Source organism: Novosphingobium sp. SG919, assembly GCF_012932495.1.
Taxonomy (GTDB): Bacteria; Pseudomonadota; Alphaproteobacteria; order Sphingomonadales; family Sphingomonadaceae; genus Novosphingobium; species Novosphingobium rhizosphaerae.
In genome coordinates, this window is sequence record NZ_JABCNG010000001.1 from 1,718,122 (window position 1) to 1,832,557 (window position 114,436).

Sequence of the window (114,436 nt, forward strand, 5' to 3'; positions counted from 1 at the left end):
GTGTGGCGCGATGGCGCGATCGTGGCAGTGGGTAGCACGGCCGATCTGGCCCCGCTGCTCGATGGCATCGAAACCATCGATGCGCGGGGCTGCGTGGTGACGCCCGGCCTCGTCAACACCCACCACCACCTCTATCAGTCACTCACCCGCGCGGTGCCGGGTTGCCAGGACGCCTCGCTGTTCGGTTGGCTCAAGACGCTGTATCCGATCTGGGCGCGCTATACCCCCGACGACGTGTTTGCAGCGACACAACTGGGGCTGGCCGAACTGGCGCTGTCGGGCTGCACGCTGTCTTCGGACCACCTCTATCTCTTTCCCAATGGTGTGCGCCTGGAAGACACCATTGCCGCCGCGCAAGGCGTCGGCATCCGCTTCCAGCCCACGCGCGGCGCGATGAGCGTGGGCGAAAGCCTGGGCGGCCTTCCGCCAGACAGCCTGGTGGAAGCCGAACCGGCGATCCTGGACGACATGGTGCGCGTGATCGATGCGTTCCATGATCCCGCCGATGGCGCGATGGTCCGCGTGGGCGTGGCGCCATGCTCGCCGTTCTCGGTCAGCCGCGAACTGATGCGCGATGCCGCGATCCTGGCGCGTGACAAGGGTGTGATGATGCACACCCACCTGGCCGAAGACGCCGACGACGTGCGCTACAGCCTGGAGAAATTCGGCTGCCGGCCGGGGGACTATGCTGAAAGCCTGGGTTGGACCGGGCCAGACGTGTGGCACGCCCACTGCGTGCAGCTCGACGCGGCCGAAATTGCCCTGTTTGCCCGCACCCGCACGGGCGTGGCCCATTGCCCGTGCTCCAACTGCCGTCTTGGCTCGGGCATCGCACCGGTGCGCGCCATGCTGGATGCAGGGGTGCCGCTTGGCCTCGGCGTCGATGGCTCCGCTTCCAGCGACCGCGGGAACCTCTTGGCCGAAGCGCGCCAGGCCATGCTGCTCCAGCGCGTGAACGGCGGGGCAGGCGCGCTATCCGCGCGGGAAGCCTTGCGCATGGCGACGCGTGGCGGCGCCCAGATCCTGGGCCGGCATGATTGCGGGCAACTGGCCGCGGGCAAGCGCGCCGACCTGGCGATCTGGCCGGTGGACGAGATCGCCTCGAGCGGCAGTTGGGACAAACTCGCTGCGCTGGTCCTCGCGCCACCATCGGGGCCGCGCGACGTGTTCGTCGAAGGCCGCGCGGTGGTGCGTGATGGAGAACTGGCGCGGGTTTCGCGCCAAAGCGTGGTGGCCGGCGCGCAGGCCGCGCTCGCTCGGTTGATGGCATAGGCACAGGAAACGAAGGCAGCAGCGATGGCATCAGCAGCATTACCCGAAGCGGCACCGGCCGATGCCGCCACCGGCGACGGTCTCACGCCCGAGCAGCGCCGCGATCCTGCCTATGTGCCGCCGCTGCCGATGGCCGTGGCGCTGGGCGTGCAGCATGTGCTGGCCATGTTCGTTTCCAACATCACCCCGCCGATCATCGTGGCGGGGGCGGCCGGCTTCGGCTTTGGTTCGGCCGATCCGTCGGCACTGATCTACATGATCCAGGCCGCCATGCTGTTTGCTGGCGTGGCCACGCTGTTGCAGACCGTGGGCCTGGGGCCGATCGGCGCGCGCCTGCCGCTGGTGCAGGGCACCAGTTTCGCGTTCATTTCGGTGATGATCCCGATCGTTGCCGGCAAGGGCGTAGAGGGCATGGCGGCGCTGACGACGGCGGCGTTCCTGGCCGGGATGCTTCATGCCGGGCTCAGCCGCCTGGTCGGCCCGATTCGCTTTGCCCTGCCGCCGCTGGTCACCGGCCTTGTCGTGCTGATGATCGGCCTGTCGCTGGTGCGCGTCGGCGTGGAATATGCCGCTGGCGGCGTCACTTTACGCGGGCAGCCGGCCTATGGCGCGCCGGCCAGCTGGTTCCTGGCCGGGGTGGTGGTCTTCGTGACTCTGGGCCTCAAGTTCTTTGGCAAGGGCGTGCTGTCCACTGCGGCGGTGCTGCTCGGCCTGCTCGCCGGCTATGGCGTGGCCCTGATCATGGGGCGGGTGGATTTCGCGCCGGTGGCCCAGGCGCACTGGGCCATGCTGCCGCGCTTCCTCGCGTTTGGCTGGGAACTGTCCCCATCGGCGATCCTCGGCTTCTGCCTGATCGGCTTCGTCTCCTCGATCGAATCGATCGGCGATGTCGAGGCGATCTGCGAAAACGGGGCGGGGCGCCGGGCGACGGACCGCGAAGTGATGGGCGCGGTGGCTGCCGATGGCGTGGGCACCGCGCTCTCGGCCCTGTTCGGCGCCATGCCCAACACCACCTTCAGCCAGAACGTGGGCCTGATCGCCATGTCGGGCCTGATGAGCCGCTTCGTCGTCACGCTGGGCGCCGTGTTCCTGATCGTCTGTGGCCTCTTGCCCAAGATCGGCGCGGTGATCACCACCGTCCCGATCGAAGTGCTGGGCGGCGGGGTGATCGTGATGTTCGGCATGGTCGCATCCTCGGCGCTCGCCATGCTCTCGGGCGTATCCTGGAACCAGCGCAACATGCTGGTGGCCGGCACCGCGCTGTCCGTTTCGCTCGGACTTCAGCTGGAGCCGGAGGCGCTGGGCCATTTGCCCGAAACCGCGCGCATCCTGCTGTCTTCGGGTGTGTTGCCGGCGGCGGTAATTTCGGTCGTGCTCAATCTGGTGCTGCCAAAAGAGATCTGACTGCGCGGATTTTTGCAACGCTGCGTCAGAATCAATGCGTTTGATCGAACGCGCGCTCGACAGCATCATGGCTGCATCGCATGGAATCAACGAGGTATCGCCCATGGCCACCGCCCTGATCGCGCCAGATGAACCGGCCCTGCCGCACGGCTGCACTTTCGCACCAAAGGACTGGGCGATCCTGGCGCAGCACTGGTACCCCGTCGCCCTGGCGCGCGAAGTGGGCGAGGCGCCGCTCAAGGCCAAGCTGCTGGACCAGCCGCTCCTGCTCTATCGCGCGCAAGGCGGGATCGTCATCGCGCCCGATCGTTGCCCGCATCGCGGCGTGCCGTTGAGCATGGGGCGTGCCAATGGGCAGGGCGTGGAATGTCCGTATCACGGGCTGACGTTCGGCGCCGCTGGCCGCTGCGTGCACATTCCTGCCCAGCCGCATCGTTCGATCCCGGCGCAATTCCACCTTGCCACCTATCCTGCGGTTGAACGCTATGGCTTGGTGTGGACCTGCCTCGATCCCGCCGCAGGGGAGCCCGGCCCAGACGCGATCATCGCCGTGCCGCATTGGGACGAGCCTGGCTTCCAGCAGATCGTCTGCCCATGGATCGACATTCATGGCTCTGCCGGGCGGCAGATGGAAGGCTTCCTCGACGTTGCCCATTTCGCCTTCATCCACACCGAAAGCTTTGCCGATCCCGACAATGCCCAGGTGCCGGACTATCGCCCCCGGCGCACGCTCCAGGGGTTCGAGGCAGAATATTGGAGCAACGTCGCCAACTATCCCAAGGGGGTGGACAAGGCGCCTGCCGGCTTCCGCTGGCTGCGCCATTTCCGCTGCCACGCGCCGTTCACTGCCACGCTGGAAGTGCATTTCCCCGGCAGCGACCGCCTCGTCATCCTCAACGCCGCCTCGCCGATGTCGGCCACGCAGACGCGTCTGTTCGTGCCGATCGCACGCAATTTCGACACCGACCAACCGGTGCAAGGCGTCTATGATTTCAACCGCCAGGTGTTCGAGGAAGACAAGGCCATGGTCGAAGCGCAATGGCCCGCGCGCCTACCGCTCGAACCTACCGCCGAAGCGCACCTGGCCGCCGACATGAGCTCGATGTTCTACCGCCGCGCGCTGCGCGACATGGGGCTGAGCGGGGGGTAATGGCGGAAGGGGTGGGATTCGAACCCACGGATGCTTGCACATCGGCGGTTTTCAAGACCGCTGCAATCGACCACTCTGCCACCCTTCCTGGCGCGCCGCCGATAGCGGTTGTCACGCGATGCGCAAAGAGGTTTTGCACGGGCCATCCACGCAAAATGCGCCGGCGGGCCGATTTTCGGCGGCCTTGGGGCATCACCCCGGCGCGCGGGTGTTCCATTGTCGGGCAAGGCATGCAAGACAGCCTGCAATGATGGCCCAATCGATCCCTTTCGTTTCAAGCGTTAACCTTTCTCGTGCCGCACCGTGGCGCGCGGCCACCCGCAAGGCCTGGCGGCGCCTGGCCATGGGTGCGGCCCTGGTGCTGGCGGCGTTGGGTGGCCCAGCCGTGGCGCAAGACAGAGAGGAAGCCGGTTTCCAGGGGTATCTGCAACTGCTGGCGGCCAAGGCGCGCGGGGCCGGCGTGCGTGAACAGACCATCGGCAGCGTCCTGCCGGGGCTGACGTTCAACCCACGCGTGATTGCGTTCGATCGCAGCCAGCCCGGCGGCGGACCGTCCACCGGCGGAATCCCCTCGTTCGAGCCCTATCGCCGCCGCCATGTCGATGCCGGGCGCATTGCCAAGGGGCAGCGCATCTATGCCGAATCGGGCCAGCAGATTGCCGCAATCACCCGCCGTTACGGCGTGCCCGGGCCGGTGATCCTGGCGATCTGGGGCCATGAAAGCAATTTCGGCAGCTATACGGGCGATTTCGATCTGCCGCGCTCGCTGGCCTCGCTGGCCTATGAAGGGCGTCGGCGCGATCTGTTTGCCGATGAATTCATCGCCGTGCTCAAGATGATCGATCGCGGCGTGCCCCGGCAGAAACTGGTGGGCAGCTGGGCCGGCGCCTTTGGCAATCCGCAGTTCCTGCCCAGTGTCTATCTGCGCGTGGCGCAGGATGCCGATGGCGATGGGCTGGCCGATATCTGGTCCAGCCGGGCCGATACGTTGGCCTCGATCGCCAACTATTTCCGCGATGCCGGGTGGCGGCCGGGCGAGCCCTGGGGATTTGCCGTCACCGCGCCGGCCGGGCTTGACCGCGCGAGCCTGGGCACCACGTTGGCCAGCCCGCGTTGCCCGCAGGTCTTTGCCCGGCACAGCCGGTGGCGGACCGTGCGCGAATGGCGCGCGCTGGGCATGATGCCTCAGGCGGGATATTGGCCCGCCGGAGACGATACGCTGGCGACGTTTTTCGAGCCGGACGGGCCAGGGCGGACTGCCTATTTGCTAACCGGAAATTATCGGGTCATCCTCGATTACAACTGCTCGAACTTCTACGCCCTTTCCGTGGGATTGCTCGCCGATGAAATCAGCCGCTAGCCGCCCGGCCTTGTTTAGGGCCGCCCTGATCGCCGCTGCCTGTGCCACGCCGTTGCTGGCTTTTGGCGGCCTGGTTCACACTGCTGCGGCCCAGCCGCTCTCTGGACCGGCGGCGGATTATCCGATGGTGCTGGGCGCGCCTTTCGCCGTGGACGGCGTGACCTATACGCCCGCCGACACGCTCAATTATGATGCCGTCGGCTATGCCGTGCCCGATAGCGCGGGCGAGGGTGGGATCAGCGGGTCGCACCGCACGCTGCCTTTGCCCTGTTATGTGGAAGTAACCGCGCTTGACAGCGGGCGCACGATCCTGGTGCGTCTGGAACGGCGCGGGCCGATGCAGGGCGATGGACTGGTGGCCTTGTCGCCCGGCGCCCTCGCGCAGCTTGGCCTCACCGGCGCGCATGCGCCCGTGCGCGTGCGGCGGGTGAACCCACCCGAAGTGGAGCGTGCGCTGCTCCGCACCGGGCAGCATGCCCCGCAGCGCATGGATACGCCGCCAGGCCTGCTCACCGCGCTCAAGCGCAAGCTGGGCATCCTGCCACCGGCAGACCCGCGGCCGGAAGTGCTGGCCGCCGCTTTGGCAGGCACGGCGCCGACGGCGCAACCGCCCGTGCCCACGGCGCCGCGGCCGGTGGGCCCGGCCAGCGCGCCACAGGCCCGTCCGGTTACTACCCGCAACACCACGCCGATGCCGGCACCCCGCCCGCCATTGCCGAGCCCGGTGGCAAGCCCGCCCAAGGTGGCTGCGTCGCCAAAGCCGGCTGCTTCAGCGCCGGTTCCGCCCAAGCCAGCCGTCGCCAAACCCGCTCCGGCGGCAAAGCCCGAGCCCAAGCCGGCGCCGAAACCGGAAGCCAAGCCCGCCGCCGCCGGCGCGGGTGGGGGCTATGCCGTTCAGGTCGGTGCCTTTTCCACCCGTGCCAATGCTGAAAAGGCCGCGCGTGAAGTGGGCGGCACCGTCTTGCCCGCCGGCAAGTTCTTCCGGGTCCGTATCGGTGCGGCTTCGCAAGACCAGGCCAAGGCGGCACTGGGCAAGGCGAAGCGGGCGGGCTATGCGGATGCGCAGATCCAGCGCGCGCCATAGGCTGCCTGGCTTTCTGGCCCATTCGTAAACTCGGGGTTTTGCTTGCGCCGTCTGTTTTCCGTTGCTGCTGCCGCCGCCACTGTCGCTGCGGCGTTCGCGGCCGTGCCCGCCCAGGCGATCCGGTCTCCCCATGTGGAGGTTTCGGCCGATCCGGCGCGTCCGCCTGAAGTGGTGGCACCGATCGCGCTGCTGATCGACGTCAATTCCGGGCGCGTGCTGTTCGAGCGGCAATCGCACCGCCGCTTTGTGCCCGCCTCGCTCACCAAGATCATGACCAGCTATGTCGCGTTCGAACTGGTAAAGCAGGGCAAGCTCAAGCTTGACGCCAGCTTTCCCATGCGGCCCGAAACGTTTCGCCAGTGGCACCGCGTGGGCAGCACGATGTTTTTGGAAAACAACAGCCAAACGCGCGTGGCCGATCTGCTCGAAGGGATCGTGACGGTTTCGGCCAACGATGCCTGCGTTGTCCTGGCCGAGGGTGTTTCGGGCAGCGTGCCGGGCTTTACCGCGCTGATGAATGCACAGGCCCGCGCGCTGGGCATGCGCGACACGCACTACAACACACCCAATGGCTGGATGGACGAGGGCCGCACGTATGTTTCGGCGGCCGACCTGGCCACGCTCAGCACCGCGCTGATCACCCGCCACCCGGATTTCTACCGGCGCTTCTATGGCCATGAAACCATGATCTGGAACGGCATCGAGCAGCGCAACCACAACCCGCTCTATGGCGCGGTGCCGGGTGCCGATGGCGTAAAGACGGGCTTCACCAACGAGGCCGGCTATGGCCTGGTCGGCTCTGCCCAGCGCGGTGGCCGCCGGTTGATGATGGTGGTTGGCGGCTACGACCGTCCGCAGGACCGCGCGCGCGATGGTGCCGCGTTGCTCGAATGGGGCTTTGCCGCGTTCGACGAAACGCCGTTGTTCGCACCCGGCGCGCATCTGGGCAGCGCGCGGGTGCAGGGTGGCACGGTGGCGAGTGTTGGCCTGATGGCGGCGCGTCCACTCGCCATGCTGGTGCCGCATGGGCAGAAAGTGCGACCCACGCTGTCGATCCGCTACAAGGGGCCATTGCGTGCGCCGATCGCCAAGGGGCAGGACGTGGCTCTGCTGATCGTCCGCGCTCCGGGCCAGCCCGAAGCGCGGCTGCCGCTGGTCGCGGCCGAGGCGGTGCCGGCGGGCGGCATGCTCGACCGTCTGCGCGACGGGTTCACCGCGATGGTGGGCCGGTGAACGCGATGTCTTCCACCGGCCGCTTCATCGTCTTCGAAGGTGGGGAAGGGGCGGGCAAGTCCACCCAGGCGCGCCTGCTGGCCGCTGCGCTGACGGCCCATGGCATCGAGGTCGTGCTTACCCGTGAGCCTGGCGGCACGCCGGGTGCGGAGGCGATCCGCGGCCTGCTGCTCAGCACCCAGGGCGCGGATTGGGGGCCAAGGGCCGAAGCATTGCTGTTCGCCGCGGCGCGGGCCGACCATGTCGAGCGGTTGATCCGCCCGGCGCTGGAACGCGGCGCATGGGTGATCTGCGACCGCTTCATCGACAGCAGCCGCGCCTATCAGGGCGGCGGCAACGGGCTTTCCGATGCGGAGGTCATGGCCCTGCACGCGATCGGCAGCGAAGGCCTGTTGCCCGATTGCACCATCCTGCTCGAACTGCCGGCGCAAGAAGCCGCCGCGCGTTGTGCCCTGCGCGATCAGGGCGTGTCCGACCGCATCGGCGGGCGCGAGGCGGCCTATCATGCCCGCGTGGCGGAGGCGTTCGATCGCTTTGCCCAGGCAGAACCGGCGCGCTTTGCCCGCATTTCCGCGCTCGGCACGCCCGATCAGGTCGCCACGCGCATTCTGGCGGTGCTGGCACCGTGGATGGCGGCGTGATGCTGATCGGGCACGAGCATCCGCGGGAAACCTGGCGCGCGGCGATGGCCGGGCAGCGCATGCACCATGGCTGGCTGCTGGCCGGGCGCGAAGGGCTGGGCAAGGCCAGCTTCGCGCTGGAAGCGGCGGCCGAACTGGTGGCAGAGCCAGGCGTCAGCCAACCACCCGCGCATCAGCATCCCGATATCCTGCTGCTGGAGCCGCTGCCCGCCAACGATGACGAGGCCAAGAAGCGCGACGAAGGCCGCCCCTATGCGCGCAAGCGCAACATCAATGTCGACCAGATCCGCACGATGCTCCATCGCCTGCACACGCGGCCGACGCTCGGCGCGCGCCGAGCGGTGATCGTGGACGCGGCCGACCACCTGGAGAAAGGCGCAGTCAACGCCCTGCTCAAGGGTTTGGAAGAACCACCGCAGGGTACGTTCTTCCTGCTGGTGGTCCATCAGCTCGGTCGCCTGCTGCCCACGGTGCGCTCGCGCTGCCAGGTCTTGCGGTTCCGGCCGCTCGATCCCAAGGAATTGAACGAAGCCGTTTCATTGGCCGCGCCGGAACTGGACGCAGAGACGCGCAGTGCGGCGATTGCCGTCGCGCATGGCTCGCCGGGGGCGGCATTGATGTTTGCCGCGCACGATCTGGGGCGCCCGCTCGCGCTGCTGCGCCGCATCCTGCGCGAGGGCGATCCCGATCTGGCGCTGCGTGGCGAACTGGGCGCGGCACTGGGGGCAAGGCCGGATCGCGAGCGGCTGCTGGCAACGATCGAGGCGGCGCGGACCGTGTTGGGCGAGGCGGTGGTGGAAGCAGGCGCAGACAATCGCCTCAGGATCATTGCCGCGCACCAGCATCTGGTGGAGCTGGCGCGCGAAGTGCCGACGCACAACTTCGAGCCCGCGCTGCTGGTTATGGAAATCGGCGGGTTGCTGGCGCGCGCTGCTCGCACTAGAGCGGGGGCAACATCCCGCTGAAGGAAGCGACTGTCGCCATGGGCGAACCTTATTACATCACCACCGCCATTTCCTATCCCAACGGCAAGCCGCACATCGGCCATGCCTATGAAGCGATCGCCGCAGACGTGATCGCCCGGTTCCACAAGGCGATGGGCCGCGACGTGCGCCTGCAGACCGGAACCGACGAACATGGCCTGAAGATGGCGCAAAAGGCGCGCGACCTGGATCTGACGCCGGCGCAGCTGAGCGACCAGATGTCGCAGCATTTCATTGATATGGCGCACGCCCTTAACGTCAATTATGACGTATTTCTGCGCACCACCGAACCGCGCCACCACACGGCGAGCCAGGAAATCTGGAAGCGGATGGAAGCCAACGGCGATCTCTATCTCGATCGCTATGAAGGCTGGTACTCGGTGCGGGACGAGGCCTATTACGACGAGAGCGAACTCATCGAAGGGGAAGGGGGCGCCAAGCTTTCGCCCCAGGGCACGCCAGTGGAATGGACCGTGGAGGAAAGCTGGTTTTTCCGACTGTCCAAGTACCAGGACAAGCTGCTCGCGCTATATACCGAAAATCCCGATTTCATCCGGCCCGAGGCGCGCCGAAACGAGATGATCGCATTCGTCTCGCAGGGGCTGCGCGATCTTTCGGTCTCGCGCACCAGCTTTGACTGGGGCGTGAAGGTTCCGGGCAGCGACAACCATGTCATGTACGTGTGGGTCGATGCGCTGACCAACTATCTCACCGGCCTCGGCTGGCCGGAAAAAACTGATGCCTTTGCAAAGTATTGGCCAGCAAACCTGCACCTGATCGGCAAGGACATCGTGCGGTTCCACACGATCTACTGGCCCGCCTTCCTGATGAGCGCCGGTCTGCCGGTGCCGCGCCAGGTGTTCGGCCATGGCTTCCTGCTCAATCGCGGGCAGAAGGAATCCAAGTCGCTGGGCAACGTGACCGATCCCATCGCGCTGGCGGAGACGTTTGGCGTGGACGCGGTGCGCTATTTCTTCATGCGCGAAGTGGCGTTCGGGCAGGATGGCTCGTGGTCGCCCGATGCGATCGTGACGCGCTGCAATGCCGAGCTGGCCAACAGTTATGGCAACCTGGTGCAGCGCGTGCTTTCCATGATCTTCAAGAACATGGATGGCAAGCTCGACACGTTTTCGAGCACCGAGGCCGATGACACGCTGTTGGCCACCGTACATGGTGCGGCCGCCGAGGATTTGCCGCGCGAGTTTGCCGCGCTCAACTTCTCGGCCGGGATCGAAGCCTGGATGCGCGCGGTCTTTGCCTGCAACGCCTATATCGACGAGCAGGCGCCCTGGACGCTGCGCAAGACCGATCCGGAACGAATGCGCGCCGTGCTGCTTACCTTGTTCATGGCCATTCGCGACTTGACCATTGCCATTGCCCCGGTTGTGCCGACTGCTGCTGGCAAGGTGCTGGACCAGCTCGGCATTCCGGCCGAACAGCGCGGCTTTGGCGCCCTCGGCCATGCCGGGTGGTACATGGAACGCGTGGCAACCGGCGAAGCGCTGGCGCAGCCCGTGGGCGCATTCCCGCGCCTGGAACTGCCGGCCGAGGAAGGCGCAAGCGCCTGATGCTGATCGATTCCCACTGCCATCTGATTTACGAAGGGCTGGTCGACCGGCAGGCCGAGGCGCTGGAGGCAGCGCGCGCGCGCGGCGTGCGCGGGTTCCTCAACATCTCCACCCGGCAACGCGAGTGGGAGGCGGTCGTGGCCGTCGCCCATCGCGAGGCGGATGTCTGGGCGAGCGTCGGCATCCATCCACACGAAGCAGATGGCCATGCCGATCTCGGCGCGGCCGTGCTGGCGGCGGCGACCGACGATCCGAGGGTGATCGGTATCGGCGAAACCGGGCTCGACTATTATTACGATCATTCCGACCGCCAGGTTCAGCAGGATCTGTTCCGCGTGCATATCGGCGTGGCCCGCGACACCGGGTTGCCGCTGATCATCCACACGCGCGATGCGGAAGATGACACGCTGCGCATCCTGACCGAGGAGATGGGGAAGGGGGCCTTCCCCGCGCTGATCCACTGTTTCACCGCCACGGCCGAATTTGGCCGGGCGGTGCTGGATCTGGGCCTGACCATCTCGATTTCCGGCATCGTGACGTTCAAGAATGCCAAGGACTTGCAGGCCTTCGTTGCGACGATACCCGACGATCGGCTGCTGGTGGAAACCGATGCACCGTTCCTGGCGCCGATCCCGCATCGGGGCAAGAAATGCGAACCGGCGTTCGTGGCCGATACCGCGGCCTTCGTGGCCGGCCTGCGTGGCGTTTCGCTGGAACAACTCGGCGCGCAGACCACCGATAACTTCTTCAAGCTGTTTGTGAAGGCGGAAAGGCCGGCGGCATGAAGCTGGTGATGCTGGGTTCGGGCACGTCAACCGGCGTGCCGCGCATCGGCAACGACTGGGGCGATTGCGACCCCGGCGAACCGCGCAACCGCCGCACGCGCGTGGCCATCGTGGTAGAGGGTGCGGACGGTTCGCGCATCCTCGTCGATACGCCAACCGACTTGCGGCATCAGTTACTGGCCACCGAGATCGACCGTATCGACGGCGTGGTGTGGACACACGATCACGCCGATCACACGCACGGCATCGATGATCTGCGCCCGCTGCGCATGGGCCGCGGCGCGCCGATCCCGGGCTATGCTGCCGATGAAACCGTGCGGCGGCTGCGGCAGCGCTTCGGCTATGTCTTTGCCGGGCAGCATGGCTATCACACGATCTGCAATCTCGATAATCTCGATCGCGTGCGGATGGTGGCGGGCATCGGCATCAGCCATTGCCAGATGGCCCATGGACCCGCGCAATCGACTGCTTTCCGGTTCGACCAGAATGGTAAATCCATTGGCTATGCCACGGATTTTTCAGAAATAAATGCCGAGATGATCAACCTGTTCTATCGGGTTGACGTGCTTGTGGTCGATGCGCTGCGGCGCCAGCCACATCCAACGCATGCGCATCTGGCCATGGCGTTGGAACTGGTGGAAGCATGCCGCGCTAGCCAGGCGGTGCTGACGCATCTCGACAAGTCGATGGACTATCGCGCGCTGTGCGCAGAAACGCCCGATCACGTCCAGCCTGGCTATGACGGATTGGAGATCACCCTGTGAGCGCCATGCCATGATCACGCCAGATCGCATCGTTGCGTTGATCGGCTTGGCCATGGCTTTGGTCCTCGTGTCTCGCAACGGCGCCTTTCGCCGTGTGGCATGGGGCGCCAGGGCCCAGATGGCGTTGATCTGGATCGTGATCATCGTGCTGACGGCCTTGGCTTATGACTGGGTGACCCAGCGTTGATCCACGTGATGGCCGCCCTTCATTTTACATAATACATCTTATCCATCATAAGGAGCCCGCTGCGCATGGATGACATCGGCCGCCCTTCGCAGTAGGATTTGCACCATGACGACGCTCTCCCAACCGGTCACCAATGGTTCTCCCGCGCTCGATCGCCTGCTGGCAATCATGGCCCGCCTGCGCGATCCGCAGCAAGGCTGCGAGTGGGATCTCGCTCAGGATTTCGCGACGATCGCGCCGTACACGATCGAAGAAGCCTATGAAGTGGCCGACGCCATCGCGCGTGGCGACATGGCGGCGTTGCGCGAGGAACTGGGCGATCTGCTGTTGCAGGTGGTGTTCCACAGCCGCATGGCGCAGGAGGCCGGCCTTTTCCGCTTTGATGACGTGGCGGCGGCCATCGCCGAAAAGATGGAAGCGCGCCATCCTCACATCTTTGGCGGCGAGGACGATGAAGGCCAATCGCGCGAGGAGCGCTGGGAAAATCGCAAGGCGGCCGAGCGCGCCGCCAAGGGCGAGCAGAGCGCGATGGACGGCGTAGCCCTGGCGCTGCCGGCACTGATGCGCGCGGAAAAGCTGCAGAAGCGCGCCGCCCGCGTCGGTTTCGATTGGCCTGATCTGGCAGGCCCGGCAGCCAAAGTCATCGAGGAACTGGATGAACTGGCCGCCGCACAGAGCGAGGCGCACAAGTTGGAGGAAGCCGGTGACCTGCTGTTTGCCGCCGTCAACGCAGTGCGCGCCCACGGCATCGCACCCGAGGACGCGCTGGCCCGCGCCAATGCCAAGTTCGAGCGTCGCTTTCGCGCGATGGAAGCCCTGGCCGGCGGCCAGTTCGCGACACTCGACCTCGACCGCCAGGAAGCCTTGTGGCAGGCGGTTAAAGCCTCAGAGCGTGGTGAAACGGCCGATATCAGCCAGGCTTAGCCGCACCGTCAGGCGCAGCGCCGATTGGTCCTCGTTCGCTTCCTCGCTCAGCACTTCGCCATGGGCGTGAAGCCAGGCCAGGCGCTGGCCATCGGCCACTGGCACGGTCAGTTCCAGCACTTGCGCGCCACCGGTGAGCAGTTCGCTCAAGACGTCGAGCAGCGCATCGACGCCTTCCCCGGTCACCGCCGAAATCGGCACGACGGGCTGTTCGGGCACGGCATGGGCAATGATCGCCTCGCGCGTCTCGCGGTCCTCGGTCGATAGCAGGTCCCACTTGTTCCATGCCTCGACGATGGGGATATTGCTGCACCCTTCCCCGATAACGCCCAGATCGGCCAGGATTTCTTCCACTTCGGCTTTCTGCTGCGCGGCCGCCGGATTGGCGATATCGCGCACGTGCACGATCACGTCAGCGGCGGTCACTTCTTCCAGCGTTGCGCGGAACGCGGCGACAAGCTGGGTCGGCAGATCGGAAATGAAGCCGACGGTGTCGGACAAGATGGCCTTTTCCACGCTGGGCAAGCGGATCGCCCGCATCGTGGGATCAAGCGTTGCGAAGAGCAGGTCTTCCGCCATCACCGTTGCCCCGGTCAACCGATTGAACAACGTGGATTTGCCGGCATTGGTATAGCCAACCAGGGCAATCACCGGCCAAGGCGCGCGTTGGCGCCGCTCGCGGTGCAATCCGCGCGTGCGGCGCACTTGCTCAAGTTCGCGGCGCAAGCGGCCCATGCGGTTGCGGATCATCCGCCGGTCCGCCTCGATCTGGGTTTCGCCGGGACCACCCAGGAAGCCGAAGCCGCCGCGTTGCCGCTCAAGGTGAGTCCACGAACGCACCAGACGGCCGGCCTGGTAATCAAGGTGGGCAAGCTCAACCTGCAGGCGCCCTTCGGCCGTGGCGGCGCGTTCCCCGAAGATTTCGAGGATCAGCCCGGTGCGGTCGATCACCTTGCGCTTGAGCTTGTCTTCCAGGTTGCGCTGCTGGATTGCCGACAGCGAGCCATCGACAATGACCAGCTCGGCCTCGTTCTGCGCGATACTGACGGCCAGGCGTTCCACCTGCCCTTCCCCGAACAGCGTTCCGGGGCGCACGGCGCGGATCGGCACGATAAAGGCATCGACCACGTCGATACCGATGGCGTGGGCCAGGCCCTGCCCTTCTTCCAGGCGCGCTTCGGCGTCTTCGCCCAAGCCGCCGCGCTGGCGAATATCGGGCAGAACGACAATGGCGCGCGCACCGCGGCTGACTTCGCCTTCGATGTCACCCGCGTTGCGACCAAATTCAAACGTGCTCAGTTCGCTTCGCCTTCCCAGTCACCCGTCAGATCGACGTGGCCGGCAGGCTGGATCGTCGAGACGGCGTGCTTGTATGCAAGCTGCACATAGCCTTCGCGTTCCAGCAACATGCAAAAAAGATCATAGGCGGCAACCTTGCCCTGCAGCATCACGCCGTTGACCAGGAACATCGTGACCTGCACGCCGGCATCGCGCACGCTGGACAGGAACACTTCCTGCAGGAGGCGCTTCTTGCCGTTGTCGTCCCCGCCGCTCTGGAAGTGCGCGACCGACAGTTGCTGGCCCGGCATGATCGTGGAGATCGCGTGCTTGTAGACCAGCTGCGACTGGCCATCGCGGCGCAGCAGGATCGAGAAGTTGTCGAACCAGGTGACGATACCCTGCAGCTTGACGCCCTTCACCAAGAACATGGTGACGGGAATCTTGTTCTTGCGCAGGTGGTTGAGGAACACGTCCTGAAGGTTCTGGCCCTTCACTGCGCCACCCGAAGAAGCGGGGGCCGATGCAGCGGGCGCCGATGCAGGCGCGCTGGCCGTGGTTTCGGCCGGGGCGGCTTCAGCCTTGGCGCGGGGACGTGCGGAGAGTGTCTTTCCGGTCATTTCGCGTGACTCCGTTATATTGGCGGGCCTCTTCTTGAGGCTGCGCGATCTGGCCCATGATCATTGCGGTGCAAGATGACACCACAATGGCCACAAGCCGGGTTCGATCCTTGTCTTATGGCCGCTTCGCGTCCGCGTAAACCGGGTTTTTGTCGCAAACCTTCGCTTATGCGTAAAAGCCGCGAGCGACAGAACCGAAATTCAGTCTTCGTCCTCGTCGTCGCGCCGCTCCGCCATGCCCAAGAGCTTGAGCTTGCGATGCAGGGCCGAGCGTTCCATCCCGATGAAGCTGGCGGTCTTGGAAATGTTGCCGGAAAAGCGGCGGATCTGCACCTTGAGGTACTCGCGCTCGAAATTCTCGCGCGCCTCGCGCAGCGGCACACCCATCAGCGCAGACGTGCCGGTTTCGTTGCCCAGGCGGGTCGAAACGATTTCGGCAGGCAGCATGTCGGCCTCGATCCGGGCCAGGCGCTCGCGCGGGGTGAGGATGATCGTGCGTTCCACCACGTTGCGCAGCTGGCGCACGTTGCCGGGCCAATCATAGCTTTGCAGCGCGGCCATCGCCTCTGGCGTGATGCCCGGCGGGGAAACGCCCTGCTCGCTGGCATAGCGGGTGAAGAAATGGTCGACCAGCGCGGGAATATCGTCGCGCCGCTCGGTCAGTGGCGGGATCGTCACGGGAACGACATTGAGGCGATAGAACAGGTCTTCGCGGAAACGCCGCTCGGCAATTTCCTTTTCCAGCGGGCGGGACGAGGACGAAACGACGCGCACGTCCACGCGGATCTGGCGATGCCCACCCACGCGCACAAAGGCCTGCTCGGTCAGCACGCGCAGGATGCGGGCCTGGCTTGAAGGCGGCATGTCGGCCACTTCGTCGAGAAACAGGGTGCCGCCATCGGCCATTTCCAGCAGGCCGGCGCGCACCAGCTTGCCATCGGCTTCCTCGCCGAACAGTTCCTGTTCAAAGCGTTCGGGCGTGATGCGGGCGGAATTGACCGTGATGAACGCGTTCTGTGCGCGCGGGCTCCAACTGTGCAGCAGGCGCGCGGCCACTTCCTTGCCCGATCCGGCCGGCCCGGTGATCAGCAGGCGGCTGCCGGTATTGGCCACGCGCTTCAACGTGGCGCGCACCTGGTTGATCGCGGCGGAATTGCCGGTGAATTCCTCCGAAGCGACGAAGCCCTGGCGCAGGCGCTGGTTTTCGCGGCGCAGGCGCTCGGTTTCGGTCGCGCGCTCCACCAGCAGCAACAGACGCTCTGCCTCGAACGGCTTTTCCAGGAAATCCATGGCGCCCCGGCTGATTGCCGAAACGGCGGTATCGATGTTGCCGTGGCCCGAGAAGATGATCACCGGCAATTCCGGCTCGCGCTTCTTGATCTCGTCCAGCACTTCCAGCCCGTCCATCGGGCTGCCGTGCAGCCACACGTCGAGCAGCACCAGGCTGGGCCGCCGTTCGTCAACCGCAGCGAGCGCAGAGGTGCTGTCGGCGGCCAATCGGCAGCCATAGCCTTCGTCGCTGAGCACCCCCGCAACCAGTTCGCGGATGTCACGTTCATCGTCGACGATGAGGATATCGAGAGCCATGGGAAGTATTGGTCCTGTGGAAAAGTCTGGTGGAATCCTGTGGTCTGGCAGGGGATCAGTGTTGCGTGGCGGTCACCGTTTCGCCCGGTGGCGCCGTTGCGGGGATTGTGGCCTGGGCCACGGGATCGCGGGCGAAGCGCATGGTGACGCGCGTGCCGCCCGCCGGTTCGGCGGCAAAGGCCATGTCGCCGCCATGTTCCTCGACAATCTTGTTGACGATTGCGAGGCCAAGGCCCGTGCCCTTTTCACGGGTGGTGACATAGGGTTCGAGGATGCGTTCCCGCTCCACCGGCAGGCCCACGCCATTGTCGATCACGGTGACCGTGACCGACGTGGCGTCGTCATCGAGCAGTACCGCGATGCGACCGCGATAATCGAGATCGGCCGCCTTGGCACGCTGCTGCTCGATCGCCTCGACCGCGTTCTTGAGCACGTTGGTCATGACCTGGCCGAACTGGTGCCGGTCGCACTGGAACGGGACGGAAGCGGCTTCGCTGGAGAACGTGAACGTCACGTCGGCATGGGCCACTTCCTGCAGGAACAGGGCCTGGCGCACAAGGTCGCTGGCGTCCTCGCTGCGGAACACCGGCTTGGGCAGGCGCGCGAAGGAGGAGAACTCGTCCACCATCTTGCGCAAGTCACCCACCTGGCGGATGATCGTGGCGGTCAGTTCCTCAAACAGTTCGGGATCGGTCAGGATCTGGCGGCGATAGCGACGCTTGAGACGCTCGGTGGCCAGCTGGATAGGGGTGAGCGGGTTCTTGATTTCGTGCGCGATGCGGCGCGCCACGTCCGACCAGGCCGCGCGGCGCTGGGTGATCAACTGGCGGGTGATATCCTCGAAGGTGATCACGTGGCCGTGGCGATCGGCCCGCGCCTTCACCGCCAGGGTGAGCAAGTCCCCCTGGCGCGCATATTGCACGATGCCACTGCTTTCGCCGTTCGCCACCAGTTGCGCGATCTGCGGCGCGATTTCGGCCAGGGGGCGGCCGTCGGCCGAAACGCCGGGATCTTCGAGCAGCAGCTTTTGCGCCGAGGAATTCATCAGCTGGATCGTACCGTCCGGGCCGACCGAAACGATGCCCGCGGTGATCGATTCCAGCACCGTTTCGATGAAGACGCGGCGCACGTCGAGCTGGGCATTGGCGTTGACCAGGGCCTGGGTCTGCCCTTCGAGCTGCGCGGTCATGCGGTTGAACGCGCGGGTCAGCATGCCGACTTCGTCCACGTCCTTGCCCGGCGCCACCCGCATGGCAAAGTTGCCGCTGCCCACGCTGCGCGCGGCCTTGACCAGTTCGATCAACGGGGCAACCTGGCGATCGGCAAAACGCAGCGCAACCCACACCGCCAGCACCACCAGCGCGAGGCTGATGATGAACAGCGCCACGTTGAAGCGCAGCTGGATGGCGCGCGCGCTGCGGGTGAGCACGTCATAGGCGCTCAGCACGCTTTTGGCGCGCTCGAACTGGTTGAGGGCCAGCTTGTCGGAATTGCGGGCGACGTAAAGGTAGATGCCGCGCTGGTGATCGATCGTGGTGACCGCCTCGATGCGCTCGGCCGAAGCCTTGACCACCACCTGCTCGCCGGCGTCGAGCTTCTTCAACTCGTCGGGTGTGATGCGCTCGCGATCGTCCTTGACGTTGGGATCGACGATGGCGGCGGTGCGCAAGGTGCCGTCGCGGGCGCGTTCGATGATCGCGCTCTCGTCCATCTTGCGGCTGTAGACCTGCCAGGAATAGCCGGCGAGGAAATCCTGGCTGGTGATCGGCGCCTGGTCGAAATACCCACGCACGTCGCCGGCCATGGCGACGCTTTCACGCCCCACGTCGCGCAGCTTGTCGGCATAATAGCCCCGCGCCAGGCTGCTGGCATTTTCCAGCATCCCACGGGAATCGTTGGAAAACCAGAATTCCACGCCCGATTGGAACAACAGCGAGGCAAAGATCACCACCAGCAGGGTGGGAATGGCCGCGATCAGCGAGAACAGCCAGACGAGGCGCACGTGCAGGCGCCCGCTGGTGCCAAGGCCGCTGCGCGCCGCGCGGGCGAGCGCCAAGCGGCGTCCGGCCAGCACGATCAGCGCCATGGCCGGCACGAGCGAACCGATCAGCAAGACCGAAGTGAGCCGCGCGGGCAGCAACTGGTTGGCCGCGCCATTGGCACTGACCGTCTGCCACGATACCGCAAGCATCGTGATCAGCGCCGTTCCGGCGGTCATTTCCAATAGCAGGAACACGTTGGCACGCCGCAGGGCGACCAGCAGCCGGCGCCACCAGCGCGGCAGGCGTTTGCCCGAACGTGTTGCAATTGCGACCATCGTGGCGCCTTTACAACGCCGCTGTTGCAAAATTGCAAGTGTTTTTGTGACAGCTTGCCCCGCCGTATCGCCGCTCAGCGGCCACCCAGCGCATCCTCGGGCGCAATGCCCAGATCGACCAGGCGCTTGCGCAAGGTGTTGCGGTTGATCCCCAGCAATTGCGCGGCGCGCAGCTGGTTGCCGCCGGTCTGCGCGAGCGCATGCAGGAACAGCGGCCGCTCGAACGCGGCCAGCGCAGCATCATAGAGCATGCCCGGCTCGGGCCGCGCCTGGGCCAGGTAAGCCTCGAGCGCGGCGGCGAAATCGGCCGGGGCGCTGGCCGGGTTGCCCCCTTCCCCTTCTGCCGTGCGGCCAGCGCCACTATCGGCCGCCAACAAGGGCTCGATCGTGGCGTCGTCGATCACGTCGTCGCGCGCCAGCAGGGCCAGGCGGAAGATGAAATTGCGCAGTTCGCGCACGTTGCCGCGCCAGGGCTGTCGAGCCAGCAAGGCGGCGCCGGCTGCCGAAAGCTGGCGACGGGGCAGGCCTTCCGTGGCGGCGCGGGCCAGGAAATGGCGCGACAGCGCCTCCACGTCGTCGGCCCGGTCACGCAGCGGGGGCAGCTCGATCGGGACCACGGCAAGGCGGTAATAAAGGTCTTCGCGGAACGTGCCGGCGGCGATCATCGGCACCAGATCGCGGTTTGTGGCCGCGATGATCCGGCAATCGAGGGCAATTTCCTCGGTCCCGCCCACGCGGCGGATGCGCCCCGATTGCAGCGCGCGCAGCAGGCGGGTCTGCGCCTCAAGCGGCATGTCGCCGATTTCATCGAGGAACAGTGTGCCGCGCGCAGCCTGTTCGAACTTGCCGATCTGGCGCGCCACCGCGCCGGTGAACGCGCCCTTTTCGTGCCCGAACAGTTCGCTCTCGATCAGTTCGTGGGGAATTGCGGCAGTGTTGACGGCCACGAACGGGCCGTCGCGGCGATTGCCCAACTGGTGGATCGCCTCGGCCACCAGTTCCTTGCCGGTGCCGGATTCGCCCAGGATCAGCACGGTCAGATCGTTGCGCAACACGCGCGTGATCATGCGATAGACCGCCTGCATGGCCGGGCTGCGGCCCACCAGCGGCAGGCCCTGCCCGAGGTCGTCCGCCGCGTCGGGCAGGTCGCCACCGTCGAGCGCGCCGAGCGCCTGGCGCACCGTGCGCACCAGTTCTTCCAGGTCGAACGGCTTGGGGAAATACTCGAACGCCCCGGTGTCGCTGGCCCGCACCGCGGTATCGAGCGTGTTCTGGGCCGACAGGATGATCACCTGCATGCGCGGGAACGCCGCGCGCACCGGCGGCAAGGTTTCGATCCCATCGCCATCGGTAAGCATCACGTCGGTCAACATGAGGCCATAGGCCTTGCCGGCCAGCAGGCAATCGCGCCCGGCAATGCTGTCGCAGCGATCGACATGAAAGCCCTCCGCCTCCAGCGCGGCGGTGATGACGATGGCGATCGAGGAATCGTCCTCAACCAGGAGAATGGATTCTTTCATGGCCTCAATCGCTCTGGACGGTGCCCGCAACGGGCAGGTGCAGGCGGAAGTGAGTCCATCCGCCAGCCTCGTCGCGATCGTGGGTGATGCGACCGTTCATTTCGCGCACCAGTTTCTGCACCAGGGCCAGGCCCAGCCCTTGCCCGTTCTTCTTGGCCGTGACGAAGGGTTCGAAAATGTGATCGCGCAGGGCGGGGTCGATGCCAGGGCCATTGTCGCTGACGCGCACTTCGATCGGCAGGCGCAGCGGCTTGCCGGCACGGGAATGCACCTGGATGCCGCTGGCAAAGCGCGTGCGCACGACAATTCGGCGGTTGGCCTGGCCTTCGCATGCCTCGCGCGCGTTGGTCATGAGGTTGAGCAGCACTTGCACCAGCGCATCGGGATTGGCCGTCACGGGCGGCAGCGAAGGATCGAATTCCTCGTGCACCAGCACCGCGCCGGGATCGCTGGCCGCGATCACCGCCTGGGCGCGGCGCACCGCCTCGTGCAGGTTGCACGGCACCGCCGGTTCGCGAATGCGGCGGGAAAGCGATTGCATGTGATCGATCAGCTTGGCGACGCGGTCTACTTCGGCCGTGATCAGCCCGGTCAGCGCACGATCGGCCTCGCCCAGCTTGCGATCCAGCAACTGCGCCGCGCCACGGATGCCGGCCAGCGGGTTCTTGATTTCGTGCGCCAAGACCTCGGGCGCGCGCAGGGCGCCGGTCTCGCCACCGCCAACGCCTGGCACGTCGTCGCTAAGGCCTTCGACCCCGCTCATTTCATGCAGCACCAGCATCTGCCAACCGGGATGATGCTGCACCGGCGCGGTCATGACATCGAGCGCCCGTGGGCTTTTACCGCCAAGGCCCACGCGCACGCGCCGCGCCACCAGATGCGTTTCGGCATCCGCCAGGCGGCTCATGATCAAGGGTTCCTCGAACGCGAGAATGTCGGCCAGGGCCTTGCCCACCACGCGCCGCGCGCCTTGCCCCAGCAACTGTTCCGCCGCCGGGTTGACCGCCGAAATCGTCATGTCGGGCGCCAACAGCAGCACGGCCAGCGGAAAGCTGGCGATCATGCGCTTGGGATCGGGCCGCACCAGATGTTCGGCACGGGTGCGGTCCATGCCTTGGGTCATGCCGCTTCGCGGGTGTGGAGCGGCGCGTAGAACGCTTCGAGATTGTCCAGCACGTCGGACGCGTCGTCGATGAAATTGACGCGATTGCGGAATTCAGCCGAGCCCGGCAGCCCCTTGGTGTACCAGCCCAGGTGCTTGCGTGCCATGTTGACGCCGGTCACCGGGCCATAGTGTTCGAGCATCATCCGGTAATGCTCCACGATCAGGTGATATTGCTCCTCGATCGTGGGATCGGGGCGCACTTCGCCGGTCTGCAGCCAATGCATGACCTGGCCGAGCAGCCAGGGCCGGCCATAGGCGCCGCGCCCGATCATCACGCCATCGGCGCCGCTTTGCGCCACGGCCTGCGCCACGTCCTCGATCCCGCAGATATCGCCGTTGACGACCACGGGGATCGTCACCGCGTCCTTCACCTTGCGCACGAAGGCCCAGTCGGCGCTTCCCTTGTACATCTGGTTGCGGGTGCGGCCGTGGACGGTGATCATCTGCGCGCCCAGATCCTGCGCGATGCGCGCCAGTTCAGGGGCATTGAGGCTGTCATGGCACCAGCCCATGCGCATCTTGACCGTCACGGGCACCTTCACAGCCTTGACCGTCGCCTCGATCAGGCGGGAGGCCAGCGGCACTTCGCGCATCAGGGCAGAGCCGGCATAGCCGTTGACCACCTTGCGTACCGGGCAGCCCATGTTGATGTCGATGATGGCGGCGCCACGATCTTCGGAAAGCTTGGCAGCCTCGCCCATCTGTTCGGGATCGCAGCCGACCAGTTGCATCGAAACGGGTTCTTCTGTCGGGTGCCAAGCCCATTTCTGGATCGACTGGCGTGTTTCGCGGATCGCGGCGGGGCTGGCGATCATTTCCGTGACGTTCAGGCCCGAACCGAAGCGCCGCACCATCAGGCGGAACGGCAGATCGGACACGCCCGTCATCGGCGCCAGCACTACCGGGCAGCCAATGCGCACGGGGCCGACGTCGAGCGGGGCAAGAACGGGGGGAACGGGAACCTGGGTCATGATCTGCGTATAACTGCCTAAAAAACAGGCAGCCCATAGTCCAAGACGACCCGCCGGGCAAGCGGGCTATCCGGGCGAGCGCAAGCGCCGCTTGGCTTCGCTCCGCCCTGCTGGTAGAGGCGCACCTCGCATGAACCCTGCCCCTCCCCTTTCAACCGAAACCAAAGCACCTGCAACCGCCGCAATCGTGGTGGCGGCGGGCAAGGGCCTGCGCGCGGGCGGCAGCGTGCCCAAGCAGTTCGCTGTTTGGCACGGCAAGCCCCTGGTGCGCCATAGCGTGGAATCCCTGATCGGAGCCGGCGTGGCGCCGATCGTGGTGGCGATTCCGCAGGGCTGGGAAGAGGCGGCAGGCAATGCCCTGCAGGGCTTGCCCGGCGTCGCCCTCGTCCAGGGTGGAAGCACCCGCCGGGAATCGGTGGCGCTGGCGCTTGAAGCGCTGGTGGACGATGCACCCGCGCGCGTGCTCATCCACGATGCGGCCCGGCCTGTCCTGCCCCACGCCGTGATCCATGGACTGTTGGCGGCGCTGGAGAACGTGGCCGGGGCGATTCCCGTGCTGCCCGTGGTCGACAGCGTGGTGCGCGGCACCGATGGCCTGCGCCACGCGGCGGTGGAGCGTGACGGGCTCTATCGCGTGCAGACGCCGCAGGCCTTTCATTATCCTGCCATCCTGGCCGCGCATCGTGGCTGGACCGCCAACACCGGGGGTGACGCCGCCGAAGCGGGCGACGATGCGCAAGTGGCCGATGCCGCCGGCCTGCCCGTCGCGCTGGTGCCGGGAGACGAGGCGCTGCGCAAGGTGACCTTTGCCGCCGATCTGGAGAGTGCCGACATGTCTGTTCATCCGCGCGTTGGAATGGGCTTTGACGTCCACCGCCTGGTAGCGGGCGAGGAACTGTGGCTGTGCGGGGTGAAGATCGACCACGACAAGGGCCTGGCGGGGCATAGTGATGCCGACGTGGCGATCCACGCGCTGGTCGATGCCTTGCTGGGCGCGATCGCGGCGGGCGACATCGGCGATCATTTCCCGCCGTCCGATCCGCAATGGAAAGGCGCCTCGTCCGATCGCTTCCTGGCCCATGCCGCCACCCTTGTGGCGCAGAGCGGCCAGGCCATCGCCCATGTCGACGTGACGATCATCTGCGAAGCGCCCAAGATCGGCCCGCACAAGGCCGCAATGCGCGCCCGCCTGGCGGAAATCCTCGCCCTGCCGATAGACCGCGTGAGCGTGAAGGCCACCACCACCGAACGCCTGGGTACCACCGGGCGCGGTGAAGGCATCGCCGCCCAGGCCGTGGCCACCGTGGTGCCGCAATGATCCGCGCCGCTTCCGCAACCCTGGCGCTGGGCGCGCTGCTGGCCGGCCAATGTGCGCAGGCCGCCGCGCCGGCTTGCCTCGAAACCGCTGATGTCAATGCCATGGTGTCCTATGCCCTGCCCGCAGTCATGGACAGCGCGATGACCTATTGCGCGCCGCACCTGGCGCCGCAGGGGTTCTTTGCGCGTGAAGGCCAGGGCATGGTGCAGCGCTATGCCGTGGCCAAGCCCGCGGCCTGGCCCCGCGCCAAGGCCGCGCTGATCAAGCTGGCGCAGACCGACCAGGACAAGACCATCGCCCAGATGGCCAACCTGCCCGACAAGGCGCTGCAACCCTTTGCCGATGGCATGCTGGGGCAGATGGTCACCGAGGCGCTCAAGCCCGAGAATTGCCGGCCGCTGGAACAAATGACGCGCTTGCTCGCGCCGCTGCCGCCCGAAAACACCGCAGGATTGTTTACCTTCATTATCCGCATGGTGGATACGCCATCGCGCAAGCCGGGCGCCCAGCCCCGCAAATCCGGGCTGCCGCTGTGCCCGGAAACCCCGTAAGAACTGAAAGCACCCCTATCATGCCCCCGGAAACCGATTGCCTTCTCCCGCCCGATATCGTGGCGCTGGCCCAGCGCGTGATCGATGAAAATCGCCGCCTGGGCCGGACCGTGGCCCTGGCGGAAAGCTGCACCGGCGGCATGGTGGCAGCGGCGCTGACCGAGATTGCCGGCTCGTCGGCCGTGCTCGATCGTGGCTTCGTCACGTATTCCAACGAGGCCAAGCACGAAGTGCTGGGTGTTTCGATGGACGTGATCGATGCCGTGGGGGCGGTTTCGGTGGCCACCGCATGGTCCATGGCGCAAGGCGCCCTTGCCCATTCGCGCGCCGACGTGGCCGTGGCCATCACCGGCATTGCCGGGCCCGATGGCGGATCGGAACAGAAGCCGGTGGGCACCGTGGTGTTCGCGCGCGCGCAACGCGGGCAGAACCCGGAAGACATCATGGCCGAGACGCGGCTGTTCGACCAATGCCGCACGCGCAGCGCCGTGCGCCACCAGGCAACGCTGTGCGCGCTGGATCTGTTGCTGCCGCCGGGCGAGGAATGAGGGGCTAGCGCCCTCCTCCCCTCTCGCGGCGGTTATGCGGGTTGTTCGGTGCCGTAGAGTTTGGCAGCGCGGGTTTCGAACGCGGCGACCATCTTGCGGAACGCGCGATCGAGATATTGGCCGGCGAGCTTTTCGAACAGCGCGTTGCGGAACGTGAAATCCACGTTGAAATCGATCACGCAGCCGGTGCCGTCCTCGCCCGGGCGAAAAGCCCAGGTGTTGGACAGGCTTTTCATCGGACCATCGAGATATTCCACCTCGATCCGGGCGTTATGGGCCTGGTCGGGCGCGACCTTGCGCACGCGCGAGGTGAACTTTTCGCGCAGCGCGTTGAAACCGACGAGCATGTCGGCCACCATTTCGGTTTCGCTGTCCGTCTTGATCCGCGTGGCCACCACCCAGGGCAGGAACTCTGGGTAGCGGCGCACGTCGGCAACCAGGTCGAACATCTGCTCCGGCGACCATTGCAGCCGCCGCTGTTCGGCAATGCGCGGCATTTCAGGCCCCGGTACGTGCCGCCGCCTTGGCCAACTGCGCCTCGCGCGCGGCGCGCATCTGGGCAAAGTCTTCGCCGGCGTGATAGCTCGACCGGGTAAGCGGGCTCGAAGCCACCTGCAGGAAGCCCTTGGCCCGCGCGATCGCGCCGTAGGCATCGAAGGCCTTGGGCGTGACGAATTCCATCACCTTGGTGTGCTTGGGCGTGGGCTGGAGATACTGGCCCATGGTGAGGAAGTCGATCTGGGCCGAGCGCATGTCGTCCATCACCTGGTGCACTTCCAGGCGTTCCTCGCCCAGGCCGAGCATGATGCCCGACTTGGTGAAGATCATCGGATTGAGCCGCTTGACCTGCTCGAGCAGGCGCAGCGAGGCGTAATAGCGCGCGCCGGGGCGGATCGTGGGATAGAGCCGGGGCACGGTTTCCAGGTTGTGGTTGTAGACGTCCGGCCCCGCTTCCACGATGGCGGCGACGGCGCTTTCCATCTTGTTGCGGAAATCGGGCGTTAGGATTTCGATCGTGGTCTGCGGCGTCTGCTCGCGCAGCGCCTTGATTACCTTGACGAACTGGCTGGCGCCGCCATCGGGCAGGTCATCGCGGTCGACCGAGGTGATCACGATATGCTCAAGCCCCATGCGCGCGGCGGCTTCGGCCACGTGGCCTGGTTCGGATGCATCGACCGCGCGGGGCATGCCGGTCTTGACGTTGCAGAACGCGCAGGCGCGGGTGCACACGTCGCCCAGGATCATCACCGTCGCGTGTTTCTTGGTCCAACACTCGCCGATGTTGGGGCACGCGGCCTCTTCACACACCGTGTTGAGCTTCAAGTCGCGCATCAACTGGCGCGTCTCGCCATAGCCCTTGCTGGTGGGCGCCTTTACGCGAATCCAGTCAGGCTTGCGGGTGCGCTGCGGCTGGATGGGCTCTCGGTTGCTGGCAGTGTCGGTCATGCCAGCGCAGATAGGCGCATCTTGGGGCACTTGAAAGTGTCAAATGAACACGGCATGCCCTTTGGCCATGGCAAACCCGACTTCCCCCGAGCTGGAACAGCTTATCGCCGGCTATCGCCGCTTCCGTGACAATGGTTGGACCCCGCATCGTGAGCGCTGGGAGCGCTTGCGCGAAGGGCAGGAGCCCAAGGTGATGATCATCGCCTGCTCCGACAGCCGCGTCGATCCTGCCCAGGTGTTCGACACCGATCCTGGCGAGATGTTCGTGGTGCGCAACGTGGCGGCCATGGTGCCCCCCTTCGAAACCACGCCCGGGCACCACGGTGTTTCGGCCGCCCTGGAATTTGCGATCCAGGTGCTCAAGGTCAAGGAAGTGGTGGTGATGGGCCACGGCATGTGCGGCGGCTGCCGCGCCGCGCTGACCCAGGAAATGGCCGGCACCGCACGCGGCCAGGGCGGCTTCGTGGCCGACTGGATCTCGCTGCTGGACGATGCACGCAAGCCCGTGGTGGCCGAGCACGGCACCACCGGCCGCACTGCGGAACGGGCCATGGAACTGGCCGGTGTCAAAGCCAGCCTGGCCAACCTGCGCACATTCCCCTGGGTGCAGGAAAAGGAAGCCGCTGGCGAATTGACCTTGCGCGGCGCGTTCTTCGCCATTTCCGACGGCATCCTGCACTTGCTGGACGAGGAAACCGGCGCGTTCACCCCTGCGGCCTGAAGCGATCCATTCCCGCAACGAAAAAGGGCGGCCCCGCAAGGAGCCGCCCTTCTCGTTTCAAGTAATCCCGAATGACGCTTACTTGGCGCCCTTGGTGATCACATACTGGGTCCACAGCTGGGCCAGCGGGGCGCGCACGCCGCCGGTGACGGTGGCAAAGGCGGCCTTGGCTTCATCGTACTTGCCCTGGTCGGACAGGGCGATGCCCAGGCGGGTTTCCACGCGGTCCTTGTCGGCCTGGGCGGGAATGCCCTTGGCCAGCGCGGCCTTGTAAAGCGCTTCGGCCTTGGCCGCTTCGCCATACGAGAGGTAAGCGTCGGCGGTGATGGCCGAGAGCTTGCCGTCGGCGGCCTTGGCCGCGTCACGCTCCAGCGCGCCCAGCGAGGCCTTGTCGCCCGCGGCGATACGGGCCTTCGCCTGGCTCAGCGCGTCGGACACGAACGGGTCGGAAGCCGAGATCGCGCCTGCGGCCACGCCCTGCTCGGCAATCTTCTGCACTTCGCCGGGCAGGCGACGCGGGTCGGCGGCCTGGATATATTCGACATATTCGCGGCCGGTGTACTGCTTGTCCACGCCCAGCGCGCCGGTGCGCTGGAACAGACGGCCCAGGTCGACCGATTCTTCCTTGCCGAACTGGCTAAATTCACGGGTCAACTGGCCAGCGCCCAGCCAGTTGATCGGGGTGGGATCGGCGGTCACCGAGAGCAGGCCCCATTCGATCGCCTGCGGGCCAAGCTTGGCGTTATAGGCAATGACCTGGCCACGCTTGTACCAGCTGACCGGCACGGTGCCGTTGGCCGCCTTGCGGGTGGCCACGGCGGCCTTGAGTGCATCGAGCGCCTGCGTCGGCTGGTTCTGCTGGACATAGGAATCGGCCAGCAGTTCGGCCGCGTTGTCTTCGCTGTAGTTGGCGTCAACCGCTGCCTTGAGCGCCTTGGTCGCGGTGGCATAGTCCTTGTTCTGGTAGGCCGTGGCACCCAGGAAATACTGCACCATCGGCTGCTTGTCGGCGCCGAGCTGGCCGCTGTCGGCCATGTTCTGCAGGCCCTTCTGCTGCAGGGCGCCGTCGCCCAGCGCACCGCCGAGGATCTGCTGCCACTGGCCCAGGATCAGGCGGTCGAGCGGCGTCTTGGCGCCGGTTTCCACCGGACCGAGTTCCGACACCAGCTTTTGCGCGCCGGCCTTGTAATCGGCATCGGCGGCCTTGCCCTTGGTGGCCTGCCAATCGTTGAACGACTTCTGGAACGGCGCGGCAGCTGCCGCGAATTCCTTGGAATTGCCGCCGCCTTCTTCCTTCTTGGCTTCCTTGGCGATCGCGGGGGCGACCATGGCGCCCATGCCAAGGCCACTCGCCAGCGCAACGGCCACAGCCGCGCGCGCAATCGTGCCCTTACCCGAATTCCACAAAGAACCGCGCATCTTGTATCTCCTGTTCGACCCCGACATTGCCCGTGCCGTTTGGCAAACACAGTCCAATGCCGCTTACCCTGGTCGGCCCTGCGCTAGTGGCGCGGAATGACGCCCTTGGCAACACTTGGCACATTAGGTGCCACGCCGTGAACGCGGATTGAATGGCAATTCGTCCTGCCGTTCAGGCAGCTTGTCGCATGTGTGGAAAACTGATCGCAAGATATGTCGGAAACGGCATGCTTGCTGGCCTTTTGCGCGAAAGGCGCCTAGGGGCAATTCTTTCCAGACAACGAAACGACAAAGCCACCATCGTGAGCGACGACACACCCAATCTCGATCCCACCCCCGGCACGCCGGAACACGAATTCCAGCGGATCGACATCGTCGACGAAATGAAGACCAGCTACCTCGATTACGCGATGAGCGTGATCGTGGCGCGTGCGCTTCCCGATGTGCGCGACGGCCTCAAGCCGGTGCATCGCCGCATCCTGTGGACCAGCCACGAAAACGGCTTCACTTCGACCAAGCCCTATCGCAAGTCCGCCCGCATCGTGGGCGATACCATGGGTAAGTATCACCCCCATGGCGACAGCGCGATCTATGATGCGCTGGCGCGCATGACCCAGGATTGGTCGATGCGCCTGCCGCTGATCGATGGCCAGGGCAACTTCGGCTCGATGGACCCGGATCCGCCGGCCTCGATGCGCTATACCGAAGCGCGCCTGGCCAAAGTTGCGGACTCGCTGCTGGCCGATATCGACAAGGACACGGTCGATTTCCAGCCCAACTACGACGGCGCGGAAAACGAACCGCAGGTTCTGCCGGCGCGCTTCCCCAACCTGCTGGTCAACGGCGCGGGTGGCATCGCGGTGGGCATGGCCACCAACATTCCGCCGCACAACCTGGGCGAAGTGATCGACGGCTGCCTGGCCTATATGGACAACCCGCTGATCTCGATCGACGAGCTGATCCAGATCATCCCCGGCCCGGATTTCCCCACTGCCCCGCTGATCCTGGGCGCTCATGGCGCGCGCAAGGCCTATACCGAGGGCCGCGGATCGATCATGATGCGCTGCTGTCACGAGGTGGAGGAAGGCCGCGGACGCGACGCCAACCGCCGCTCCATCGTGCTGACCTCGATCCCCTATCAGGTGGGCAAGTCCAACCTCGTCGAAAAGATTGCCGAAGCCGCCAAGGACAAGCGGATCGAAGGCATTTCCGACATTCGCGATGAATCCAATCGCGAAGGCGTGCGCGTGGTCGTGGACCTCAAGCGCGATGCCTCGCCCGAGGTGGTGCTCAACCAGCTGTGGCGCAACACCCCTGCCCAGTCCAATTTCCCGGCGAACATGCTGGCCATCCGTGGCGGCCGCCCGGAAATCCTGACGCTCAAGGACATCATCGAAAGCTTCGTGCGCTTCCGCGAGGAAGTGATCACGCGGCGCACCAAGTTTGAGCTGAGCAAGGCGCGCGATCGCGCCCATGTGCTGCTTGGCCTGGTTGTGGCGGTGACCAACCTGGATGAAGTGGTCAAGATCATCCGCGGTTCGGCCAACCCGGCCCTGGCGCGCGAGGCGCTGCTGGCGCGCGAATGGCCGATGGGCGAAATCGCGCCCTATATCCGCCTGGTCGAAGCCATCGAAGACGATGGCGTGGCCGGTGAAGGCACCTATCGCCTGTCGGAAATCCAGGTCCGCGCCATCCTCGATCTGCGCCTGCACCGCCTGACGGCGCTGGGCCGTGATGAAATCGGCGACGAACTGGAAAAGCTTTCCACCGCGATCAAGGAATACCTGGCGATCCTGGCCGACCGGCAGAAGCTCTATGCCGTGATGCGCCAGGAACTGGTGGACGTGCGCGCCGCCTATGCCACGCCGCGTCTGTCGCAGATCATGCCGGCGGCCGATGGCATCGACGATGAAGACCTGATCGAGCGTGAGGACATGGTCGTGACCGTCACGCTCGACGGTTATATCAAGCGCACCCCGCTTTCCACGTTCCGCGCCCAGGCCCGTGGCGGCAAGGGCCGCTCGGGCATGGCGACCAAGGAAGAGGATGCGGTTGCCACGATGTTCGTGGCCAGCACCCACACGCCGGTGCTGTTCTTCTCCACCGCCGGCAAGGTCTATCGCCTGAAAGTGTGGCGCCTGCCCGAAGGCGGCGCTGCCACGCGCGGCCGCCCGGTGGTCAACCTGCTGCCCGCGCTGGACCAGGGCGAGACGATTGCCGCCGTGCTCCCGCTGCCCGAGGACGAGGCGGAATGGGGCAACCTCAACGTCATGTTTGCCACGGCCAAGGGCAACGTACGCCGCAACGCCATGGATTCGTTTGCCAATATCCCCTCGAACGGCAAGTATGCGATGAAGTTCGAGGAAGACGGCGAGGACCGCCTGATCGGCGTGGCGCTGCTGTCCGAAGGCGACGATGTGCTGCTGGCAAGCCGCGCGGGCAAGGCCATCCGCTTCCCGGCGGACGATGTGCGCGAATTCCAGAGCCGCACGTCCACCGGGGTGCGCGGCATGGCGCTGAAGGACGGGGACGAAGTGATTTCGCTCTCGATCCTGCATCGTGCCGGCGTGAAGGACCAGGACGAGCGCGAGGACTACTTGCGCTTTGCCCCGTGGAAGGCCGAGAAGGAAGGCGAACCGCAGATGAGCGCCGAACGCTACCAGGAACTGGTGGCCAAGGAGCAGTTCATCCTGACGGTCTGCGCCAACGGCTATGGCAAGCTGTCTTCGGCCTATGAATATCGCCGCACCGGGCGCGGTGGCCAGGGCATCACCAATATCGACAATATCGGCCGCAACGGGCCGGTGGTCGCCAGCTTCCCCGCCAGCCAGGCCGACCAGCTCATGCTGGTGACCGACCAGGCCAAGCTGATCCGCCTGCCGCTTTCCTCGCTGCGGGTGATCGGGCGCGGTTCCGCCGGGGTGCGCCTGTTCAACGTTTCGGGCGACGAGCACGTGGTGGGCGCGGTGCGCCTCGCCGAGCAGGACGCCGAGGAAGGTGCGGAAATCGCCGATGTCGAAATCGACACCGGCGAAGCGGACGGTAACGCTGGGCCGGCTGCTGCCGATGAAGGCGGTGCCGACGAATGAGCACCCATGATCCCATTGCCTACAAGGTTTTGACCGCCGAGCAGCGCGCGCAGCTGGAAAGCGGCATGTTCGGCGGCGCGCCGGTGGACCTGGCCGATGGCTATATCCACATGTCCACGGCCGGTCAGTTGACCGAGACGGTGGACAAGCACTTTGCCGGGCAGAGCGACCTGCACGTGGCGGCCGTCGATCTGCTGGCCCTGGGCGAAGCCGTGCGCTGGGAAGTCTCGCGCGGCGGGGCACAGTTCCCGCACCTTTACGCTCCGCTGCCGCTGGCGGCGGTGGTGGCGCTGGAGCCCTTGGCCCGCCAGGCCGATGGCAGCGTGGCGCTTCCCGACGCGACGTAACGGCGATGACGCATCAGATTCACATCATCGGTGGCGGCATGGCCGGCAGCGAGGCGGCCTGGCAACTGGGGCGGCGCGGCTTTCGCGTGCGGCTTTCCGAAATGCGCGGCAGCGGGGAAACCACCGCCGCGCACCAGGGCGACGGCTTGGCCGAGCTGGTCTGCTCCAACTCGTTCCGGTCTGACGACGACGAGAAGAATGCGGTTGGCCTGCTGCATCACGAGATGCGCCGCTGCGACAGCCTGATCATGGCCGCCGCCGACAAGGCGCGGGTGCCCGCAGGCTCTGCCCTGGCGGTGGACCGCGATGTGTTTTCCGCTGCGGTCGAAGCAGCCCTGGGCGAACTGCCCAATGTCGAGGTGGTGCGCGAGCGGGTGGACGCCCTGCCCGCCGACGGCATGACCATCGTGGCCACCGGGCCGCTGACCGCTGCATCGCTCGCCAGCAGCATCGGCGCGGCGACGGGCGCGGAAAGCCTGGCGTTCTTCGATGCCATCGCGCCGATCGTCTATCGCGATTCGATCGACATGGACGTGTGCTGGATGGCGAGCCGGTGGGACAAGGCCGCCGGACCGGAAAGCACCGGCAAGGATTACATCAACTGCCCGATGAACAAGGAGCAGTACCAGGCGTTCCGCCAGGGCCTGCTCGACGGCGAAAAGACCGTGTTCAAGGAATGGGAGGCCAACACCCCCTATTTCGATGGCTGCATGCCGATCGAAGTGATGGCCGAGCGCGGCGAGGACACCTTGCGCTTTGGCCCGATGAAGCCGGTTGGGCTGGACGATCCACGCACCGGGCGCTGGCCCTATGCCGTGGTGCAGCTGCGCCAGGACAACAAGTTGGGCACGCTGTGGAACATGGTGGGCTTTCAGACCAAGCTCAAGCATGCCGAGCAGGTGCGCCTGTTCCGCACCATTCCCGGCCTGGAAAACGCCGAGTTCGCTCGACTGGGCGGCCTGCACCGCAACACCTTCATCCATTCGCCCACGCTGCTCGATCGGCAATTGCGCCTCAAATCGGCCCCGCGCATCCGCTTTGCCGGGCAGATTACCGGCTGCGAAGGCTATGTCGAAAGCGCCTCGGTCGGCATGCTGGCGGGGCTGATGGCGGCAACCGAACTGGCCGGCCGCGATTGGACGCCGCCGCCCGCCACCACGGCGCTGGGCGCGCTGCTGGGGCACATCACCGGCGATGCGGAAGCCGAGACCTATCAGCCGATGAACGTGAATTTCGGCCTGTTTCCGCAGGTCGATCCGTCGGTGAAGAAGAAGGTGCGCAAGGAGGCCTATACGGCGCGGGGCAAGGCGGATTTTGGGCCTTGGCTTAAGGCGTTGGTTTAAGGTTTCCACCACCCCCAACCCCCTCCTCTGAAGAGGAGGGGGCTTTTTATCAGGGCCTTACTCCCCTCCTCTTCGCAAGGAGGGGTTGGGGGTGGTGCGAAGCCTAGCGCAACCTCAGAACGCTTCCTCGGCGAAGTCCATCACCGAGCCCTTGCCGGCCTTGATCGCCAGGAACAGCGCCGCCGACTGCGGCAGCAGCTTTTCGTAGAAGAAGCGCGCGGTATCGATCTTGGCCTTGTAGAACGCCGGTTCACCCGTGCCCGACATGAGCGCGTGGCTGGCGATCTTGGTGGCCTTGGCAAAGCAATAGGCCATGGCGACCAGACCCATCAGGCGCAGGTAATCGGTGGCAGCCGCGCCGCCTTCTTCCGGATCCTTCATGCCGCGCTCGGCGATCATCGCCGTGGCGCCTTGCAGCGCCTCGAACGCACGCTTGAGGCCGGCGACCATCTTGCCGATCGCGGGATCTTCCGCGTTCGCTTCGATGAAATCGCTGATCGGGTGGAACAGGCTGCGCAAGTAGCGGCCCATTTCGGCCGGCATCTTGCGGCCGACGAGGTCGAGCGCCTGGATGCCGTTGGTGCCTTCATAGAGCATGGCGATGCGCGCATCGCGCATGTACTGCTCCACCCCGCTTTCACGGATGAAGCCGTGGCCGCCATAGCATTGCACCGCAAGGCTTGCGCTTTCGAGGCCGAGGTCGGTGAACATCGCCTTCACCACCGGGGTCATCAGCGCGACAAAGTCAGACGCGCGCTGGCGCTGTTCCGGCTCTGCCCCGTGCTTTTCAGCGTCGAGCGCACGGGCCACCCAGGCCGAAACGCCGCGGCAGCCTTCGTTCCAGGCGCGCATGGTCAAGAGCATGCGGCGCACATCGGGATGCACGATGATCGGGTCGGCCGGCTTGTCCGGGTGCTTGGGGCCAGACAGCGAGCGCCCTTGCAGGCGGTCCTTGGCATACCACACGGCGGACTGGTAGGCCGCCTCGCCAATGCCCAGGCCCTGGATGCCCACGCCCACGCGTTCGGCATTCATCATCGTGAACATGGCTTCGAGCCCGCGATGGGGTTCGCCGATCAGCCAGCCCTTGGCATCCTCGAACAGCATCTGGCAGGTGGCCGACGCCTTGAGGCCCATCTTGTGCTCGATCGCGGTGCACTTGGCGCCGTTGCGCACGCTGGGATTGCCATCGGCATCGGGCAGGTACTTGGGCACCAGGAACAGGCTGATGCCCTTCACGCCCTTGGGCGCATCGGGCAGGCGGGCCAGCACCAGGTGGACGATGTTGCTGGTCAGGTCGTGCTCGCCGGCGGAGATGAAGATCTTGGCGCCGTTGATCTTGTAGCCGTCATCGCCATCGGGGTCGGCGCGGGTGCGCAGCAGGCCCAGATCGGTGCCGCAATGCGCCTCGGTCAGGCACATGGTGCCAGACCATTCGCCGCTGACCATCTTGGGCAGGTAGTCCTGCTTGAGCGTGTCGTTGGCATAGACAGTGAGCGCCGCGATCGCGCCGTTGGTGAGGCCGGGATAGAGGCTGAACGACACATTGGTGGCGCAGATCATTTCCTCGACCAGCTTGCCAACCGCCTCGGGCGCGCCCTGCCCGCCCCATTCGGGCGGCAGTACCAGCGCATTCCAGCCACCTTCGGTAAAGGCCTTGTAGGCTTCGATGAAACCCTTGGGCGTGCGGACCACGCCGTTTTCCAGCGTGCAGCCCTCTTCGTCACCGCTGCGGTTGAGCGGCAGGAGCACGTCCTGGCACAGCTTGGCCGCTTCGGTCAGCACCGCTTCGGTCAGGTCAGGGGTGAAATCGGCCAGGGCGGGAATGTCGCCATAGCCATCGTCGGTGTGCAATTCATTGAGCACGAAGCGCATGTCGCGCAGGGGAGCGGTATAGATCTGCATGGCAAATCTCCTCAATCAGTTGCGAAGCGGCTTGCCGGTCTTGAGCATATGCTCGATCCGGGCCTGTGTCGCGGGATTGCGCACCAGGCTGGTGAATTCGCGACGCTCGGCCGCCAGCAGGTCGTCTTCGGTCACGGTATCGATCAGGTCAGCATCGCCGCCCGTCAAGATGCGCGCAAGGGCACCGGATACCACTTCGTCGTGCGGGGTGGCGAGGCCTCGGGCGCGGAAGCCCTGCACCGCCATGTCGAGCGCGGTCTTGCCACCGGCACCGGGCAGACGGAACACCGGCGGTTCGGGCGGGCGATAGCCTTCGGCCAAGGCCAGCGCGCGAGCCTTGGCATCGGCCAACAGGCGATCGCGGTTCATCGTCACCTGGTCGGTCGGGCGCAGGAAGCCATGCTCGATCGCCTCGGCCGCCGATTTCGAGACAGTGGCGGTGGAGACGGTTTCGAACACCTTCGCCACGGCCGGCATCGGCCCCTTTGGCAGCGCCGGATTTTGGCGCCAGCGATCGAGCATTTCGCCATTGCCGCCCCAGCCCGGCACCAGGCCGACGCCGCATTCAACCAGGCCGATATAGCTTTCGGCATGGGCCTGGATGGCATCGCAATGGAGCAAGACTTCGCAGCCCCCGCCCAGCGCCATGCCCGAGGGCGCACCGACCACCGGGAACGGCGCGTATTTCAGCGCCTTCAACGCCTGCTGCCCGCCGGCCACCAGCTTTTCGATCTCGCCCCAGGCGGCGATGTTCATGGCGAACAGCGCGAGGCCCAGGTTGGCACCGGCCGAGAAGTGGCTGCCTTCGTTGTAGATGACCAGGCCCTTGAACTTTTCGGCCACCAGCGGGATCGCCTGGCCGATCAGCTTCATCACCTCGCCATCCAGGGCATTCATCTTGCCGGTAAATTCGAGCGCGGCGACGCCATCACCCACATCCCACAACGCGGCCGAAGCGGTCTTCAGCAACGGCTTGGCCGAGAGCTTGATGTCTTCGAGCAGGACCACGCCTTCGGGGCGGGCAACATCGTGGTATTCGCCATCCAGCCCCAGCGCCTGGCGCTTGCCGCCCTCGACGCGATAGAACGGGCGACCGGCGGCCAATTCCACGATGGCCGGCACCGGCTTGCCTTCGGCCTTGAGCCGCTCGGCGAACTGGGCGGTGCCGAGCTTGTCGATCAGTTCGAACGGGCCGAATTTCCAGTTGTAGCCCAGCTTCATCGCCACATCGATGGCGACGATATCGTCAGACGCCTGCGGCACGAGGCTGGCGGCATAGGACAGCGTGGGGCCGAGAACGGCCCAGGCATAGGCGCCCAGCTTGCCCGAGAGGCCGACGAGCGCGCGCAGGTCCTTGAGCGCGGCGCCCGGAATGGTCGGCGGCTTGGCCGCTGGGCGGTATTCGCCGCTCACCAGGTCGATGGTTTCCTTGCGCTTTCCGGCTTCGCGGTTGAGGCGGTAGAAACCGCCCTTGCCCTTGCGGCCGGTATACCCATCGGCGATCATCTTGGTGATCAGCGGATGATCGACGGCAATCGCGCGATAGGCGTCGTCCGCCGGCAGCGTGGCGGTTAGGCTGGCCTTCAGATGCGGCATCAGGTCGATGCCGACGAGGTCCACCAGGCCGAACACCCCGGTCTTGGGCACGCCCATCGGCTTGCCCACCACGGCATCGGCTTCTTCCACCGTCAGGCCCAGGTCCAGCGCGGCGTTGATCGCCTGCTGGATCCAGAACGTGCCGACACGGTTGGCGAGGAAGCCTGGCGTGTCCTTGGCGCGCACCACCGTCTTGCCCAGGGCGCGATCGGCAAAGTCGCTGACCTTGGCGACCAGCGCCGCGTCGCTGGCCGGGCCAGCAACGACTTCGAGCAGGCGCATGTAGCGCGGCGGGTTGAAGAAGTGGGTGATGAGGAAATCACGGGCAAAGCCCTCGCTGCGCCCGGCGACAAGCTGTTCGAGCGGGATCGTCGAGGTGTTGGACGACACCGCCGTGCCGGGGCGGCGCACGGCCTCCAGCTTTTCGTAGAGCGCGTGTTTGAGGTCGAGCCGTTCGACAATGGCCTCGATCACCCAATCGCATTCGCCAACGCGGGCGAGGTCATCCTCGATATTGCCGACTTCCACCAGCTTGGCGGCGCGCTTGCTCATGAAGGCGGCGGGTTCGGCCTTGCGCAGGCGTTCCAGCGCACCCTGCGCCACCGCGTTGCGGTTGGCCGGATCGCGCACGATATCGAGCAGCAGGACCGGCACGCCGGCATTGGCCACCTGGGCGGCGATGCCGGCGCCCATGGTGCCCGCGCCGATCACGCAGACTTTCTTGATGGCTTCTGGCATCAGATCGCCTCCAGAACCGTGGCGATACCCTGCCCGCCACCGATGCACTGGGTGGCCAGGGCATATTTGCCGCCGGTGCGCTGCAGCAGGCTGGCGGCCTTGCCCATGATGCGCGCGCCGGTGGCGCCGAGCGGATGGCCCAGCGCGATGGCGCCGCCATCCAGGTTGATCTTGGCGGTATCCAGGCCAAGATCGGCGATGCAGGCCAATGCCTGGCTGGCAAAGGCTTCGTTCAGTTCGATCACGTCGAGATCGGCAACCGAAATACCCGCGCGGGCCAGGGCCTTGCGGCTCGACTCGACCGGGCCGATGCCCATGATTTCAGGCGCACAACCGGAAATCGCCATCGACTTGATGCGCGCCAGGATCGGCAGGCCATGGGCGCGGGCATAGTCTTCGCTCGCCACGATCACGGCGCTGGCGCCGTCGGTCAGCGGGGAGGACGTGCCGGCCGTGACCGTGCCGGTGGCGCTGAACGCGGGCTTGAGGCTGGCGAGCGCCTCGGCCGTGGTGCCGGGCCGCGGGCAACCGTCGGTATCGACCACGCCGGCCTTGGTCTCGATTGGCACGATCTCGTCCTTGAGCTTGCCCGCAGCAATCGCGGCGGCGGCCTTGTGCTGGCTGGCCACGGCGAACGCTTCCTGCGTTTCACGCGAAAGGCCGTAGTGGCTGGCCAGGTTTTCGGCGGTGTCACCCATGCCGATATAGGCCTGGCTGGCCTTGGCCAGCGCCGGGTTGGGCAGCGGGTTGAAGCCCATCATCGGCACGCGGCTCATCGACTCGACGCCGGCGGCGATGAACACTTCGCCCGATCCCGCGGCGATCTGGCCCACGGCATGGTGGATGGCGCTCATCGAAGAGCCGCAGAATCGGTTGACCGTCATCCCGCCGACCGAGCGGGGCAAGCCGGCGATCAGGCCGATCAGGCGCGCCACGTTGAAACCCTGTTCGCCTTCCGGGAAAGCGCAGCCGACGATCAGATCCTCGATGGCATCGGAGGCAAGGCCGGTGCGTTGCACCAGTTCCTTGATGACGGCGGCAGCGAGATCGTCGGGCCGAGTGCGGGCGAGCGCACCCTTGCCGGCAAGGTGGAACGGCGACCGGGCATATCCGGCGATGACCGCATTTGGCATGATTTTCGGCATCCTCGTCAGGTGGGGCAGCTACCCCGAGCACTTCCGATAGCACGGAATCACCCTTGGCGCTGCTTTCGTCCGTAATGGTGCTCAACTTTCCCTATACGTCAACCAAAATTTGGGGCATAGAGTGAGTCGCACACCGGCCAGGCAAGAAAGGCTGGGTGGAAACCGGATATCGAAACGCACGGCCGCCTGTTTGGTTCTGGGCTTTCGGTTGTTGGGTCGAGGATGAAGAATGATGAAAGGAAAGCCGTTGTTGGCGATCACCGTAGTGTCCCTGATAGGGGCAACGGTGGGCGCCTATGCCACCCCCGCCATGGCGGCACCGGAACAGGCCATCGGCCGCTGGTCCACGCCCACCAAGCACGGTGTCGTCGAAATTGCGCCCTGCGGCCCGTCGATCTGCGGCCGCCTGGTGGAATCTGACAGCATACGCGCCAATCCCGCCTTTGCCGACGGCAACAACAAGAACGCCGCGCTGCGCAATCGCCCGCTCAAGGGGCTGACCATTCTGCAAGGTTTCACGCGCAGCAACGACGGCTGGCAAGGCGGATCGATCTACAATCCCGAGGACGGCGGGACATACAAGGCGACGATCACGATCGCCGATCCCGACACGCTCAAGCTGAAGGGCTGCATCGTGTGGCCGCTGTGCAAGACGCAGACCTGGAAGCGGCTGCGCTGACGTGAAGACACCACAAGCAACAAGAATTTGCATGGGAGTGAGAGAGATGAACCTGAACAACCGCCGCACCCTGGCTTGCGCCATGCTTCTGGCGGGCACGGCCGGCCTGGCCAGCCCTGCCCTGGCTGGCGGCTTCTATCTTCAGGACCAGTCGGCCAAGGCCACCGGCCGCGCCTATTCGGGCGAAGTGGCCGATACCGGCGTCGACAGCCTGTGGTGGAACCCTGCCAGCATCGCCGGGATGACCGGCGGCGAGGCCGCGCTCAATGCGACGGGCATCCTGCCTTCCGGCGACGTGGTGAACAACGGCACCCTGATCAAGCGCCCCGGACAGCCGGCGGCTGCCGTTGGTGGCGACAGCGTGGCCCACAATCCGATCCACAAGGGCGTCGTGCCCTCTGGCGCGATCGCCCATGCCCTGGGCCGTGACCTGGCCGTGGGCCTGGCGGTGACCGCCCCCTACAACTTCACCACCGAATATTCGGGCACCAGCTGGGCGCGCTACACCGCGCTGACCACCAAGCTGCGCACGATCGACATCCAGCCGAGCGTGGCATTGCAGCTTACCCCGGTGATTTCGATCGGTGCTGCGGTGAACGTGGAACACGCCGACGCCACGCTGGGCAATGCCCTGCCCAACCTGCTGGCCGCGCTGCCCGATGGCAGCCAGACCTTGAAGGGCAAGGGTTGGGACGTGGGCTATTCGGCCGGCGTGCAGTTCCGCGGCAAGGCCGTGACCGTGGGTCTCAGCTACAAGTCTGCCATCACGCACAAGCTCAACGGCGACGTGGTGATTGCCGGGCTGCTGGGTCCGCTGGCCGCCAACAACGGGACGATTTCCACGCAGGCGGAATTCACCACGCCGTGGCAGCTGACGTTCGGCGGCCGTTGGAAAGTGAGCCCGGTTTTCACACTCAACGCGCAGGCCACCCGCTTTGGCTGGGCCGAATTCGATTCGATCAAGCTGGGCAGCCCGCTCAACACCGCCATTCCCGAAGACTATCGCAATACCTGGGCGGCTTCGGTGGGCTTTGACGCCGATCTGAGCCCCAAGTGGACCGTGCGTGGCGGCGTGCAGCGCGACGTTTCGCCCGTGCGCCCGACCGATCGCGATGCCCGCGTGCCCGATAGCAATCGCTGGAACTTTGCCCTGGGCGCGACCCACTCGCTCAGCCGCGCGTTCAAGATCGACGTGGCCGCCAATTACCTCACCCTGGCCAATGCGCCGATCAATCGCGTGACCGCCGCTTATGCCGGCACGGCCGCGCAAACGCCGATCCTGGTCAACGGCGAATTGCAGAAGGCCCATGTCGTGGTGCTCTCGCTGGGTGGACGGATCGCGTTCTGATCACCCAAGGCGCCGGAACCCGCGTGGGTTCCGGCGCCATCCCTTCCCTCCAGCCGGAAGCTGTCATGGTCGCTGCCCCCCCTACCAAGGCTATTTCGCAAACCGACGCCCTGCCGCCCGACTGGTCCCCGCCGGTGATGCTGCTGGGCGACCTGATCGACAACGCCGTACGCGATCACGGCGATCGGCCAGCGGTGGATTTCATGGGCCGCACCTGGACCTATCGCGCGCTGGGCCGCATGGTCGAGCGCGCGGCGCGGGGTTTCCAGGATCTCGGGCTGGGCAAGGGCGACCGGGTGGCGCTGTGCCTGCCCAACACACCCTATTACATCGTGCTCTATTTCGCCGCGCTCAAGATCGGCGCGGTCGTCGTCAATCTCAACCCGCTCTACACGCAAAGCGAGATGTGCCACCTGTTGAAGGACAGTGGCGCGCGCGTTGTGGCCGTTCCCGATTTGCGCGAGATACACGGCAAGGTTCTGGCGATCGCCGACGAGTGCCAGCTCGCCACGATCCTGGTTTGTCCGATGGCGGGCATTCTGCCGCGCGTGAAAGCCTGGGGCTGGCGCCTGTTCAAGCGCCGCGATCACGCCCGCTATGCCCACGATGCGCTGCACATGCGCTTTTGCGACCTGATCGCGCGGGGCGATCCGCCCAAGCCAGTGGCACTGGCGCCCGATGACCTCGCCGTGCTGCAATATACCGGCGGCACCACCGGCACGCCCAAGGGCGCGATGCTGACCCATCGCAATCTCACGGCCAATGCCTTGCAGCAGCAGGCGCATATCCACGGCGATCTGCCCGCGCCGCAGCGCACCCTGGCGGTGCTGCCGTTCTTTCATGTCTTCGCGCTGACGGCGGTGCTCGATTTCTCGATCCTGGTAGGATCGGAACTGGTGCTGATGCCGCGGTTTGAAATGGGCGCAATGCTGGCGACGATCAAGCGCAAGCCGCCCACGCTGTTTTTCGGCGTGCCCACGCTGTTCATCGCCATGAACGCGCTCGACGATGCCAAGGTGCCCGATCTGTCCGCCCTGCGCGCGTGCATTTCGGGCGGGGCGCCGCTGCCGCTGGAAGTGCGCCAGACGTTCGAGCAGCGCACCGGCGCGCGGGTGTGCGAAGGCTATGGCCTGACCGAAGCCTCGCCCATTGTCACGTGCAATCCCGTGGATGGCGACATTCGCGCCAACAGTTGCGGCCAGGCCTTCCCGGGCACCGTGATCGAGATCCGCGATCCCGAAAATCCCGAAACCATCCTGCCGCTGGGCACCAATGGCGAAGTCTGCGTGCGCGGGCCGCAGGTCATGGCCGGATACTGGCAACGCCCCGATGATACCGCCAAGGTCTTTGTCGATGGCGCGCTGCGCACGGGCGACGTGGGGCATCTGGACGAGGACGGCTATCTCTACCTGGTCGACCGCCTCAAGGACCTGATCCTGAGTGGGGGATACAATGTCTATCCGCGCGTGATCGAGGAAGCCGCCTATCTGCACCCGGCAATCGAAGAAGCTATCGCGATCGGCGTTCCCGATCGCTATCGCGGGCAAAGCGCCAAGCTTTTTGTCAAGCTGCACGCCGGCACCAGCGTAGCACCCGAGGCGATTCTGGCTTTCCTGGCCGAGCATCTCAACAAGATCGAGGTGCCGCGGGCCGTGGAAATTCGCGACAGCCTGCCCAAGACGATGGTGGGCAAGCTGTCGAAGAAGGAACTCGTGGCCGAAGAACGCGCCAAGGCCGAAGCCGAAGCTGCGGCGGCCGCAATTAGCCCCGCCTGATCGGGCAGCGATCAGGCCGTTGCAATCCGCGTGTTGCGGCGCAATAGGTAAAGCCATTTTGGGGGGAACTTTGGCCACCATGATAGACACTCTGCCCGATCCGCCAGAGGCGGCAGCAGAACCGCCGCCACCCGCACCCGAGGATGGGCTGCAGGGAATCCAGGACGTGGCCAAGCGCCTTGGCGTTACGCATCGCACGCTGCGCTTCTACGAAGACAAGGGCCTGATCGAGCCGGCGCGCGTGGGAAACACGCGGATCTATTCGCACCGCGAAGTGGCGCGGATGCAGTTGATCCTGCGCGGCAAGCGACTGGGCTTCACCATCCGCGAGATCAAGGAATTCCTCGATCTTTATGATGTCGATCCCACCCGGCTGGAACAATTGCAGCATCTGGTGGCGCATATCCGCAGCCGGTTGCGCAAGCTGGAAAGCCAGCATAGCGCCTTGCTCAAGACCATGACCGAGCTTCAGGCGATGGAAGCCGAAGCGATCGACAAGATCGGCGAGCTTACCGGTTCACGGCGGGGCGCGGCCGCCACTTGAGCAGCCGCGCCGGCAGCGCTTCGGCCGTGCTGACGATGATGATCCCAGCAAGGATCATCAGGGACCCGGTGATGAACGCGGCATCGAGGCTGTCACCCAGCACGAAGACGCCGGCCGCCACGCCGAACATCGGCGTCATGAAGCTGAGCACGCCAAGCCGCGCGGCGCTATAGCGGCGCAGCAGCGCATACCATGTAAGGTAGCTGAGGAACGCGACGATCACGACCTGGAAGCCCAGGCTCGCCAGCAGGCCCGGCGTGACATGCACGGCAGTTTCGCCGAGCACCGGCGCCGCCAGGGTGCACAGCAGGAACGCGCCCATCAACTGGTAGAACAGCGTGACCGACGCCGGGGCATTGGCCAGCGTCGAGTTGCGCAGCACCAGCGTGGTGCAGGCCCAGCCGCACGCACCGCCCAGCGCCAGGGCATCGCCCAGGCTGCCATGGGGATACCCCGCGCCCTCGCCCCCGCCGCTGAACGCCAGGACGACCCCGGCAAACGAGAGGGCAATCCCCACCCACTGCCCTGCGCGCAGGCGCTCGTCGGGCCGCAACAGGCCCAGGCCCAGCGCAGCCCCGATCGGCGCGGTATAGAGGTAGATCGTCACGTGCGAGGCACTGGTAAAGCGCAAGGCTTCGCCTGCCAGCAGGAATTCGGTGCCGAACAGCATGCCGATGGCCAGCCCGGGCAGCACTGTGCCGCGATTGATCGCATGCCCTTCCCCGCGCCACAGCACCACCGCCAGCGTGGCGAGGCCCGCAAGGCCCGAGCGCAGACCCATCTGCAGCAGCGGGCTCATCGCGCTGGCCACCAGTTTGATGGCAACCTGCTGCGATCCCCAGATCGCGCAAAGCACGACCATGATGGCAACGGCAGCGGCATCGACAGGCTTGCGATCGGTCACGAAACGTCCGGTATGATGAGGGGAAATGGCCGGCGCGCCTTAGTCGATATTTCGCCCCGGGGCCAGTGTCGCGCAGCTGGCCATAATTCCTGCCCCTAGGGGAAATGCCGCAGGGCCACCTTACTGCGATTTCAGGCTGCTACCGTAATTCATGGCCCGTTCTGCGGAGTGTGCCATGAGTTTTACCCTCAGTCTGGGCCCGAAGGCCAACATGCAAACCATCGCCGACGCGTGGGCCAGCCTGGCTGACGCGCTGGAATCGCACGCTTCGCTCGTGCTCGATCTCTCGGACGTGGCCGATGCCGATCTTACGCTGGTGCAACTGGTGGAAACCGCGCGCCAGCATGCCGTGCGAGACAGCCGCGCGCTGCGCCTGTCCGCCCCGGCCAACCCGGCCGTGGCCGCGCTGCTGGCCCGTGCCGGCTTTCTGACCGAGCCGAGCCCGGAAACCCTCGAATTCTGGTTCCACGGAGAACTTCCGCAATGACGGCCTCCATCCTCACCGTTGACGATTCCAGCAGTCTGCGCCTGGCCACCCGCATCGCGCTGACCGGCGCGGGCTACACCGTGACCGAGGCCTGCGACGGCCTGGAGGGCCTGGGCAAGGCGCAGGGCCAGAAGTTCGACATGATCATCACCGATCTCAACATGCCCAACATGGATGGCCTGTCGATGATCCGCGAGATCCGCAAGCTGCCTATCCAGATGGGCACGCCGATCATCTTCCTGACCACCGAGTCGGACGATGCCATCAAACAGGAAGCCCGCGCTGCCGGCGCCACCGGCTGGCTGGTCAAGCCATTCCAGCCCGACCAGCTGCTGCGCATTGCCAAGAAGGTGTTGGGCCGATGAGCGATTCTGACCCGATAGCCGCGTTTCGCGTGGAAGCCGGCGACCTGCTCGACCAGATCGAACAGGCCCTGCTCGACTTGTCCAACCGCCTCGACGATCGCGGGTTGATCGATGCCGTGTTTCGCGGCCTGCACACCCTCAAGGGTTCGGGGGCGATGTTCGGCTTTGATGCGCTGGCGACGTTCACGCACCATTGCGAAACTGCGTTCGATCGCGTTCGCAAGGGCCTGTTCCCGGCAACGGCGGAACTGGTCCACGTGATCCTTTCGGCCATGGACCACATGCGCGCGCTGGTCGATGGCGATGGCGCCGGGCTGGAAGCCACCGGCGACGCGATCCTGGCGCGCCTGCAGGCGGCCTTGCCCGAAGGCGGCGCCACGGTTCAGGCGCCCTTGGCCGCCGCGCAGGCCGCCACGGCGGACGAGCCCCCTGCCACCGGCTGGCATCTCGTCTTCCGGCTGCCGGCAACGGCGATGGCCAATGGGACCAACCCGTTGAGCCTGCTGGACGAGCTGCGCGAGCTTGGCGATTGCCGGGTGGTGGCGCTGTGCGACCGCCTGCCAGCGCTGCCCGATCTGATCCCCACCGAATGCATGATCGGCTGGGACATCACGCTGACCGGCAATGTCAGCCGCGATGCGATCGAGGACGTGTTCATCTTCGTGATGGACGACATGGAAATGTCGCTCACCCCGTTTGCCATAGCGCAGGAAGCTGCCCACGCGCCGGGTGGCATCGATGCGCCCTCCCCCGCTTTGCCCGGCCCCGTCGCCACGCCGCAGGCTGTCGCGGCGCCGGCCGCTGCCGAAGGTGCTGCGCGCCAGGCGCCGCGCGCGGGCGAAAGCGTGCGCGTGCCGGCCGAACGCCTCGACGTGCTGATGGACCGCGTGGGCGAACTGGTCATCGTCCAAAGCCGCCTGTCGCAATTGGCCAACAGTGGCCTGATCGGCGCGACCGGCGAAGTGGCACTGCGTTCGATTTCCGAAGAAATCGAACGGCTCGTCAGCGAAATGCGCGACACCATGATGGTCTTGCGCATGGTGCCCATCGCCAACCTGTTCGGCCGTTTCCGCCGCCTGATCCACGATCTGGCGCGCGACACCGGCAAGGCGATCGAACTGCTGACCGACGGCGAGGCCACCGAGGTGGACAAGACCGTGACCGAGCAATTGGCCGATCCGATCGTCCACCTCATCCGCAATGCCTGCGACCACGGCCTGGAAGCGCCCGATGAACGCCTTGCCGCCGGCAAGCCGGTGACCGGCCAGGTCATGCTTACCGCCGCCCACGCCGGGGGCGAAGTGCTGATCACCATCACCGACGATGGGCGGGGCATCAACCGCGAGCGGGTGCGCGCGAAGGCCGAGGGCAACGGGCTGATCCAGCCGGGCCAGGCGCTTTCGGACCATGAACTGCTGCAACTGATCTTTGCGCCGGGATTTTCCACCGCCGCGCAAGTGACCAACCTGTCAGGGCGCGGCGTGGGCATGGATGTGGTCAAGCGCACGATCGAGGGCCTGCGTGGCACGATCGACATCGCCAGCCAGGAAGGCAAGGGTTCCACCTTTACCCTGCGCATCCCGCTGACCCTGGCGATCATCGAGGGGCTGCTCGTGCGGGTGGGCACGGGTTGCTATGTCATTCCGCTGGCCGCCGTCGAAGAGTGCATCGAGCTTTCCGCCGACGAGGACCTGCGCACGCGCGGACGCAGCATGATCCGCCTGCGTGATGCACTGGTGCCATTCCTGCGCCTGCACGATCTGTTCGAAACCGGGGCAGAGCCCGATCCGCACCAGAAGATCGTGGTGATCTCTGCCGCGGGTGAGCGCGTGGGCCTGGTGGTGGACCAGATCATCGGCAGCCACCAGACCGTGATCAAGTCGATGTCCAACGTGCATCGCGCGGTCAACAGCTTTTCCGGCGCGACGATCCTGGGCGATGGCAGCGTCGCCCTGATCCTCGACATCATGCAACTCGTGGCTTCGGGCCAACAGCGGGAGGCACGGCTGCGCGCCGTGGGCTAAGCGATGACCGACACCCCCAAAACGCCGTGGGACGACCATGGCCAGCTTGAAGTCCTCACGTTCGACGTGGGCACCGAGCAACTGGCGATCGAAGCCACCGATATTCGCGAAATCGTCGATCTGCTGCCGGAAACACGCGTGCCCGGTGCCGCGCCGCTGGTGGCCAGCATCGTCAACTATCGTGGCAAGATCATTCCGATCGCCGATCTGCGCGTGGCGTTCGGCATGCCGATCACCCCACCCACGCCCGACAGCCGCATCGTGGTGATCGAAACGCCGATCGATGGCGAAGCGACGCATATCGGGCTGCGCACCGACAAAGTGCACGAAGTGGCGATGCTGTCGCGCAGCGACAGTTCGGAACCGCCGCAGGTGGGCCTGCGCTGGCGCCGCGAATTCGTGCGCGAATTCGTGCGTCGCGCCGACGGGGTCATCGTGCTTCCCGCCCTGGGCGCCATTTTCGACGCCACGCCAAGACAATCGAGCAGGGGCGCAGGCCATGAATGATTGCTGCCGCTCTGCCAAGGGAAAGGCCTGAAACCATGTCACTTCACGCGCTATTGACCGGATTTCCGGACCACACCCTGCACGAAATCGCCCGCGTCGAGGCCGCCATCGCATCTGGCGATCTTGACGCGCGGTTGATCGGCAACGGCGGTGGCCGCCAGGCACGCGTTCTGGCCGATGCCATCAACCACCTGCTCGACACCGCCACGCGCCCGATGGGCGAATTGACCGCCAGCGTGCGCACGATGGCGGCCGAACACGATCGTGGGGATATCGACATCGCCTTGCCGGTGGACCGCTTCAACGGCGACTTGAAGGAAGCTGCGACCGCGATCAACGACATGGTGGGCCAGCACATTGCCGTGAAGAAAAAGGCGATGGCCTGCATCAAGGCTTTCGGCCAAGGCGATTTCGATGCGCCGATCGAACAGTTTCCCGGCAAGAAGGCGTTCATCAACGACAATATCGAGGATCTGCGGCGCAACCTGCGCGAGATCACCGGCGAAATCCAGCGTCTGATCAAGGCATCGACCGCCGGGGAGCTCGAACAGCGCGGCGAAGCGCACCGCTTTGCGGGGGATTTTGCCGGCCTGGTGCGGGGCATCAACAGCATGCTCGACGCGATCCTCGTGCCCATTGCCGAGGGCAATCGCGTCCTGGCCAAAGTCAGCGACGGGGATTTGCGCGAAAAGGTGGAGATCGTCTGTGATGGCGATCACCAGCGCATGAAGAACGCGATCAACCGCCTGGTCGACAACTTGCGCGAATTTTCCAACCAGGTTGGCGAAGCGGCTGAAAACGTGTCATCCGGCAGCCAGCAACTCGCCGCCAGTTCGCAACAGGTTTCGGAAGGCGCTTCCGAGCAGGCCGCCGCAGCCGAGCAGGCCTCTTCCGCGATGGAAGAAATGGCGGCCAACATCAAGCAGAACGCCGACAACGCCGCACAGACCGAAAAGATCGCGCGGCAGTCTTCGCGCGATGCCGAAAGCTCGGGCGCGGTGGTGAACCGCGCGGTGGAAGCCATGCGCACGATCGCCGACAAGATCGGCATCGTCCAGGAAATTGCCCGGCAGACCGACCTGCTGGCACTCAACGCTGCGGTGGAAGCCGCGCGCGCCGGTGAGCACGGCAAGGGCTTTGCCGTGGTGGCCAGCGAAGTGCGCAAGCTCGCCGAACGCAGCCAGACCGCTGCATCGGAAATCGGTGCGGTTTCGGCCGACACCGTCAAGGCCGCAACGGAAGCGGGCGATATGCTCACGCGCCTGGTGCCCGATATCCGCCGCACCGCCGAGCTGATCAGCGAGATCAGCGCCGCCTGCCGTGAACAGGACATCGGCGCGGCGCAGATCAATGAAGCGATCCAGCAGCTTGACCAGGTGACCCAGCAGAACGCTGGCGCGTCTGAGGAAGTTTCGGCCACGTCGGAAGAGCTCGCCGCCCAGGCAGACGAGCTGCAGGCCAGCCTTGCGTTCTTCCAGCGGGAAGACGCCCTGCGCCAGGTTACGCGCAGCGCCAAGCGCACGGCAACGCGCACTACCTCCAGCAAACCGGTGGCGAAAGCGGTCCGCCGGCCAAGCAGGTCCGTCCCTTCCCGGCTGGGTTCGCTGGCCGACCAGCAGGCCCGATTGAAGGGTTTTGCGATCGATCTCTCGGCCGGTGGCGAGGACGACGACGACGATGACTTCAGGCAGGGCGTCGGATGATCGCCGCGATGCCCTGCGGCCACACGGCAGCCTGTTTTCCCTGACCTGAAACCGACCAACGGCGGCCCTTGCGATCTTGGCCGCACCCAGATGCAAAAGCGAGGACCCGTCGCCATGCGTGCAACAATCAAGTTGAAACTGGGGGCCACCTTCGTGGCTCTGATCCTGATGATGACGGCCATTGCCGGCCTTTCGATCAATTCCCTCGGCTCGCTCAACAGCGCCATGAGCGATGTCATCTCCGGCCCCGCTGCGCGCCTGTCGCTGGCGCAGGAGACGTCCATCGAGATGAGCAAGCTGGTGCGCTTTGAAAAGAACATGGCGCTTACCGATGATCTTGGCCTTACGCGCGATTGGAACACCCAGTCGGAAAACACCATACGCGCGATCGAAGACCTGATCGACAAGGGCGCCCAGACTTCCACCGAAGACGTGCGCCCGCTGTGGAACCGCGCCGACGAACAGTGGAACGCGCTGAAGGAAGCGAACACGCGCATGCGGGCGCTGGCCATGCAAAACGACAACGATGCTGCCGCCAAGATCTCGATCACCGATGGCCGTCGCGCTGCGGTGGAAATGGAAAAGACCTTGAGCGACATCGTGGCGGGCCAGAGCAAGGCCATGCGCGAAGCGGCAAGCCGGACGGCCTCGCTCTATGGCAGCGTGCGGACGATCGTGGTGGTCGTTACGCTGCTGGCGTTGCTGGTCGCGGTGGGTGGCGCCGTGTGGATCGGCCGCATGGTCGCGCGCGGCCTGCGCCAGATCAACGCGGCGGTCAGCACCGTTGCCGAAGGCGATCTCGATCACCTGGTCGAAATCACCTCCAACGACGAGATTGCCGAAGTCATGCGCGCGCTCAACGCCATGATCACCAACTTGCGGGCTACGGCCGACATCGCCGACGAAATCGCCCTTGGCGACCTGGAAACCCAGGTCAAGCTGCTGTCTGACCGCGACCGGCTGGGCAAGGCGCTGATCGCGATGATCGACAACATGCGGGCCGCGGCCAATGTGGCCAACAGCCTGTCGGAAGGCGACCTGACGGTGAACCACACCGCCTCGTCCGAGCGGGACCGCCTGGGCAATTCGCTGGTTTCGATGATCAACCGCCTGCGCGACGTGGTTTCGGAATCGACGGCTGCGGCGGAAAACGTCTCGGCCGGCAGCCAGCAACTGGCCGCCAGTTCGGAACAGCTTTCGCAAGGCGCGACGGAACAGGCAGCCGCGGCCGAGCAGGCCTCTGCCTCGATGGAGGAGATGGCGGCCAACATCAAGCAGAACGCCGACAACGCCGCGCAGACCGAAAAGATCGCGCGCCAGTCGTCCAAGGATGCGGAAAGCTCGGGCGTGGTGGTCAACCGCGCGGTCGATGCGATGCGCACGATCGCCGAGAAGATCGGCATCGTCCAGGAAATCGCCCGGCAGACCGACCTGCTCGCGCTGAATGCCGCGGTCGAGGCCGCGCGTGCGGGCGAACACGGCAAGGGCTTTGCCGTGGTGGCCAGCGAAGTGCGCAAGCTGGCCGAACGCAGCCAGACCGCCGCATCGGAAATCGTGGCGGTGTCGTCGGACACGGTGAAGGCTGCCGCCGAAGCGGGTGAAATGCTGGGCAAGCTGGTGCCCGATATTCGCCGCACCGCCGAGCTGATCAGCGAGATCAGCGCTGCCTGCCGCGAACAGGACATCGGCGCCACGCAAATCAACGAGGCGATCCAGCAACTCGACAAGGTGACGCAGCAGAACGCCGGCGCTTCCGAACAGATTTCGGCCACGTCGGAAGAACTTGCCGCCCAGGCCGAAGAGCTTCAAGCCAGCATCGCCTATTTCCGCATCGAGGAACATGGCCGCGCGGCGGGGCGCGCGACTGCGCCCAAGCCTTTGGCCAAGGCGGCCAAGACCGCAGCGCGCACGCCCAAGGGCCCGGTGCGCAAGGGGCGTCCCGGCTCGATCGCCGAGCAGAAGGCCCGCCTCAAGGGCTTTGCCCTGGACATGGCGCCTGGCAGCGCCGACGAAGACGACGCTGATTTCGGCCAGGCTGCAGCATGACCGCGCCCGCCCCTTGCGCCACGCTCGCCCGCGATGATCTCCAGGTCGTGACGTTCGGCCTGGGGCGGGAAGTCTTTGCCGTGCCGGTCGTGCTGGTGCGCGAAATCCTCGATTACCAGGCACCCAGCCACGTGCCCGGCGGCCCGGCCCATTTCCTGGGCCTGACCGACGTGCGCGGGCTGGGCGTGCCCACCGTGGATTTCCGCCGCCGCCTGGGCTTGCCACCGGCCGAGCCCACGCTGGCCACGCGGATCATCATCCTGGACGTGCCGCTGCCCGATCGCACCCTGGCGCTGGGCATCGTCATCGACCGCGTGCTCGCCGTCGTCACGCTTTCGGGCGAACGGATCGAGCCGGCACCCGACATCGGCACGGAATGGAGCGCACAGTTCGTCCACGGCGTGGTTCGCGATGCCGACGGTTTCGTGGTGGTGCTGGATCTGCCGCGCATCTTTGCGGGCGAAGATCCGGTGCTGGCCAACCCGCCCATTTCCCCCGGGGACGCCGATAGCGGGAGGCTGCCCATGTCCGTGTTGACCTGAAAGGCGCCAGGCCGCCCGTCGATCCGCGAGCGCCACCAGACCGAATTGCCCCCAACAGCTTCAGGGGAATAGCCATGCGTCCCACTATCAAGATCAAACTGGCGGCTACCTTTGCCGTTCTCATCATCGTCATGGCGGCCGTGATCGGCCTGTCGATCAGCCGCCTCAACACGCTCAATTCCGCGATCACCGAGGTGATCGCCGGCCCGGTCGTGCGCCTCAGCCTGGCGCAGGAAGAAGTGATCGAGGTCAACCGCCTGTTGCGCCGTGAAAAGAACATGGCCCTGACTTCCGACCTTGCCCTGACCGCCAAGTTCAACACCGAATCCGATGCCACAGTCCAAAAGATCGAGGGAATCCTGGCCAAGGGCACCGAGCTTGCCAGCGAAGAAGGCAAGCCGTTCTGGGCCAAGCTCGCGCAGCAGTGGCAGGTGCTCAAGGATGCCAACCGCCGCATGCGCGCGCTGGCCATGGAAAACCGCAACGAAGAAGCCGGAAGGCTTTCCATCACCGAATCCCGCACCGCGGCCTCGGCGATGGAAGACACGCTGGAGCAGCTGGTGCAGATCCAGCAGAAGCAGATGAAAAAGGCGGATTCGGATACCAACGATCTCTATAATGCGGCGCGCGCGCTGCTGATCGCGGCGGGGGTGATTGCCCTGCTCATCGCGCTTGCCGGGGCGTATTGGATCGGCCGGGTCGTTTCGCGTGGCCTGGGCAAGATCACCAGCGTGGTCGACGCGGTGGCAGTGGGCGACCTTGACGTGACAGTAACGGCCGACAGCGACGACGAGATCGCCGACCTGATCGCCCTGGTCAACCAGATGACCGCCAACTTGCGCAAGACGGCCGAACTCGCCGACCTGATCGCCAATGGCGACCTGACGGTGAACCATGTTGCCCTGTCGGAGCGTGACAGGCTGGGCCTGGCGCTGGTGGCCATGATCGATCGCCTGCGCGACGTGGTATCGGATGCCAGCGCGGCTTCGGAAAATGTTTCGGCCGGCAGCCAGCAACTCGCCGCCAGCTCGGAACAGGTCTCGCAAGGCGCGACCGAGCAGGCCGCCGCGGCCGAGCAGGCCTCTGCCTCGATGGAAGAGATGGCGGCGAACATCAAGCAGAACGCCGACAACGCCGCGCAGACCGAAAAGATCGCGCGCCAGTCGTCCAAGGATGCAGAAGCCTCGGGCGTGGTGGTCAACCGCGCGGTGGAAGCCATGCGCACGATCGCCGACAAGATCGGTATCGTCCAGGAAATCGCCCGGCAGACCGACCTGCTCGCGCTGAATGCCGCGGTCGAGGCCGCGCGTGCGGGCGAACACGGCAAGGGCTTTGCCGTGGTGGCCAGCGAAGTGCGCAAGCTGGCCGAGCGTAGCCAGACCGCCGCATCGGAAATCGGCGCCGTCTCTTCCGACACGGTCAAGGCCGCGGCCGAAGCGGGCGAGATGTTGACCCGCCTGGTGCCCGATATTCGCCGCACCGCCGAGCTGATCAGCGAGATCAGCGCTGCCTGCCGCGAACAGGACATCGGTGCAGCCCAGATCAACGAGGCGATCCAGCAGCTTGACCAGGTGACGCAGCAGAACGCTGGCGCCTCCGAAGAGATTTCGGCCACCTCGGAAGAACTCGCCGCCCAGGCCGAGGAACTGCAGGCCAGCATCTCGTACTTCAAGGTGGATGCCAATGCCCGCCCGGCCGTGCGTGCCGCCGCGCCTGCGGCCAAGCACAAGCCTCATGCCGCCAAGCCCGCCAAGGCCAAGGCCACAGCGGCGAAACCGGCAGCCCGCAAAGGCGCGCGCCCTGGCTCGATCGGAGACCAGCAGGCACGCCTCAAGGGCTTTGCCATCGACATGACCGCTGGCGCCGCCGACGAAGACGACGCCGATTTCGGCCAGGCCGTGGCATGACCGCGCCCGCCCCTTGCGCCACGCTCGCCCGCGATGATCTCCAGGTCGTGACGTTCGGCCTGGGGCGGGAAGTCTTTGCCGTGCCGGTCGTGCTGGTGCGCGAAATCCTCGATTACCAGGCACCCAGCCACGTGCCCGGCGGCCCGGCCCATTTCCTGGGCCTGACCGACGTGCGCGGGCTGGGCGTGCCCACCGTGGATTTCCGCCGCCGCCTGGGCCTGCCACCGGCCGAGCCCACGCTGGCCACGCGGATCATCATCCTGGACGTGCCGCTGCCCGATCGCACCCTGGCGCTGGGCATTGTCATCGACCGCGTGCTCGCCGTCAGCACGCTGTCGGGCGAGCGGATCGAGCCGGCACCCGATATCGGCACGGGATGGCGCGCGGAATTTGTCGATGGCGTGGTGCGCGAGGCGGAGGGCTTTGTCGTCATCCTGGATGTGGCGCGCATTTTCGGCAGCGAAGACAGCGTTGTGGCGCAAGCGGAGTATTGATCACGTGGCCTCGTCCCCCCTTGCAACCATCCCCCTGGCGCCGCCCGGCACCAACGATGGCATCACGCCGCGCACGTTCAAGCACCTGTCCACTTTCATCTATGACCAGTGCGGCATCCGCATGCCCGCCGCCAAGCAGACCATGGTGGAAGGCCGCCTGCGCCGCCGCGCGCGGGCGCTGGAATTCGACACGCTGGAAGCCTATTGCCGCTTCGTCCTGGGCGAAGGCGCGGACAGCGACGAAGTGGTCCACCTGATCAACGCGGTGACCACCAACAAGACCGATTTCTTTCGCGAACCGCGCCATTTCGAATACCTGGGCCGAACGATCCTGCCCGCGATGGCGGCCAAGCGGCGCCAACTGATACGCGCGTGGAGCGCGGCGTGCTCCACCGGTGCGGAGCCCTATACCATCGCCATGGTCATGGAGGATTTCGCACAGAACAACGGCGGCCCCGATTATGCGATCCTTGCCACCGACCTCGATACCAACGTGCTCGCCACCGCGCGCAAGGGCATCTACCCCCGCGACATGATCGAGGCCGTGCCGGCAACGCTGCGCCAGCGCTTCGTCGGCATGGGCCAGGGGGCACGCGGCAACGAGGCGCGGATCCATCACCGGCTGCGGGCCAAGGTCGGTTTCGCCCAGCTCAACCTGATGGAACAGGCCTATGCCATCGGCCATCCGGTTGACCTGATCTTTTGCCGCAACGTGCTGATCTATTTCGACAAGCCAACGCAGAAGCAAGTGGTGACACGGCTGATCGATTGCCTTGCGCCGGGTGGCTACCTGTTCGTGGGCCATTCGGAATCGATCGCCGGGTTCGATCTGCCGCTGACCTCTGTCGGCAATACGATATTCCAAAGGAGATAGACCGATGCCGGCTCGAAGAATCCGCGTCCTGGTCATCGACGACAGCGCCAGCGTGCGCCAGACCATGAAGGCGATCCTCGAAGAAGATCCCGAACTGGAAGTGGTGGCCACCGCGGCCGATCCCTTTGCCGCGGCGCGCCATATCCAGGAGCAGGTGCCCGACGTGATCACGCTGGATGTGGAAATGCCGCGCATGGATGGCATCACGTTCCTGCGCAAGCTGATGCAGCAATGCCCGGTTCCCGTGGTCATGTGCTCCTCGTTGACCGAGGAAGGCTCGGAAACCTTGCTCGAAGCGATGCATGCCGGCGCGGTGGACGTCATCCTCAAGCCGCGCATGGGCGTGGCCGATCATCTTTCCGAAAGCCGGCTGATGATCCGCGACACGGTCAAGGCCGCGGCGCGCGCCAAGGTGCGGCCGGGCGGGCGTGGCGGCGCGAGGTCGGCGCCGGCGCTGGGCACCCAGCCCAAATTGACGGCCGATGCCGTTCTGCCGCCCCCGCCCAGCCGTGCACCGGGCAGCAAGGCGATGAGCCGCACCACCGAGATGGTCGTCTGCGTCGGCGCGTCTACCGGCGGGACCGAGGCCTTGCGCGAAGTGCTGGAAGCCTTGCCGGCCAATGCACCGGGCATCGTCATCGTCCAGCACATGCCCGAGCACTTCACCCGCGCCTTTGCCCGCCGGCTCGATGGGCTGTGCGCGGTGACGGTGAAGGAAGCCGAAGATGGCGACACGGTGATGCGCGGCCACGTCCTGATCGCGCCGGGCGGCAAGCACATGCTGCTTGAACGCCAGGGCGCGCGCTATCTCGTATCGGTGCGCGATGGGCCGTTGGTCAGCCGCCACCGGCCTTCGGTGGACGTGCTGTTCCGCTCTGCCGCGCGTTGCGCCGGATCGAATGCGGTGGGCATCATCATGACCGGGATGGGTGATGACGGCGCACGCGGCTTGCTGGAAATGAAGCAGGCCGGCGCGCGCACGATGGCCCAGGACGAAGCGACGTCGGTGGTGTTCGGGATGCCCAAGGAAGCGATTGCGCGCGACGCGGCCGACAAGATCGTGCCACTGGGGGCCATCGCCCAGGAACTGTTGCAGGCCACGGCCCGGTAAGGAGAGCCGCGATGCAGGCAGAACCCGTGATGCACCCCATGACAGAAAGCCAGCCACCGCCGGCCGATGGCGCGCTGACCGCGCCGCTGCGCCTGCGCCTGGCAGACATCCTCCATGGGCTGGATGATCACTTCACCCGCATCGGCACTACGCTGGAACGCACGGTGGAGGCGATCTCTGCCGTGGTGGGCACGCTGGGGCAGATCAGCGCGGCGCTGGGTGCCAGCGACGGCACCGGGGCGGTCGGCAACCTGACGCGCGCCGCCAAGCGCCTCTATCGCGTGGCAGAGCAGGCCAACCGGCGCGCCGAACAGGTGGGCCATATCCGCGCCGTTTCGGCCCGACTGACGGCGCAGATCCACGATCTGCAGCGCACGCTCGAAGCGCTCAAGATCTATGGCATGAACGTCAAGATCGCGGCCGGGGGCGCGCGCGATTTCGTCGATTTCGCCGATCTGATGGCGCAGAAGCTGGATATGGGCAAAGCCGATGCCGCTGGTTTCGACGGCCGCCTGGCCGAACTGGAACGGGGCGTTGCCAGCATGCTGCGTTCGGATTCCCGCCTGGTCAGCGAATGCGCGCGCGTGGTGCCGCAAGTCCCCGACCGTTTGATCCGCGACGCCGAGGCACTGCAGACCCACCAGGACAGCCTGGCCGCCATGGCGCGCACCACCGGCGAGATCGCCGCGACGATCCAGACCAAAGTGGCGGCCGTGCTGGGGGCGATCCAGATCGGCGACATTGCGCGCCAGCGGTTGGAACACGTGCTGGCCGGATGCGAAATGCTCGACGCACACCTGGGCGGCCGCGCGCCGGCCAATCCGGCAGAGGAAGCGGCCTGTCACCACCTGCTTGCCCTGCTGCATGCGCAGTTGGAAGAGACGGCGATCGATTTCCGCCGCGAAACGCTGGTGCTGGTCGATTCGCTCCACGATCTGGAGCCGGAGGCCAACCGCCTGCTGGCGCTCCAGGCCCCGCACGAGCAACCCGCGCAGGGCGAAGGCGCCGAAGAGGATGGCCGCACCGCACGCGAGGCCGCGTTCCTGCGCGAGTTGGAGGGTGGCATTGCCGAGGCGACCGCGATGATTGGCCAGTTGCAGGAAGCCGATGCCCAGGCCGAACAGACCCTGGAACTGATCATCACCACGGTGGAAGACCTGATGGCCCGCGCCGCCATGATCCGCCACTTGCGCGTGGACGTGCAGTTGATGGCGATCAACATCGGTCTTTCGTGCCGCCGCGTCGAGGCGATCGGCCGGCCGATGACGGTCATCGCCAACGAAATCCGCAGCCATGCCGAAACGCTTGATGGGGCCGTCACGCATATCAACGCGGCTGCGAGCGACCTGAGCAATTGTTCCGCCGCGATGCGCGGCACCGATCGCTCCGGCGAAACCGGCACCGGCGACGAACTGGCGCAGTCGCTGGCGATGATCCGGCAGGGCGCCCAGCGCACCGAACAGGCGATCGCCGTGGCGGGGAAGCAGAGCGACACGATCGCCACGATGCTGCGCAAGACGCGCGACGAACTGGAAGTGAGCCTGGATCTGGCCAAGACGATCGAGGTGATCGCGGTGCGCACGGCCGATCTGGCCGGCACTGGCGGCCGCCAGGACGCCGGCGCGCATGCCGCCATCGCGGGCCTGATGGGCGCGCTTGGGCAGATCTACACCATGGCCAGCGAGCGCGTGGTGCACGATCGCTTCCTGCTGGAAGGCATGGCCCCCTTGACCAGCAGCGAACCCGCGCAAGGCTTTGGTCCATCGGGCGGTGATGATGACGATGCCCTGTTCGACGATGCGTTGTTCTGATTGCCGCGCTCGCTGGACCTGAGGCAAGGCCTGTCTATAGTCCTGCAGTGATGAGCCTGACCGAGACACCCATCCAGCGCGTCGATGCCGGCAATCCAGGCCGGGGCCGTCCGCGCCAGTTCGATCCCGATGCTGCGCTGCTTGCAGCACTGCGTGTGTTCTGGACCCGGGGCTATGACGGCGCCTCGCTTTCGGAACTGACCGAAGCCATGGGCATCACCCGGCCCAGCCTCTATGCCTGTTTCGGCAACAAGGAAGCTTTGTTTCGCAAGGCCTTGGACCTTTATGAGCGGGACAAGCTGGCGTTCGTGAGAGAAGCGCTGGGCGCACCGACCGCGCGCGGCGTGATGGAAGCGCTGCTGGGCGATGCACTGACGATGCTGGCCGGCCGCGATTCCGGCCGCGCCTGTTTCGGCGTGATGAATGCCGTGGCATCGACGACCTATGACGAATCGATGCGGCGCGAAGTCATTGCGCGACGCTCTGCCTACGAACAGGCCATTCTCGATCGCTTCGTTCGCGCCGAGGCCGAGGGCGATTTCCCCGGCTACAGCGCGCCGTCGCTGGCCGCCCATTGCCTTTGCATCTTGAGCGGCATGAGCGTTCAAGCCAGCGCCGGCGCCGATGCCGCGCGGCTTCACGCCATTGCGGAAACGGCCCTGTCGCTCTGGCCGGGACGATGACTGCCCCACATACGTTTGCAATACCGCTCGGTATATAAAGCGGTTGACGCCGCTCCGCCCGCTTTCTATACCAATTGGTATTGAAAGCCTTGGGCCCAGCCGGCACCCCCCCTTAAGCCGGCCTCCCCCCTCCCCGCGGCCCACCAAGGGCTTTCATGGTGCGACGCGTCCCCTGCGCGTCGGTCAAGGACTGCTGCTGCGTGTCTTGTCCCAAGGCCGCCGGCAGGGCCTGGCCCCGGTTTCGTCGATGCGCGTTCGTGCCCGCCTACGCGCCTCGACGGAACCGGTTCGGCACCACTGCTTCCCAGAACTGTTTGCAATCGTTTTGCATATTGTTGCAAATATCGCGTCCAGCGGTGCCACACCGTAGCCCTACGGTATTGGCCGCCGTGACCCCGAACTAAAGCTGAATTCGGTTATAACAGAGGAGGTTCGGCCATGCCGGACCGGGATGGGCGAAATCATCGTGCCGCAACGCACCGTGCACATCGTGGATAGCGATACCCTGCATCGCCGGGATGTGACCCTGATGGTGCGTAAGCAAGGATTGGACTGCCACCCCTTTTCGCAAACCGCCGATCTGGAAGAAGCGCTCGGCTATATCCAGGCCGGTTGCGTGCTCATGGCCTGGCGCGGGGCATCGCCCGAAGCCGATGCCAGCACGGATGATGATGAAGGCCCTGGCGCCATGGTGCGCAGCGTGCTTGCGTTGCGGCCGGAAATGGCGGTCATCGTCATGGCCCAGGCGCCAACCATCCGCGACGTGGTCGAAGCGTTGCGCGCGGGCGCGGTCGATTTCCTGGAGATTCCGATCCGTGTCGAAACGCTGCGCCCGGTGCTCGACCATGGCTTTTCCATCCTGCCCGCACGCGTGGCCAAGCAGCAGCGCGTGGGCCAGGCCACCGCGCTCACCACGCAATTGACGCCCCGCGAACAGGAAGTGCTGCGCGGCGTGGTCGCCGGCCTTACCAACCGCGCCATTGCCGAACGGCTGCACATCGGGGTACGCACGGTGGAAATGCACCGCGGCAATATCATGCAGAAGCTGCAGATGGACAATCTGGCAGCGCTAATCCGCTTCGCCATCCTGACCGGCATCCTGGACCAAGGCCTCGATGCGGCCTGAAGCGACGGTGCCGCTCGGCCATTGGCTTTACGTCAGCCGCTGCATGGTGGCGCCCGCCTGGGCCGCCAACACGGTGGATGCGCTGGTGGCGCAGGCGGTTGCCCGCAATGCGCAGCTGGCGTTGACCGGCGCGCTGCTGTTCACCGGATCACACTTCGTCCAGGCGCTGGAAGGCCCCGAGCCCGCGCTGGCGATGATGCGCGCCACGATCTGCCGCGATCCTCGCCATGCCGGCATCCGCACGCTTGACGAAGGCACGCTCGCGCAGCGGCGGTTTGCGGATTGGTCGCTGGCCTATGCCGGCGGCTCCGCCTACCTTGCCGCCCAGGTGCAGCAGGCAATCAGTCTGGCCGATCGCGTGCCCACGCTGGTTCGCCTGCTGCAGGCCTTTGCCTTTCCTGCACCGCGCCCGGCCTGAGCCAATGCGATGAGCAACAAATATTAACTCTGTGACGTGATGTTACGCATAATGAAGGACTGCGTTCGCATTTGGCGGCGCGGTGCGGAGTATGGCCCCAGTGCGCAGGACAATGTTCGAAACGAACGCCGGCACCCATCCCGATACCGCCATCGGTGGGGCCGCCTTGGCCGATCGGGTCTATGCCGAGCTGGTGCGCGGGCTCTATGCTTCGGTGCTGCAGGCCATCTACATGGCCGTGATCTTTGCCACCTATCTGGCGCTGGTTCTGCATGCCACGCTCGACATGCCGATCATGGTGCTGGGCGGCCTGGCCACGCTGGCATGGGCCACGCGGATCACGCTGACCATGCGCTTGCGCCACCACGCGTTGACCGCCCTGCTCGATCGCGCGGCCGCGCGGCGGCTCGAACTGTATTTCGCCCTGCCCTATGGCGTGTTTTCAGCGCTGCTTGGCCTGATCGGAGGCCGCGTGTTCTGGCTGGGCCACGCTGATGCGCGCACCCTGACGATCTGTGTCCTGGTCGGCTTTTGTGCGGGCATCGCCACGGGCGTGGGATCGCGGCCGCGCCTGGCCACGGCGTTCATGGCCCTGGCGATGGCGCCCACGCTGTTCGTGGCACTGCTCGAAGCCCACCCGCTGTCGATCGGCATGGCGTTCATCGCCACCGCTTATGTCACCGGGGGGCGGCAATCGCTCAAGATGCGCCACGACATGGTCATGGCCGAAATCGGTCACCGCCTGGTCTCGCTGTCACTGGCCCGGCGCGACAACCTGACGGCCTTGCCCAATCGCCTGGCCCTGCGCGAGCATTTCGAGGCCAATGCCCAATTGATGTCCACCCACGGCCTGATCGCGGTGCACTACCTCGATCTCGACGGATTCAAGCCGGTCAACGATGCCTATGGCCATGCCACCGGCGACCGGCTGCTGGAGCAAGTGGCCAACCGGCTGCGCGGCGCGATCCGCAACGGGGATATCGTGGCGCGTCTGGGCGGTGACGAATTCGCCGTGGTCCAGTTCGGCCTGTCCCGCGCCGAGGAAGCCACGCTCCTGGCCGAGCGTTTGCGCACCACCATTGCCGATCCGTTCGAACTGGATAGCCACACCATTCGCATTTCCACTTGCGTGGGGACGGTGGTGAGCGACAACCGCGCCGATCCGCTCGACAGCCTGCTTCATGCCGCCGACGCCCGGCTCTACCAGGCCAAGCGCGCACGCGGCGCCCATCCGCGCCGCGTGGCCTGAGCCCAAGCCGATCAGAACACTCGACGCACGCTGAGCAGCACGGTCCGCCCCAATGGGTCGATCGTCGCCGGCTGATAGGCGGCCGGTGTTGCCCCGCTGGCATCGGTTACGCGCTGGCGCCGGTTGAAAAGATTGTCGACGCTCAACGACACGCGCGTGCCCCTGGCCCAGGCCTGCCGGGGGAAGCGATTGGCCAGGTTGGCAAACAGCCGCAGGTCCAGCGTGGCCAACGGAGCAAAGCGCAAGTTGCCCGCGCTAGTGCCGCTGTCCATGTGCGCTGCACTTTTCCAGCTGCCTTCCAACCGCGCGCCCAGGCCATTGTCGGTAACGCCAAGGTTCGCATCCACCGAATGCCGCGCCTCGGCCGATCCGGCGAGCGTGCCCCCTTGGAGCAGATCGACCGCAGCCGTCCCCTGCTGCAACACCGCGCGGTCGCTGAAAATCCAGCTATGATAGACCGAAAGCTGCAGCCTGGCGCCGTTGTCGCCGCCGCCAAAGCCCCCTGGCCCGCGCGGACCAAACCCGCCGGGGCCGCCAAAGCCGCCGGGCGGCGGCCCCATCCCCGGCGGTGGGCCCATGCCGTCAGGCGGTGGTCCCATGCCATCCGGCGGGGGAGGCATGCCATCGGGCGGCCCGTCAAAACCGCGCGGCGCGCTGGGATCTTGCGGGCGATTGCCATCCACCACGATGGCGCTGTCTTCGCCACCGCCGGGCGGGGGTGGCATGGGCATGTCATTGTCCGCCGCAGCGGGAGATCCATCGCCGGTTGACGGCGCGGCGCCTTGCTTGCCGGCAAGCCCGGCGCGTGAGTCCAGCCAGGGCGGACGCATGCCCGGCGGTGGCATGCCTGGCGGCAGCGGGGGCCGCTTGGCGGCGCGCAGCACCTGGGTGAAATTGAAGCCCCAGCGCAACTTGTGGGTTTCCTGCGAGGCGATGTTGAGCGCGCGGCTGTCGATCGACACCAGCGTGCCTTGCGCATCGCGCACATAGCGATCTGGAAAGGCATCCATCAAGGCCACCGTCGCCCCGCCGGGGCTGACGATGGCGTTACGGTTGCGCACTTCGATATAGTTGGCCGTCAGCGTCAGGTTCACCTTGCTCCAGGGCTTGACCGTGGCCGCCAGCTTGAACACGTGCCGGTTGTCGGCCGCGAGCGCCGCATTGCCGCCCGTGATCTGCGTCACCAGCGCGGTCTGCCCCGTGGCCTGGTCATAGACCCTTACGTTCTGCGTCGATACCAGCGGCCCGCTGCGCTGCGCCAATGTGGGGGCAGATCGGTCTTCGTCCACCGCGGCGATCAGGCTGATTCCGTCGCGCGGCACCCACGTGAGGCCATAGCCCAGCGTGCCCAACGCGCCATAATCGGATACCTGCGTTACTGATGCGTTGAGATTGGCGGTCACTTTGCCCAGCGCGCCCAGCACGCCCTTGCTCCGGCTGGCGATGGGCAGATCCAGGCTCAATTGCCCGCTCGTATTGCTGCGGCTGGCGGTCGATTGGCTGGCCCCGCTTTGTGTCACCGCGCGCGAGCGCAGGCTGGAGAGATCGCCCCCGACGCGCAGCGAAATCGCTGCGTCGCCGGCCGGCAGGTGCACCGCCTTGCCATGGACCAGCACGCTCGCGCTGCCGCTGTCGCTGATCGCCGTGCTGCTGTCACGCAGCATGGCGCCCAACTGGCTGGCCGAAAAGGTGCCATAGGGATCGACCGTCGCATCGCCTGCTGACAGCGCGGTCTGCAACGCCGTGGTGTCGTATCCACGATCGCTGCCGGTGCGCGTATCACCATGGCTGTAGCTGCCGATCAGCGAGAGATGCCAGCGCGTGGAAAGATCGGCGTTGAGCGTCATCCCCGCCCCCGCCGTGGCCGTGCGTGTGGTCTGCTTGAGCGGATCGGACGAGAGGATGCGATCGACGCTGGTGGCCGTGCCATCGGCAAAGGGGCTCGTGGCGGGAATGTCGAGCGTGGCCGTGGCCAGGCCATTGCGCGCATTGCTGGCGGTATAGCTGCCCTGGGCATTGATGCTCAGGTTCACCTTGTCGGCAAGTTGCCGCGCCAGGGTGGCGTTGGCCCCCACCGTCTGCGTGGCTGGTTGCAGGGTGCGATTGCCCGCCTGGTTGCCCAGCGTGCCGGTGGGATCGGTCGCACCGCTGGTGTCGGTGCTGACACCACGATCGCTTTCCAGCAGGGAATTCTGCCCGCTGGCACGCAAGGCCACGTTGGTGCGGTCGTTGTCGCGAATGCGGGTCCAGGTCACGTCGGCCGTGCCGTTTTGTCCCTCACCCTGGGTTGCCAGCCCCGCCGATAGGTTCGCCACCCGCGCGCGAAAGCGGCGGCGCAGGATCACGTTGACCACCTTGGCCTGGGCATCATAGCCATATCGCAACGCGACCTCTTCCGGCAGGATATCCACGCGCAGCACGGACTCGGTTGGCAAGTCCTTGACTTCGTTGATGCCCGAAACACGCTTGCCGTTGACCAGCACCACCGGGCCGTCGTTGCTGCGCCCCTGGTCGCTTTGCGTCTGCGCGGCGATCTGGTCGAGCAACTCGCTCACCGTGCCAACGCCATAGGCGGCGATATCGGCGGGGTTGAGCGAGTTTTCCGGCGGGATATCGCCGATCACCGCGCCTGGCACGGCCTTGCCAGACACGACGATGGCGTCGTTGTCGCCGGCTTGGGCTGGGGCTTGCGCTTGCGCCGGCTTGGCCGCTTGGGCCAGTGCGGGCGCTGCTACAAGCCAGGGCAACAGGGCCGCCCCAGCCAGCAGTGAACCACGGCCGCGTGCCACGTTACTGCCCATCTTGCGGCGGAGGCCCGTTGCGGCCGCCCGGCGGCGGGCCAGCAAACCCACCCGGTCCGCCAGGGCCACCTGGCCCTCCCGGACCGCCGCGGCCCTTGGTCAACTTGCGCATCATTTCCTGCACTTCATCGGCCGAAAGCGTGCCATCGTGATCGAAATCGGCAGCATCGAAACGCTTGCGTTCGAACGTCAGCAGTTCATCCAGCGAAACGCCGGCATCGTAATTGGTGTTGGCGTCCACGATCGTCATGGCGCTGAGCGGCTCGATCAGCAGGGCCAGGACGCGATCCTGCATCTTGGTGCCCAGATCCGGCGCGATGGTTTCGGGCACCGGCCCGCCACGATCGGCCACGGTGCGGTCTTCGCCCGCCGCCACCGAACCCAGGCCCTTCTGCCAGGCCATGAATTCCTCGATCGTGACGTGGCCATCGTGATCGGTATCGATCCGTTCGAACCGCGCGCGGATGATCGCCTCGCGCCGGGCCGCGATCACCGCTTCGAGTTCGGCCAGAGTCACGATGCCATCATGGTTGCCATCGGCCGCGCGGAACATGCGCTCCACCGGCTCATCCAGCGCCTTGCGCTTGATCGGTGCCAGGGGCTTGGGCTGGGCGTCACCGGGCGGAGGACCGCCGCGGCCGCCGCCTGGGCCACCACCGCCCGGCCCGCCCATGCCGCCTCCCATTCCGCCTCCCATGCCACCGCCCATTCCGCCATCCATGCCACCCATCTGGGCCAGGGCGGGCGTTGCCAGCAGCAGGACGGCACAACCAACCAGCGACAATGTCTTGCGCATCAGCCAACCTTTCGATGCGCGGCCAGGGAAAGGAAAAGGAGGGAAGCCGCGCGACAGGCCTGCGATATGGCGCAGGCGCGCAAGGCTGTGGGTCAAGACTTGCGCACCCTTGCGTAAAGTTTTCGAAAAGGCAGGGTGACACAGCGCAACACATCGCCGATGCGCCAAGGTTGCCGATGACTCACCACCTGCCCCGCATTCTGCTTGTCGACGACGATGCCGATCTCAGCGCGCTGTTGCGCGAGTATCTGGAGCGCGAAGGCTTTGCCGTGGAGACCGTGTTCAACGGCGTCGATGGCGTCACCCAGGCGCTGGGTGGCGGATTCGACGCCGTGATCCTCGATGTCATGCTCCCGCGGCTCAACGGTATCGAGGCCCTGCGCCAGATCCGCGCCACCAGCATGGTGCCGGTGCTGATGCTCACAGCCAAGGGCGACCAGGTCGATCGTGTCGTCGGCCTGGAACTGGGCGCCGACGATTATGTGGCCAAGCCCTATTACCCGCGCGAGCTGGTGGCCCGGCTGCGCGCCATCCTGCGCCGGCGCGCGCCCGATCCGGCGCTGCCCGTGGCGGCAGAGGCCCGTCGGCTGACGCTTGGACCGCTCGATGTGCAGGTCGCCGCGCGCCGTGCCACCTGGCAAGGAACATCGCTCGATCTCACCCCGTCGGAATTCAATATTCTGGTGGCGTTGTTGCGCGCGGGCGAAGACGTCGCAACCAAGGATGTGCTTTCGCTGCAAGGCCTGGGCCGTCCGCGCCAAAGCTATGACCGCAGTGTGGACGTCCATGTCAGCAACTTGCGGCTCAAGCTGGAGGCGGCCACCGCCGCGACGCTGGGCATCGAAACCGTGCGCGGCGTGGGCTATCGGCTGGCGCTGGCCACGGCCAGGCCCGGGCGATGAAAGCGCGCCTTTTCTGGAAGATCCTGCTCGCGTTCTGGATCACCTTCCTGGCCATTACCCAAGGCGTCTGGCTGCTGTTCGAGGCCAACCGGCTGCGCCACGCCGGGCCCGATGGGCTGGCCCCGGTGGAGGCTGGGCAAACGATCCTGGCCGCCGGGGCCAACCTGGTCCACATCGGCGGCACAGCCGCGTTCGATCGCTATGTTGCCGGGCTTTCGCCACGCCAGCAGGCCCGGCTGCAACGCCTGGCACAACCACTGCCGCCCGATCCGGTCTGGCTGGTGCAACAGGCAACCACGCCCGACGGGCACGTGCTGTGGCTGCGCTATCAGGTGGCGCCGCGTGGGCCAAGGCCGGCCCATGGCCTGAACGTGCCGCCCGAAATGCTGTTGCTGGGCCTGCTGGGCGGCCTGGCGTTCAGCGCGGCCTTGGCCTGGTATCTTACCAGCCCGATCAATCGGCTGCGGCAGGGTTTTGGCGCACTGGCCAGTGGTGACTTGGGCACCCGCCTGGTGCCGCGCATGGGCCGGCGGCGCGACGAGATTGCCGATCTGGCGCACGATTTCGATCGCATGGCGCAGCGGCTGGAAGAACTGGTCGCGATGCGTGACCGGCTGCTTCATGATGTCAGCCACGAATTGCGGTCTCCCCTGGCGCGGCTCACCCTGGCGATCGGCCTTGCCCGCCTCTCGCCCACCGGGATCGACCACGCGCTGGACCGGATCGAACACGAAGCAGGGCGCCTTGACGGGCTGGTGGGCGAATTGCTGCAACTGGCACGGCTTGAACACCAGGATGCCCCCGGCGAAGATTATTTCGACCTTGCAGACCTGGTCGCGGGCGTCCTGGCCGAAGCCCGGATCGAGGCGGATGCAGCCGGCGTCGCGCTGGTCTATGCGCCGGATCTGCCGCCGGAAGAAGACCGCCCTGCCCTGCGCGGCCAGGCGATCCTGGTGCACCGCGCGATCGACAACGTCGTCCGCAATGCCTTGCGGTTCACCCCGCGCGGCGGTGCGGTGCGGGCAACGCTTGCACTGGGTGATGGTGCCTATGTACTGGCGGTACAGGATGAAGGCACCGGCGTGGCCGAAGCGATGCTGGCCATGATGTTCGAACCGTTCGTGCGCGGCGAGCCTGTTGGCGACGGCCAGGGCCAGCCTTCGGGCGGGCCGGGCCTGGGCTTGGCCATTGCCCACCGCGCCATCGCGGCCCATGGCGGCACGATCGCGGCGCGCAACCGTCCGCCCCATGGCCTGGAAGTGACGATCACGCTGCCCGTGGGCACGCTGCCCGCGGCGGGGTGATCAAACCTCGCTTAGTTCGGCAACCAGATCATAGGCATCGCCGCGATAATAGCTGTGGGTGATTTCGATCACCCGCCCATCGGGCAGGAAGGCGCGGCGCTCGATAAACAGGCACGGATCGCCGGCCGCGATGCCCAGCAACTCGGCAATGTCGGCGGAGAAGCTGATCGCCCGTACCCGCTGCAGCGCACGGACCGGGCGGTGGCCGGCCTGCTGCAAGGCAGTGTAGAGCGAATTTTCCACCGTGCCGACCGACGGCAGGCCCCAGCCCGGCACCGTGGCACCTTCGAGCGCCATGGTTTCACCATCGGCATAGCGGATGCGCTGGAAGCGATAGACTTTCGACCCCGGCGATAGGCCAAGCGACAGCGCTTCTTCGGGCGTGACCGACCCTTCGGAACGATCGATCCACTTGTTGCCGGGCTTGCGTCCGCGCGCCATCATGTCTTCGGAAAACGAGGACAGCGCCGAAAAGCTCTTTTCCACGCGGCCGCCGCTGGACTTCTGCACGTTTTCGGAAACGAACGTGCCAGCGCCCTGGCGCCGCTCCAGCAGGCCCTCTTCCACCAGGCCATCGATAGCCTTGCGGATGGTGACGCGGGACAAGCCATATTCCTCGCACAAGTCGCGCTCGCTCGGCAGCGCCGAACCGGCCGACAGTCGCCGGCTATCGACGGCTTGGCGGATGAGCTTTTGCAGGCGCATGTACCGCGGCCCGGCTTCGTTTTCCCGAAGCGCACCAATATGATCGACGAAGCCCATGGCTCTCCTTTACGCCCAAGCACTACGACGGCTGGCGCTTTTCAACAACAGGGATTTTATCCGTATCATAATGGTTATGAATTGAACGCATCCCGCCCCCTCGCCCCCCGAGAATCGGCACGCCACTGTGCCGGGCGAATCCGCCCCGCATCAAGGGGGGCAGGATGGCCCATGCCTCTCGTTTTTGGGTCCATTTCGGAAAATTCATAGGTCTGCGATGCGCCATCGGCCTGCGCAAAACCGGCCCGCCAAAACCTTTGCCGCAGATGCGCAATATGTGCCCGGCCACCCCAGTTCGAGCAGGACAGCGCCACTGCGCCGGGCGTTTTGGTTAACGCCTGATCCACGCTATCTTGCGGAAGATCGCAGGACGCCGCCGGGACTTTTGCACATCCTTGTTTTCAGGCTGTTTCACCTGCAACGATGCCACGATCCGGCGCAGATCGTGCCTGCCAGCGGCGCGACATCGTCGCTTCGCCCAAGGCCTCCACCCGCCCCGCAAACTGGCCATTCAGGCCGGTATTTCCCGTGCCTCGCCCATTGCCAACATCCCTGCTGCACTGCGTCAACAAGCGCTTCATTGCCGTGTCGAGCCGGCCGAAAGCCCGGTTTTCCGCAAGCCCCGCGCCATGCGAACGGACGCAAACCCACGGTTCTTCATCTCTCCGCCGATTTACAGCACGCAAATCAGGCGTTAGGCCCCACGCAGCATTTTGGAGAAACGCTACCATGAACACTACTGAACTTGTCGATGCCGTTGCCGCCAGCCAGGGCATTGCCAAGGCCGAGGTCCGCAAGACGGTTGACGCCGTGTTCGCCGCCATCGCCGAAGCCGCTGCAAAGGGTGAGGAAATCTCGCTGAACGCGTTCGGCAAGTTCAAGGTCAAGGACGTGCCGGCCCGCGAAGGCCGTAACCCCTCGACCGGCGAACCGATCCAGATCGCTGCTTCGCGCAAGCTGAGCTTCGCTCCGGCCAAGGCGCTCAAGGACAAGCTGAACGGCTGATAGCCGCCGCTGGCTTTTTCTTCGGAAAGGCGTTTCGTGGATTTCGACGACCAGATGCGCCGCTATTTCGGCGTGACCGATCCCGGATCGGCCACGCCAGCGGTCCTCGCCGCCGGCATGGAACGCCTTTCCGTTGATTTCGGCCTGGAACGTGATCCCGGCCGGCGCTTTGCGATGTGGGCGCTGATGCACATCCTGGGCAATGCGCCCGATCTCGACGTGGCCTTCCCCGATCCTGCCGCACAGGACGCCGCGCGAAATTTCATGGACATGCTGGACCAGATCCAGCGAGAGGCAGACCTCCAGGCCGGCGATCAGGCCTGATCGCGGCTGCCGATTTCCAGCACTTCCACGGCATCGGCCTTGCCGCCGAAATCCACGCTTTCGCCCGCCTCGGCGCCCATGATGGCCCGCGCCAGGGGCGCGGAAAAGGACAGCAGGCCCGCCGCCGGATCGGCCTCGTCATCGCCCACCAGCGTGATCGTGCGCAGTTTGCCGTTGTGCCGCAGGGTAACCGTGGCGCCAAACTCGACGACTGTCCCCGATGGCGGCGGCATGACCTGCGCCGTGGCAAGGCGCGTGCTCCAATAGCGCAAGTCGCGCCGCGCCGCCTTGAGGGCATCTTCATCGGCAAGCGCAGCCACTTGCGCTTCCACCTCCGCCACCTTCGCAGCAATCTGCTCCAGTCCCCGTGGCGTCACCAGGTTGGGTCCCGTCGGGATCGGCCGCTCGAACTTGGGTTCGAGATGTTCGTCATCGCTTTCGCGGCGAAAAGCCACACTCATGCCGGGTCCTCGTCCTGCGCCGTCCAGGCTTCCATGTCGGCCTCTTCACCGATCAGGGCAAGGCCATGAGCGATAGAGGTCAATTCTTCGCCGCTTTCGATCCGCCCCGCGCCGAACCGATCGACGAACAATTGCCGCACCGCCGGGATCAACGAGGAGCCTCCGGTGAGGAACACATGGTCGATCGCGTCGCGCGCCAGACCGGCGGCAGCCAGCGCCGCATCGACGGTTTCGCCGATCCGGGCAAGATCGGGCGCGATCCACGATTCGAATTCGGCCCGGCGCACGGGCACATCGAGCGCCAGATGCGGGCTTTCGAACGTGAAGCGGGCTTCGTCCTGGCTCGACAGCGCGCGCTTGAGTCGGCCCACGGCGTCGTAGAGCGGATAGCCCAGTTCGTTTTCCACCACCGCGATCATCCGCGCGATCGCCTGGGGATCGCTGGCGGCACGGCGCAGGCGAGCGAGTTCTTCCAGCGTGCGCCGATTGCGCATCAAGGCCAGGCGCGACCAATCGCCGAAGTCGGTGAAATGGCCATCGGGGATTTCCAGCACCTTGTCGAACGAGCGATAGGTGCCCCCCTTCCCCAGCATCGGCAGGATCAGGCGATCCATGATGCGATAATCGAACCGGTCGCCGGCCAGGCCAATGCCGGCTGAGCCGAGCGGCAGACAACGGCGCGCCGCCCCCGGTGCATCGACCCTGACCAGCGAAAAGTCGCTGGTGCCACCGCCGAAATCGGCCACCAGCAGCGTGGCGGGTCGCTGCAACCGCCGGGCAAAGCTGAACGCCGCGCCCAATGGTTCATAGACATAATGGACCGGTCGGCCCAGCACGCCGAACATCGCGTCATAGCGCTGCCTGGCAAGGGCGGGGTCTGGGCGCGAGCCGACATAGCGCACCGGCCGGCCAACCACGACGCGGTCGGGCAAATCGGCCAGCACAGCGCCGCCACGGGCCACCAGGTGGCGCAGGAACACCTGGCCCAGTTCTTCGAACCGCAGGCGCTTTTCGAACAGATTGGCGTGATCGAACGTGGGATTGGCCGCGACCGACTTGAACGATTGAATGAAGCGGCTGCCGCCGGGAAAGTCGAGGAATTCGGCGATCGCCCAGGGCCCGGCTTCATGGGCCAGGGCGCCGCGCGGGCCATCATCCTGCCAAAAGCACAGCGCGGTGCGAAACACGCTGGCGCTGCCATCGGGCGTGGCGAATGGCACCAATTGCGCGTCGCCCGCCCCGGAAGAGCAGGCGATCACCGAATTGGTCGTGCCGAAATCGATTCCGACCGCGCGCGGGGCCGGCGTGGTGGCGGCCATGCACGCCGTCCTTTCAAATGCCATCGGGGCGGGCGGCTATGGCAGGGTGTCTTCCCGGGCGCAACTGCGGCCTGGCGGGAAAAGACCGGTGGGCGATCGCCTAAGCGGATCGCCCACCGGCAGCAGGGTGAAACATGATCTGACGCTAGCCTGCGCCAGTCCGCACGGCAAGGCCAGCCCTGCCATGGCCACATTTCCCGGTGTGAAACGCTTGGCACCACGGCCGCCTTGCCGCACAAGCGCGGCTATCATGACGCTCGCCTACACCCTCGACGCCACCGCAGATGCCGTTGCCCAGGCGCTGGGTGCCGATCGCAATGGCGATGTGTGGGCTGGTGGCGCTGTCCGCGCCGGTGGCTATGCCCCCGTCGTGGTGCGGGGGCGCGACGGGCGCCGACGGATCGTGCCGCGCCAATGGGGCGTGCCGCCACCGCCACGCGGCCAGCATATCGTCACAACTGTGCGCAACGTGGAAAGTCCGTTCTGGATCGGCACCTTGCGCCATCCCGAAATGCGCTGCGTGGTTCCCGCCACGCATTTCCGCGCCGGCGGCCCGCGCCGCTGGTGGCGATCGCCCGATGCCCCGATCATGGCATTTGCCGGCATCTGGCGCGATTCCGAAGTGCCCAGTTTTGCCGTGCTGACCGTCGCCGTCGACACGCTGTCCGGCCCCGCCGGCATGCCCACTTCAGTGCCATTGCTGTTGAATGCGGCGGAGCAGATGCAGTGGTTGGCCCAAGGCTGGAAGGATGTCGAAAGCCTGGTCCGCCCTGTCCATCCCGATTGGATTGCCGAACTGGGTGCGTGATTCCAAAGACTTGCCGCGGGCGGTGCCAAACGCGGGGTGATCTGTGGGGTTTTCCTCCGATTATACGTTTTTTTTGGAAACCTATCTTGGAATCCGGCGTTGCGGTCACCATTGGAGCTTTTCAGGGACCGTCACGTCGAAGCGCTGCGCCTATGGCCGGCGCGATCCAGATCGAGTGGAAATGAGACAGGAATTCAACAACCACGGTGGCGGCGTCGCCATCATTCGCGCCAGGGATTTCGCCCCCCAGGAAATCACCCGGCCCGTGCCCCGCGTGGGCGTGATCGCCAATCCGCGCAGCCACCGCAACCATGGCGGCTCGCGTCCTGCGGCGCTGCCCGAAGCGGTGGTGTTCAAGCGGGAGCCGGCGTCGCGCAACGAACTGGTCAGCATCCTCACGCAATTCGCCAATGAGGGCGTCGAACTCATTGTAATCGATGGCGGAGATGGGACGGTGCGCGATGTCTTGAGCGTGGCGCACATGGTCTATCGCGGCGCCTTGCCGCGTGTGGCGGTGATCCCATCGGGCAAAACCAACGCCTTGGCGCTCGATCTTGGCCTGCCCGCGCATTGGGATCTGGGCGATGCCATCCGCGCCCATGCCGAAAACCGCGTGGCGGATCGTGAACCGGTGCATATTCACTGGAACAACAACGCACTGCCAGATCAGCTGGGCTTCATTTTCGGGCTGGGCGTGTTCAGCCGCGCCACGCTGCTGGCGCAGCGCGTTCACCGCAAGGGCATGTTCAACAACATTGCCGTGGCTTTGACCGTGGCGATGGCCTTGCTCAAGAGCCTGCTGGGCGGTCCGCGTAACAATTGGCGCCGGGGTGACATGGCGCGGGTTTCACGCAACGGCGTGGACGTCTTTGCCGAGCGGGTCTACCTGATGCTCGCCTCCACGCTGCGGCGCATGCCGGTGGGCCTGCGTCCGTTCGGCCGGGCGCGTGACGGGCTCAAGTTCCTGACGGTGAAAGCGCCGCCTCGCGCGCTCTATCGCAATTTCCTGTCGGTGATGAAGGGCAAGGAATCTCCCCAACTGGAGGCGGATGGCTATCTGCGGCGCGACGTGGACAAGGTCTATCTGTCGCTCGATCGCGGGTTCATCCTGGACGGTGAACAGTTCCCGGGCGGCAACCTGATCATCAGCCGCGGCCGGCCGATCCAGTTCGTGGTGGCGGGATGAGCCTGAGGCCCGCCGTCGCGGCCATGCTGGCCCAACCGGTGAAAGCAGAGATCGTGGCCGCCGCGCGGCAGGTCTGCGCGCGCCTGGGCGGTGACGCCGTGCTGTTCTATGGCTCCAACCTTCGGCGCAACGATCTGGAAGGCCTGGTGGATTTCTACGTCATCCACCGCCGCGCGGCGCACGGTGCGGGCGCCGTGCTGTGGCCCGATGTGGGGTATCATGAGGTAAACCTGGGTCAGGTGACAGTGCGCGCGAAAGTGGCGGTGCTCTCGCTCGACCAGTTCCGTCGTGCCGCAGCCGGCCGGGGCATCGACACCACCGTGTGGGCCCGTTTCAGCCAGCCCGCGCGCTTGCTGGTCCATGCCGACGCCGCCATGGCCGAGGCGGTATGCGACGCGGTTGCCACGGCGATCGAGACCGCCGCGCGCTTTGCCTTGGCGCTGGGCCCCGATCATGGCCCGGCAGACGCCTGGTGGCTGGCGCTGTTTCGCCAGACGTATCGCGCCGAATTGCGGGTGGAGCCGCCGGCACGGAGCGACACGATCCTGGCAGGTGACCCCATCCATTTCCGCACCATGCTGCCGCTGGCCTGGGCCAGCCAGGGCATCTTGCTGGGCGGCACGGCGCAGGATTGGCACCCCGATGTGCCCCCGGCCTGGCGCCTGCGCTGGCGACGCGCCTGGGCGGTGCGCCGCACGCTGGGCAAGCCGCTCAATGCACTGCGGCTGATCAAGGCCGCTTTCACCTTTGACGGCGCCGCACGCTATGCCCTGTGGAAGATCGAGCGCCATTCCGGCCTTCGCCTTGCCTTGACGCCATGGCGCGAACGCCATCCGATCCTCGCGGCGCCGGGCGTGCTGCTGCGCCTTTGGCAGGCGCGCCGGGCATGAACGGCTTTTCGGCGCTTGTGCTGGCCGGATCGCGCGGGCCAAACGATCCGGTTGCAGCGAGCGAGGGCCTCGCGGCCAAGGCTCTGGTCACCGTCGGCGGCGTGCCCATGCTGGTGCGGGTGGTGCGTGCCTTGCGCGCGGCTGGCGCCATCCGCGTGGCGGTGGCCGCATCCGATCCGCAAGTCGTGGCACTGGCACGCGAACTCGGTTGCAGCCTGGTTCCGGCTGCCAGTGGTCCAAGCGAAAGCGCCGCGCGTGGTTTTGCCGAACTGGGCGCGCCCATGCTGTTGACCACGGCCGATCACGCGCTGTTGCAGCCGCAGTGGATTGACGATTTCCGCCGTGCCGTGGCGCCAGGGGCCGATGTATCGGTATTGCTGGCGCGGCGTGATGTGGTGGAGGCGGCCGTTCCGCACACCCGCCGCACCTGGCTGCGTTTTGCCGATGGGCAATGGTCGGGCTGCAATCTCTTCCACTTTGCCACGCCGCGCGCGGGCGATGCCTTTGCCCTTTGGCAATCGGTGGAGCGCGATCGCAAGCGTCCCTGGCGGATCGTCTGGCGCCTGGGGCCCTGGCTGTTGCTGCGCTATGGCGTCGGGCGGCTTTCGCTGCGCCAGGCGATGGCACAATTGGGCCGCCGTGCCGGGCTGGCGGTGGAAGCCGTGGCGAGCCCCCACGGGCTTGCCGCCGTCGACGTCGACAAGCCCGAAGACCTGGCTTTGGCCCGCCAGATCGTGGACGGCCCGCCGGCCGCCTGAAACTGCGCGCTTACGTGGCCGCCTCTTCCAAACCATGGCGCATGGCATAATGCCACAGCACCGCGCCCAACAGGACGCTGGCGGCGACCGAGCCGGCAAAGACGCTGATACTGGCGCCCAGCGCGCCGATGCGCGGCAGCAGTACGAGCATCAAGGCGATCTGCAGGGCAACCGCCACAGCGCGGGCGACGGTGGCGGAAAGCGCGCGATGGACCGAGAGCAGGATCGGTTCGAACGCGGCGGCGGCGAGTTCGATCGCGCCAGCCCCGGCCAGCCACAGCAGATAGATATAGCCCGCGCCGAAATCGTGCCCACCCACCAGGACCAGCAGGTCGTGCCCGGACACGGCCACCAGCGCCATGACCGCGCCTGCCGCGCCCAGGCATGCCAGCCCAAGCCGCAGCACGCCGGACCGAAAACGCGCACGCGAGGCGCTGCGGATCGACCGGACGATTTCGGGAAAGGCGGCACGCGTCAACAGGATGGACAGCTTGGACAGCGCATTGGCAAGCTGGGCGGCCAGGCGGAAGGCGCCGGCTGCCTCTGCCCCGGCAAAGCCGCCAACCAGGAGCAGGGGTGCTTGGCGCGCGGCCAGGCCCAACGTGGATTGGCCGTTGGTGCTGATCAGCACGCGCGCAATTCCGGGGTTTTCCGCACGGACGGCGCGCCAATCGAACGTGGCGGCCAACAGCGAACGGACGTCGCCGGTTTGCGCCGCGAGCGCCCAGGTTGCCGCCAAAGTCAAAAGCTCTGCCACCGCCCAGGCCAGCAGGAATCCCGCCAGGTCGGGCCAGAACCACTGGGCCAGGCTGGCCCCGATCAACCGGCCGATCGGCTGCACGCTATCGGCCATCGCTGCCAGGCGAAAGCGATCGCGCATGCGCAGGATGCCCGTGGGGGTGGAGCGCAGCGTGACCAACTGCACCACGGCATAGCCGATGGCAAATGGCACCACCGCGCTATCCATGCCAAATGGCGTGGGCCACAGCAGGAACAGCGCGATGACCAGGCCGATGCCCACGCCGGCACTGCACACCTCGATCAGCGCGGCCGCCTGTTCCAGCCGCCAGGTTGCGCGCGGGTTTCCGGCACCCTCGTGCGCGAGCCCGTATTGCACCACAACTTTCCACGTTTCGAAGCTGACCAGCATGGCCAGCGTCTGCGCCGTCCCGGTGATCAGCGCAAAGCGGCCGAAATCAGCCAGCCCCAGCGTGCGCGTGGCCATGCCGATATAGACCAGCGACAGCACCGCCATCAGTGCATTGCTGGCCAACAGCCAGCCCAGATTGGCAAGTACCCCGCGCCACCGCGATCGCGCGGTCACGCGTGGGCTCCATCCGCGGCGCGTCTCGCAGGCCCGGCCTGGGCCAATTCCAACAGCGCATCGGCCGCGCGCTGCACCGCCGGGTGTCCGGGCTGATGCGAAACCGTATCGTCGAAAATCGCCTCTTGCACCGCGCGATAGGTGGCGTGGCGCGCCCAGGCGCCGGGGATCAAGGCGGCCAGGCCCGCAGCATCGCGCGCCACATCGCCGGCGCGCCAGGCCGGATAAGCCCCTTCGCGCGAACGCGGATCATGCGAAAACGCGTCGAAAAACAGCAGCGGGCGTGGCCGGACCAGGAATTCATAGACCTGGCTCGACACGTCGCCGATATAGGCCTGCGCCGCGAGGGTGTAGGTCATGTCGACCAGCGCCGTGCTGCCGGTGTCGATCAGGATATTGGGCGCCGCCCGCCAGCGTGGATCGATGCCGGGGCGCAAGCGCGCCGTGCGATATTCGAGCGAAACATGCAGTTTCTTGGCAAACAGCATGATGTGCGGGGCAAAGATCAGATTGTAGCCCTGCCCTTCGCCTTGCGTGAACCAATCGAGCAGCGCGGGACCGTGGTCGTACCAGCTCGACAGCAGCGGGTCGAAGTGCGGGTTGTAGACCAGCACAGGATTATCGTTCGAAAACAGCTTTTTCGACTGCGAAAGGTCGATCGTGTCGAACTTGGGATAACCGATCACCCGCAGCCGTTCGGCCGGGGCCACGCCACGCGCCACCATTTCGCGCGCGGTCTTGTGGCCACTCACCATGATCAGGTCGAACCCACCCTTTTCGGGATGATAAGACACCATGCGGTCGCCCGCCCCATGCGGAACATAGGCAAAGCGCGCGCGGCCATCGGGCGCGCGGACCGAAAGGCACGTGCGTTCTGCGCTGACCACCACGCGGGCCGCGTTGATGCGCACGGCGTGATGGCGCAACCGCATCAGCCGGCGCACCGGCGCGACCTTGTTGGGCAGGGCAAGCGTCGCTTCCAGCCAGGCCGGCAGGGCCATGTCGAACCAGCCGACCCGTGCCGCCGCATCAGGGCCCAGGATCGTTTCCACCCGCGCGCGGATAGCCGGCGTTGCCGTGGCACACGTGATGGGTTGGCCCGGCGCGCCCGTTTCGATCAGCGCCCGCGCGATGCCGGCAATATGCGCAACCTGGTGCGGGGCATCGTGATTGAACAGGAACAGAATGTCGTCCGCCATGCGCCGGCGCTCTCTCAATTCATCGAGAATTGCAACCTTTTACCGCTTGGCATGGGCGCGTGCATACCTACATCGCGCGCTGCATGCCGGCCACAGGAGATGCCATGAATAATCACGCCATGATGACCCGCGCCCGCCGGATGGACGCGCGCCTGATCAGCGCCCTGGCGGCTTGCGGTCTGGCGCTTTCCCTGGGTGGCGAAGCCGTCGCGCAAGCACAAGTGCGCACGCCCGACCAAAGCTGCCTGCCCGGCCAGCCGGCGTTGACAGTGGAAGTGAGCGGCTTCGTCAACGATACCGGCACGGTCCGCGCGCAACTCTATGGACCAGGTGGCGCCCGCTTTCTCGACAAAGGGCAGTGGGTCATGCGCATCGAACAGGTTCGCCGCGCGCCGGGGCCGATGCACTTCTGCTTTCCGATCAACCAGCCAGGCGACTATGCGGTGGCGGTGCGCCACGATGCCAACGGCAACGGCAAGTCCGACTGGAACGATGGTGGTGGCTTCACCCGCAACCCGCACCTCTCGCTGATGCGTCTCAAGCCGTCGTTCACGCAAAGCGCGGTGCCGGTGAACGGCCGCTCGGTCAACGTGGCGGTGGTGATGCAGTACCGGCGCGGGCTTTCGATCGGCCCGATTACGCGATGACCGGCTGCTGCTCTGCCAGGCCAAGCTGGGCTGGCAGCACCAGGCGCACCAGATCGCCGGCATCGGGCGTGGAAAGGAACGTGAGCGCGGGCGCGTAAGCGATCTCGAACAGCAGCGCGCCCAGCACTTCGCCCGTTGCGGCGCCGTTGGGAAAGCGGGTGCGCAGATAGCCGCCCAATCCGCGCCAGCCCTCGCGCACGATGTCTTCCAGCCGCGCCAGGCAGGGTGAGCCCGGCGGCAACGTGCGCGCCAGTTCCAGCACCGAGAGCGACCATCCGCCATGCCGCGAGCGTTCCTGCGCCCACTGCGCCAGGATTTCGATCACCGCATCGGCGTCGTCGGCGGCGGCCAGGCGTTCCAGCAATTGTTCGCGATTGCTGACGGCGTCGGCCTCCAACACCTCCAGATAGATCGCTTCCTTGCATTCGAAATTGGAATAGACCGCGCCCTTGGTGTAGCCGGCAACTTCCGCGATCCGTTCGAGCGAGGTAATCGCATAGCCATCGCGCCGAAACAGGTCTGCCGCGGCCTGCAGCAGCCGCTCGCGCGTTTGGGCCTGGCTTTCGCTACGCTTCCTTCGGACCAAATCCAGGGCCTCCCTCGATCGCTGCATGGCAGTCTGCATGCCGCCGTTGCCCCAGGATTAGGCGGCGCCGCCGCGCTGGGCAAGAGGCCTAGGAACCGGACCCGGCAAACGCGGCCCGCTGGCTTACCGTGCCGTCGGAACACAGCACATCGGGCGCGATCACCACGCGGTTGCGGCCCTGATGCTTGGCCGCGTACAGCGCCGCGTCGGCCGTGCGATAGAGCGTGCCAAAGTCATCGCCGGGGCGCGCCATGGCCACGCCCACGCTGACGGTGACCTGGCCTGGCCCAAGAATGGGCGAATGGTCGCAACCGCTCAGCCCCGATCGCACGCTTTCGGCAAGCTGCAGCGCGGCAAAGCGGCCCATGCCCTTGACGAGCAGCGCGAACTCTTCGCCGCCCAGCCTGGCCGGCACGCACGTCGGCGCTTCCCAGCGCGCCAGGCGCTTGGCCAAGGTGATCAGCACGCTGTCGCCAGCATCATGGCCGTGGGTGTCGTTGATAGACTTGAAGCGATCCACGTCGAGCAGCAAGAGCGCAAGTGCATCGCCATCGTCCAGCGCTGCGCCGGGCGCCTCGACGACGCGATCGAACAGCGGGGCGATCGCGGCCATGAAGCCACGCCGGTTGCGCAGCCCGGTCAGCGGATCGCGGCGGGCCTGCTCGTGCGCCGCAGCTTCGGCCACAAGCGCGCGATCCCGCTCGATCCGCATCCCCATGAAGCGGCGGGTTGCCGCCACGGCCAGCCACACCGTCTGCCAGGCGGACGCGGCGAGCACCATCATCTGCGACCCGCCACCCCAGAAGGCGTGGTTGGTGTCGATCACGCCCGAAAGGCCCATCACCAGCATGGGCACCGCCCAAGCGCCGACGAATGCCCGCGCCGCCGCGCTGCCCCGCCGCCATGCGACAACCAGGCAGGCGCCCGCGAGCGCCAGCAGCAGCAGCACAAGCAGGCCCAGCACTTGCGCCCACAGCTCCATCGGCCCGCTGCGCATCAGGCTGAGCGGCACGCCGAGGCCACCACAGACCAGCGCCACCAGCAGCGTGGTGCGCGCCAGCCATGGGGGCAGATGCTGCCGGTCTATCGCCGTGATCAGGCTGAGCGTGCCGAGCAGCGTGGCAAGACACGAAAGCGCGATGCACGCCTGGGCGGATACCGCACCTGCCATGGCGGGCACGAAAAACAGGTGGAACTGCGACCACAGGGCGCCCCAGGCCACCATGCAGGTGGCCCACGCGCCCTGCCAGGCCGGAAACTGGCGGCGCACGGCCAGGGCGAGGCCGAAATTGTACAGCGCGCCTACGGTCAACAGCATCAAGGCCGCACCGATCATGCAAGCCATGGCGGTGGCCTGCAACTGTGCCGCGCCGTTATCGACCAGACGCATGCGCAGCATCGGCGCAGACGCCAGGCGATCGAACCGCAAGACGATCTGGGTGAGCGGCGCATCGCGCAAGGGTGGATCGAACGCGATCTGCCCGCCCAGCCGCCAGCGGGCGCCATAGTTGCCATGCGCCACGCCCTGCCATTCGGCACTGCCATCGGCGTAGAAGAAGCCCACTCGCAGCGCGTCAAAGCGCGACGAGTGCACCATGACCACCGGCTGTGCGCCGGCACGCGCCAGGGTGGTGGCACCAACCTGCAGCCAGAGGCTGCCGTGCTGGTATCCCTGGGGTTCGCCCTGGCAGACAAACTGCCCTGGAAGCGGCAAGTCGCGGCCGGGCGCGGGGGTTGCGCTGATGGCGTGGCAGGTGTTGGAAAGGGTGATCCACTGGTCTGGCGCGGCTGCCCAGGCCGACGCGGCCGGAGCGGCAAACAGCAGCAGCAAGAGCAGTGCGCAGAGCAGGCGGCGCCCCGTGCTTTGGCGCCTATGCCATTGTCTGCCAACGCTTGCTTGCGAACCCGTCATGGTTTGCGTCTTGCCACAAACCCCTGTGCAAATGATTACCGCCCGTCAAAATCCGGCCCGGCGCTGGGGGGAGCGCCGGGCCGGCGGGGGATGGCAGCTGGTCGGAATGGGGGGCGACCGGCCGCCGGGAGGATGGAACTGTTCAGAACCGCAGGCGTGCCCCCACCTGCAGCGAGCGGGGCGCACCGGGGGCCAGGAAGGTGGAATTGACCAGGGGGCGCTCCCCATCGATCACCGGGCCGGCGAATGGGCGTGACACCACCCGGCCCTGCCCGTCGAACGCTGTCGCACCCAGCTGGGCGGCGGTGGCGTAATCCTTGTCGAACAGGTTGCGCACCGTGGCGAAAACGGTCAGCCGCGCATGCGGCCGCGCTTCGACCCCGAGGTTGAACACGGCATAGGGATCGGTCTTGCCTGGGCCCAGGTAATAGACCCCGTCGGCCTGATGCGCGTTGTTTTCGTTGCCGCGGGCATAGACCCCCGAAACCGCCACCATATCGAGGTTGAGCGTCAACCAGTTGGCCGCCTCCCACCCGATCGCGGCCTTGGCCGTATGGCGTGCGAGCAGGGGGATGCGGTCACCGCGACGGATCGTGATGTTCCCCTCAAAGCCGGGCGCTTCGGCATCGCTGCTGCTGTTGCCCGATCCGTTCACCACTTCACGAGACTGGTAGGTGGCGTCGAGCAGGGTATAGCTGGCCGAGAACGTGAAGCGGTGCAGCCGCGCGTCGGCGGACAGTTCGATACCCTGCCGCCGCGTCTTGCCGAAGTTGCGGAAATAGCCGTAGCCCGAGGCATCGTTGGCCACGAACAGGATATCGTCGCTGCTTTGCGTGCGGAACAGGCTGGCGTGAACATGGCCCCAGCGGTTGCCGGCATCCAGGCGCAGTTCCAGCGTGCGGACCACGACCTGGCGCAGCGGCGGATCGCCGGCCAGCGCATTGGGCAGGCGGCAGGGGCTTTCGGGATCGGAACAACCCAGTTCCACGGCAGAGGGCGCCCGGCTGGCCTGGCTCCACGCCACGGACAGCGTGGTGCCGTCGCTGGCCTTGCCGGTAAGCGTGACCGCCGGGTTCACCCGCTGGTAGACCGGGCTGCTGTCGAGCGAGCCGGTGCCGCCGCCCGGCGTGATCGCATCGCGGTTGCGGATCGCCACGCGGTCATAGCGGGCCGCCAGATCGAGCGACAGTGCTTGACCGAGCGCCACGTGATCGAGCGCATAGGCCGAGAGCACTGTGGAGCGCGCCCGCAGATCGACCCGCGCATCGTAGGCGTTTTCGGAATCCTGCGTGCCATCGGCAAAGGCGCCCGGCCCCGCGACCGCCACCACGGTGCGATCGGGCAAGAGATAGCCGAACTGGGTGCTTTGGGTGAAATGGGCAGTGCTGCCCACATAGGACCCGCCAAGCGTCAGGTCGTGCCGCAGCGGGCCGCTGGTCAGCGTGGCCGACGCTTCCAGCGTGGCGCCCCATTCGCTCTGCCGGGTTTGCGAGCGGTTGACCAGTCCGTCGCACTTCTCGTTTGGCTCGCTGTTGAGCAGGACATTGGCGATGCAGCGCCATTTGGGAAAGGGCGTGTTGGCCTGGATTTCGCCCGAGGTGGGAAAACCGGTATAGCCCGCAGCCGTCAGCGCGGCCTGTTCGGCGGCGTTGGGCTGATAGAGGTTTTCACCCAGCGCGTCGTCGTTCACGTCGCCGTTGTAAGTTGTGGTGCGGATGTGCCGCCAAAAGGCATTGCCGCGCAGGTGCAGCCCGCCCGTAAGGCTCGTTTCGCCATTGAGCACCACCATGCCCATGCGATTGCGGGTGTTGTCGGGCGCGGTGTAGATGCTGCGGCGGTCTGCGGCCAGCAGGCGCATTTCCTGCAGGCCGTTGCCGTTGAGGTTGGTATCGGCAAAATGGCCGGTGAGTGACAGGGCAGAGGCCGCGTCGCTCCACCCCAGCTTGGCGAGCGCCCGCGTCGCGCGCGATGGCGAAAGATCGCGCCAGCCATCTTCGCGGAAATGATCGGCGGTCACGAACCAGTCCACGCCGCTGCCGGTCACGCCACCGGCGGCCACGCTGCCGGTCACCCGGCCGAACGAACCGGCAGAGGCCTCGACCGAAACGCCGGGATCGGTCTTGCCGCTCTTGCTGCGCAAGACCAATGCCCCGCCCAGTGCGTTGCGGCCGAACTGCGGCGCGGCGCCGGAAACGAGATCGACATCGGCAAGCGCGCCGGTGGGGATCAGATCCCAGCTGACCACATCGCCGAACGGTTGGTTGACGCGCACCCCGTCGAGATAGACCGAAAGACCCTGCGCCGTGCCCAGCAACGGTGAGGCGGTCAGCCCGCGGTAGTTCACGTCGGGTTGCAGCGGGTTGCCCTGGATCTCGTTGATGGTGACGCCGGGAGCGGTGCGGGCGAGATGCTCGGCCACGCTTACCGCGTGCGTGGTTTCAAGCGCCTTGGCGTTGCCCACTTCGTCGGCCTCGCCCGAAAGCGGCGTTGCCCGCACGATAATGTCCGGGTTGACCGGTTCATCGGCCAGAGCAGGCGCCACGCCAGCGGGTGAAAGGCACGCCGCCAGCGAAACCCCGGCCAGCAGCCACATCCCCTTTGCCATTCCCTGCCCCCTCGTGTCGTTGTGGGCAGTGCCGTAACAGGCCGAAACGCAAAGAACCTGAGCGACCGCTCAGACTGACCCAAAGTATGACAGGCGGAATCCCTGGCCGCGCACCGCCGAAATGCCCAGGCCACAGGGCGACAGCCGCTTGCGCAGCGCGCTGACGGCAACATCCACCGCGTTGTCGGTGATCACGGCTTCGGCGCCCCACACGCGATCGACCAGCGTGGCCCGCGCGACCACGTCCCCACGCGCCAGGGCCAGTTCGGCCAGCAGGGCCAGGCTACGCGGTTCGAGCGCGAGCGGCGCCCCTTGCCAGGCGGCGGTTCCCGCCGTGCGATCGATCACCAGGTCGCGCCAGGCGATCGGCGGGGGCACCAATTGTGCAGCGCGGCGCACCAGCACGTCTACACGCGCCGCCAGTTCGGCAAAGGCAAAGGGCTTGGGTAGGTAATCGTCTGCCCCGGCGGCAAAGCCTTCCAGGCGATCGTCCAGCGTGGTTCGCGCGGTCAGCATCAGGATGGGCATGCCATGCCCGGCGGCGCGAATATCGCGGCACAGGCCCAGGCCATCGGCATCGGGCAGGCCAAGGTCGAGCACCACCGTGGCGATCGGCTCGCGCGCCAGGGCCGCGAGCACGCCCGCCCCCTGGCGCAGCCACCGCACGGCCAGGCCACGTCCGCCCAGCCCATGCACCACGGCGCGGCCGATCCCGGCGTCGTCTTCTACCAGCAAGACCGCGCTCATGCGCGATGCCCTTGCAAGGGCAGGCAAAAGCGGATCAGGCAGCCGCCCGCCGGCTGATTTTCCGCGACGACGGTGCCGCCGTGTTGTTCCACCACCCAGCGCGCCAGCGCCAGGCCCAGCCCGCTGCCGCCGCGCTGGCGGCCTTCCTGCGCCTGATAATAGGCATCGAAAATGCGCGGCAGGTCGCTTTCCATCACACCGGGCCCCCGATCGCTCACCGTAATCTGCGCCGTGCCTTTGCCGGGCGTGAGGCAAACGGCAAGGGCCGAATCCATCGGCGCGAATTTCAATCCGTTCTCGATCACCGCCAGCAGCGCCTGGCGCAGCCATCGCGCATCGCCCTGCATGGGCAATGCGCCGACCGGTGCCGCCAGTTCGATCGTCACGTCCACGCTGGCAGCATAGCTGCGCGCAGCGGCCACCGCCTGCGCCACCACCGCGCCCAGATCGAATGGCGCATCATCCAGCGCCAGGCGGCCATCGTCGGCGCTGGCCAGGCCCAGCAGTTCCTCGATCCGGTGGGTGAGAAAGCCGGCCTGCGCCACCACATGACCCAGGGTTTCACGCAGGAACGCCGGGTCAGCATCCCCTTGGTCCAGCGCCACTTCGGCGCCGCTGCGCAAGGCGGCCACCGGGGTGCGCAACTCGTGACTGGCCTTGGCAAAGAACAACCGGCGCGAGGCGTCCACCGCCTCGATCCGGGCGGTGCGGGCCCGCACCATGGCTGCCAGGGCGCGGTTGCTGCGCCATAGCAACCATGCGCCACAGCCGGCGCAGGCGAGTGCCACGGCGGCCAGCAGGCCGGCCAGGATCATGCTTTGCTGCCCCGCGCGCGCCAGCGCGGCGCGGCCCGCCTGCAATTCGCCACGCTCCTGCGCGTCGATCGCATGGGCCAGGGCCTGCAACCGGGCGTTGGCATCAGGGTGCTGCGCCAGATTGGCCAGCGCCTCGGCGCGGGCCAGTTCGCGGCGCTGGTGATCGTCTGTCTCGCCGCCGGCCTCACGCGTTTCGGCATCGATCAAGGCGCGGTAATCGATCAAGGCCCGGTCCAGCGCGGGGCCAGGCCCGGCCGGCGCCAAGGCCACGATCCGCGCGACTGCAGCGGCCTGCCGTTCCGACAGGCTGGCCAGCAGGAACTGCCGGTTGGCCCCCCGCGCGCTGATGGCAAAGGCCACGACCAGCCCGGCAAGCGCGGCCACCAGCACGGCAAACAGCGCTGCCGCCAGGCTCGCGCCCCAGGCCAGGCGGCGATCCGGCGGGGCCGAAGGGAGGATGACGGCGGCTTGTTCCACGATGCGCCATCATCGCGGGGGGGCCGGCAAAAGCCAAGCCCCCCTCACCCATGGTGCGTCACCCCGCCTTGGGCGCCCCAGCAGCAGCGCGGCCATCCTGCCACCCGCCGCCGGTCGCGCGTAGCAGCCGGACCGCCGCCTGCAGGCGCTGGGTATCCACCTCGATCGCCTTTTGCCGGGTGCGCAGCGCGGTGGTTTGCGCGGTGACGACGTCGAGATAGCTGACCGCCCCGCGTTCATAGCGGCGCATGGCCAGCGTTTCCACATTCCCGGCCTGTTCTGCGGCATGGCTTTCCGCCGCTGCTTCGTCGCCCAGGTGATGCAGGCGGGACAGGCCGTCTTCCACGTCCTGCACGGCACTTAGCACGCGGCCGCGATAATCGGCCGTCGCGGCATCCCATTCGGCGCGGGCCTGCATCACGCGGGCATGGCGGCGCCCGCCGTCGAACAGCGTCAGCACGGCGCTAGGCCCGATGGACCAGAACGTGTTGGGCGCGGCAATCAGATCGGACAGAGCCGTGTCCTGCAGGCCGACTTGCCCACCCAGCAGCAGCGAGGGGAAGAACGCCGCACGCGCCACGCCGATGCGGCGGTTGGCGGCGTACATCCGCCGTTCGGCCGCTGCGATATCCGGCCGGCGCTGCAACAAGGTGGACGGCACCCCCACCGGCACTTGCGGCAGTGCCAGCGTGCGATCCGCCGGGGCGATGCTAAACCCGGTGGCTGGTGCGCCAACCAGCGTCGCCAGCGCATGCTCTGCCAGGGCACGGGCGTTGCGCGCATCAGCCAGGGCAGCCTGCGCTTCGGCGAGCTGGGTGGCGGACTGGCCGGTTTCCATGGCATTGGCGATGCCCCCGGCAAAGCGGCGCCCCGTCATGTGGTCGGCCTGGGCATAGGCCTGGACCGTTGCATCGAGCAGGGCGATGATCCGGTCCTGCCCGCGCAGCACGGCATAGCCTTCGGCCAGTTCGGCCTGGAGCTGCAACCGCGTATCGGCCACATCGTCGGCCGCCGCCTGGGCATCGGCGCGCCCTGCCGCCACATTGGCCCGCACCCGGCCCCAAAGGTCGGCTTCGTAGCTGCCGTTGAGGCCAACGGTCTGCGAACCGTAATAGTCCGGCTGTGTCGCGCCACGCAGGGGACGATCATTGGACTGGCGGTTTTGCGTAAGATTGGCGCTGGTGCCGAGTTGCGGGAACAGATCGGCCCGCGCCTGGCGCAACAGCGCGGCCGCCTTGTCGTGCCGGGCCACGGCGGCCGCGAGCGATGGATTGCCGGTATTGAGCTGCTGCTCCAACCCGTCGAGCACGGGATCGCCGAACACCGTCCACCAATCGGTGGGCGTCGCTGCGGCGCTGCCATCGGCCGGCACCCACGGACCGGTGCCGGCAAAATTGGCTGGCAGGCTCACCTGTGGGGGATGATAGTCCGGGGCACTGGCGCAACCGGCCAAGGCCAGCACCAGCCCTGCAACCAGGCCGTGGCGATGACGGCCCAAAGACTTAGCCATGGTGCCCCCCGTCCACGTGCACGGGATCGCCATCGGCGATGGAATCTGGCGGATTGTCGATCACCTTGGCCCCGGCCGAAAGGCCCGAAACCACTTCCACCGCCTTGCCCAGGTCGCGGCCCAGCGTGATCTTCACCAGGCGCACGCGGGCATCACCGCCCACCGTCGCCACTTGCGTGCCGGCGGCGCGGAACAGCAGCGCGCTCGACGGGATCGTGACGGCGCCGGCACCGCCCGGCACCTTGAACGCCACCTGGGCATAGCCGCCCGCACGCAGCGCATGGGCGGTGTTGTCGGCCAGCAATTGCACTTGCAGCGCCCCGGTCTGCGGGTTGATCGCGTCAGACGTACCGACCACCTTGGCGGCAAACGTCTGGCCCGGCTGATCGGGCACGGTCAGCGTCGCTTCCACACCCGGCTTCATGGCTGCGGCATAGGTCTGCGGCACACCCACGTAGATGCGGATGCGGCCAACATCGGCCACCGTGAACATCGGCTGCTGGTTGGTGGCGCCCGGCCCCACCAGATCGCCGATATCGGCGTTGCGCTGCGTGACCACCCCGGCAAAGGGCGCTCGCACCGTGGCATAGGCCTTCATGGCCAACAGCCGCGCAAGGTCTGCCTCGGCCCCGCGCACGGTGGCGACTTGCACAGCCAGGTTCCCGTTGCGCTCGTCCGCCTCCTGCTGCGAAACCGAATGGTCGGTCAGCAGGTCGTTCCACCGCGCCGCCGTACTGCGCGCCAAGGATGCCCCGGCGCGCGCCTTGGCCAGAGCTGCGCGGGCGGCTACGATCTGCTGGTCCAACTCGGGCGTCTCGATCTGCGCCAGGGGCGTGCCCTGCCCCACGCTGGCGCCGATATCGCGGCTCCACGCCTGCATATAGCCAGGCACGCGGGCAAAGATGTGGGCCGTGTTCCATGCGGCCATGGTGCCCGGCAGCGTCAGATCGCCGCTGGCAGCCGCAGGCGTCACATCGACAAGGTGGACGGTGGGAATTGCCTGCGCCTCGCTCCACGCGTGGGTGTCAGCCGCTTCGCCATGGCGGGTGTAAAGCCCCGCGCCCACGATCACCGCGGCGATGACGCCGGACACGATACCGGCCGTCTTCAGGCCGCGTGGCGGGTTGGCGGGGGCGTCTTCCTGGCCCACGATCAGGCTGGTTTCATTCTGCATGGACAAGGTCTCCCTTGAAGAAGATGGGGTCATCGGACGGCGCGGGTGTATGCGGGGTAGCAGTGCCACCCGGCCGGTGCTTGCGATGGACGATGGAAAAGACCACGGGCACGAACACCAGCGTGGCAATGGTCGCGCAGATCAGGCCGCCGATCACGGCACGGCCGAGCGGGGCGTTCTGCTCGCCCCCCTCGCCCAGGCCCAGAGCCATCGGCGCCATGCCGATGATCATGGCGAGCGCGGTCATCAGCACGGGGCGGAAGCGAGTGGAGCCCGCCTCGATCGCGGCCAGCGTGGCATTGCCGAGCACCGCGAGACGCTCTCTGGCAAAGCTGACCACCAGCACCGAATTGGCGGTGGCAACGCCCATGCACATGATCGCCCCGGTCAGCGCCGGCACCGAGAGCGGCGTGTGCGTGGCAAACAGCGTCCACGCGATCCCCGCCAGCGCGGCCGGCAGGGCCGAGACGATCACCGCCGGGTCGATCCAGCTCTGGAAGTTGACCACGATCAGCAGGTAGATGAGCACCACCGCGCCGATCAGCCCGAGCACCAGCCCGGTGAAGGCCGAGTTCATCGTTTCCACCTGGCCACGGATCGTCACCGTGGCGCCCTTGGGCAGGCTGCTGGCGGTATCGTGCAGGATCTTCTGCACGTCGCCCGCCACGGCGCCCAGGTCACGCCCTTGCGTGGTGGCATAGACATCATAGGCGGGCTGCACCGAATAGTGGGAAATCAGCGCTGGCGACGGCTCCCGCGTCATCGTGCCCAGCGCGCCCAGCAGTTGCACCGCACCGGGGCGCGAGGAACTGACGGGGATGTTCTGCAAGGCGTTGATGCTGTCGGTGCGATACTCCGGCGTCTGCACCACGATGGGATACGACACGCCGTTCTTGGGATTGAGCCAGAACGTGGGCGCCACTTGCGAGCTGCCGGCAAGGTTGACCGACAGGCTCTTGGTCACGTCGTTCTCCGTCACGCCAAGCCGGTCGGCCTGGGCGCGATCGATGTCGAAGCGCAACTCGGGATGGTTGGTGGCCTGCTGCATGCGCACGTCGGCAATCCCTGCGACGTGGCCGATGCGGCCCGCCAGCATCCGCGCATAGGCGGCGTTGCCCTTGGTATCGGGCCCGGTGATCATCACGTCGATCGGGGCCGGCGCGCCAAAGTTCAGGATCTGGCTGATGATATCGGCCGGAAGGAAGGAGAACGTGGTGCCCGGAAACACGCGCGGCAATCGCTCGCGCAGCGTGCGCACATAGCCATCCGTGGGATGATGCCCTTCGCCCAGCGTGACCAGAATATCACCATCCTGCGATCCGATCCCGCCGCTGTTGGCATAGGCAACGTTGATCCCGGACGAGGACATGCCGATGTTGTCGACCATCGAGACCAGCTCTCCGGGCGGCACCGCGCGGCGGATCTCGTTCTCGACCTTGTCGAACAGGGCAGCGGTTTCTTCCAGCCGGGTGCCGACCGGCGCGCGCACATGCAGGCTGATCTGGCCGGAATCGACGCTGGGAAAGAAATTGCGGCCCAGGAACGGCACCAGCGCCATCGACGCCAGCACCACGATCATGAAGCCCGGAACAAACCGGCGCCGGCCGTGCAGCGCGGCACGCAGGACGGCCACATACCAGGCGCGGATCGCCTCGAACCGCGTTTCAAAGCCGTGCTGGAACCGGCGCAGCGCCTGCACGAGCCGGTTCTGGCCCGGCTCCTGCGCCGACAACGCATCATGGCTAACCATAACGTCCACCGCATGGGGCGATCCATGCGCGCGCAGCAAGAAATTGCTCATCGTGGGCACCAGCGTGCGCGACAGCACGAAGCTGGCGATCATCGCGAAGACCACCGCCTTGGCCATCGGCGCAAACAGGAACCCGGCCACGCCCGGCAGGAAGAACATCGGCAGGAACGCGATGCAGATGCACAGCAGCGAAACGAACGCCGGGCGCACGATCTGCTCGGCCCCGTCCATGATCGCCTGGGCCACGCCCTTGCCCTGTTCCAGGTGCCAGTTGATGTTCTCAATGGTGACGGTGGCATCGTCCACCAGGATGCCCACCGCCAGCGCCAGGCCTCCCAGCGTCATGATGTTGAGCGTTTCGCCGGTCACCGCCAGCCCCGCCACCGCGGCCAGAATGGCCAGCGGGATCGAGGTGGCGATGATCACGGTCGAGCGCCACGATCCCAGGAATAGCAGGATCATCACGCTGGTGAGCACGGCCGCCAGCACCCCTTCGCGCACCACCCCCGAAACCGCCGCTTTCACGAACAGCGACTGGTCCGACAGCAACTGCACCTTGAGGCTGTCGGGCAGCGTCTCTTTCAGCTTGGGCAACAGCGCCTTGATGTTGTTGACGATGTCGACGGTGGAGGCAGAGCCGGACTTGAGGATCGTCATCAGCACGGCACGCCCGCCATCGACGCGTACTTCGTTCACCTGTGGGGGCGAACCATCGTGCACGTGGGCCACGTCACCGATGGTCACCGTGGTGCCGTCAACCGTGCGGATCGGCAGCGCGTTGAGCTGGTCGATCACCTGCGGGCTGTTGTTGAGGCTGATGGTATATTCGAATTCGCCGATCTTGCTGGTGCCAGCCGGCACGATCTGGTTCTGCGCCGCCAGGGCCGCGCCCACGTCAGCGGCCGAAAGATGGCGTTGCAGCAAGGCCGCGGGATCGAGGTCGATCTGGATCTGCCGCTCGCGCCCGCCATAGGGCGATGGCACGGCAGCGCCCTGCACCGTGGCAAGCTGCGGGCGGATGCCGTTCTGCCCGAGGTCATAGATCGCCTGTTCGGAAAGTTGGCCCGAAGACAGCGCCATCTGCAGGATCGGCACCGTGGCGGCGCTGTAGTTGAGGATCAGCGGCGGGGTCATCCCCGGCGGCATCTGCTTGAGCACGGTCTGCGACACCGAGGTGACTTGCGCGGTGGCGGTGCGCACGTCGACGCCGGGGCGGAAGAAGATCTTGACCACCCCCACGCCGTTCATCGACTGGCTTTCGATATGGTCGATATCGTTGACCGTCGCGGTGAGCGAGCGCTCGTAGTAATAAACCACCCGGCCTGCCATGTCCTGCGGGGGCAGGCCGCGATATTGCCACACGGCCGCGATTACCGGGATGCGGATATCAGGGAAAATGTCGGTGGGGGTGCGCAGCCAGGCGATCGAGCCGGAAAGCACGATCAGAATGGCCAGGACGACGAAGGTATAAGGCTTGCTGAGCGCGAGCTTGACCAGTTGCAGCATGGCGTTCCCAAAGGGTTTGGCCTGGCTGCCAACACTTCGCACGTGCGAATGCGGGACCCACCAGGCACCATAAACGTGGGATGGCGCCTGTGGTGCAGCGCCAACCGCCGGCTCCATTGAACCTGCGGATGGCGCCTTGCCAATGAAATGAATTTCACTTGGGATTTTTGGTGCTTGCGCGAATCTGGGCGCGCAAGCCGGGGCGCGCCGGATCGGTGCGGGCCGGCCGCAGTTCCAGGGCAAACTGGTGCAGGTGCGCGATCGCGGCCACCACGCTCAGGCCCAGGCCAGATCCCGGCACGGCGGGCGAGGCTGCGCCCCGATCGAACCGACGGACGACGGCGGCAACCTGCTCGGGCGGAATGCCCGGCCCCTCGTCGGCAACGGTAATCACCGTCTCATCGTTGGCTTGCGCGATGGTGACCATGACCGTGCCGCCGATCGGGCTGAACTTGATGGCATTGTCCACCAAGTTGCTCAGCGCCTCGACCATCAATTGCCCATCGCAAAGCAGCGTCGCGGCGGGCAGATCGCCCGCAGCCAGAGTCACCTCTCGCTCCTCGGCCAGCGGCGCATAGAGATCGATCACCACCGCGACCAGTTCATCGATCCGCGTGGGGGCAAAGCCGCTGCGACGATGACCCGCCTCCAGGTCCGAGATGCGCAGCAGGGCGGCAAAGCGGGCCAGCACGGTATCGAGGTCTTCGATCGCCGCCTCGATTCGCCGTGCCTCGGCAGGTGGCAATTGCGGCGCGCGGGCGGCGCGATAGAGCTGGTTGCGCACGCGCGTGAGCGGGGTGCGCAGATCGTGCGCGATGGCATCGGTGACCGAGCGGACCTGCGCCATCGAGCGTTCCACCTCGCCCACCATCTGGTTGACGGTGTCGGCGAGCAGGTCCAGTTCGTCGCCGCGCCCGTCCACCGGCATCCGCGCATCGAGACGGCCGGCCGCGATCTTGCCCGCCACGCGCTGCAAGCGATCCACCCGCCGCAGCGGCCCCAGGCTCAACGCCAGCCCCGCGCCAAGCAGCAACGGCACCACCACCAGACCGCTCGCCAGCAGGATCGCCAGCACGTTGTTGCGCAGTTCGGTGATGACGGTGGAATCGCGGCCGACCATCAGGATGGCGCCGTTCGGGGTGCGCTGCGCCAGGATATGCAGCGGCCCGCGCACGTCGGGCCCATCTTCGCGCGCATACGTGCGGCCCAGGCGCAACGGCGGGCTGGCGCCAAGGTCACCTGCCACCCAGCGCCCGCCGGGGGAGATCAGCCCGAAATGGCCCAGGGGATTGGCCCCGGCACGGGCAGACGCCTCGACTGCGGCGGGCAGGTCGCTTTCCGGCAAGGCCTGCAGGCGCGCCATTTCGGCGCGCAGTATCAGGTCCACCCGCGTGTCGAGGTTGCTGGCGGTCAGGCTATAGACCATGGCCAGCACCAGCAGCACGGCCAAGACCGCCGCCCCGCCGAACATCACCGCCAGGCGAAACGTGCTCGTCTTGCGAATGGCTGAAAAGCGCGGCCAGTTGCGCTGCGCCTCAGCCAGCATCGAAGCGGTACCCTTCACCCTTGACGGTCTCGATCAGCGAGGGACGGCCCGGCAGGTCGATCTTCTTGCGCAGGCGCGCGATGTGCACGGCGATCAGATTAGCGCCGGGATCGAAGTAATAGCCCCACACCCGCTCGAAAATGATCTGCCGTGCCACGGTTTCGCCCGCGTTGCGCATCAGGAATTCCAGCAGGCGGAATTCCATGTGCAGCAGGCGCACCGCCTCGCCGCCCACGCGCACTTCGCGGCGGATCAGGTCCATCTCGACCGGTCCGGCAACCAGCATGGCGGTGGATGCGGCCATCTGCCGCTGGCGGCGCAGCAGCACTTCCACGCGCATCGCCATTTCATCGGGCGCGAAAGGCTTGATCAGGTAATCGTCGCCGCCTGCGCGCAGGCCGGCAATGCGTTCGTCCACATCGCCCAGCGCACTGATCATCAGCACCGGCAGCGTAAGCCCCGCCGCGCGCAACCGCGCCACCACCGAAAGCCCGTCGAGTTCGGGCAGCATGCGATCGAGCGTGATGGCATCGAACGGCTCGCGCAGCGCCAGTTCCACGCCCGCGCCGCCATCGCCCACCGCGCGCACGTCGTGTCCGTGGCCGGCCAGTTCCGCCACGATTTCGGCGGCGGTGTCGGGATCGTCCTCGATGACCAGTATGCGTGCCATGGCGGCGGCTTGTAATCACCCCGCGCGGCGCTGGCCAGCGCGCTGACGAATGGCTATGCGCCGGCCATGACGCAGACTGTGCCAACCGAGCCGGAAACGCCCGCCCCATCGCCATACGAACTGCTAGGTGGAGACGCCATGGTGCGCGCCTTTGTCGCGCGGTTCTATCAATTGATGGAAGAACTGCCCGGCGCCGCCGCCTGTCGCGCGGTGCACCCGCCATCGCTGGAACGGGCGCAGCAGCGGTTGTTTGAATATCTTACCGGCTGGCTCGGCGGGCCGCCGCTCTACACCAGCCAATATGGCCATCCACGCCTGCGCATGCGCCATATGGTGGCGCCGATCGGCCGCGCCGAAATCGAAGGCTGGCTGCTGTGCTTTCACCAGGCCTGGTCGGAAATCGTGCCGCCATCGGCGATGTCCGCTGCCATTGTCGAGCGCGTGGAGGCGCTGGCGTGGCATATGGGCAACCAGACTGGTGATAATGCAAAGCAAAGGTAAATTTCCTCGCCAAGCCATGTGTGCAGTGCAATAATATCAAACGCATCCAGACCGGACGGATTCGCCAAAGGGTTCGCATTCTTCCTATCTTATGGCGAACAGGAGTGTCATTATGGACCTATCTCCCAAACTGTGGAGCGTGCTGCTTTGCAGCATAGGCCGCCACGATCCGAACCGCGGCAAACGCTATTACGAGGCCGGTACCGAGTATGCCCCGTGCCGGAATTGCGGCCGCCCCTTGCGCCACTGGGGCCATCGCGACTGGCGCCCCTAAATCCTGCAGCCGTGGTTTGCATCACGGCTATCTGACGGCAAGACCAGCGCATCGAGCGCGGCCGCAAGACGATCGATCACCGGTGATTGCGCAGTGGCCACACCGATCAAGAGGCCTGGTTGCGCCGGCCCCACGAACAGGCCTGACAACGGCAGAACGCCCAGCCCCCTATCCTGCAGTTGCCGGGCCAGCGCGGTATCGTCATGATGCCTCGACGCCAGCCACAGCGCCAGTTGCAGCCCGCCATCGACCGGCCCGACCCGCCAGCGCCCCGCGGCAACAGCGTCGAGCCTCTCGGCGGTTTCGACCATCCGGGCATGATAGACCTTGCGCATGCGCCGGACGTGGGCGTTGAGGTGCCCTTCCTCCAGAAAATCCGCCATTGCCGCCTGCAGATGGATCGGCACCGTTCCGCCTGAAAGCCGCACGGCCGCCTGCATCGGCGCCACCAAGCGCGGCGGCACGATGGCATAGGCAATCCGCAATCCCGGAGCCAGAACCTTGGAAAAGGTGCCGAGATAGGCAACGCAGCCGCGCTCATCCAGGCCCTGGAGGCTCGCCAGCGGGCGCCCGGCGTAGTGGAATTCGCTGTCGTAATCGTCTTCCACCACAAGCGCGCCACAGGCTGCCGCATGGTCGAGCAGGCGCAGCCGCCGTGCCAGGCTCATCGCCGCGCCAGTGGGATACTGGTGCGAGGGCGTCACGTGAATGAGGCGTGGAGGCGGCCCGGCGGGAGCTTGGCTAAGGTCGATCCCCCCCACATCGACCGGCACCGCCGCGATCCGCGCGCCGGCCCGCTGCAACAGCGCCCGGGCCGTGGGATAGCCGGGATCTTCAACCCAGGCCGCATCGCCCGGCGCCAATACCAGCCCGGCCAGCAGGGCCACAGCCGCAGCGGTGGATGGCACGATCACCACTTGCGCCGGATCGGCCACCACCGCACGCGTGCGGCGCACGTGATCCAGCACCGCCGCACGCAGGATCGGCAACCCCTGCTCGTCGCCATAGCCCAGGTCATGGACCCGCAGGGCGCGGGCCCGTGCCGCCAGGCAACGTGCCCAGGTGGCGCGGGGAAATGCCTCGAGATCGGGCAGACCGGGGCGCAGCGGCAGGAAGCGGGCTGGATCGGGTGAGCCTGGCGGCGGCACAGGCGCGAACGATCGACCATCTGCGGCGCCTTGCGGCGGCGGGGGCAACGGCGCCACCCGCGTGGCCGATCCCCGCGCCGCGTTGACATAGCCTTCGGCTGCAAGCCGATCATAGCCGGCCACCACGGTGCTGCGTGCCAGGCCCAGTGCGGCGGCGAGCGCGCGGGTGGAAGGCAGCGGCGCGCCGGCCTGCAACGCGCCGCCCAGGATGCGGGTGCGAAACGCGCGATAGATCTGGCCTTCCAGGTCGCCCACGGCGCGGTCGAGCACCAGCCAGGTTGTCGGTTCGATAGCCATGCCCCATCAAACTGGACTGGTCAGATTTTGGCAACTGGTTCTTATCGGCAATCCACTTCTGCAGCATCACACGTATGCCCAGTGGAAAGAGAGCCAAGCGATGACCCAGGAATTCCCCGTAACCGAACGCAGCCGCGTGCGGCGCATGCACGATCGTGCCAGCCACGCCTGGGGTGATGTCCATGCCGTGCTCGATGCCGCGCCGCTGTGCCACGTCGGCTATGTGATCGATGGCGAGCCCTATGTGACGCCCACGATCCATTGGCGTGAGGGCAACCGCGTGTTCTGGCACGGATCATCGGCGAGCCGCTTCCTGCGCAAGATCGACGGCCAGCGCGTGTGCCTGACCGTCAGCCTGATGGATGGCTATGTCCTGGCGCGGTCGGCCTACAACCATTCGGTCAACTATCGCAGCGCCATGGTGTTCGGCCGGGCGCAGCGCATCACCGATCCACAGGAAAGTGCCGCGGCCCTGCGCGCCATGGTCGACACCCTGTTCCCCGGCCGGTGGGACAGCCTGCGGCCGATGACGGCACAAGAGGCCAAGGCATCGACCGTGGTGTGGATGGATATCGAAGAAGCGAGCGTGAAGGATCGCGCCGGCCCGCCCGGTGATCCCGAGGAAGCCGACTATCCGGTCTGGGCCGGGGTGCTGCCCATGCGCACCACGCTGGGCCCGGCCGAACCGGCGCCCCACAGCCCGGCCACGCTGCCGCTGCCGGCAGAGCTGGCGGCCCTGGTGGCATCGGGCCGGCTACGCTAGGCTTGGTTCACGCTTGCGCCAGCACGCGATCGACGCTGGCGCAAAAGCGTTCCATCTCCTGGGGGGAGCCGATGGTAATGCGCGACCGGGTCGGCCAGATCGGCCAGGACCGGCCGATGGCGATCCCTTTTGCTTCCATCGCCGCCTTGATCGGCGCGGCCGGCTTGCCCCAATCGACCATCAGCATGTTGGCCGCGCTGGGAAGCACGGCCAGGCCACGCTGGGTGAGGAAGGCCGCCGTCTTTTCGCGCGTCTGCGTGGTCTGTTCGCGCCGGTTGGTGATCTGGTCCATGCGCCGCAGGCTGGCACTGGCACAGGCCAGGGCGGGCACAGGCAGTTGCAGGGTCTGGATCACGCCATCGTATTGCATCAGCCTGGCCTGCAGATCGGGCCGCGCGATCGACAGGCCCATGCGCATGCCCGCCATGCCGAAGATTTTCGAGAACGTGCGCAGGATCACCACGTCACGCCCGTTGCGCACCAGGTCCATGCCCGATGCGGCGTGGGAAAAATGCAGGTAGGCTTCGTCCAGCAGGACCACCGCATCCTTGGGCTTGTTTTCCACCAGCCAGGCGATGTGTTCCATCGGCGTGAGCGAGCCGGTGGGATTGTTGGGATTGCAGACATAGTAAAGCCCGGCACGCGGATTGGCGGCCAGCATCGCGCGCACATCGTGAGCCTGGTCCGGGCTGCGCAGCGGCACCTTGGCCACCGGCGCGCCGACATAGGCCGCCACCATCCACGCCACTTCGAACGTCGGATCAGCGGTAACCAGCCCACGTTCCGGCCCACAAAAGCCAACCACGGCGCGCGCCAGCGGGCTGCCCGATCCGGCCCAGGGCACCACATGATCGGCGCCCACGCGCTCCATCGTCGAAACCGTCTCGATCAGCGCGTCACGCTCGCCGGCCGGATCGTAATAGTTGCTGCGGGCAACGGCAGCACGGGCGGCATCCAGCCCATCGTCCACCGGCCCTTCCCAATATTCGTTGCCATTGAGGCGGATGGTCCCCGGCGGCACTTTCAGGCTGGGCGCCGCCGACGCGGCCGGCATGGGGCTGCCTTGCGCGGCGAATGCGCGTTCGCCCAGGGCAAGGCCACCGCCCAAAACGGCGGCCAACTGGAACATGCGCCGCCGATCGAGCGGGAGGCCAGCGGAAGGTTCGATCATGGCGCCTGGTGTCCTTGGCTATGAGGGGGCCAGCGTGTCGTGGCGCGTGCGCCTGGTCAAGCCCGCGGCGCCTGATGCAACGGCAGGCTTTCGGCAGACTTGACCGTTTCCATCACGATGGAGGCGCAGACCACGTTCATCTCGATCCGCGCCACCAGCGCCTTGTAGACGCGGTCATAGTCGTCCACGCTGGGCAGCACAATGCGCAGCAGGTAGTCGATGCTGCCGGTGAGACGATAGACTTCCATCACTTCGGGAATGTGGGCCACGGCCTGGCGGAACTGCTCGGTCCAAGCCGCGCTATGCGTGCGCGCGCTGACCGTGACGAACACCGTGGTCGGCAGGCCAACTTTGGCACGATCGATCACCGCCACGTTGCGCTTGATATAGCCGGCCTCGCGCAGGTGGGCGATCCGGCGCGAGCAGGCCGAGGGCGAAAGGTGCACGCGCGTCCCTACTTCGGCCAATGGCGTATCGCTGTCGCGTTGCAGCACATCGAGAATGGCAAGATCGCGAGAATTGAGCATCGGGCGGTTCTCCTGCACGCTGGATGCGCGATCTATCTTACCAGTGCAAGACTAGAGCGCCGATCAGCCCGTGATGAGCCGATAGCCAACACCGGGTTCGTTGCGGATCATGCTGCTTTCAACGTCGCCCTCTTCCAACTTGCGCCGCACCCCGCGCACCGCCACGCGCAAGTATTCCACATCGTGTTCATGCCCCGCGCCCCACACGGCGCGCAGCAGCGCGGCGTGCGAGACAACGCGCCCCGGATGGCGGCAAAGCTGCGCGAGAAAGCCGTATTCCTTGGGCGTGAGGTGCACTTCTGCGCCATCGCGCAGCACGCGCCGGGCCGCGAGGTCCACCGTGATCGGCCCCACCTGCACCACTGGTTCCTCGGCCACGCGGCTGAGCCGGCTGCGCAGGGCCACGCGGATGCGGGCATGGACTTCCTCGGTGTCGAACGGCTTGGTCACATAATCGTCCGCGCCCAGATCGAGCGCGGCAACTTTCTCATCGGTCGCGTCGCGCGCCGAAACGATCAGCAATGCCGCCCCCGCTGCCTTGACCAACGGGATCAGTTCCAGCCCGTCGCGATCAGGCAGGCCAAGGTCGAGCAGCACGAGGTCCGGCTTGTCGATCGCCAGGGCGGCCAGCGCCGCGCGCGCGTCGCCCGCCTCGATCACCTCGTGCCCGGCGCGGGCCAGGCTGCCGCGCAGCAGGCGGCGGATGGCAGGTTCATCGTCCACCACCAGGACGCGGGTGGCAAAGCTGGTCATTCGGGACTGATCTTTCGCAAGTGATGTTCGCTGAAATGCACCGTGAAGCAAGCGCCGGCGCGATCGCCGCGATTGGCGGCGCTGACATCCAGGCCCATCGCCCGCGCAAACCCCTTGACGATGGCGAGGCCAAGGCCCGTTCCGCCCTTGCGATCCGAGCCTTCCACTCTTGTGAAAAGTTCGAATATGCGAACTGCCATGCCGGGCGGCAGGCCCGGCCCTTCGTCCAGCACGCGCAGATCGAGGCCGTCGGGGCGGCGCTGCGCCGCAAGGGTGATCGCGCCTTCTTCGCCACCATGGCGCGCCGCGTTTTCGATCAGGTTGATCAGGCAGTGGTGGAACAAGCGCGGATCGACCATCACCAGCGGCAGATCGGGCGCAATGTCCATGGTCACCGCGCGGGTGCCCAGGGTGCGGCGCAGATCGTGGACGGCGCTGGCCACCGCCTCGGCCAGGTCCACCGCTTCGGTTCGCAGGGCGATCGCGCCAGCCTCGATCCGCACCATGTCGAGCAGGTTGGCGATGAAGCGTTGCAGGCGGTCGGCCTCGGCCCGCGCGGTGGCCAGGATCGGCACCTGGTCTTCATTGGCGGGCACCAGTTCGCGCAGCGTGCCGACCACGGCCGTCAACGGCGTGCGCAAATCGTGGCTGATCGAAGACAGCAGCGCGGCGCGCAGCCGGTCGCGCTCTTCCAACTGGCGCACGCCGGCCATGTCGTGCTCCAGGCGAATGCGTTCGAGCGCGAGGCCGGCCTGGTCGACCAGGCTGCCCAGCAGCGGCAAGCGGTCGCTGCGCACCGGGGCGGCGGCATCACCGCGCGCCAGGCCGAGCACCGCGAGCGGCGCACCGCCAGCGGCGAGCGGGGTGAACAGCCATTCCGACGCGGTGAGCGTGCCCGATCCGCGGCCCGCCGGCTGCGCACGATCGAACGCCCATTGCGCGGCGGCCATGTCCAGCACTTCGAGCCGGTCTTGCGGGGGAAAAGCGGCGGCGACGACCAGCTTGCCATCCGTCGGCAGCAGCAGCACGGCGTGGGCATCGAGCAGGCGCGCGGCCTCGGCGCAGAGCACGCGGCCCAGTTCCTCGGCCGTGGTCACGCCCGTGAGCAGCCGGGCAAAGCCGGCAAGCGCCGCGCTGGTGCGCGCGCTGGCGCCGGCCAGCAGCGCTTGCTGGCGCAAGCGCGCCGCCAACTGGCTGCTGACCGCCGCGACGGCCACCAGGACCAGTACGGTGATGATGTTCTGCGGATCTTCGATCGTGAACGTGCCGGTGGGCGGGATGAAAAAGAAATTGTAGGCGAGCGAGGCGGCAAGGCCCGTCAGCACCCCGGTGGCCAGGCCATAGCGCGTGGCCGCCAGCATGACCGGCAGGAAATAGAGCAGCGCCACGTTGGTGATCGGCGCCGCGGCAAACAGCAGGCGGCCCAATGCGGTGACGAGTGCGGTTGCGCCCAGTGCGGGCACCAGCCCCGCCGCCAACCGCCGCCAATCGGGCACGGGGGTGGGCAAGCGGGCCGGGACCGCGCGATGCACCACCGGGACTTGTTGCAAGGCCAGATCGGGCAGGCGCCGGGCCAGGGTGTCAACCGTCAGCCGGCGCTGCCAGGCAAAGCGGCGCGGGCGCGGCGCGCCCACCACCAGCAGCGTGGCACGCGTATCGGCTGCCGCCTGGGCCAGGCCATCGACCACCCCGGAAGCCGGCATGGCCAGCACTTGCCCACCAAGCTGGGTGGCAAGATGCATGGCTTCGGCCAGGCGCGCGTTGGCCTGGGCGCCACGTTCGCCTGGCGTTTCGATATGCACGGCCGTCCACGGCGCGCGCAGGGCATCGGCCAGGCGGCGGCCGGCACGCACCACGTCGCTGGCGGCATCGTGGCTGCCCACGGCCACCAGCACGCGATCGGCCGTCGCCCAGGTGCCGGCCAGCGCCTGCGCCCGCACGGCATCGAGCATCTGCGCATCGACCGCCTGCGCCGCGCGGCGCAGCACCAGTTCGCGCAAGGCCGAAAGGTTGGAGCGCGAGAAGAAGTGGTGCAGCGCGCGCGCCGCCTCCTGCGGCACATAGACTTTCCCGGCGCGCAGGCGCTCGATCAATTCATCGGGCGGGGTATCGACCACCTCGATTTCAGCCCGGTCGAGCAAGCGGTCGGGCACGGTTTCGCGCACCCGCACATGGGTGAACGAAGCGACGACATCGTTGAGGCTTTCAAGGTGCTGAATATTCAGCGTGGACCACACGTCGATCCCGGCGGCGAGGATCTCCTCCACGTCCTGCCAGCGCTTGTCATGCCGGCTGCCCGGCGCATTGGCGTGGGCCAGTTCATCGACCAGTACCAGCGAGGGGCGCCGCTCGAGAATGGCATCGATATCCATTTCCAGCAGGGTGTGGCCGCGATGGGCCACTTCCTTGCGCGGCAGCACGGGCAAGGGGCGCAAGCGAGCCTCGGTTTCGACGCGGCCGTGGGTTTCGACCACGCCGACCACCACGTCCACCCCGGCCCGCGCCTGGCCCAGCGCGTCGTCGAGCATTTCGCAGGTCTTGCCAACGCCCGGAGCCGCCCCAAGGAAAACCTTGAGGCGGCCGGACCTTTCCTGTTCCGCCAAGCGCAACAGGGCATCGGGATCGGGGCGAGCAGGCGTCATCAATGCCCTTGTGCGCGCGCCACCGTGGCTTCGTCCAGTGCCCGATTGAGCCGCAGCACATTGACGCGCGGCTCACCCAGCAGGCCCAGCAGCGGCTGTTCCACGTGCGCTGCGACCAGAGCCCTTACAGTCTCGGGCGAAAGCCCGCGCGCGCTGGCCACGCGGCTCACCTGGAAAAAGGCCGCCTCGGGGCTAATATGGGGATCGAGCCCCGAGGCGGAGGTGGTCACCAGGTCAGGCGGAACGGGAGAGCCTGGTGAAGTGGCGGCAAGATCCTTTGTCGCGGCCGCCACGCGATCGTGCAGAGCCTGAGACGAGGGCGCGAGGTTGGAGCCGGCCGAGGCAGAGGCATCGTAACCACTGCCCGCCGCCGACGGGCGCCCGCGGAAATAGCGCGGGCTGGCAAAGGCCTGGCCGATCAGGTCGGAACCGATGACCTGGCCGTGATCGGTCACCAGGCTGCCATTGGCGGCCCAGGGAAAGGCGACCTGGGCGACGCCGGTGATCGCGGCAGGATAGGCCAGGCCCAGCAGGCCGGCGAACAGCCCCGTCATCACCAGCGACGGGCGCAGAGCAGCAACAATATCCCTATTCATGACGGAAATTCCTTCAGGCCAGATGCAGCGCGGCGACGAGCAGATCGATCGCCTTGATCCCGGCGAACGGGGCGATCAGGCCGCCGACGCCGAAGATCGCCAGGTTGCGCGCGAGCAATGCCCCTGCCCCCACCGGGCGATAGCGCACGCCCTTGAGCGCCAGCGGCACGAGTGCGGGAATGATCAGGGCGTTGAACATGATCGCCGAGAGGATCGCGCTTTGCGGGGTGGCCAGGTGCATCACGTTGAGCACCGAAAGCTGCGGATAGAGCACCAGGAACATCGCCGGGATAATGGCGAAATACTTCGCCACGTCGTTCGCCACCGAGAACGTGGTGAGCGCGCCGCGCGTCATCAGCAACTGCTTGCCCAGGCCCACGATCTCGATCAGCTTGGTCGGATCGCTGTCCAGGTCCACCATGTTGCCAGCCTCGCGCGCGGCCTGGGTGCCGGTGTTCATCGCCACGCCAACGTCGGCCTGGGCCAGCGCGGGCGCATCGTTGGTGCCATCGCCGCACATGGCCACCAGGCGGCCGCCCTGCTGCTCGCGGCGGATCAGGGCGAGCTTGTCCTCAGGCGTCGCTTCGGCGAGGAAATCGTCCACGCCGGATTCTGCCGCGATGGCGGCAGCGGTGAGCGGGTTGTCGCCGGTGATCATCACCGTGCGGATGCCCATCTTGCGCAGTTCGGCAAACCGATCGCGCACGCCGGCCTTGATCACGTCTTTCAGCGCGACAATGCCCAGCAGCGTGCCGTTTTCAGCCACGGCCAGCGGGGTTTGCCCCTGGCGCGCCACGTCTTCGGCGATGCGGCGCAGTTCGGCCGCCCCGGCGCCGCGCGCGGCATCGGGCGCGCTGCGCAGGATGGCGTCGACCGCGCCCTTGGTCACCACATGGCCGGCATTGTCGAGGCCAGAGATGCGCGTCTGTGCGGTAAAGGGAATGACTTGCGCGCCCTGAGGCACTTCGGGTGCTTCCAGCCCATGGGCTTCCTGGGCAAGGCGTACGATCGAGCGGCCTTCGGGGGTTTCGTCGGCCAGGCTGGCGATCAGCGCGGCCTGGGCCAAGGTGGCCGGGGCCACGCCCGCCAGTGGCAGGAAGCGGCTGGCCTGGCGATCACCCACGGTGATCGTGCCGGTCTTGTCGAGCAGCAGCACGTCGATGTCGCCGGCCGCTTCCACCGCGCGGCCAGACTTGGCCAGCACGTTGAACTGCACCAGGCGGTCCATCCCGGCAATGCCGATGGCCGAAAGCAGCGCGGCAATGGTGGTCGGGATCAGCGTGATCAGCAGCGCCGCCAGCACGGCCACGGGGATCTGCCCCCCGGCATAGCGGGCAAAGGCAGGGATGGTGGATACCGCGATCAGGAAGATGATCGTGAGGCCCACGAGCAGGATGGTGAGCGCGATCTCGTTGGGCGTCTTCTGGCGCTGTGCGCCTTCGACCAGCGCGATCATGCGATCGAGGAAGCCCTGCCCCGGTTCCTGGGTGACGCGCACGGTGATCTCGTCAGACAAGACGCGGGTGCCGGCGGTGACGGCGCTGCGGTCGCCGCCCGCCTCGCGGATCACCGGCGCGCTTTCGCCGGTGATGGCCGCTTCGTTGACCGAGGCGACGCCGGCGATCACTTCGCCATCGGCCGGGATCAGTTCGCCCGCGGCGACCAGCACCACGGCGCCCTTTTGCAGGGAGGCGGCCGAGACCTTGCTGCCATCGGGCAGGCGGGCGACAAGGTCAGACCGGGTGGCGCGCAGCGAGGCGGCCTGGGCGCGGCCGCGCCCTTCGGCCAGGCTTTCGGCAAAAGTGCCGAACAGCACGGTCAGCCACAGCCACACGATGAGCTGAAGCTGGAAGCCCAGCGACAGACCGGTGTTGCCCACGAAGAGCAGCACGGTGAGCAGCAGCGCGACCACCGCCGTGGTGAACAGCACAGGGTTGCGGACGAGCTGGGCGGGATGCAGCTTGCGCAGCGCGCCGCCCAGCGCAGGAACGACCAGTTGGGCCGAAAACATCGAGGTTGGTTGGGACACGTCAGGTATCCTCAGTAAAGCAGGCCGGCAGCGCCGGTGAGATGATCGGCCACCGGGCCAAGCGCGAGCGAAGGCAGGAAGGTGAGGCCGCCCACGATCAGGATCGTGGCGATCAGCAGGCCGATCCACAGCCCACCCGTGGTGGGGAAGGAGCCGGGGCCGGCTGGCGTCTGCTTGCGCGCCGCCAGGCTGCTGGCAATGGCCAGCACCGGGACGATGACCAGGAAGCGGCCCAGCCACATCGCCACGCCCAGCAACCCGTTGTAGAACGGAGTGCCGGCGGTGAGGCCCGCAAAAGCCGAACCGTTGTTGGCCGTAGCCGAGGTGAAGGCATAAAGGATTTCGGAAAAGCCATGCGGCCCCTTGGCCAGCGGCCCGGCGAGGCCCGCGGGCAGGACCACGGCCACGGCCGTCAGCCCCAGGATGCACAGCGGCAGGATGACGATGGCCAGCACCGCCAGCTTGACTTCGCGTGCCTCGATCTTCTTGCCCACATATTCCGGGGTGCGGCCCACCATCAGGCCGGCGAGGAACACGGCGAGCACGGCGAACAGCAGAAAGCCATAGATGCCCGAGCCGACACCGCCGATGACGATTTCGCCAAGCTGCATGTTGAACAGCGGGATCATGCCGCCCAGCGCCGTGAAGCTGTCATGCATGGCATTGACCGCCCCGCACGATGCCGCCGTAGTGACCGTGGCGAACAACGCGCTGGCCGCGGCGCCGAAACGCACTTCCTTGCCTTCCATGTTGGCGCCCATCGCGCCGAGCTGGTGCAGCATCGGGTTGCCTGCGGCCTCGCGCCACCAGACAATGGAAGCGCCCGCCACGAACAGCGCGAGCATGGCCCACAGGATCGCCCAGCCCTGGCGCGTGTTGCCCACGGCCTTGCCGAACGTGTAGGTCAGCCCAGCGCCCAGCGCGAAGATCGACAGCATCTGGACGAAATCGACCAGGGCCGTGGGATTTTCGAACGGATGGGCGGAGTTGGCATTGTAGAACCCGCCGCCGTTGGTGCCGAGCATCTTGATCGCTTCCTGCGAAGCGACCGGGCCGACCACGATGGCCTGGTGCGCGCCTTCGAGTGTGTGCGCATCGACCAGGCTGGCGAAAGTCTGCGGCACGCCACTGGCCACCAGGAACAGGGCATAGACCACGCAGGCCGGCAGCAGCACATAGAGCGTGACGCGGGTCAGATCTGCCCAGAAGTTGCCCAGGTTGCGCGTCTGCGCGCGGGCAAAGCCACGGAACAGGGCGAAGGCCACGGCAATGCCGGTCGCTGCCGAGAGGAAGTTGTGAATGGTGAGGCCGACCATCTGCGACAGGTTCGACAGCACCACTTCGCCGGCATACCACTGCCAGTTGGTGTTGGTGACGAAGGCAATCGCGGTGTTCATCGCGCCATCGGGCGAAAGGCCGGCGAGCCCACGCGGGTTCATCGGCAGCACGCCCTGCAGACGCAGGACCGCATAAGTGAATATGACCGTGACAACCTGGAACAGCATCAGGTGCAGCGCATACTGGCGCCAGTCCTGCTCCTGTTCGGGGTTGATGCCCGCCAGGCGATAAAAGCCGCGCTCGACCGGGCCGAGCACCACGTGCAGCGGCGTGCGACGGCCTTCGTAAACGGCGAAAAGCCACAAGCCGAATGGCTTGGCGATGAGCGCGACCAGTGCGGTAAAAACCAGGATCAGGCCCCAGCCCGACAAAAGGGTGGCAGATGTCATGGCATGGCCCCCGTCAAAAACGCTCGGGCCGCAAAAGCACGGCCACGAGATAGACAAGCAGGCCCGCCGCGACCAGCGCGGCGAGCGTTTCGGAAATGGTCATCGGATGGTTCCTCGGGCCGGTGGCTCAGGCCTTGGCGCAAAGCGCGATGGCGGCCAGCGTGATGCCAAACAGGCCGGCGAGCACCGCCAGCCAGACAAGATCGGTCATTGTGCGGAATCCTTGCGCGACATGGCCTTGCGCGACACCGGCAGCCAGGCGCGCGGCGGCAGCGGCTGCAGGCGGAACAGCCCTGCCCCGCCCAGGCCCAGGCCAAAGCCGGCCCACAGTGCCAGCACCATCAGCAGCGCCACCAGCAAGGCCAGCGGGCCGGGGTGGCCATGTTCGGCCAGTTCCACGTGGCGCAGGCCCTGTGCCAGCAAGGGCACGGTGGCAAGCGCGGCAAGACCGGCCAGGCGCAGGCCCCAATCGCGCCCGCGACCGCCCTTCGATTGCCGCTGCAAACCTCGAATCTCCATGATCAGCTCCTTGGCTGTGTGATGGTGCCGATGTGGGGGATGCGGCCGTTAAGGTTCCACGGCGGGGTGGGGCCATGGCATAAGGATTGCGTAAAGTTCCCCGTGGACTTGACCTGGCGCGTGCGATCGAGAATGATATGGTATCACATAACATTATCGCGAGCAGCCATGCCACTACCCCATCACCCAGCAATCGCTTGCGCACCGTGCGAAGCCGTGCTGGCGCAAATTCACCATAGCGCGGTACAACTCGCCCTGTGGCAACGCGCCAGGCCGATGGCCTTGAACTGGCTAGACGAAGTCGATCTGGCGGCGCTTGACGATATCGATTGCTGGATCGATGCCCCTTTCCGTGCGCAGGACCTGGGCCAACGCTTGCGCGAAGCGGGTTTTGCTGCGCTGCCGGGGACTGTGGCCCTTGCGGTGGAAATCGCCCGCCAGATGCGCCGGTTTGCGGCCCTGACGGACAGTCTGCGCTTGCGCCTGCGGCTTGATGTGGTGGAAACCGATGCCTGCCGCCGCTTCCACATGGACTATGTCAGCGTGCGCCTGCTGATGCCCTTGGTCGGTCCCGGTACGCAGTGGATCATGGCCAACGAGGGCCCCGAAGGCCCGGTGCGGGAAATGCAGCCGGGCCAGGTCGGCCTGTTCAAGGGGCGGCTGGCGGTGGCGGAACCGGCCGTGCTCCACCGCTCGCCACCGATCGCCGGAACCGGGCAGCGACGGCTGCTGCTGGTGCTCGATCCCAGCGCCGATGAAGTGGGCGATCAGTCCTGCGGCCGCGCGGCATAACGCCGCGCCAGCGTGGCGCAGACGAACAGTTGGGCCTGGTGAAACAGCATCAGTGGCAGCACGATCAGGCTGACGGCGTGGCCGGCGAACAGGATCGTGGCCATGGGAATGCCGCTGGCCATGCTCTTTTTCGATCCGCAGAACACGATGGTGATTTCATCGGCGGTGGAAAAGCCCAGCTTGCGGCTGGCCAGCGTGGTGGCGGCAATCACCAGCGCCAGGATCAGCAGGTTGAGCAGCAAGACGATCAGCAGGTCTGCCGGGGCCAGGCGCGTCCAAACCCCTGCCACCATGCCGGCGCTGAATGCGGCGTAGACGACCAGCAGGATCGAACCGCGATCGACATAGCCGACGATCTTCTTGTAGCGGCCGAGCCAATCACCGATGAACGGCCGCGCGATCTGGCCCGCCACGAACGGCAGCAGGATCTGCATGCCGATCGCTTCGAGCGAATGGGCCGAAAAGCCCCCGCTGGCCGACGTGGGCAGCAAGAGCGCGGTGAGGATCGGGGTGAGCGCCACGCCCACGAGATTGGACAGCGAGGCACTGCACAGTGCCGCGGGGACATTGCCCCGCGCGATCGAGGTGAACGCGATCGAGGATTGCACGGTCGAGGGCAGCACGCACAGGAACAGCAGGCCGACCGCGATATCGGGCGCCACCAACCCACCGATGAGATGAACGACGCCCAGCCCGATCAGCGGAAACAGCACGAATGTGCTGGCAAAGACCAGCGCCTGCAAGCGCCAGTGCGACAGGCCCTGCCACACCGCCTGGGGCGCCAGGCGCGCACCGTAGAGGAAGAACAGCAGCGCCACGGCCGCCGTGACCGCCACATCGGCAACCGCCACGCCGCGCCCATGCGCCGGGAACAAGGCGGCAATCCCGATCGTGCCGATCAGCAGCAGCAGATAGGGATCGATCAGAGTGCGCAGCTTGCCCATGGCGTGGTCCTTGCGAAAAACAGATGTTGCCGCAGGTAAGCGGCAAAGCATCCATGCACAATCATGATCATGGCGATAACAGTCATTCACACTCTTGATGGCAGACACGACTGTGGCATGATCGCGTGATGATCGGCCCCGACCTTTTGCGCGCATTCGTTACCGTGGCCGAATGCGGCAGTTTCACCGGCGCGGCGCGGGTGCTCGGCACCCGGCAATCGACTGTCAGCCAGCAGATCCGCCGGCTGGAAGACCTGGCCGGGCGGCGCCTGCTGGCGCGCGACACGCACCGGGTGGCGCTGTCGGCCGAAGGCGAAGCGTTTCTCGACCATGCACGTCGCGTGCTCGATGCCCATGGCCGGATGGATGCCCACCTTTCCGGGCTGCGGCTTCGCGGGCAACTGCGTTTTGGCGCGTGCGAGGATTTCGTGCTGTCGGCCCTGCCGGATGTTCTGGCGCAATTCGCGCGGCGCCATCCCGATGTCGACCTGGCCCTGACGGTGGCGCTGAGTGAAACGCTCTACGAGCAGTTCGACGCGGGTGGGCTGGATATCATCTTTGTCAAGAAACGCCCCGGTGAGCGGCGCGGCGTGACGGCCTGGCGCGAAACCGTGGGGTGGGTTGCGGCGCCGGAGTTCCGCCATGACCCGGTCGAGGCGGTGCCGCTGCTGCTCTATCCCCCGCCCAGCGTGACGCGGGCCCTCGCGCTCGACACGTTGGACCGTGCGCGCGTGCCATGGCGCGTGGCTTTCACCAGCGGGGGCCTGAGCGGATTGACGGCAGCGGCCCGCGCCGGGCTGGGCGTGATGCCGCATTCGCTGCGCCTGGTGCCGCAGGGCCTGGCGCCGTTGCGGCCGCATGGCGCACTGCCCGAATTGCCGGCCATCGAATTTGCCGTGATCGGACCGGGCGGGCACAACCTGGCGGCCGAAGCGCTGACCGCCGCCATTCTTCATTGGGCCGCACCGACCTGACCAGCAAGCGACCATGGCGGGCGTGACAAGTGCCTGGCGAGGAAATCGATCAGCACCCGCACCCGTGCCGGCCGCTGCGCACCGGGCGGCGTGACCAGATGCAGCGCGATATCGGGCACGCGCCACTCGGGCATCACTTCCACCAGGCGGCCAGCGGCAAGGTCTTCCCACACCATGAAGTCGGGTTGCAACGCGATGCCCTGCCCGGCCAGTAGCGCCGGGGCCAGCGCGTCGGCATTGTTGGCGCCCAAGCGCCCCTTCACGGTGACGACGTAATCGCCTTCCACCGCGTGGTGAAAGCGCCAGGCTTCGGGGGAATCGAGATTGGTATAGAGCAGCCCGGCATGGTGCGAGAGATCGCGCGGATGCGAGGGCGTGCCATGCGTGGCAAGATAGGCTGGCGCGGCCACCAATGGCCGGCGCACCGCGCAAAGGCGGCGCGCACGCAGCGAGCTATCATCCAGCCCGGCAATGCGCAGCACCACATCGTGCCCGCCGCCCACCACATCGACCCGCGCATCCGACAGATCGAGATCGAGCCCGACATGGGGATAAGCAGCAAGGAATTCGGGCAGCAGCGGGGCAACGTGGCGCAAGCCGAAGCCCATCGGCACGGCGAGGCGCACCAAGCCGCGCGGCACGTCGCCTTCCGCACCGGCCTGCGCCTCTGCCGCCTCGCCATCCGAAAGGATGCGCCGCGCCCGGTCCAGCACGCCGCGCCCGCTTTCCGTGAGCGCCAGGCGGCGGCTGGTGCGATGCAGCAGGGGCACGCCCAACCGCGCCTCCAACCGGGTCACCGCCTTGGACACGGTGGGCTTCGACAGGCCGAGCGCGTCGGCCGCGGCAGCGAACGAGCCGGTATCTACGACTTTGGCGAAAATAGCCCACGCTTCCAAATCCGGCAGAGACATAATGCAAATTCCTTCACCGATGGTTTTCCATCATTGCCATTTCTTTGCAAGCGGGAATGCCTAGATTGGCCCCAACAGCTGAACGGCCCTGATCGCCGCCAGCCAGACGGAGATACGCCATGATCGAACTTCGCCCCTTTTCCGGCATTGGCCGCGCCAACCACGGTTGGCTGGACGCCGCCCACCACTTCTCGTTCGCCGACTATTACAACCCGGCGCGGATGGCGTGGGGCAACCTGCGCGTGTGGAACGACGATACCATCGCGGCCAAGAGCGGCTTCCCGCCCCACCCCCACCGCGACATGGAAATCATCACGTATGTGCGTGAAGGGGCCATCACCCACCGCGACAACCTGGGCAACCAGGGCCGCACCGCCGCTGGCGACGTGCAGGTGATGAGCGCGGGCACCGGGATCACCCACGCCGAATACAATCTAGAAGATGAAACCACGCGCATCTTCCAGATCTGGATCATGCCCACCCGCCAGGGTGAACAGCCCAGCTGGGGCGCCCGCCAGTTCCCCAAGGCGGAACGCGCCGGTGAACTGGTCGTGCTCGCCAGCGGCTATGAGGAAGACAAGGACGCCCTGCCGATCCGCACCGACGCGCGCCTGGTGGCTGCCACGCTCCATGCCGGGCAAAGCGTCGATTATGTCCTTGGTGCAGAACGCAAGGGCTATCTGGTGCCCGCCACCGGCAAGGTTGCCGTGAATGGCGTGGAAGCCAACGCCCGCGACGGCCTGGCCATCGCGGATGTCGACACGGTCACGATCACCGCGCTTGAAGACAGCGAAATCGTGCTGGTCGACACGCTCTGACCCAATGCGTTCCGGGGCGGCTGCATGGCGCAGCGGCCGCCCCGCCCCTGCCTGCCGCGCCACAAGGTTTCCGGCCATGACCCAAGACGTCGCCTCGCATCTTCCCCACGCCACCGCCACCAGCACCGGCGCGGGCACGTTTCAATCCCGCCTGGCGATTGGCGGGCGCGAGGGACAGGACGACATCCTGGCCGATGAGCCCCTGGCGCAAGGCGGCCTGGGCACGGGCCCGACGCCCTATGACCTGCTGTGCGCCGCGCTGGCGACCTGCACCACGATGACCTTGCGCTTTTATGCCGGGCGCAAGGGTTGGGACGTGGGCACGGTGGAAACGCATGTGACCCACGCCCGCGTGGCGGGCCAGGTGCCGGCCGACCAGTTCACCCGCACGATCACGCTCGATCCTGCTCTCGACCAAGCGGTGCGTGCCGAACTGCTTGGGATCGCCAACCGCTGCCCGGTGCACAAGACGCTCACCCAGGGTTCGGCGGTTACCACCACGCTTGCCGCCTGACTGCCGTTCACACCTATTTCGCCAAGGGGATTGCCATGCTGACCGCAACCGTTTCACCCGCCCTCTCCCGCCAGGACTGGCTTGCCGCCCATGTTGGCGCCCATGATGCCGACAGCATCGGCTGCCGCGCCCCGGCCGTGCCCAGCCACGAGAAAACCCGCCTGAAGCGCTGGATGACGCGCCTGTTCGGTGACAACGCGCCGATGCCGCTGGCCGATCCGCGCCTGGAGGCGGTGCGCCGGTTTGCCTGCGCTACCCGTGCGGGCAAGGCCCCCGATGGCGCGTTGATCGGCGAGCTGCACCAGCGCGGGCTGGATGATGCCGAACTGGCCGCGATTGCGCGGTTTGCCGCGTGACTTGGCGTGAATCCTTTTCACCAAAAGCGTGAAAAGGTCGCGTTTGGCAGCCGCGCTGCCCTGCGCCATGATGGCGATGCACCGGGCCGATAAACGGCCCTGATGCCATCAATGGCAAAAAGGCAAACCCCATGCGGCTGGATATGTCGCCCTATCTTTCGCAAAAATTCCTCATGCCAGCGGAAACCGAACGCCACAGCGCCTGCTGGATGGCATGGCCTGTCCGTACGGAGCTGTGGGGCGGCCGCCTCGCCGAAGCGCAAGCCGATTTCGCCGCAGTGGCCCGCGCCATCGCCCGGTTCGAGCCGGTCGTCATGGTCTGCCGGGACGCCGACGTGGCGCAAGTGCGCGCATTGTGCGGCGATGCTGTCACGCCGTTCGTGGCGCCGATCGACGATAGCTGGATGCGCGATTCCGGGCCCACGTTCGTGCGGGGCAGCAAGGGGGGGCTGGCCGTGGTCAATTGGGCGTTCAACGCCTGGGGCCAGAAGTACCATCCTTATGCCGCCGATGCCGCGCTCAAGCGGACCATTGCCGAGCATCTGGGCCTGCCGCTGGTCACCTGCCCGCTGACGGCCGAAGGCGGGGCGATCCTTTCGGACGGACAAGGCACGGTGCTGACAACCGAGAGTTGCCTGCTCCACGCCAATCGCAACCTGGGGTTGACCCGCGCGCAGGTGGAGGCCGAATTGCTGGCCGCACTGGGCGCGGAAAAGATCGTGTGGTTGCCCGGCGATGCCGGTGAAGTGGAAACCGACGGCCATGTCGATTGCCTGGCCGCGATCGTGCGGCCCGGCGTGGTGATGATGGAAGATCCGGCCACCGCCAGCGGGCGGCGGGCGAAGACGCTGGCGGCCAACCGCGCCGCGCTTCTTGCCCAGCGCGACGCGCGGGGACGGCCCTTTGCGATCGTGGACTTGCCCGCCGCGCCAACGATCGATGCGCAGGACGCGCGCCACCAGCCATCCTACGTGAATTTCTATATCGCCAATGGCGCGGTGATCATGCCCGGCCACGGTGTACCCCAGGATGCTGCTGCCTGCGCCGCCGTGGGGGCCGCATTTCCCGATCGCACGGTGGTTCAGCTGGTGTTGCCCACCCTGCCTTATGGCGGCGGCTCGATCCATTGCATCACCCAGCACCAGCCCGCCCCGTACTTCCTGCCCGATGGAGGCCAGCCATGCGCCCAGTGACCGTTGCCGCCACCCAGTTTGCCTGCACGTGGGATCTTGCCGCCAATCTCGACCGCGCAGAAGCGCTGGTACGCGAGGCCGCCGACGAAGGCGCCCAGGTGATCCTGTTGCAGGAACTGTTCGAGACGCCCTATTTCTGTGCCGACGAGCGACCCGGGCACTTTGCCCTGGCCCGCCCATGGGCGGATCACCCGGTGATCGCACGGTTTGCCGATCTGGCGGCGGAATTGGGCGTGGTCTTGCCGATCAGCTTCTTCGAGCAAGTGGGATCGGCCCATTTCAATTCGTTGGCCATGATCGATGCCGATGGCAGCGAGCTTGGCCTCTATCGCAAAAGCCACATTCCGCAGGGGCCGGGCTATCGCGAAAAATACTTCTTTGCGCCAGGCGATACCGGGTTCCAGGTGTGGGACACCGCGTTTGGCCGCATCGGCGCGGGCATCTGCTGGGACCAGTGGTTTCCCGAATGCGCGCGTGCCCTGGCGCTCCAAGGGGCGGAACTCATCCTCTATCCCACCGCGATCGGCAGCGAACCGGCCTTTCCCGGCTATGACAGCCAGCCGCATTGGCAGCGTGTGATGCAAGGCCATGCCGGGGCCAACATGGTGCCGGTCATCGCCTCCAATCGCGTGGGGTTTGAAACCAACGAGGATGGCGACATCACGTTCTACGGCTCATCGTTCATCGCCGACCAATTTGGCGCGCTGGTCGCGCAGGCCCCACGTGTGGGCGAAGCGGTGGTCACCGCCACGTTCGACCTGGACGAGATTGCGCCACAGCGCGCGAGTTGGGGGCTGTTCCGCGATCGCCGGCCCGATCTCTACGGGATCATCGGCAGCCACGGCGGCTAGACTGGCAACTGCGTTGTGGCCTTGATCCGCTTGAGCGCGAAATGCGAGGCGGACGTGGCCACGGCCGGATGGCGCAGCAGGGCGTGCATCAGGAAATGCTCGTATTGCGCCATATCGTGCACCACGATGCGCAACTGGTAGTCCCACTCGCCCGACATCGAGAGGCATTCCAGCACCTCGTCCCGGTCCATCACGAACTGCTCGAAACTGCCGCGCGCCTGGGCATCATGGGATTTCATCCGCACCTGGCACACGGCGTCGAGCGACAGGCCCACGGCAGCAGGGTCGAGCAGCCGCACCGCCGGTCCGAGGACGCCTGCATCCTCCAGCGCCTTGATCCGTCGCCAGCAGGACGCCGGCGACGTGCCGATCACTTCGGCCAAAGCCGCGTGGCTGAGATCGGCCTGGCGTTGCAACGCCTGAAGCAGGCGGCGGTCGAGACTGTCGAGTGCGAGCGGGGCGGTCATGCCGGATCTTCAACATCATGTACGGGTCGAATCATGCGGCACATTTTGCACCGCAGCGAACTTTCCGATAGAAATTTATCATAAATGCCAGCTTACCGAAATAGCTGCTTCATTACCTCGTAATCGCGGCGGGAATATGAAAGGACATTGCAGGCACGCTGCGTCACACTGCTGCGATGGCCAGCGATCTTCCCACCACGCCGCCGCCTGGCGCCGCCGCAGATTGGACCGTTCCGCAGGATTGGGCGAGCTACACCGCCGCCGATCACGCCACGTGGGACACCCTGTTTGCGCGGCAGGTGCAGATGT

At 66.5% G+C, this 114,436-nt stretch carries 104 protein-coding genes and 1 tRNA gene (2 of these 105 running past the window's edge); 59 read left to right on the top strand and 46 right to left on the bottom strand.

The features are described from left to right. The 3 genes in view from FHT19_RS07715 to FHT19_RS07725 are tightly spaced (at most 34 nt apart) and all read left to right on the top strand, a layout consistent with a single transcriptional unit that may run on beyond the window. Positions 1-1,272: the 3' portion of an 8-oxoguanine deaminase gene (locus FHT19_RS07715; protein WP_169474486.1), read on the top strand. 81 nt of this gene lie to the left of the window's left edge; the window shows 1,272 of its 1,353 coding nt (coding positions 82-1,353); its start codon lies beyond the left edge, outside the window; the stop codon is at positions 1,270-1,272. A gap of 24 nt (positions 1,273-1,296) precedes the next feature. Continuing rightward, positions 1,297-2,676, top strand: a complete 1,380-nt coding sequence (locus FHT19_RS07720; protein WP_169474487.1) for a nucleobase:cation symporter-2 family protein — start codon at positions 1,297-1,299, stop codon at positions 2,674-2,676. Positions 2,677-2,710: 34 nt separating this feature from the next. Continuing rightward, positions 2,711-3,826, top strand: a complete 1,116-nt coding sequence (locus FHT19_RS07725) for an aromatic ring-hydroxylating dioxygenase subunit alpha (RefSeq protein WP_282435858.1) — start codon at positions 2,711-2,713, stop codon at positions 3,824-3,826. Here FHT19_RS07725 and FHT19_RS07730 read toward each other — a convergent pair. After that, positions 3,827-3,914, bottom strand: a tRNA-Ser gene (locus FHT19_RS07730). A 255-nt stretch (positions 3,915-4,169) separates the two neighbouring features. Between FHT19_RS07730 and FHT19_RS07735 the strand changes: the two genes are divergently transcribed. The 10 genes from FHT19_RS07735 to mazG all read left to right on the top strand — a co-directional run bounded on the left by FHT19_RS07735 (position 4,170) and on the right by mazG (position 13,355). Continuing rightward, a complete protein-coding gene (locus FHT19_RS07735; RefSeq protein WP_169474488.1) occupies positions 4,170-5,186 on the top strand; it encodes a lytic murein transglycosylase in 1,017 nt (338 codons plus the stop codon). Between the two features lie 10 nt (positions 5,187-5,196). After that, on the top strand, positions 5,197-6,270 hold the full coding sequence (locus FHT19_RS07740) for an SPOR domain-containing protein (RefSeq protein ID WP_248290311.1): 1,074 nt from the start codon (positions 5,197-5,199) through the stop codon (positions 6,268-6,270). Positions 6,271-6,312: 42 nt separating this feature from the next. Continuing rightward, positions 6,313-7,503, top strand: coding sequence for a D-alanyl-D-alanine carboxypeptidase family protein (locus FHT19_RS07745; RefSeq protein WP_248290312.1), 1,191 nt, complete (start codon positions 6,313-6,315; stop codon positions 7,501-7,503). A 5-nt stretch (positions 7,504-7,508) separates the two neighbouring features. After that, positions 7,509-8,144, top strand: a complete 636-nt coding sequence (tmk, locus tag FHT19_RS07750; protein ID WP_169474978.1) for a dTMP kinase — start codon at positions 7,509-7,511, stop codon at positions 8,142-8,144. Beyond that, the gene (locus tag FHT19_RS07755; protein WP_169474490.1) at positions 8,144-9,109 is read left to right on the top strand and encodes a DNA polymerase III subunit delta'; all 966 of its coding nucleotides are present in this window, start codon (positions 8,144-8,146) and stop codon (positions 9,107-9,109) included. Before tmk ends, FHT19_RS07755 begins: the two co-directional genes overlap by 1 nt. A 17-nt stretch (positions 9,110-9,126) precedes the next feature. Then, a complete protein-coding gene (gene metG / locus FHT19_RS07760; RefSeq protein WP_169474491.1) occupies positions 9,127-10,695 on the top strand; it encodes a methionine--tRNA ligase in 1,569 nt (522 codons plus the stop codon). Continuing rightward, positions 10,695-11,480 carry a TatD family hydrolase gene (locus FHT19_RS07765; RefSeq protein ID WP_169474492.1) on the top strand — a complete coding sequence of 262 codons (786 nt, stop codon included), beginning with the start codon at positions 10,695-10,697 and terminating at the stop codon, positions 11,478-11,480. The genes metG and FHT19_RS07765 overlap by 1 nt, the downstream gene beginning before the upstream one ends. After that, positions 11,477-12,244, top strand: a complete 768-nt coding sequence (locus FHT19_RS07770; RefSeq protein ID WP_168554983.1) for an MBL fold metallo-hydrolase — start codon at positions 11,477-11,479, stop codon at positions 12,242-12,244. The genes FHT19_RS07765 and FHT19_RS07770 overlap by 4 nt, the downstream gene beginning before the upstream one ends. Positions 12,245-12,254: 10 nt before the next feature. Then, entirely contained in the window at positions 12,255-12,431 is a 177-nt protein-coding gene (locus tag FHT19_RS07775; protein WP_169474493.1) for a hypothetical protein, read from the top strand. A 105-nt stretch (positions 12,432-12,536) separates the two neighbouring features. Then, complete coding sequence (gene mazG, locus FHT19_RS07780) at positions 12,537-13,355, top strand: nucleoside triphosphate pyrophosphohydrolase (protein WP_169474494.1); 819 nt, start codon at positions 12,537-12,539, stop codon at positions 13,353-13,355. Here the strand turns inward: mazG and hflX are convergent. The 7 genes from hflX to dusB form a co-directional block, all read right to left on the bottom strand. After that, positions 13,317-14,654 (bottom strand): GTPase HflX, encoded by a 1,338-nt coding sequence (hflX, locus tag FHT19_RS07785; RefSeq protein ID WP_169474979.1) that lies wholly within the window; start codon positions 14,652-14,654, stop codon positions 13,317-13,319. The genes mazG and hflX overlap by 39 nt on opposite strands. After that, positions 14,651-15,253 carry an RNA chaperone Hfq gene (gene hfq / locus FHT19_RS07790; RefSeq protein ID WP_168554986.1) on the bottom strand — a complete coding sequence of 201 codons (603 nt, stop codon included), beginning with the start codon at positions 15,251-15,253 and terminating at the stop codon, positions 14,651-14,653. The genes hflX and hfq overlap by 4 nt, the downstream gene beginning before the upstream one ends. Before the next feature lie 201 nt (positions 15,254-15,454). Beyond that, entirely contained in the window at positions 15,455-16,840 is a 1,386-nt protein-coding gene (locus FHT19_RS07795) for a sigma-54 dependent transcriptional regulator (RefSeq protein ID WP_168554987.1), read from the bottom strand. A 55-nt stretch (positions 16,841-16,895) separates the two neighbouring features. Further along, positions 16,896-19,157: an ATP-binding protein gene (locus tag FHT19_RS07800; protein WP_168554988.1), complete on the bottom strand. Its 2,262-nt coding sequence runs from the start codon at positions 19,155-19,157 to the stop codon at positions 16,896-16,898. Positions 19,158-19,231: 74 nt separating this feature from the next. Next, positions 19,232-20,677: a sigma-54 dependent transcriptional regulator gene (locus FHT19_RS07805; protein WP_169474495.1), complete on the bottom strand. Its 1,446-nt coding sequence runs from the start codon at positions 20,675-20,677 to the stop codon at positions 19,232-19,234. A 4-nt stretch (positions 20,678-20,681) separates the two neighbouring features. Next, entirely contained in the window at positions 20,682-21,788 is a 1,107-nt protein-coding gene (locus tag FHT19_RS07810; protein ID WP_246865916.1) for an ATP-binding protein, read from the bottom strand. Positions 21,789-21,796: 8 nt separating this feature from the next. After that, positions 21,797-22,813 (bottom strand): tRNA dihydrouridine synthase DusB, encoded by a 1,017-nt coding sequence (dusB, locus tag FHT19_RS07815; RefSeq protein WP_169474496.1) that lies wholly within the window; start codon positions 22,811-22,813, stop codon positions 21,797-21,799. Positions 22,814-22,943: 130 nt separating this feature from the next. On the opposite strand from dusB, the gene FHT19_RS07820 reads away from it, so the two are divergent. Genes FHT19_RS07820 through FHT19_RS07830 form a run of 3 tightly spaced genes read left to right on the top strand, consistent with a single transcriptional unit; the run spans position 22,944 to position 25,230 of the window. After that, on the top strand, positions 22,944-24,131 hold the full coding sequence (locus FHT19_RS07820) for a bifunctional 2-C-methyl-D-erythritol 4-phosphate cytidylyltransferase/2-C-methyl-D-erythritol 2,4-cyclodiphosphate synthase (protein ID WP_169474497.1): 1,188 nt from the start codon (positions 22,944-22,946) through the stop codon (positions 24,129-24,131). Further along, positions 24,128-24,682: a hypothetical protein gene (locus FHT19_RS07825; RefSeq protein WP_169474498.1), complete on the top strand. Its 555-nt coding sequence runs from the start codon at positions 24,128-24,130 to the stop codon at positions 24,680-24,682. The genes FHT19_RS07820 and FHT19_RS07825 overlap by 4 nt, the downstream gene beginning before the upstream one ends. A gap of 20 nt (positions 24,683-24,702) precedes the next feature. Beyond that, complete coding sequence (locus tag FHT19_RS07830; protein WP_168554993.1) at positions 24,703-25,230, top strand: CinA family protein; 528 nt, start codon at positions 24,703-24,705, stop codon at positions 25,228-25,230. Positions 25,231-25,262: 32 nt separating this feature from the next. On the opposite strand, the gene FHT19_RS07835 is transcribed toward FHT19_RS07830, so the two are convergent. Both FHT19_RS07835 and lipA read right to left on the bottom strand, forming a co-directional pair. Continuing rightward, the gene (locus FHT19_RS07835; protein ID WP_168554994.1) at positions 25,263-25,727 is read right to left on the bottom strand and encodes a type II toxin-antitoxin system RatA family toxin; all 465 of its coding nucleotides are present in this window, start codon (positions 25,725-25,727) and stop codon (positions 25,263-25,265) included. A 1-nt stretch (position 25,728) separates the two neighbouring features. Beyond that, complete coding sequence (lipA, locus tag FHT19_RS07840; protein ID WP_168554995.1) at positions 25,729-26,676, bottom strand: lipoyl synthase; 948 nt, start codon at positions 26,674-26,676, stop codon at positions 25,729-25,731. Between the two features lie 67 nt (positions 26,677-26,743). On the opposite strand from lipA, the gene FHT19_RS07845 reads away from it, so the two are divergent. Continuing rightward, the gene (locus FHT19_RS07845; protein ID WP_168554996.1) at positions 26,744-27,397 is read left to right on the top strand and encodes a carbonic anhydrase; all 654 of its coding nucleotides are present in this window, start codon (positions 26,744-26,746) and stop codon (positions 27,395-27,397) included. A 78-nt stretch (positions 27,398-27,475) separates the two neighbouring features. Here the strand turns inward: FHT19_RS07845 and FHT19_RS07850 are convergent, their stop codons facing one another. Further along, positions 27,476-28,816, bottom strand: coding sequence for a hypothetical protein (locus FHT19_RS07850; RefSeq protein ID WP_168554997.1), 1,341 nt, complete (start codon positions 28,814-28,816; stop codon positions 27,476-27,478). A 302-nt stretch (positions 28,817-29,118) separates the two neighbouring features. On the opposite strand from FHT19_RS07850, the gene gyrA reads away from it, so the two are divergent. From gyrA to trmFO, 3 genes are read left to right on the top strand one after another with little or no spacing between them, the layout of a single operon-like run. Continuing rightward, positions 29,119-31,905 carry a DNA gyrase subunit A gene (gene gyrA, locus FHT19_RS07855; RefSeq protein WP_248290313.1) on the top strand — a complete coding sequence of 929 codons (2,787 nt, stop codon included), beginning with the start codon at positions 29,119-29,121 and terminating at the stop codon, positions 31,903-31,905. Continuing rightward, a complete protein-coding gene (locus tag FHT19_RS07860) occupies positions 31,902-32,252 on the top strand; it encodes a DUF952 domain-containing protein (protein WP_169474500.1) in 351 nt (116 codons plus the stop codon). The genes gyrA and FHT19_RS07860 overlap by 4 nt, the downstream gene beginning before the upstream one ends. 5 nt (positions 32,253-32,257) lie before the next feature. Next, the gene (trmFO, locus tag FHT19_RS07865; protein ID WP_169474501.1) at positions 32,258-33,595 is read left to right on the top strand and encodes a methylenetetrahydrofolate--tRNA-(uracil(54)-C(5))-methyltransferase (FADH(2)-oxidizing) TrmFO; all 1,338 of its coding nucleotides are present in this window, start codon (positions 32,258-32,260) and stop codon (positions 33,593-33,595) included. A gap of 114 nt (positions 33,596-33,709) precedes the next feature. Here trmFO and FHT19_RS07870 read toward each other — a convergent pair whose 3' ends face one another. Genes FHT19_RS07870 through FHT19_RS07880 form a run of 3 tightly spaced genes read right to left on the bottom strand, consistent with a single transcriptional unit; the run spans position 33,710 to position 38,967 of the window. Further along, on the bottom strand, positions 33,710-35,500 hold the full coding sequence (locus FHT19_RS07870) for an acyl-CoA dehydrogenase C-terminal domain-containing protein (RefSeq protein ID WP_169474502.1): 1,791 nt from the start codon (positions 35,498-35,500) through the stop codon (positions 33,710-33,712). Between the two features lie 15 nt (positions 35,501-35,515). Then, complete coding sequence (locus tag FHT19_RS07875; protein ID WP_169474503.1) at positions 35,516-37,834, bottom strand: 3-hydroxyacyl-CoA dehydrogenase/enoyl-CoA hydratase family protein; 2,319 nt, start codon at positions 37,832-37,834, stop codon at positions 35,516-35,518. Beyond that, the gene (locus FHT19_RS07880) at positions 37,834-38,967 is read right to left on the bottom strand and encodes a thiolase family protein (protein WP_169474504.1); all 1,134 of its coding nucleotides are present in this window, start codon (positions 38,965-38,967) and stop codon (positions 37,834-37,836) included. Before FHT19_RS07880 ends, FHT19_RS07875 begins: the two co-directional genes overlap by 1 nt. 322 nt (positions 38,968-39,289) lie before the next feature. On the opposite strand from FHT19_RS07880, the gene FHT19_RS07885 reads away from it, so the two are divergent. From FHT19_RS07885 to FHT19_RS07900, 4 genes are all read left to right on the top strand, one after another. Continuing rightward, complete coding sequence (locus tag FHT19_RS07885) at positions 39,290-39,658, top strand: DUF2147 domain-containing protein (RefSeq protein ID WP_248290385.1); 369 nt, start codon at positions 39,290-39,292, stop codon at positions 39,656-39,658. 46 nt (positions 39,659-39,704) lie between these two features. Further along, positions 39,705-41,006: an outer membrane protein transport protein gene (locus FHT19_RS07890; protein ID WP_169474505.1), complete on the top strand. Its 1,302-nt coding sequence runs from the start codon at positions 39,705-39,707 to the stop codon at positions 41,004-41,006. Between the two features lie 137 nt (positions 41,007-41,143). After that, on the top strand, positions 41,144-42,781 hold the full coding sequence (locus tag FHT19_RS07895) for a long-chain fatty acid--CoA ligase (RefSeq protein WP_169474981.1): 1,638 nt from the start codon (positions 41,144-41,146) through the stop codon (positions 42,779-42,781). A 79-nt stretch (positions 42,782-42,860) separates the two neighbouring features. After that, positions 42,861-43,325 (top strand): MerR family DNA-binding transcriptional regulator, encoded by a 465-nt coding sequence (locus tag FHT19_RS07900; protein ID WP_168555005.1) that lies wholly within the window; start codon positions 42,861-42,863, stop codon positions 43,323-43,325. Here the strand turns inward: FHT19_RS07900 and FHT19_RS07905 are convergent. After that, a complete protein-coding gene (locus FHT19_RS07905) occupies positions 43,291-44,229 on the bottom strand; it encodes a DMT family transporter (RefSeq protein ID WP_169474506.1) in 939 nt (312 codons plus the stop codon). The genes FHT19_RS07900 and FHT19_RS07905 overlap by 35 nt on opposite strands. Before the next feature lie 175 nt (positions 44,230-44,404). Between FHT19_RS07905 and FHT19_RS07910 the strand changes: the two genes are divergently transcribed. From FHT19_RS07910 to FHT19_RS07985, 16 genes are all read left to right on the top strand, one after another. Next, complete coding sequence (locus FHT19_RS07910) at positions 44,405-44,716, top strand: STAS domain-containing protein (RefSeq protein ID WP_246865917.1); 312 nt, start codon at positions 44,405-44,407, stop codon at positions 44,714-44,716. Then, positions 44,713-45,081: a response regulator gene (locus FHT19_RS07915; RefSeq protein WP_168555007.1), complete on the top strand. Its 369-nt coding sequence runs from the start codon at positions 44,713-44,715 to the stop codon at positions 45,079-45,081. Before FHT19_RS07910 ends, FHT19_RS07915 begins: the two co-directional genes overlap by 4 nt. Beyond that, on the top strand, positions 45,078-47,105 hold the full coding sequence (locus FHT19_RS07920; protein WP_169474507.1) for a chemotaxis protein CheA: 2,028 nt from the start codon (positions 45,078-45,080) through the stop codon (positions 47,103-47,105). Before FHT19_RS07915 ends, FHT19_RS07920 begins: the two co-directional genes overlap by 4 nt. A 3-nt stretch (positions 47,106-47,108) precedes the next feature. Continuing rightward, positions 47,109-47,612: a chemotaxis protein CheW gene (locus FHT19_RS07925; RefSeq protein ID WP_168555009.1), complete on the top strand. Its 504-nt coding sequence runs from the start codon at positions 47,109-47,111 to the stop codon at positions 47,610-47,612. A gap of 35 nt (positions 47,613-47,647) precedes the next feature. After that, the gene (locus FHT19_RS07930) at positions 47,648-49,315 is read left to right on the top strand and encodes a methyl-accepting chemotaxis protein (RefSeq protein WP_211184751.1); all 1,668 of its coding nucleotides are present in this window, start codon (positions 47,648-47,650) and stop codon (positions 49,313-49,315) included. A gap of 114 nt (positions 49,316-49,429) precedes the next feature. After that, positions 49,430-51,361, top strand: a complete 1,932-nt coding sequence (locus tag FHT19_RS07935; RefSeq protein WP_169474508.1) for a methyl-accepting chemotaxis protein — start codon at positions 49,430-49,432, stop codon at positions 51,359-51,361. Continuing rightward, positions 51,358-51,903 carry a chemotaxis protein CheW gene (locus tag FHT19_RS07940; protein ID WP_169474509.1) on the top strand — a complete coding sequence of 182 codons (546 nt, stop codon included), beginning with the start codon at positions 51,358-51,360 and terminating at the stop codon, positions 51,901-51,903. Before FHT19_RS07935 ends, FHT19_RS07940 begins: the two co-directional genes overlap by 4 nt. Positions 51,904-51,977: 74 nt before the next feature. After that, a complete protein-coding gene (locus FHT19_RS07945; protein ID WP_169474510.1) occupies positions 51,978-53,810 on the top strand; it encodes a methyl-accepting chemotaxis protein in 1,833 nt (610 codons plus the stop codon). Next, entirely contained in the window at positions 53,807-54,304 is a 498-nt protein-coding gene (locus FHT19_RS07950; protein ID WP_169474511.1) for a chemotaxis protein CheW, read from the top strand. The genes FHT19_RS07945 and FHT19_RS07950 overlap by 4 nt, the downstream gene beginning before the upstream one ends. A 4-nt stretch (positions 54,305-54,308) precedes the next feature. Further along, a complete protein-coding gene (locus FHT19_RS07955; RefSeq protein WP_248290314.1) occupies positions 54,309-55,178 on the top strand; it encodes a protein-glutamate O-methyltransferase CheR in 870 nt (289 codons plus the stop codon). A 4-nt stretch (positions 55,179-55,182) separates the two neighbouring features. Then, entirely contained in the window at positions 55,183-56,289 is a 1,107-nt protein-coding gene (locus tag FHT19_RS07960) for a chemotaxis response regulator protein-glutamate methylesterase (protein ID WP_168555015.1), read from the top strand. Between the two features lie 11 nt (positions 56,290-56,300). Then, on the top strand, positions 56,301-58,100 hold the full coding sequence (locus FHT19_RS07965) for a hypothetical protein (protein ID WP_168555016.1): 1,800 nt from the start codon (positions 56,301-56,303) through the stop codon (positions 58,098-58,100). Between the two features lie 50 nt (positions 58,101-58,150). Beyond that, entirely contained in the window at positions 58,151-58,783 is a 633-nt protein-coding gene (locus FHT19_RS07970; protein ID WP_168555017.1) for a TetR/AcrR family transcriptional regulator, read from the top strand. Positions 58,784-59,234: 451 nt separating this feature from the next. Beyond that, the gene (locus FHT19_RS07975) at positions 59,235-59,909 is read left to right on the top strand and encodes a LuxR C-terminal-related transcriptional regulator (protein ID WP_168555018.1); all 675 of its coding nucleotides are present in this window, start codon (positions 59,235-59,237) and stop codon (positions 59,907-59,909) included. After that, positions 59,899-60,327 carry a BLUF domain-containing protein gene (locus tag FHT19_RS07980; RefSeq protein ID WP_169474512.1) on the top strand — a complete coding sequence of 143 codons (429 nt, stop codon included), beginning with the start codon at positions 59,899-59,901 and terminating at the stop codon, positions 60,325-60,327. Before FHT19_RS07975 ends, FHT19_RS07980 begins: the two co-directional genes overlap by 11 nt. Before the next feature lie 112 nt (positions 60,328-60,439). Next, positions 60,440-61,576 carry a GGDEF domain-containing protein gene (locus tag FHT19_RS07985; protein ID WP_246865918.1) on the top strand — a complete coding sequence of 379 codons (1,137 nt, stop codon included), beginning with the start codon at positions 60,440-60,442 and terminating at the stop codon, positions 61,574-61,576. Between the two features lie 11 nt (positions 61,577-61,587). On the opposite strand, the gene FHT19_RS07990 is transcribed toward FHT19_RS07985, so the two are convergent. Then, complete coding sequence (locus tag FHT19_RS07990) at positions 61,588-64,323, bottom strand: TonB-dependent receptor (RefSeq protein ID WP_248290315.1); 2,736 nt, start codon at positions 64,321-64,323, stop codon at positions 61,588-61,590. Positions 64,324-64,366: 43 nt separating this feature from the next. Beyond that, on the bottom strand, positions 64,367-65,173 hold the full coding sequence (locus tag FHT19_RS07995; RefSeq protein WP_169474513.1) for an EF-hand domain-containing protein: 807 nt from the start codon (positions 65,171-65,173) through the stop codon (positions 64,367-64,369). 176 nt (positions 65,174-65,349) lie between these two features. Here FHT19_RS07995 and FHT19_RS08000 point away from each other — a divergent pair, with 176 nt between their 5' ends. Beyond that, on the top strand, positions 65,350-66,075 hold the full coding sequence (locus FHT19_RS08000) for a response regulator transcription factor (RefSeq protein ID WP_169474514.1): 726 nt from the start codon (positions 65,350-65,352) through the stop codon (positions 66,073-66,075). Next, positions 66,072-67,379, top strand: coding sequence for a HAMP domain-containing sensor histidine kinase (locus FHT19_RS08005; protein WP_169474515.1), 1,308 nt, complete (start codon positions 66,072-66,074; stop codon positions 67,377-67,379). Before FHT19_RS08000 ends, FHT19_RS08005 begins: the two co-directional genes overlap by 4 nt. Here FHT19_RS08005 and FHT19_RS08010 read toward each other — a convergent pair whose 3' ends face one another. Together FHT19_RS08010 and FHT19_RS24375 are read right to left on the bottom strand one after the other, a co-directional pair. Further along, a complete protein-coding gene (locus FHT19_RS08010) occupies positions 67,380-68,141 on the bottom strand; it encodes a GntR family transcriptional regulator (protein ID WP_168555024.1) in 762 nt (253 codons plus the stop codon). A gap of 401 nt (positions 68,142-68,542) precedes the next feature. After that, positions 68,543-68,722, bottom strand: a complete 180-nt coding sequence (locus FHT19_RS24375) for a hypothetical protein (RefSeq protein WP_248290316.1) — start codon at positions 68,720-68,722, stop codon at positions 68,543-68,545. Positions 68,723-68,726: 4 nt separating this feature from the next. Here FHT19_RS24375 and FHT19_RS24595 point away from each other — a divergent pair, with 4 nt between their 5' ends. Next, complete coding sequence (locus tag FHT19_RS24595; RefSeq protein WP_348982485.1) at positions 68,727-69,146, top strand: HU family DNA-binding protein; 420 nt, start codon at positions 68,727-68,729, stop codon at positions 69,144-69,146. Positions 69,147-69,182: 36 nt separating this feature from the next. Further along, positions 69,183-69,470 (top strand): hypothetical protein, encoded by a 288-nt coding sequence (locus tag FHT19_RS08020; protein ID WP_169474517.1) that lies wholly within the window; start codon positions 69,183-69,185, stop codon positions 69,468-69,470. Here the strand turns inward: FHT19_RS08020 and FHT19_RS08025 are convergent. Then, positions 69,461-69,931 (bottom strand): GreA/GreB family elongation factor, encoded by a 471-nt coding sequence (locus FHT19_RS08025; RefSeq protein WP_169474518.1) that lies wholly within the window; start codon positions 69,929-69,931, stop codon positions 69,461-69,463. The genes FHT19_RS08020 and FHT19_RS08025 overlap by 10 nt on opposite strands. Further along, positions 69,928-71,250, bottom strand: a complete 1,323-nt coding sequence (locus FHT19_RS08030; protein WP_169474519.1) for an Hsp70 family protein — start codon at positions 71,248-71,250, stop codon at positions 69,928-69,930. The genes FHT19_RS08025 and FHT19_RS08030 overlap by 4 nt, the downstream gene beginning before the upstream one ends. A 250-nt stretch (positions 71,251-71,500) precedes the next feature. On the opposite strand from FHT19_RS08030, the gene FHT19_RS08035 reads away from it, so the two are divergent. The 4 genes from FHT19_RS08035 to FHT19_RS08050 all read left to right on the top strand — a co-directional run bounded on the left by FHT19_RS08035 (position 71,501) and on the right by FHT19_RS08050 (position 74,892). After that, entirely contained in the window at positions 71,501-72,058 is a 558-nt protein-coding gene (locus FHT19_RS08035; RefSeq protein ID WP_169474520.1) for a DUF159 family protein, read from the top strand. 181 nt (positions 72,059-72,239) lie between these two features. Further along, the gene (locus FHT19_RS08040; protein ID WP_168555030.1) at positions 72,240-73,244 is read left to right on the top strand and encodes a diacylglycerol kinase family protein; all 1,005 of its coding nucleotides are present in this window, start codon (positions 72,240-72,242) and stop codon (positions 73,242-73,244) included. After that, entirely contained in the window at positions 73,241-74,134 is an 894-nt protein-coding gene (locus FHT19_RS08045; RefSeq protein WP_169474521.1) for a hypothetical protein, read from the top strand. Before FHT19_RS08040 ends, FHT19_RS08045 begins: the two co-directional genes overlap by 4 nt. Continuing rightward, entirely contained in the window at positions 74,131-74,892 is a 762-nt protein-coding gene (locus FHT19_RS08050; RefSeq protein WP_169474522.1) for a nucleotidyltransferase family protein, read from the top strand. Before FHT19_RS08045 ends, FHT19_RS08050 begins: the two co-directional genes overlap by 4 nt. Positions 74,893-74,902: 10 nt before the next feature. Here the strand turns inward: FHT19_RS08050 and FHT19_RS08055 are convergent, their stop codons facing one another. After that, entirely contained in the window at positions 74,903-76,216 is a 1,314-nt protein-coding gene (locus FHT19_RS08055) for an oligosaccharide flippase family protein (protein WP_168555033.1), read from the bottom strand. Beyond that, positions 76,213-77,415: a hypothetical protein gene (locus tag FHT19_RS08060; RefSeq protein ID WP_169474523.1), complete on the bottom strand. Its 1,203-nt coding sequence runs from the start codon at positions 77,413-77,415 to the stop codon at positions 76,213-76,215. Before FHT19_RS08060 ends, FHT19_RS08055 begins: the two co-directional genes overlap by 4 nt. Positions 77,416-77,519: 104 nt before the next feature. On the opposite strand from FHT19_RS08060, the gene FHT19_RS08065 reads away from it, so the two are divergent. After that, entirely contained in the window at positions 77,520-78,062 is a 543-nt protein-coding gene (locus FHT19_RS08065) for a DUF2141 domain-containing protein (RefSeq protein ID WP_169474524.1), read from the top strand. Here the strand turns inward: FHT19_RS08065 and FHT19_RS08070 are convergent. From FHT19_RS08070 to FHT19_RS08115, 10 genes are all read right to left on the bottom strand, one after another. Then, entirely contained in the window at positions 78,052-78,648 is a 597-nt protein-coding gene (locus FHT19_RS08070) for a TetR/AcrR family transcriptional regulator (RefSeq protein WP_169474525.1), read from the bottom strand. The two genes, FHT19_RS08065 and FHT19_RS08070, sit on opposite strands and share 11 nt — an antisense overlap. Positions 78,649-78,736: 88 nt before the next feature. After that, the gene (locus tag FHT19_RS08075; RefSeq protein WP_169474526.1) at positions 78,737-80,479 is read right to left on the bottom strand and encodes a GGDEF domain-containing protein; all 1,743 of its coding nucleotides are present in this window, start codon (positions 80,477-80,479) and stop codon (positions 78,737-78,739) included. A gap of 223 nt (positions 80,480-80,702) precedes the next feature. Next, positions 80,703-83,165, bottom strand: coding sequence for a TonB-dependent receptor (locus FHT19_RS08080; protein ID WP_169474527.1), 2,463 nt, complete (start codon positions 83,163-83,165; stop codon positions 80,703-80,705). Positions 83,166-83,234: 69 nt separating this feature from the next. Then, positions 83,235-83,912 carry a response regulator transcription factor gene (locus FHT19_RS08085; RefSeq protein ID WP_169474528.1) on the bottom strand — a complete coding sequence of 226 codons (678 nt, stop codon included), beginning with the start codon at positions 83,910-83,912 and terminating at the stop codon, positions 83,235-83,237. After that, entirely contained in the window at positions 83,909-85,204 is a 1,296-nt protein-coding gene (locus tag FHT19_RS24750) for a HAMP domain-containing sensor histidine kinase (protein WP_169474529.1), read from the bottom strand. Before FHT19_RS24750 ends, FHT19_RS08085 begins: the two co-directional genes overlap by 4 nt. 58 nt (positions 85,205-85,262) lie before the next feature. Further along, positions 85,263-86,714: an efflux transporter outer membrane subunit gene (locus FHT19_RS08095; RefSeq protein ID WP_169474530.1), complete on the bottom strand. Its 1,452-nt coding sequence runs from the start codon at positions 86,712-86,714 to the stop codon at positions 85,263-85,265. Next, positions 86,707-87,888 (bottom strand): efflux RND transporter periplasmic adaptor subunit, encoded by a 1,182-nt coding sequence (locus tag FHT19_RS08100; RefSeq protein WP_169474531.1) that lies wholly within the window; start codon positions 87,886-87,888, stop codon positions 86,707-86,709. The genes FHT19_RS08095 and FHT19_RS08100 overlap by 8 nt, the downstream gene beginning before the upstream one ends. Then, positions 87,878-91,144, bottom strand: a complete 3,267-nt coding sequence (locus FHT19_RS08105; RefSeq protein WP_169474532.1) for an efflux RND transporter permease subunit — start codon at positions 91,142-91,144, stop codon at positions 87,878-87,880. Before FHT19_RS08105 ends, FHT19_RS08100 begins: the two co-directional genes overlap by 11 nt. Positions 91,145-91,298: 154 nt before the next feature. After that, complete coding sequence (locus FHT19_RS08110; protein ID WP_248290317.1) at positions 91,299-92,708, bottom strand: HAMP domain-containing sensor histidine kinase; 1,410 nt, start codon at positions 92,706-92,708, stop codon at positions 91,299-91,301. Beyond that, the gene (locus tag FHT19_RS08115; RefSeq protein WP_169474533.1) at positions 92,680-93,360 is read right to left on the bottom strand and encodes a response regulator transcription factor; all 681 of its coding nucleotides are present in this window, start codon (positions 93,358-93,360) and stop codon (positions 92,680-92,682) included. Before FHT19_RS08115 ends, FHT19_RS08110 begins: the two co-directional genes overlap by 29 nt. Before the next feature lie 66 nt (positions 93,361-93,426). On the opposite strand from FHT19_RS08115, the gene FHT19_RS08120 reads away from it, so the two are divergent. Continuing rightward, entirely contained in the window at positions 93,427-93,861 is a 435-nt protein-coding gene (locus tag FHT19_RS08120; protein WP_169474534.1) for a group II truncated hemoglobin, read from the top strand. Between the two features lie 270 nt (positions 93,862-94,131). On the opposite strand, the gene FHT19_RS08125 is transcribed toward FHT19_RS08120, so the two are convergent. Next, positions 94,132-95,580: a PLP-dependent aminotransferase family protein gene (locus tag FHT19_RS08125; protein WP_169474535.1), complete on the bottom strand. Its 1,449-nt coding sequence runs from the start codon at positions 95,578-95,580 to the stop codon at positions 94,132-94,134. A 100-nt stretch (positions 95,581-95,680) separates the two neighbouring features. Here FHT19_RS08125 and FHT19_RS08130 point away from each other — a divergent pair, with 100 nt between their 5' ends. Next, on the top strand, positions 95,681-96,343 hold the full coding sequence (locus FHT19_RS08130) for a pyridoxamine 5'-phosphate oxidase family protein (protein ID WP_169474536.1): 663 nt from the start codon (positions 95,681-95,683) through the stop codon (positions 96,341-96,343). Positions 96,344-96,350: 7 nt separating this feature from the next. Here the strand turns inward: FHT19_RS08130 and FHT19_RS08135 are convergent, their stop codons facing one another. The 9 genes from FHT19_RS08135 to FHT19_RS08175 form a co-directional block, all read right to left on the bottom strand. Continuing rightward, positions 96,351-97,514, bottom strand: coding sequence for a pyridoxal phosphate-dependent aminotransferase (locus tag FHT19_RS08135; protein ID WP_169474537.1), 1,164 nt, complete (start codon positions 97,512-97,514; stop codon positions 96,351-96,353). Positions 97,515-97,570: 56 nt separating this feature from the next. Beyond that, positions 97,571-98,041 (bottom strand): Lrp/AsnC family transcriptional regulator, encoded by a 471-nt coding sequence (locus FHT19_RS08140; protein WP_169474538.1) that lies wholly within the window; start codon positions 98,039-98,041, stop codon positions 97,571-97,573. Positions 98,042-98,104: 63 nt separating this feature from the next. Next, entirely contained in the window at positions 98,105-98,794 is a 690-nt protein-coding gene (locus FHT19_RS08145; protein WP_169474539.1) for a response regulator transcription factor, read from the bottom strand. After that, on the bottom strand, positions 98,791-101,436 hold the full coding sequence (locus FHT19_RS08150) for a sensor histidine kinase KdpD (RefSeq protein ID WP_169474540.1): 2,646 nt from the start codon (positions 101,434-101,436) through the stop codon (positions 98,791-98,793). Before FHT19_RS08150 ends, FHT19_RS08145 begins: the two co-directional genes overlap by 4 nt. Beyond that, positions 101,436-102,032, bottom strand: a complete 597-nt coding sequence (kdpC, locus tag FHT19_RS08155; RefSeq protein ID WP_169474541.1) for a potassium-transporting ATPase subunit KdpC — start codon at positions 102,030-102,032, stop codon at positions 101,436-101,438. The genes FHT19_RS08150 and kdpC overlap by 1 nt, the downstream gene beginning before the upstream one ends. 13 nt (positions 102,033-102,045) lie before the next feature. Continuing rightward, positions 102,046-104,043, bottom strand: a complete 1,998-nt coding sequence (gene kdpB / locus FHT19_RS08160) for a potassium-transporting ATPase subunit KdpB (protein WP_169474985.1) — start codon at positions 104,041-104,043, stop codon at positions 102,046-102,048. A 29-nt stretch (positions 104,044-104,072) separates the two neighbouring features. Then, on the bottom strand, positions 104,073-105,788 hold the full coding sequence (kdpA, locus tag FHT19_RS08165; protein ID WP_169474542.1) for a potassium-transporting ATPase subunit KdpA: 1,716 nt from the start codon (positions 105,786-105,788) through the stop codon (positions 104,073-104,075). A gap of 13 nt (positions 105,789-105,801) precedes the next feature. Further along, positions 105,802-105,891, bottom strand: coding sequence for a K(+)-transporting ATPase subunit F (kdpF, locus tag FHT19_RS08170; protein WP_168555055.1), 90 nt, complete (start codon positions 105,889-105,891; stop codon positions 105,802-105,804). A gap of 104 nt (positions 105,892-105,995) precedes the next feature. Continuing rightward, entirely contained in the window at positions 105,996-106,307 is a 312-nt protein-coding gene (locus tag FHT19_RS08175) for a hypothetical protein (protein WP_169474543.1), read from the bottom strand. Positions 106,308-106,523: 216 nt separating this feature from the next. Here FHT19_RS08175 and FHT19_RS08180 point away from each other — a divergent pair, with 216 nt between their 5' ends. After that, the gene (locus FHT19_RS08180; protein WP_169474544.1) at positions 106,524-107,099 is read left to right on the top strand and encodes a DUF1826 domain-containing protein; all 576 of its coding nucleotides are present in this window, start codon (positions 106,524-106,526) and stop codon (positions 107,097-107,099) included. Here the strand turns inward: FHT19_RS08180 and FHT19_RS08185 are convergent. Then, positions 107,075-108,043: a bile acid:sodium symporter family protein gene (locus FHT19_RS08185; RefSeq protein ID WP_168555058.1), complete on the bottom strand. Its 969-nt coding sequence runs from the start codon at positions 108,041-108,043 to the stop codon at positions 107,075-107,077. The two genes, FHT19_RS08180 and FHT19_RS08185, sit on opposite strands and share 25 nt — an antisense overlap. 128 nt (positions 108,044-108,171) lie before the next feature. On the opposite strand from FHT19_RS08185, the gene FHT19_RS08190 reads away from it, so the two are divergent. Continuing rightward, entirely contained in the window at positions 108,172-109,017 is an 846-nt protein-coding gene (locus FHT19_RS08190; RefSeq protein ID WP_168555059.1) for a LysR substrate-binding domain-containing protein, read from the top strand. Here the strand turns inward: FHT19_RS08190 and FHT19_RS08195 are convergent. Continuing rightward, positions 108,996-109,928 carry a LysR family transcriptional regulator gene (locus FHT19_RS08195; protein WP_168555060.1) on the bottom strand — a complete coding sequence of 311 codons (933 nt, stop codon included), beginning with the start codon at positions 109,926-109,928 and terminating at the stop codon, positions 108,996-108,998. The two genes, FHT19_RS08190 and FHT19_RS08195, sit on opposite strands and share 22 nt — an antisense overlap. 119 nt (positions 109,929-110,047) lie before the next feature. Here FHT19_RS08195 and FHT19_RS08200 point away from each other — a divergent pair, with 119 nt between their 5' ends. From FHT19_RS08200 to aguB, 5 genes are all read left to right on the top strand, one after another. Further along, complete coding sequence (locus tag FHT19_RS08200) at positions 110,048-110,746, top strand: pirin family protein (protein ID WP_168555061.1); 699 nt, start codon at positions 110,048-110,050, stop codon at positions 110,744-110,746. 76 nt (positions 110,747-110,822) lie between these two features. Then, the gene (locus FHT19_RS08205) at positions 110,823-111,260 is read left to right on the top strand and encodes an OsmC family protein (RefSeq protein ID WP_169474545.1); all 438 of its coding nucleotides are present in this window, start codon (positions 110,823-110,825) and stop codon (positions 111,258-111,260) included. A 35-nt stretch (positions 111,261-111,295) separates the two neighbouring features. Then, positions 111,296-111,616, top strand: a complete 321-nt coding sequence (locus FHT19_RS08210; protein WP_246865920.1) for a hypothetical protein — start codon at positions 111,296-111,298, stop codon at positions 111,614-111,616. Between the two features lie 131 nt (positions 111,617-111,747). Next, positions 111,748-112,809 (top strand): agmatine deiminase family protein, encoded by a 1,062-nt coding sequence (locus tag FHT19_RS08215; RefSeq protein WP_169474546.1) that lies wholly within the window; start codon positions 111,748-111,750, stop codon positions 112,807-112,809. Continuing rightward, complete coding sequence (gene aguB, locus FHT19_RS08220; RefSeq protein ID WP_169474547.1) at positions 112,797-113,660, top strand: N-carbamoylputrescine amidase; 864 nt, start codon at positions 112,797-112,799, stop codon at positions 113,658-113,660. Before FHT19_RS08215 ends, aguB begins: the two co-directional genes overlap by 13 nt. On the opposite strand, the gene FHT19_RS08225 is transcribed toward aguB, so the two are convergent. After that, on the bottom strand, positions 113,657-114,127 hold the full coding sequence (locus FHT19_RS08225) for an Lrp/AsnC family transcriptional regulator (protein ID WP_169474548.1): 471 nt from the start codon (positions 114,125-114,127) through the stop codon (positions 113,657-113,659). The two genes, aguB and FHT19_RS08225, sit on opposite strands and share 4 nt — an antisense overlap. Positions 114,128-114,303: 176 nt before the next feature. Between FHT19_RS08225 and phhA the strand changes: the two genes are divergently transcribed. Further along, positions 114,304-114,436: the start of a phenylalanine 4-monooxygenase gene (gene phhA, locus FHT19_RS08230; protein WP_169474549.1), read on the top strand. Its footprint extends 755 nt past the window's final position; the window shows 133 of its 888 coding nt (coding positions 1-133); it begins with the start codon at positions 114,304-114,306; its stop codon lies beyond the right edge, outside the window.

Coding starts and splice junctions, on each gene's coding strand:
- FHT19_RS07720 (WP_169474487.1), top strand. CDS start 1,297: ATGGCATCAGCAGCATTACCCGAAGCGGCACCGGCCGATGCCGCCACC.
- FHT19_RS07725 (WP_282435858.1), top strand. CDS start 2,711: ATGCGTTTGATCGAACGCGCGCTCGACAGCATCATGGCTGCATCGCAT.
- FHT19_RS07735 (WP_169474488.1), top strand. CDS start 4,170: ATGGGTGCGGCCCTGGTGCTGGCGGCGTTGGGTGGCCCAGCCGTGGCG.
- tmk (WP_169474978.1), top strand. CDS start 7,509: ATGTCTTCCACCGGCCGCTTCATCGTCTTCGAAGGTGGGGAAGGGGCG.
- FHT19_RS07755 (WP_169474490.1), top strand. CDS start 8,144: ATGCTGATCGGGCACGAGCATCCGCGGGAAACCTGGCGCGCGGCGATG.
- metG (WP_169474491.1), top strand. CDS start 9,127: ATGGGCGAACCTTATTACATCACCACCGCCATTTCCTATCCCAACGGC.
- FHT19_RS07765 (WP_169474492.1), top strand. CDS start 10,695: ATGCTGATCGATTCCCACTGCCATCTGATTTACGAAGGGCTGGTCGAC.
- FHT19_RS07770 (WP_168554983.1), top strand. CDS start 11,477: ATGAAGCTGGTGATGCTGGGTTCGGGCACGTCAACCGGCGTGCCGCGC.
- FHT19_RS07775 (WP_169474493.1), top strand. CDS start 12,255: ATGATCACGCCAGATCGCATCGTTGCGTTGATCGGCTTGGCCATGGCT.
- mazG (WP_169474494.1), top strand. CDS start 12,537: ATGACGACGCTCTCCCAACCGGTCACCAATGGTTCTCCCGCGCTCGAT.
- hfq (WP_168554986.1), bottom strand. CDS start 15,253: ATGACCGGAAAGACACTCTCCGCACGTCCCCGCGCCAAGGCTGAAGCC.
- FHT19_RS07795 (WP_168554987.1), bottom strand. CDS start 16,840: ATGGCTCTCGATATCCTCATCGTCGACGATGAACGTGACATCCGCGAA.
- FHT19_RS07800 (WP_168554988.1), bottom strand. CDS start 19,157: ATGGTCGCAATTGCAACACGTTCGGGCAAACGCCTGCCGCGCTGGTGG.
- FHT19_RS07805 (WP_169474495.1), bottom strand. CDS start 20,677: ATGAAAGAATCCATTCTCCTGGTTGAGGACGATTCCTCGATCGCCATC.
- FHT19_RS07810 (WP_246865916.1), bottom strand. CDS start 21,788: ATGGACCGCACCCGTGCCGAACATCTGGTGCGGCCCGATCCCAAGCGC.
- dusB (WP_169474496.1), bottom strand. CDS start 22,813: ATGACCCAGGTTCCCGTTCCCCCCGTTCTTGCCCCGCTCGACGTCGGC.
- FHT19_RS07820 (WP_169474497.1), top strand. CDS start 22,944: ATGAACCCTGCCCCTCCCCTTTCAACCGAAACCAAAGCACCTGCAACC.
- FHT19_RS07825 (WP_169474498.1), top strand. CDS start 24,128: ATGATCCGCGCCGCTTCCGCAACCCTGGCGCTGGGCGCGCTGCTGGCC.
- FHT19_RS07830 (WP_168554993.1), top strand. CDS start 24,703: ATGCCCCCGGAAACCGATTGCCTTCTCCCGCCCGATATCGTGGCGCTG.
- FHT19_RS07835 (WP_168554994.1), bottom strand. CDS start 25,727: ATGCCGCGCATTGCCGAACAGCGGCGGCTGCAATGGTCGCCGGAGCAG.
- lipA (WP_168554995.1), bottom strand. CDS start 26,676: ATGACCGACACTGCCAGCAACCGAGAGCCCATCCAGCCGCAGCGCACC.
- FHT19_RS07845 (WP_168554996.1), top strand. CDS start 26,744: ATGGCAAACCCGACTTCCCCCGAGCTGGAACAGCTTATCGCCGGCTAT.
- FHT19_RS07850 (WP_168554997.1), bottom strand. CDS start 28,816: ATGCGCGGTTCTTTGTGGAATTCGGGTAAGGGCACGATTGCGCGCGCG.
- FHT19_RS07860 (WP_169474500.1), top strand. CDS start 31,902: ATGAGCACCCATGATCCCATTGCCTACAAGGTTTTGACCGCCGAGCAG.
- trmFO (WP_169474501.1), top strand. CDS start 32,258: ATGACGCATCAGATTCACATCATCGGTGGCGGCATGGCCGGCAGCGAG.
- FHT19_RS07870 (WP_169474502.1), bottom strand. CDS start 35,500: ATGCAGATCTATACCGCTCCCCTGCGCGACATGCGCTTCGTGCTCAAT.
- FHT19_RS07875 (WP_169474503.1), bottom strand. CDS start 37,834: ATGCCAGAAGCCATCAAGAAAGTCTGCGTGATCGGCGCGGGCACCATG.
- FHT19_RS07880 (WP_169474504.1), bottom strand. CDS start 38,967: ATGCCAAATGCGGTCATCGCCGGATATGCCCGGTCGCCGTTCCACCTT.
- FHT19_RS07885 (WP_248290385.1), top strand. CDS start 39,290: ATGGCGGCACCGGAACAGGCCATCGGCCGCTGGTCCACGCCCACCAAG.
- FHT19_RS07890 (WP_169474505.1), top strand. CDS start 39,705: ATGAACCTGAACAACCGCCGCACCCTGGCTTGCGCCATGCTTCTGGCG.
- FHT19_RS07895 (WP_169474981.1), top strand. CDS start 41,144: ATGCTGCTGGGCGACCTGATCGACAACGCCGTACGCGATCACGGCGAT.
- FHT19_RS07900 (WP_168555005.1), top strand. CDS start 42,861: ATGATAGACACTCTGCCCGATCCGCCAGAGGCGGCAGCAGAACCGCCG.
- FHT19_RS07910 (WP_246865917.1), top strand. CDS start 44,405: ATGAGTTTTACCCTCAGTCTGGGCCCGAAGGCCAACATGCAAACCATC.
- FHT19_RS07915 (WP_168555007.1), top strand. CDS start 44,713: ATGACGGCCTCCATCCTCACCGTTGACGATTCCAGCAGTCTGCGCCTG.
- FHT19_RS07920 (WP_169474507.1), top strand. CDS start 45,078: ATGAGCGATTCTGACCCGATAGCCGCGTTTCGCGTGGAAGCCGGCGAC.
- FHT19_RS07925 (WP_168555009.1), top strand. CDS start 47,109: ATGACCGACACCCCCAAAACGCCGTGGGACGACCATGGCCAGCTTGAA.
- FHT19_RS07930 (WP_211184751.1), top strand. CDS start 47,648: ATGTCACTTCACGCGCTATTGACCGGATTTCCGGACCACACCCTGCAC.
- FHT19_RS07935 (WP_169474508.1), top strand. CDS start 49,430: ATGCGTGCAACAATCAAGTTGAAACTGGGGGCCACCTTCGTGGCTCTG.
- FHT19_RS07940 (WP_169474509.1), top strand. CDS start 51,358: ATGACCGCGCCCGCCCCTTGCGCCACGCTCGCCCGCGATGATCTCCAG.
- FHT19_RS07945 (WP_169474510.1), top strand. CDS start 51,978: ATGCGTCCCACTATCAAGATCAAACTGGCGGCTACCTTTGCCGTTCTC.
- FHT19_RS07950 (WP_169474511.1), top strand. CDS start 53,807: ATGACCGCGCCCGCCCCTTGCGCCACGCTCGCCCGCGATGATCTCCAG.
- FHT19_RS07960 (WP_168555015.1), top strand. CDS start 55,183: ATGCCGGCTCGAAGAATCCGCGTCCTGGTCATCGACGACAGCGCCAGC.
- FHT19_RS07965 (WP_168555016.1), top strand. CDS start 56,301: ATGCAGGCAGAACCCGTGATGCACCCCATGACAGAAAGCCAGCCACCG.
- FHT19_RS07970 (WP_168555017.1), top strand. CDS start 58,151: ATGAGCCTGACCGAGACACCCATCCAGCGCGTCGATGCCGGCAATCCA.
- FHT19_RS07975 (WP_168555018.1), top strand. CDS start 59,235: ATGGGCGAAATCATCGTGCCGCAACGCACCGTGCACATCGTGGATAGC.
- FHT19_RS07980 (WP_169474512.1), top strand. CDS start 59,899: ATGCGGCCTGAAGCGACGGTGCCGCTCGGCCATTGGCTTTACGTCAGC.
- FHT19_RS07985 (WP_246865918.1), top strand. CDS start 60,440: ATGTTCGAAACGAACGCCGGCACCCATCCCGATACCGCCATCGGTGGG.
- FHT19_RS07995 (WP_169474513.1), bottom strand. CDS start 65,173: ATGCGCAAGACATTGTCGCTGGTTGGTTGTGCCGTCCTGCTGCTGGCA.
- FHT19_RS08000 (WP_169474514.1), top strand. CDS start 65,350: ATGACTCACCACCTGCCCCGCATTCTGCTTGTCGACGACGATGCCGAT.
- FHT19_RS08005 (WP_169474515.1), top strand. CDS start 66,072: ATGAAAGCGCGCCTTTTCTGGAAGATCCTGCTCGCGTTCTGGATCACC.
- FHT19_RS08010 (WP_168555024.1), bottom strand. CDS start 68,141: ATGGGCTTCGTCGATCATATTGGTGCGCTTCGGGAAAACGAAGCCGGG.
- FHT19_RS24375 (WP_248290316.1), bottom strand. CDS start 68,722: ATGAAGCGCTTGTTGACGCAGTGCAGCAGGGATGTTGGCAATGGGCGA.
- FHT19_RS08025 (WP_169474518.1), bottom strand. CDS start 69,931: ATGAGTGTGGCTTTTCGCCGCGAAAGCGATGACGAACATCTCGAACCC.
- FHT19_RS08030 (WP_169474519.1), bottom strand. CDS start 71,250: ATGGCCGCCACCACGCCGGCCCCGCGCGCGGTCGGAATCGATTTCGGC.
- FHT19_RS08035 (WP_169474520.1), top strand. CDS start 71,501: ATGACGCTCGCCTACACCCTCGACGCCACCGCAGATGCCGTTGCCCAG.
- FHT19_RS08040 (WP_168555030.1), top strand. CDS start 72,240: ATGAGACAGGAATTCAACAACCACGGTGGCGGCGTCGCCATCATTCGC.
- FHT19_RS08045 (WP_169474521.1), top strand. CDS start 73,241: ATGAGCCTGAGGCCCGCCGTCGCGGCCATGCTGGCCCAACCGGTGAAA.
- FHT19_RS08050 (WP_169474522.1), top strand. CDS start 74,131: ATGAACGGCTTTTCGGCGCTTGTGCTGGCCGGATCGCGCGGGCCAAAC.
- FHT19_RS08060 (WP_169474523.1), bottom strand. CDS start 77,415: ATGGCGGACGACATTCTGTTCCTGTTCAATCACGATGCCCCGCACCAG.
- FHT19_RS08065 (WP_169474524.1), top strand. CDS start 77,520: ATGAATAATCACGCCATGATGACCCGCGCCCGCCGGATGGACGCGCGC.
- FHT19_RS08080 (WP_169474527.1), bottom strand. CDS start 83,165: ATGGCAAAGGGGATGTGGCTGCTGGCCGGGGTTTCGCTGGCGGCGTGC.
- FHT19_RS08085 (WP_169474528.1), bottom strand. CDS start 83,912: ATGAGCGCGGTCTTGCTGGTAGAAGACGACGCCGGGATCGGCCGCGCC.
- FHT19_RS08095 (WP_169474530.1), bottom strand. CDS start 86,714: ATGGCTAAGTCTTTGGGCCGTCATCGCCACGGCCTGGTTGCAGGGCTG.
- FHT19_RS08100 (WP_169474531.1), bottom strand. CDS start 87,888: ATGCAGAATGAAACCAGCCTGATCGTGGGCCAGGAAGACGCCCCCGCC.
- FHT19_RS08105 (WP_169474532.1), bottom strand. CDS start 91,144: ATGCTGCAACTGGTCAAGCTCGCGCTCAGCAAGCCTTATACCTTCGTC.
- FHT19_RS08115 (WP_169474533.1), bottom strand. CDS start 93,360: ATGGCACGCATACTGGTCATCGAGGACGATCCCGACACCGCCGCCGAA.
- FHT19_RS08120 (WP_169474534.1), top strand. CDS start 93,427: ATGACGCAGACTGTGCCAACCGAGCCGGAAACGCCCGCCCCATCGCCA.
- FHT19_RS08125 (WP_169474535.1), bottom strand. CDS start 95,580: ATGGCTATCGAACCGACAACCTGGCTGGTGCTCGACCGCGCCGTGGGC.
- FHT19_RS08130 (WP_169474536.1), top strand. CDS start 95,681: ATGACCCAGGAATTCCCCGTAACCGAACGCAGCCGCGTGCGGCGCATG.
- FHT19_RS08135 (WP_169474537.1), bottom strand. CDS start 97,514: ATGATCGAACCTTCCGCTGGCCTCCCGCTCGATCGGCGGCGCATGTTC.
- FHT19_RS08140 (WP_169474538.1), bottom strand. CDS start 98,041: ATGCTCAATTCTCGCGATCTTGCCATTCTCGATGTGCTGCAACGCGAC.
- FHT19_RS08145 (WP_169474539.1), bottom strand. CDS start 98,794: ATGACCAGCTTTGCCACCCGCGTCCTGGTGGTGGACGATGAACCTGCC.
- FHT19_RS08150 (WP_169474540.1), bottom strand. CDS start 101,436: ATGACGCCTGCTCGCCCCGATCCCGATGCCCTGTTGCGCTTGGCGGAA.
- kdpC (WP_169474541.1), bottom strand. CDS start 102,032: ATGAATAGGGATATTGTTGCTGCTCTGCGCCCGTCGCTGGTGATGACG.
- kdpB (WP_169474985.1), bottom strand. CDS start 104,043: ATGTTTTCGGCCCAACTGGTCGTTCCTGCGCTGGGCGGCGCGCTGCGC.
- kdpA (WP_169474542.1), bottom strand. CDS start 105,788: ATGACATCTGCCACCCTTTTGTCGGGCTGGGGCCTGATCCTGGTTTTT.
- kdpF (WP_168555055.1), bottom strand. CDS start 105,891: ATGACCATTTCCGAAACGCTCGCCGCGCTGGTCGCGGCGGGCCTGCTT.
- FHT19_RS08175 (WP_169474543.1), bottom strand. CDS start 106,307: ATGGAGATTCGAGGTTTGCAGCGGCAATCGAAGGGCGGTCGCGGGCGC.
- FHT19_RS08185 (WP_168555058.1), bottom strand. CDS start 108,043: ATGGGCAAGCTGCGCACTCTGATCGATCCCTATCTGCTGCTGCTGATC.
- FHT19_RS08190 (WP_168555059.1), top strand. CDS start 108,172: ATGATCGGCCCCGACCTTTTGCGCGCATTCGTTACCGTGGCCGAATGC.
- FHT19_RS08195 (WP_168555060.1), bottom strand. CDS start 109,928: ATGTCTCTGCCGGATTTGGAAGCGTGGGCTATTTTCGCCAAAGTCGTA.
- FHT19_RS08200 (WP_168555061.1), top strand. CDS start 110,048: ATGATCGAACTTCGCCCCTTTTCCGGCATTGGCCGCGCCAACCACGGT.
- FHT19_RS08205 (WP_169474545.1), top strand. CDS start 110,823: ATGACCCAAGACGTCGCCTCGCATCTTCCCCACGCCACCGCCACCAGC.
- FHT19_RS08210 (WP_246865920.1), top strand. CDS start 111,296: ATGCTGACCGCAACCGTTTCACCCGCCCTCTCCCGCCAGGACTGGCTT.
- FHT19_RS08215 (WP_169474546.1), top strand. CDS start 111,748: ATGCGGCTGGATATGTCGCCCTATCTTTCGCAAAAATTCCTCATGCCA.
- aguB (WP_169474547.1), top strand. CDS start 112,797: ATGCGCCCAGTGACCGTTGCCGCCACCCAGTTTGCCTGCACGTGGGAT.
- FHT19_RS08225 (WP_169474548.1), bottom strand. CDS start 114,127: ATGACCGCCCCGCTCGCACTCGACAGTCTCGACCGCCGCCTGCTTCAG.